Annotated in this window: 112 protein-coding genes and 1 tRNA gene (2 of these 113 cut by a window edge); 60 read left to right on the top strand and 53 right to left on the bottom strand. The window is 69.1% G+C overall.

Features of this window, described 5'->3' with window-relative positions; genetic code table 11:
* Positions 1-153, bottom strand: the 5' portion of a protein-coding gene (locus AADV74_RS09680) for a DUF1801 domain-containing protein (RefSeq protein WP_342113493.1). It extends 237 nt beyond the left edge of the window; only the first 153 of its 390 coding nucleotides appear in the window; the start codon lies at positions 151-153; its stop codon lies beyond the left edge, outside the window.
* Positions 154-291: 138 nt separating this feature from the next.
* On the opposite strand from AADV74_RS09680, the gene AADV74_RS09675 reads away from it, so the two are divergent.
* Positions 292-1,230, top strand: coding sequence for an alpha/beta hydrolase (locus AADV74_RS09675; RefSeq protein ID WP_342113491.1), 939 nt, complete (start codon positions 292-294; stop codon positions 1,228-1,230).
* Positions 1,231-1,301: 71 nt separating this feature from the next.
* Positions 1,302-1,712: a TIGR03618 family F420-dependent PPOX class oxidoreductase gene (locus AADV74_RS09670; protein ID WP_342113489.1), complete on the top strand. Its 411-nt coding sequence runs from the start codon at positions 1,302-1,304 to the stop codon at positions 1,710-1,712.
* Between the two features lie 87 nt (positions 1,713-1,799).
* Here the strand turns inward: AADV74_RS09670 and AADV74_RS09665 are convergent, their stop codons facing one another.
* Genes AADV74_RS09665 through AADV74_RS09655 form a run of 3 tightly spaced genes read right to left on the bottom strand, consistent with a single transcriptional unit; the run spans position 1,800 to position 3,601 of the window.
* Entirely contained in the window at positions 1,800-2,000 is a 201-nt protein-coding gene (locus tag AADV74_RS09665; RefSeq protein WP_342113486.1) for a helix-hairpin-helix domain-containing protein, read from the bottom strand.
* A 44-nt stretch (positions 2,001-2,044) separates the two neighbouring features.
* A complete protein-coding gene (locus AADV74_RS09660; RefSeq protein ID WP_342113483.1) occupies positions 2,045-3,013 on the bottom strand; it encodes an LLM class flavin-dependent oxidoreductase in 969 nt (322 codons plus the stop codon).
* Between the two features lie 30 nt (positions 3,014-3,043).
* Positions 3,044-3,601 carry a TetR/AcrR family transcriptional regulator gene (locus AADV74_RS09655; RefSeq protein ID WP_342113481.1) on the bottom strand — a complete coding sequence of 186 codons (558 nt, stop codon included), beginning with the start codon at positions 3,599-3,601 and terminating at the stop codon, positions 3,044-3,046.
* A 92-nt stretch (positions 3,602-3,693) separates the two neighbouring features.
* Here AADV74_RS09655 and AADV74_RS09650 point away from each other — a divergent pair, with 92 nt between their 5' ends.
* Positions 3,694-4,782, top strand: coding sequence for an SDR family NAD(P)-dependent oxidoreductase (locus tag AADV74_RS09650; protein WP_342113479.1), 1,089 nt, complete (start codon positions 3,694-3,696; stop codon positions 4,780-4,782).
* 40 nt (positions 4,783-4,822) lie between these two features.
* On the opposite strand, the gene AADV74_RS09645 is transcribed toward AADV74_RS09650, so the two are convergent.
* Positions 4,823-5,248, bottom strand: a complete 426-nt coding sequence (locus AADV74_RS09645; RefSeq protein WP_342113477.1) for a hypothetical protein — start codon at positions 5,246-5,248, stop codon at positions 4,823-4,825.
* A gap of 27 nt (positions 5,249-5,275) precedes the next feature.
* Complete coding sequence (locus AADV74_RS09640) at positions 5,276-5,833, bottom strand: CGNR zinc finger domain-containing protein (RefSeq protein ID WP_342113475.1); 558 nt, start codon at positions 5,831-5,833, stop codon at positions 5,276-5,278.
* A 100-nt stretch (positions 5,834-5,933) separates the two neighbouring features.
* Here AADV74_RS09640 and AADV74_RS09635 point away from each other — a divergent pair, with 100 nt between their 5' ends.
* The gene (locus tag AADV74_RS09635; protein ID WP_342113473.1) at positions 5,934-6,908 is read left to right on the top strand and encodes an EamA family transporter; all 975 of its coding nucleotides are present in this window, start codon (positions 5,934-5,936) and stop codon (positions 6,906-6,908) included.
* Between the two features lie 185 nt (positions 6,909-7,093).
* Here AADV74_RS09635 and AADV74_RS09630 read toward each other — a convergent pair whose 3' ends face one another.
* On the bottom strand, positions 7,094-7,606 hold the full coding sequence (locus AADV74_RS09630; protein ID WP_342113471.1) for an FBP domain-containing protein: 513 nt from the start codon (positions 7,604-7,606) through the stop codon (positions 7,094-7,096).
* Positions 7,607-7,883: 277 nt separating this feature from the next.
* Here AADV74_RS09630 and AADV74_RS09625 point away from each other — a divergent pair, with 277 nt between their 5' ends.
* The gene (locus tag AADV74_RS09625; protein ID WP_342113468.1) at positions 7,884-8,585 is read left to right on the top strand and encodes a ThuA domain-containing protein; all 702 of its coding nucleotides are present in this window, start codon (positions 7,884-7,886) and stop codon (positions 8,583-8,585) included.
* Here the strand turns inward: AADV74_RS09625 and AADV74_RS09620 are convergent.
* Positions 8,557-9,153 carry a TetR/AcrR family transcriptional regulator gene (locus AADV74_RS09620; RefSeq protein WP_342113466.1) on the bottom strand — a complete coding sequence of 199 codons (597 nt, stop codon included), beginning with the start codon at positions 9,151-9,153 and terminating at the stop codon, positions 8,557-8,559. The two genes, AADV74_RS09625 and AADV74_RS09620, sit on opposite strands and share 29 nt — an antisense overlap.
* Before the next feature lie 77 nt (positions 9,154-9,230).
* Here AADV74_RS09620 and AADV74_RS09615 point away from each other — a divergent pair, with 77 nt between their 5' ends.
* Entirely contained in the window at positions 9,231-11,717 is a 2,487-nt protein-coding gene (locus AADV74_RS09615) for an MMPL family transporter (protein WP_342113464.1), read from the top strand.
* Positions 11,718-11,853: 136 nt separating this feature from the next.
* On the opposite strand, the gene AADV74_RS09610 is transcribed toward AADV74_RS09615, so the two are convergent.
* Together AADV74_RS09610 and AADV74_RS09605 are read right to left on the bottom strand one after the other, a co-directional pair.
* Positions 11,854-12,501, bottom strand: coding sequence for a class I SAM-dependent methyltransferase (locus tag AADV74_RS09610; RefSeq protein WP_342113462.1), 648 nt, complete (start codon positions 12,499-12,501; stop codon positions 11,854-11,856).
* A gap of 70 nt (positions 12,502-12,571) precedes the next feature.
* Positions 12,572-13,456 carry a CPBP family intramembrane glutamic endopeptidase gene (locus AADV74_RS09605; RefSeq protein WP_342113460.1) on the bottom strand — a complete coding sequence of 295 codons (885 nt, stop codon included), beginning with the start codon at positions 13,454-13,456 and terminating at the stop codon, positions 12,572-12,574.
* A gap of 159 nt (positions 13,457-13,615) precedes the next feature.
* On the opposite strand from AADV74_RS09605, the gene AADV74_RS09600 reads away from it, so the two are divergent.
* Positions 13,616-14,173, top strand: a complete 558-nt coding sequence (locus AADV74_RS09600; protein WP_342113458.1) for a hypothetical protein — start codon at positions 13,616-13,618, stop codon at positions 14,171-14,173.
* A 99-nt stretch (positions 14,174-14,272) separates the two neighbouring features.
* Here the strand turns inward: AADV74_RS09600 and AADV74_RS09595 are convergent, their stop codons facing one another.
* From AADV74_RS09595 to pdhA, 3 genes are read right to left on the bottom strand one after another with little or no spacing between them, the layout of a single operon-like run.
* Complete coding sequence (locus AADV74_RS09595; RefSeq protein WP_342113456.1) at positions 14,273-15,598, bottom strand: dihydrolipoamide acetyltransferase family protein; 1,326 nt, start codon at positions 15,596-15,598, stop codon at positions 14,273-14,275.
* Positions 15,598-16,614 carry an alpha-ketoacid dehydrogenase subunit beta gene (locus AADV74_RS09590; protein WP_342113454.1) on the bottom strand — a complete coding sequence of 339 codons (1,017 nt, stop codon included), beginning with the start codon at positions 16,612-16,614 and terminating at the stop codon, positions 15,598-15,600. Before AADV74_RS09590 ends, AADV74_RS09595 begins: the two co-directional genes overlap by 1 nt.
* The gene (gene pdhA / locus AADV74_RS09585; protein WP_342113452.1) at positions 16,611-17,699 is read right to left on the bottom strand and encodes a pyruvate dehydrogenase (acetyl-transferring) E1 component subunit alpha; all 1,089 of its coding nucleotides are present in this window, start codon (positions 17,697-17,699) and stop codon (positions 16,611-16,613) included. The genes AADV74_RS09590 and pdhA overlap by 4 nt, the downstream gene beginning before the upstream one ends.
* Before the next feature lie 159 nt (positions 17,700-17,858).
* Here pdhA and AADV74_RS09580 point away from each other — a divergent pair, with 159 nt between their 5' ends.
* From AADV74_RS09580 to paaZ, 4 genes are all read left to right on the top strand, one after another.
* Entirely contained in the window at positions 17,859-18,293 is a 435-nt protein-coding gene (locus tag AADV74_RS09580) for an Lrp/AsnC family transcriptional regulator (protein ID WP_342113450.1), read from the top strand.
* Positions 18,294-18,493: 200 nt separating this feature from the next.
* Positions 18,494-19,225 (top strand): enoyl-CoA hydratase/isomerase family protein, encoded by a 732-nt coding sequence (locus tag AADV74_RS09575; protein WP_342113448.1) that lies wholly within the window; start codon positions 18,494-18,496, stop codon positions 19,223-19,225.
* Positions 19,222-20,103, top strand: coding sequence for a 3-hydroxyacyl-CoA dehydrogenase family protein (locus AADV74_RS09570; RefSeq protein WP_342113446.1), 882 nt, complete (start codon positions 19,222-19,224; stop codon positions 20,101-20,103). The genes AADV74_RS09575 and AADV74_RS09570 overlap by 4 nt, the downstream gene beginning before the upstream one ends.
* Positions 20,100-22,136 (top strand): phenylacetic acid degradation bifunctional protein PaaZ, encoded by a 2,037-nt coding sequence (gene paaZ, locus AADV74_RS09565; RefSeq protein ID WP_342113443.1) that lies wholly within the window; start codon positions 20,100-20,102, stop codon positions 22,134-22,136. Before AADV74_RS09570 ends, paaZ begins: the two co-directional genes overlap by 4 nt.
* 93 nt (positions 22,137-22,229) lie before the next feature.
* Here the strand turns inward: paaZ and AADV74_RS09560 are convergent, their stop codons facing one another.
* Both AADV74_RS09560 and paaI read right to left on the bottom strand, forming a co-directional pair.
* On the bottom strand, positions 22,230-22,847 hold the full coding sequence (locus AADV74_RS09560) for a TetR/AcrR family transcriptional regulator (RefSeq protein ID WP_342113442.1): 618 nt from the start codon (positions 22,845-22,847) through the stop codon (positions 22,230-22,232).
* Positions 22,848-22,907: 60 nt separating this feature from the next.
* Entirely contained in the window at positions 22,908-23,357 is a 450-nt protein-coding gene (gene paaI, locus AADV74_RS09555; protein WP_342113440.1) for a hydroxyphenylacetyl-CoA thioesterase PaaI, read from the bottom strand.
* A gap of 101 nt (positions 23,358-23,458) precedes the next feature.
* Here paaI and paaA point away from each other — a divergent pair, with 101 nt between their 5' ends.
* The 6 genes from paaA to AADV74_RS09525 are packed head-to-tail and all read left to right on the top strand — an operon-like array spanning position 23,459 to position 28,036.
* Positions 23,459-24,433: a 1,2-phenylacetyl-CoA epoxidase subunit PaaA gene (gene paaA, locus AADV74_RS09550; protein ID WP_342113438.1), complete on the top strand. Its 975-nt coding sequence runs from the start codon at positions 23,459-23,461 to the stop codon at positions 24,431-24,433.
* Positions 24,430-24,735: a 1,2-phenylacetyl-CoA epoxidase subunit PaaB gene (paaB, locus tag AADV74_RS09545; protein ID WP_056170287.1), complete on the top strand. Its 306-nt coding sequence runs from the start codon at positions 24,430-24,432 to the stop codon at positions 24,733-24,735. Before paaA ends, paaB begins: the two co-directional genes overlap by 4 nt.
* On the top strand, positions 24,732-25,565 hold the full coding sequence (paaC, locus tag AADV74_RS09540; RefSeq protein WP_342113434.1) for a 1,2-phenylacetyl-CoA epoxidase subunit PaaC: 834 nt from the start codon (positions 24,732-24,734) through the stop codon (positions 25,563-25,565). Before paaB ends, paaC begins: the two co-directional genes overlap by 4 nt.
* Positions 25,559-26,041 (top strand): 1,2-phenylacetyl-CoA epoxidase subunit PaaD, encoded by a 483-nt coding sequence (gene paaD / locus AADV74_RS09535; protein WP_342113432.1) that lies wholly within the window; start codon positions 25,559-25,561, stop codon positions 26,039-26,041. Before paaC ends, paaD begins: the two co-directional genes overlap by 7 nt.
* The gene (paaE, locus tag AADV74_RS09530; RefSeq protein WP_342113429.1) at positions 26,041-27,252 is read left to right on the top strand and encodes a 1,2-phenylacetyl-CoA epoxidase subunit PaaE; all 1,212 of its coding nucleotides are present in this window, start codon (positions 26,041-26,043) and stop codon (positions 27,250-27,252) included. The genes paaD and paaE overlap by 1 nt, the downstream gene beginning before the upstream one ends.
* A gap of 10 nt (positions 27,253-27,262) precedes the next feature.
* Positions 27,263-28,036, top strand: a complete 774-nt coding sequence (locus AADV74_RS09525) for an enoyl-CoA hydratase/isomerase family protein (protein ID WP_342113428.1) — start codon at positions 27,263-27,265, stop codon at positions 28,034-28,036.
* Positions 28,037-28,054: 18 nt separating this feature from the next.
* Here the strand turns inward: AADV74_RS09525 and AADV74_RS09520 are convergent, their stop codons facing one another.
* Together AADV74_RS09520 and AADV74_RS09515 are read right to left on the bottom strand one after the other, a co-directional pair.
* Positions 28,055-29,053: a TIGR00341 family protein gene (locus AADV74_RS09520; protein ID WP_342113425.1), complete on the bottom strand. Its 999-nt coding sequence runs from the start codon at positions 29,051-29,053 to the stop codon at positions 28,055-28,057.
* A gap of 121 nt (positions 29,054-29,174) precedes the next feature.
* A tRNA-Gly gene (locus AADV74_RS09515) sits at positions 29,175-29,248 on the bottom strand.
* 57 nt (positions 29,249-29,305) lie between these two features.
* Here AADV74_RS09515 and dcd point away from each other — a divergent pair.
* From dcd to AADV74_RS09500, 3 genes are all read left to right on the top strand, one after another.
* Positions 29,306-29,911 (top strand): dCTP deaminase, encoded by a 606-nt coding sequence (gene dcd / locus AADV74_RS09510; protein ID WP_342113422.1) that lies wholly within the window; start codon positions 29,306-29,308, stop codon positions 29,909-29,911.
* Positions 29,912-30,001: 90 nt separating this feature from the next.
* On the top strand, positions 30,002-30,550 hold the full coding sequence (locus AADV74_RS09505; RefSeq protein ID WP_342113419.1) for a sigma-70 family RNA polymerase sigma factor: 549 nt from the start codon (positions 30,002-30,004) through the stop codon (positions 30,548-30,550).
* Positions 30,540-31,796, top strand: a complete 1,257-nt coding sequence (locus AADV74_RS09500) for a hypothetical protein (protein WP_342113417.1) — start codon at positions 30,540-30,542, stop codon at positions 31,794-31,796. The genes AADV74_RS09505 and AADV74_RS09500 overlap by 11 nt, the downstream gene beginning before the upstream one ends.
* Before the next feature lie 18 nt (positions 31,797-31,814).
* Here the strand turns inward: AADV74_RS09500 and AADV74_RS09495 are convergent, their stop codons facing one another.
* Positions 31,815-32,651, bottom strand: a complete 837-nt coding sequence (locus AADV74_RS09495) for a class II glutamine amidotransferase (protein WP_342113415.1) — start codon at positions 32,649-32,651, stop codon at positions 31,815-31,817.
* Positions 32,652-32,774: 123 nt separating this feature from the next.
* On the opposite strand from AADV74_RS09495, the gene AADV74_RS09490 reads away from it, so the two are divergent.
* Positions 32,775-33,299, top strand: coding sequence for a hypothetical protein (locus tag AADV74_RS09490; protein WP_342113412.1), 525 nt, complete (start codon positions 32,775-32,777; stop codon positions 33,297-33,299).
* Between the two features lie 71 nt (positions 33,300-33,370).
* On the opposite strand, the gene AADV74_RS09485 is transcribed toward AADV74_RS09490, so the two are convergent.
* On the bottom strand, positions 33,371-34,069 hold the full coding sequence (locus tag AADV74_RS09485; protein ID WP_342113410.1) for a TetR/AcrR family transcriptional regulator: 699 nt from the start codon (positions 34,067-34,069) through the stop codon (positions 33,371-33,373).
* A 207-nt stretch (positions 34,070-34,276) separates the two neighbouring features.
* Here AADV74_RS09485 and AADV74_RS09480 point away from each other — a divergent pair, with 207 nt between their 5' ends.
* The 6 genes from AADV74_RS09480 to AADV74_RS09455 all read left to right on the top strand — a co-directional run bounded on the left by AADV74_RS09480 (position 34,277) and on the right by AADV74_RS09455 (position 42,844).
* Positions 34,277-36,844, top strand: a complete 2,568-nt coding sequence (locus AADV74_RS09480; protein ID WP_342113408.1) for a beta-glucosidase family protein — start codon at positions 34,277-34,279, stop codon at positions 36,842-36,844.
* 81 nt (positions 36,845-36,925) lie between these two features.
* Complete coding sequence (locus AADV74_RS09475; protein WP_342113406.1) at positions 36,926-38,590, top strand: ABC transporter substrate-binding protein; 1,665 nt, start codon at positions 36,926-36,928, stop codon at positions 38,588-38,590.
* A gap of 85 nt (positions 38,591-38,675) precedes the next feature.
* Complete coding sequence (locus AADV74_RS09470; RefSeq protein ID WP_342113405.1) at positions 38,676-39,770, top strand: ABC transporter ATP-binding protein; 1,095 nt, start codon at positions 38,676-38,678, stop codon at positions 39,768-39,770.
* Positions 39,767-40,744 carry an ABC transporter permease gene (locus AADV74_RS09465; protein ID WP_342113402.1) on the top strand — a complete coding sequence of 326 codons (978 nt, stop codon included), beginning with the start codon at positions 39,767-39,769 and terminating at the stop codon, positions 40,742-40,744. The genes AADV74_RS09470 and AADV74_RS09465 overlap by 4 nt, the downstream gene beginning before the upstream one ends.
* 4 nt (positions 40,745-40,748) lie before the next feature.
* A complete protein-coding gene (locus tag AADV74_RS09460; RefSeq protein WP_342113399.1) occupies positions 40,749-41,744 on the top strand; it encodes an ABC transporter permease in 996 nt (331 codons plus the stop codon).
* Positions 41,741-42,844: an ABC transporter ATP-binding protein gene (locus AADV74_RS09455; RefSeq protein WP_342113396.1), complete on the top strand. Its 1,104-nt coding sequence runs from the start codon at positions 41,741-41,743 to the stop codon at positions 42,842-42,844. The genes AADV74_RS09460 and AADV74_RS09455 overlap by 4 nt, the downstream gene beginning before the upstream one ends.
* A 127-nt stretch (positions 42,845-42,971) precedes the next feature.
* Here AADV74_RS09455 and AADV74_RS09450 read toward each other — a convergent pair whose 3' ends face one another.
* The 4 genes from AADV74_RS09450 to AADV74_RS09435 form a co-directional block, all read right to left on the bottom strand.
* On the bottom strand, positions 42,972-44,279 hold the full coding sequence (locus tag AADV74_RS09450) for an MFS transporter (protein ID WP_342113393.1): 1,308 nt from the start codon (positions 44,277-44,279) through the stop codon (positions 42,972-42,974).
* Between the two features lie 96 nt (positions 44,280-44,375).
* Entirely contained in the window at positions 44,376-45,299 is a 924-nt protein-coding gene (locus tag AADV74_RS09445) for a serine protein kinase RIO (protein WP_342113390.1), read from the bottom strand.
* A 298-nt stretch (positions 45,300-45,597) separates the two neighbouring features.
* Positions 45,598-46,542 (bottom strand): hypothetical protein, encoded by a 945-nt coding sequence (locus AADV74_RS09440; RefSeq protein ID WP_342113387.1) that lies wholly within the window; start codon positions 46,540-46,542, stop codon positions 45,598-45,600.
* 119 nt (positions 46,543-46,661) lie between these two features.
* Positions 46,662-47,270: a hypothetical protein gene (locus AADV74_RS09435; protein ID WP_342113384.1), complete on the bottom strand. Its 609-nt coding sequence runs from the start codon at positions 47,268-47,270 to the stop codon at positions 46,662-46,664.
* Positions 47,271-47,647: 377 nt separating this feature from the next.
* On the opposite strand from AADV74_RS09435, the gene dnaK reads away from it, so the two are divergent.
* From dnaK to AADV74_RS09410, 5 genes are all read left to right on the top strand, one after another.
* Positions 47,648-49,498: a molecular chaperone DnaK gene (dnaK, locus tag AADV74_RS09430; RefSeq protein WP_342113380.1), complete on the top strand. Its 1,851-nt coding sequence runs from the start codon at positions 47,648-47,650 to the stop codon at positions 49,496-49,498.
* 2 nt (positions 49,499-49,500) lie between these two features.
* A complete protein-coding gene (locus AADV74_RS09425) occupies positions 49,501-50,127 on the top strand; it encodes a nucleotide exchange factor GrpE (protein ID WP_342113377.1) in 627 nt (208 codons plus the stop codon).
* 26 nt (positions 50,128-50,153) lie between these two features.
* A complete protein-coding gene (locus tag AADV74_RS09420; RefSeq protein WP_342113374.1) occupies positions 50,154-51,140 on the top strand; it encodes a DnaJ C-terminal domain-containing protein in 987 nt (328 codons plus the stop codon).
* A 19-nt stretch (positions 51,141-51,159) separates the two neighbouring features.
* On the top strand, positions 51,160-51,576 hold the full coding sequence (locus AADV74_RS09415; RefSeq protein WP_342113371.1) for a heat shock protein transcriptional repressor HspR: 417 nt from the start codon (positions 51,160-51,162) through the stop codon (positions 51,574-51,576).
* 105 nt (positions 51,577-51,681) lie between these two features.
* Positions 51,682-52,818 carry a class I SAM-dependent methyltransferase gene (locus tag AADV74_RS09410; RefSeq protein ID WP_342113369.1) on the top strand — a complete coding sequence of 379 codons (1,137 nt, stop codon included), beginning with the start codon at positions 51,682-51,684 and terminating at the stop codon, positions 52,816-52,818.
* Here AADV74_RS09410 and AADV74_RS09405 read toward each other — a convergent pair.
* Positions 52,790-54,139, bottom strand: coding sequence for a hypothetical protein (locus AADV74_RS09405; protein ID WP_342113366.1), 1,350 nt, complete (start codon positions 54,137-54,139; stop codon positions 52,790-52,792). The genes AADV74_RS09410 and AADV74_RS09405 overlap by 29 nt on opposite strands.
* A 108-nt stretch (positions 54,140-54,247) precedes the next feature.
* On the opposite strand from AADV74_RS09405, the gene clpS reads away from it, so the two are divergent.
* Together clpS and AADV74_RS09395 are read left to right on the top strand one after the other, a co-directional pair.
* Positions 54,248-54,544, top strand: coding sequence for an ATP-dependent Clp protease adapter ClpS (gene clpS, locus AADV74_RS09400; protein WP_056170383.1), 297 nt, complete (start codon positions 54,248-54,250; stop codon positions 54,542-54,544).
* Positions 54,541-55,056 (top strand): DUF2017 family protein, encoded by a 516-nt coding sequence (locus AADV74_RS09395; RefSeq protein WP_342113360.1) that lies wholly within the window; start codon positions 54,541-54,543, stop codon positions 55,054-55,056. Before clpS ends, AADV74_RS09395 begins: the two co-directional genes overlap by 4 nt.
* Here the strand turns inward: AADV74_RS09395 and AADV74_RS09390 are convergent.
* Positions 55,053-55,493, bottom strand: coding sequence for a nitroreductase family deazaflavin-dependent oxidoreductase (locus tag AADV74_RS09390; RefSeq protein WP_342113359.1), 441 nt, complete (start codon positions 55,491-55,493; stop codon positions 55,053-55,055). The genes AADV74_RS09395 and AADV74_RS09390 overlap by 4 nt on opposite strands.
* 121 nt (positions 55,494-55,614) lie before the next feature.
* Here AADV74_RS09390 and AADV74_RS09385 point away from each other — a divergent pair, with 121 nt between their 5' ends.
* The 3 genes from AADV74_RS09385 (at position 55,615) to AADV74_RS09375 (ending at position 60,281) form a co-directional block, all read left to right on the top strand.
* The gene (locus AADV74_RS09385; RefSeq protein ID WP_342113357.1) at positions 55,615-57,264 is read left to right on the top strand and encodes a SulP family inorganic anion transporter; all 1,650 of its coding nucleotides are present in this window, start codon (positions 55,615-55,617) and stop codon (positions 57,262-57,264) included.
* Positions 57,265-57,324: 60 nt separating this feature from the next.
* Positions 57,325-57,996 (top strand): GAP family protein, encoded by a 672-nt coding sequence (locus AADV74_RS09380; protein WP_342113355.1) that lies wholly within the window; start codon positions 57,325-57,327, stop codon positions 57,994-57,996.
* A gap of 125 nt (positions 57,997-58,121) precedes the next feature.
* The gene (locus AADV74_RS09375) at positions 58,122-60,281 is read left to right on the top strand and encodes an ATP-dependent Clp protease ATP-binding subunit (protein ID WP_342113353.1); all 2,160 of its coding nucleotides are present in this window, start codon (positions 58,122-58,124) and stop codon (positions 60,279-60,281) included.
* Between the two features lie 125 nt (positions 60,282-60,406).
* On the opposite strand, the gene AADV74_RS09370 is transcribed toward AADV74_RS09375, so the two are convergent.
* Positions 60,407-61,693 carry an MFS transporter gene (locus AADV74_RS09370; RefSeq protein WP_342113351.1) on the bottom strand — a complete coding sequence of 429 codons (1,287 nt, stop codon included), beginning with the start codon at positions 61,691-61,693 and terminating at the stop codon, positions 60,407-60,409.
* Positions 61,694-61,836: 143 nt separating this feature from the next.
* On the opposite strand from AADV74_RS09370, the gene AADV74_RS09365 reads away from it, so the two are divergent.
* Positions 61,837-62,886 carry a zinc-dependent alcohol dehydrogenase family protein gene (locus AADV74_RS09365; protein WP_342113349.1) on the top strand — a complete coding sequence of 350 codons (1,050 nt, stop codon included), beginning with the start codon at positions 61,837-61,839 and terminating at the stop codon, positions 62,884-62,886.
* A complete protein-coding gene (locus AADV74_RS09360; RefSeq protein ID WP_342113347.1) occupies positions 62,883-63,350 on the top strand; it encodes a heme-degrading domain-containing protein in 468 nt (155 codons plus the stop codon). The genes AADV74_RS09365 and AADV74_RS09360 overlap by 4 nt, the downstream gene beginning before the upstream one ends.
* A 131-nt stretch (positions 63,351-63,481) precedes the next feature.
* Here AADV74_RS09360 and AADV74_RS09355 read toward each other — a convergent pair whose 3' ends face one another.
* Positions 63,482-64,072, bottom strand: a complete 591-nt coding sequence (locus AADV74_RS09355; RefSeq protein WP_342113345.1) for a nitroreductase family protein — start codon at positions 64,070-64,072, stop codon at positions 63,482-63,484.
* 111 nt (positions 64,073-64,183) lie between these two features.
* A complete protein-coding gene (locus AADV74_RS09350; protein WP_342113343.1) occupies positions 64,184-65,254 on the bottom strand; it encodes a threonine aldolase family protein in 1,071 nt (356 codons plus the stop codon).
* Between the two features lie 73 nt (positions 65,255-65,327).
* Between AADV74_RS09350 and AADV74_RS09345 the strand changes: the two genes are divergently transcribed.
* Positions 65,328-65,957: a TetR/AcrR family transcriptional regulator gene (locus AADV74_RS09345; RefSeq protein WP_342113341.1), complete on the top strand. Its 630-nt coding sequence runs from the start codon at positions 65,328-65,330 to the stop codon at positions 65,955-65,957.
* Positions 65,958-65,988: 31 nt separating this feature from the next.
* On the opposite strand, the gene AADV74_RS09340 is transcribed toward AADV74_RS09345, so the two are convergent.
* From AADV74_RS09340 to AADV74_RS09310, 7 genes are all read right to left on the bottom strand, one after another.
* Positions 65,989-67,104, bottom strand: coding sequence for an ABC transporter permease (locus AADV74_RS09340; RefSeq protein WP_342113339.1), 1,116 nt, complete (start codon positions 67,102-67,104; stop codon positions 65,989-65,991).
* On the bottom strand, positions 67,101-67,985 hold the full coding sequence (locus tag AADV74_RS09335) for an ABC transporter ATP-binding protein (protein ID WP_342113337.1): 885 nt from the start codon (positions 67,983-67,985) through the stop codon (positions 67,101-67,103). Before AADV74_RS09335 ends, AADV74_RS09340 begins: the two co-directional genes overlap by 4 nt.
* 113 nt (positions 67,986-68,098) lie before the next feature.
* Positions 68,099-68,572: an SRPBCC family protein gene (locus tag AADV74_RS09330; protein ID WP_342113335.1), complete on the bottom strand. Its 474-nt coding sequence runs from the start codon at positions 68,570-68,572 to the stop codon at positions 68,099-68,101.
* Between the two features lie 15 nt (positions 68,573-68,587).
* Positions 68,588-68,947, bottom strand: a complete 360-nt coding sequence (locus tag AADV74_RS09325) for an ArsR/SmtB family transcription factor (protein ID WP_342113333.1) — start codon at positions 68,945-68,947, stop codon at positions 68,588-68,590.
* A 178-nt stretch (positions 68,948-69,125) separates the two neighbouring features.
* On the bottom strand, positions 69,126-69,857 hold the full coding sequence (locus AADV74_RS09320; protein ID WP_342113331.1) for a response regulator: 732 nt from the start codon (positions 69,855-69,857) through the stop codon (positions 69,126-69,128).
* Positions 69,854-71,230, bottom strand: coding sequence for a sensor histidine kinase (locus AADV74_RS09315; protein WP_342113329.1), 1,377 nt, complete (start codon positions 71,228-71,230; stop codon positions 69,854-69,856). Before AADV74_RS09315 ends, AADV74_RS09320 begins: the two co-directional genes overlap by 4 nt.
* A 105-nt stretch (positions 71,231-71,335) precedes the next feature.
* Positions 71,336-71,725, bottom strand: a complete 390-nt coding sequence (locus tag AADV74_RS09310) for a phage holin family protein (RefSeq protein WP_342113327.1) — start codon at positions 71,723-71,725, stop codon at positions 71,336-71,338.
* Positions 71,726-71,887: 162 nt separating this feature from the next.
* On the opposite strand from AADV74_RS09310, the gene AADV74_RS09305 reads away from it, so the two are divergent.
* Positions 71,888-73,180 (top strand): MFS transporter, encoded by a 1,293-nt coding sequence (locus tag AADV74_RS09305; protein ID WP_342113324.1) that lies wholly within the window; start codon positions 71,888-71,890, stop codon positions 73,178-73,180.
* Between the two features lie 89 nt (positions 73,181-73,269).
* A complete protein-coding gene (locus AADV74_RS09300; protein ID WP_342113322.1) occupies positions 73,270-75,420 on the top strand; it encodes a M1 family metallopeptidase in 2,151 nt (716 codons plus the stop codon).
* A gap of 104 nt (positions 75,421-75,524) precedes the next feature.
* Here AADV74_RS09300 and AADV74_RS09295 read toward each other — a convergent pair whose 3' ends face one another.
* The gene (locus tag AADV74_RS09295; protein WP_342113320.1) at positions 75,525-76,967 is read right to left on the bottom strand and encodes a DUF6421 family protein; all 1,443 of its coding nucleotides are present in this window, start codon (positions 76,965-76,967) and stop codon (positions 75,525-75,527) included.
* Positions 76,968-77,240: 273 nt separating this feature from the next.
* Here AADV74_RS09295 and AADV74_RS09290 point away from each other — a divergent pair, with 273 nt between their 5' ends.
* Together AADV74_RS09290 and AADV74_RS09285 are read left to right on the top strand one after the other, a co-directional pair.
* Complete coding sequence (locus tag AADV74_RS09290; protein WP_342113318.1) at positions 77,241-77,756, top strand: hypothetical protein; 516 nt, start codon at positions 77,241-77,243, stop codon at positions 77,754-77,756.
* Positions 77,757-77,822: 66 nt separating this feature from the next.
* Positions 77,823-78,584, top strand: a complete 762-nt coding sequence (locus AADV74_RS09285) for a DNA alkylation repair protein (protein WP_342113316.1) — start codon at positions 77,823-77,825, stop codon at positions 78,582-78,584.
* On the opposite strand, the gene AADV74_RS09280 is transcribed toward AADV74_RS09285, so the two are convergent.
* Complete coding sequence (locus tag AADV74_RS09280; RefSeq protein WP_342113315.1) at positions 78,551-79,270, bottom strand: DUF998 domain-containing protein; 720 nt, start codon at positions 79,268-79,270, stop codon at positions 78,551-78,553. The genes AADV74_RS09285 and AADV74_RS09280 overlap by 34 nt on opposite strands.
* Positions 79,271-79,369: 99 nt before the next feature.
* On the opposite strand from AADV74_RS09280, the gene AADV74_RS09275 reads away from it, so the two are divergent.
* Together AADV74_RS09275 and AADV74_RS09270 are read left to right on the top strand one after the other, a co-directional pair.
* Entirely contained in the window at positions 79,370-79,825 is a 456-nt protein-coding gene (locus AADV74_RS09275) for a YciI family protein (RefSeq protein WP_342113313.1), read from the top strand.
* 62 nt (positions 79,826-79,887) lie between these two features.
* A complete protein-coding gene (locus AADV74_RS09270; protein ID WP_342113310.1) occupies positions 79,888-81,144 on the top strand; it encodes an RNA polymerase sigma factor in 1,257 nt (418 codons plus the stop codon).
* Positions 81,145-81,217: 73 nt separating this feature from the next.
* On the opposite strand, the gene acs is transcribed toward AADV74_RS09270, so the two are convergent.
* The 5 genes from acs to AADV74_RS09245 all read right to left on the bottom strand — a co-directional run bounded on the left by acs (position 81,218) and on the right by AADV74_RS09245 (position 86,755).
* Positions 81,218-83,203, bottom strand: coding sequence for an acetate--CoA ligase (gene acs / locus AADV74_RS09265; RefSeq protein ID WP_342115133.1), 1,986 nt, complete (start codon positions 83,201-83,203; stop codon positions 81,218-81,220).
* Complete coding sequence (locus AADV74_RS09260) at positions 83,200-84,105, bottom strand: ABC transporter permease (protein ID WP_342113308.1); 906 nt, start codon at positions 84,103-84,105, stop codon at positions 83,200-83,202. Before AADV74_RS09260 ends, acs begins: the two co-directional genes overlap by 4 nt.
* 82 nt (positions 84,106-84,187) lie before the next feature.
* Positions 84,188-85,246 carry an aliphatic sulfonate ABC transporter substrate-binding protein gene (locus AADV74_RS09255; protein ID WP_342113306.1) on the bottom strand — a complete coding sequence of 353 codons (1,059 nt, stop codon included), beginning with the start codon at positions 85,244-85,246 and terminating at the stop codon, positions 84,188-84,190.
* 97 nt (positions 85,247-85,343) lie between these two features.
* Positions 85,344-86,189, bottom strand: a complete 846-nt coding sequence (locus AADV74_RS09250; RefSeq protein WP_342113304.1) for an ABC transporter ATP-binding protein — start codon at positions 86,187-86,189, stop codon at positions 85,344-85,346.
* 89 nt (positions 86,190-86,278) lie between these two features.
* A complete protein-coding gene (locus tag AADV74_RS09245) occupies positions 86,279-86,755 on the bottom strand; it encodes a GNAT family N-acetyltransferase (RefSeq protein ID WP_342113302.1) in 477 nt (158 codons plus the stop codon).
* A gap of 182 nt (positions 86,756-86,937) precedes the next feature.
* Between AADV74_RS09245 and AADV74_RS09240 the strand changes: the two genes are divergently transcribed.
* On the top strand, positions 86,938-87,774 hold the full coding sequence (locus AADV74_RS09240) for an SDR family oxidoreductase (RefSeq protein ID WP_342113301.1): 837 nt from the start codon (positions 86,938-86,940) through the stop codon (positions 87,772-87,774).
* Positions 87,775-87,865: 91 nt separating this feature from the next.
* Here the strand turns inward: AADV74_RS09240 and AADV74_RS09235 are convergent, their stop codons facing one another.
* Positions 87,866-88,708, bottom strand: a complete 843-nt coding sequence (locus AADV74_RS09235; protein WP_342113298.1) for an exodeoxyribonuclease III — start codon at positions 88,706-88,708, stop codon at positions 87,866-87,868.
* A 215-nt stretch (positions 88,709-88,923) separates the two neighbouring features.
* Here AADV74_RS09235 and AADV74_RS09230 point away from each other — a divergent pair, with 215 nt between their 5' ends.
* From AADV74_RS09230 to cofC, 6 genes are all read left to right on the top strand, one after another.
* Entirely contained in the window at positions 88,924-89,547 is a 624-nt protein-coding gene (locus tag AADV74_RS09230) for a cell wall protein (RefSeq protein ID WP_342113296.1), read from the top strand.
* A gap of 4 nt (positions 89,548-89,551) precedes the next feature.
* Positions 89,552-91,336: a DUF4012 domain-containing protein gene (locus AADV74_RS09225; protein WP_342113294.1), complete on the top strand. Its 1,785-nt coding sequence runs from the start codon at positions 89,552-89,554 to the stop codon at positions 91,334-91,336.
* 134 nt (positions 91,337-91,470) lie between these two features.
* Positions 91,471-92,442: a TIGR03557 family F420-dependent LLM class oxidoreductase gene (locus AADV74_RS09220; RefSeq protein ID WP_342115132.1), complete on the top strand. Its 972-nt coding sequence runs from the start codon at positions 91,471-91,473 to the stop codon at positions 92,440-92,442.
* 2 nt (positions 92,443-92,444) lie between these two features.
* Positions 92,445-93,215 carry a coenzyme F420-0:L-glutamate ligase gene (gene cofE, locus AADV74_RS09215; protein WP_342113292.1) on the top strand — a complete coding sequence of 257 codons (771 nt, stop codon included), beginning with the start codon at positions 92,445-92,447 and terminating at the stop codon, positions 93,213-93,215.
* Positions 93,216-93,270: 55 nt separating this feature from the next.
* Positions 93,271-94,290: a glucose-6-phosphate dehydrogenase (coenzyme-F420) gene (fgd, locus tag AADV74_RS09210; RefSeq protein WP_342113290.1), complete on the top strand. Its 1,020-nt coding sequence runs from the start codon at positions 93,271-93,273 to the stop codon at positions 94,288-94,290.
* Positions 94,287-94,919 (top strand): 2-phospho-L-lactate guanylyltransferase, encoded by a 633-nt coding sequence (cofC, locus tag AADV74_RS09205; RefSeq protein WP_342113289.1) that lies wholly within the window; start codon positions 94,287-94,289, stop codon positions 94,917-94,919. The genes fgd and cofC overlap by 4 nt, the downstream gene beginning before the upstream one ends.
* Here the strand turns inward: cofC and AADV74_RS09200 are convergent.
* The gene (locus AADV74_RS09200; RefSeq protein WP_342113287.1) at positions 94,903-95,619 is read right to left on the bottom strand and encodes a hypothetical protein; all 717 of its coding nucleotides are present in this window, start codon (positions 95,617-95,619) and stop codon (positions 94,903-94,905) included. The two genes, cofC and AADV74_RS09200, sit on opposite strands and share 17 nt — an antisense overlap.
* A gap of 87 nt (positions 95,620-95,706) precedes the next feature.
* Here AADV74_RS09200 and AADV74_RS09195 point away from each other — a divergent pair, with 87 nt between their 5' ends.
* The 4 genes from AADV74_RS09195 (at position 95,707) to AADV74_RS09180 (ending at position 99,409) form a co-directional block, all read left to right on the top strand.
* Positions 95,707-96,462 carry an SGNH/GDSL hydrolase family protein gene (locus tag AADV74_RS09195; RefSeq protein ID WP_342113285.1) on the top strand — a complete coding sequence of 252 codons (756 nt, stop codon included), beginning with the start codon at positions 95,707-95,709 and terminating at the stop codon, positions 96,460-96,462.
* A 71-nt stretch (positions 96,463-96,533) separates the two neighbouring features.
* Positions 96,534-97,652, top strand: coding sequence for a LolA family protein (locus AADV74_RS09190; protein WP_342113282.1), 1,119 nt, complete (start codon positions 96,534-96,536; stop codon positions 97,650-97,652).
* Complete coding sequence (locus AADV74_RS09185; protein WP_342115130.1) at positions 97,633-98,607, top strand: ABC transporter ATP-binding protein; 975 nt, start codon at positions 97,633-97,635, stop codon at positions 98,605-98,607. The genes AADV74_RS09190 and AADV74_RS09185 overlap by 20 nt, the downstream gene beginning before the upstream one ends.
* On the top strand, positions 98,597-99,409 hold the full coding sequence (locus tag AADV74_RS09180) for an ABC transporter permease (RefSeq protein ID WP_342113280.1): 813 nt from the start codon (positions 98,597-98,599) through the stop codon (positions 99,407-99,409). The genes AADV74_RS09185 and AADV74_RS09180 overlap by 11 nt, the downstream gene beginning before the upstream one ends.
* 23 nt (positions 99,410-99,432) lie before the next feature.
* Here the strand turns inward: AADV74_RS09180 and AADV74_RS09175 are convergent, their stop codons facing one another.
* Genes AADV74_RS09175 through AADV74_RS09155 form a run of 5 tightly spaced genes read right to left on the bottom strand, consistent with a single transcriptional unit; the run spans position 99,433 to position 104,095 of the window.
* The gene (locus tag AADV74_RS09175; protein WP_342113278.1) at positions 99,433-100,092 is read right to left on the bottom strand and encodes a histidine phosphatase family protein; all 660 of its coding nucleotides are present in this window, start codon (positions 100,090-100,092) and stop codon (positions 99,433-99,435) included.
* Positions 100,089-101,090: a 2-phospho-L-lactate transferase gene (cofD, locus tag AADV74_RS09170; protein ID WP_342113277.1), complete on the bottom strand. Its 1,002-nt coding sequence runs from the start codon at positions 101,088-101,090 to the stop codon at positions 100,089-100,091. The genes AADV74_RS09175 and cofD overlap by 4 nt, the downstream gene beginning before the upstream one ends.
* Positions 101,087-101,965: an ABC transporter ATP-binding protein gene (locus AADV74_RS09165; protein ID WP_342113275.1), complete on the bottom strand. Its 879-nt coding sequence runs from the start codon at positions 101,963-101,965 to the stop codon at positions 101,087-101,089. The genes cofD and AADV74_RS09165 overlap by 4 nt, the downstream gene beginning before the upstream one ends.
* Positions 101,962-103,017, bottom strand: a complete 1,056-nt coding sequence (locus AADV74_RS09160; RefSeq protein ID WP_342113273.1) for a putative F420-0 ABC transporter permease subunit — start codon at positions 103,015-103,017, stop codon at positions 101,962-101,964. Before AADV74_RS09160 ends, AADV74_RS09165 begins: the two co-directional genes overlap by 4 nt.
* Positions 103,018-103,030: 13 nt before the next feature.
* On the bottom strand, positions 103,031-104,095 hold the full coding sequence (locus AADV74_RS09155) for a putative F420-0 ABC transporter substrate-binding protein (protein ID WP_342113271.1): 1,065 nt from the start codon (positions 104,093-104,095) through the stop codon (positions 103,031-103,033).
* A gap of 254 nt (positions 104,096-104,349) precedes the next feature.
* Here AADV74_RS09155 and AADV74_RS09150 point away from each other — a divergent pair, with 254 nt between their 5' ends.
* On the top strand, positions 104,350-105,285 hold the full coding sequence (locus AADV74_RS09150) for a hypothetical protein (RefSeq protein ID WP_342113269.1): 936 nt from the start codon (positions 104,350-104,352) through the stop codon (positions 105,283-105,285).
* A gap of 9 nt (positions 105,286-105,294) precedes the next feature.
* On the opposite strand, the gene AADV74_RS09145 is transcribed toward AADV74_RS09150, so the two are convergent.
* The 4 genes from AADV74_RS09145 to AADV74_RS09130 all read right to left on the bottom strand — a co-directional run bounded on the left by AADV74_RS09145 (position 105,295) and on the right by AADV74_RS09130 (position 108,803).
* Positions 105,295-106,059: a hypothetical protein gene (locus AADV74_RS09145; RefSeq protein ID WP_342113267.1), complete on the bottom strand. Its 765-nt coding sequence runs from the start codon at positions 106,057-106,059 to the stop codon at positions 105,295-105,297.
* Positions 106,056-106,961: an ABC transporter ATP-binding protein gene (locus AADV74_RS09140; protein ID WP_342113265.1), complete on the bottom strand. Its 906-nt coding sequence runs from the start codon at positions 106,959-106,961 to the stop codon at positions 106,056-106,058. The genes AADV74_RS09145 and AADV74_RS09140 overlap by 4 nt, the downstream gene beginning before the upstream one ends.
* On the bottom strand, positions 106,958-107,317 hold the full coding sequence (locus AADV74_RS09135) for a GntR family transcriptional regulator (RefSeq protein WP_342113263.1): 360 nt from the start codon (positions 107,315-107,317) through the stop codon (positions 106,958-106,960). The genes AADV74_RS09140 and AADV74_RS09135 overlap by 4 nt, the downstream gene beginning before the upstream one ends.
* A 100-nt stretch (positions 107,318-107,417) precedes the next feature.
* Positions 107,418-108,803, bottom strand: coding sequence for an aminotransferase-like domain-containing protein (locus AADV74_RS09130; protein WP_342113261.1), 1,386 nt, complete (start codon positions 108,801-108,803; stop codon positions 107,418-107,420).
* Between the two features lie 208 nt (positions 108,804-109,011).
* On the opposite strand from AADV74_RS09130, the gene AADV74_RS09125 reads away from it, so the two are divergent.
* Together AADV74_RS09125 and hydA are read left to right on the top strand one after the other, a co-directional pair.
* Positions 109,012-109,893 (top strand): nitrilase-related carbon-nitrogen hydrolase, encoded by an 882-nt coding sequence (locus AADV74_RS09125; protein ID WP_342113259.1) that lies wholly within the window; start codon positions 109,012-109,014, stop codon positions 109,891-109,893.
* 21 nt (positions 109,894-109,914) lie between these two features.
* On the top strand, positions 109,915-110,365 hold the 5' portion of the coding sequence (hydA, locus tag AADV74_RS09120) for a dihydropyrimidinase (protein WP_342113257.1). It continues 986 nt past the right edge of the window; 451 of the gene's 1,437 nt are visible here — the first part of the coding sequence; the start codon lies at positions 109,915-109,917; its stop codon lies beyond the right edge, outside the window.

The following is a 110,365-nucleotide window of genomic DNA, read 5'->3' as shown; positions in this document are numbered from 1 at the left end:
TGTGGCGAAATTCGGCGCCTTCCACTTGATCGACTCGACGACGGTGGGGGAGGCTCCGAGGATGGCGGCACGCAGGCGGAGGGCCGCATCCGTCAGCGGATGTTCGAGCTCATCGAACCAGAGGTCGACCTCGGAGCGGGCGTCGGGCTGCATGGAGCCAGTATGGCTGCTGCCCAGTGCCGCTGGCAGAAGACAGCGACGTCGTCGCCATCGAAGCCGGTGACGTCCAACATCCGGATTCCAGTGTCCGGTCCGTGGCAGGATGGCCTTCCGCCACCTCGAGGAGGATGCATGTCGGCTTTCCACCCGGATCTCGCCATCGCGCGCTACGTTCCGAAGTTCTCGTTCGGGCCGCGCCTGGCCCGCCTCATGCAGAAGGCGAAGCCGCGGGTTCCGGATGCTCCCGCCGACGTCGTGATCGAGAACGTGACCGTGCCGGGACCCGCGGGTGCCGGACCGGTGTCGCTGCGGGTGTACCGGCCGCGCTCGCTGAAGGGTGCCGCGCCGGCATTGTTCTGGATCCACGGGGGTGGCTTCATCAGCGGGTCACCGGAACAGGACGAGGCGTCGAGCATCGGGTTCGCCCGCTATCTGGGCATCACGGTGGTGGCCCTGCGCTATCGGCTGGCCCCGGGGCATCCCTCGCCGGCGGCGGTTGAAGATGCCTACGCGGGGCTGCGCTGGGTGATCTCGCACGCGGACGAGCGCGGAATCGACCCGTCGCGGATCGCGATCGGCGGAGCGAGTGCCGGGGGAGGATTGGCCGCCGGGCTCGTGCTGTATGCGCACGACAAGGGCGAAGTGGCGCCGGCGTTCCAGCTGCTCGTCTATCCGATGCTCGACGACCGCACGGTGCTGCGCACCGACATGGACACGCGCAACGTGCGCATCTGGTCGCCCGGGAGCAACCGCTTCGGATGGACCTCGTATCTCGGCGCCGAGCCCGGGTCGGATGGCGTCTCGCACTATGCAGCGCCCGCCCGCCGGGAGGACCTCGCCGGGTTGCCGCCGGCGTGGATCGGCGTGGGCACCCTCGACCTGTTCCACGACGAGGACCTGGCGTATGCCGCGCGGCTCGAGGAGAGCGGTGTGCCGTGCGAGGTCGTGACGATTCCCGGCGCTCCGCACGGCTTCGACGCCGTCTTCCGCAAGGCGAACGTGTCGCGCGAGTTCTGGCGGATGCAGGCTGAGGTGTTGAAGCGGGCGTTGTTCGCCGAGACGCCGCGCTGAGCGGGTGGTCGAGCGGGCCCTGGTGGGTGGCGCCAACGGATGGAGGCGGCATCCGGGGCATGATTGACCCGATGACGAAACCCGCACGCCTCAGCCCCGACGGACTCGCCTTCGTCACCGACCGCCACCTCGCCACGCTCTCGACGATCGCGCCAGACGGCAGCATCCACGTCGTCGCCGTCGGCTTCACCGTGGAGCAGCGCGACTCGGGCGAGCTCATCGCGCGCATCATCACCTCGGGTCCGTCCCAGAAGGTGCGCAACGTCGAGCGCGGCGTGATCGCCACCATCGGCCAGGTGGAGGGCCGACAGTGGCTCTCGCTCGCAGGCACGGCCGAGATCCTCCGCGATCCCGAGAGCGTGGCGGATGCCGTCGAGCGGTACTCCGCGCGTTATCGCCGGCCGCAGCCCAACCCCCTGCGTGTGGTCATCGCGATCACGGTCACCAAGTTGCTCGGATCGGCCAGCCTGCTCGAGAAGTAGGGCGCCTCACGCGCGGGCGTGGTCGACACCCCCGCGGTCGAGGCGGATTCAGGCACGTTCCACCGGCAGGAAGAGATTCGATCGGGCTCACTCACGAAGGCGCGACCCGCGAGCCGCCAACTCCTCACGGAGGATACGGATGGCTTTCGGCCCGACGCCATGGAGTGCCAGCAGCTCCGCAGCGGACACGCTCGACAACTGCTCGTAGCGGGTGAAACCGTTGGCGGCCAATTCTCGCCGGGCCACCTTCCCGAGCGACTGCGGGAACTCCGATTCTTCGTGTGACATGTCCACCTCCTCGCAGCCGGCGCCCGTGAAGCAGCGGCCGGCTGTCAGAACACCGTCGCGAGCGACTCCAACGCCTCGAACGGATCGCCCACGGGGATGAAGACGCTGCTGGTCACGCCCGCCGCTGCGAGCTCGGCCAGTCTCGCGCGCACCTGGTCCGTCGTGCCAGCGAGGGCCAGCTGCGGCACCCACTCGGCTGGCATTCGGTGGACGAAGTCTTCGCCCGACGCGGAGTCGGCTCGCAGGGCGGCGAACTCGGCAGCGAACGGCAGCGGCTCGATATGGGGCGCCCAGTCGGGCTCGCCGATCGCGGAGAGGCCGGGGCGGGCGGCGTCGATGGCGGCGGCGGCGTCCGGATGCACCGAGCCGATGTTGAAGGTCACGAGCCTGTGGGCGCCCGCGGCCGCGATGTGCCCGAGGGCGGCGCGCGCGTACTCGGGGCCTGCCGGTTCGGCGAGGATCGTGCCGTCCGCGGCGCGGCCCGAGACGGCGAGCGACTTGGGGCCGCGCACGCCCGCGAGCACGGGTGGGGCGGCATCTGGAGTCGACGACGGCTCGAGGGCGGTGTCTGCCAGCTTCACGTAGCGCGCCGAGTCTGCGGTGTCGATGCGCTGTCCGGCGAGCAGGCCGCGCACCGTCGTGAGGTACTCCTCGAGGAGGGTGAGCGGGCTGGCCGGCCAGGCGCCGAGCGACCGCATCCAGTGCGGCATCCCGTGCCCGATGCCCGCGATGAGACGCCCCGGGAACAGCTGTTCGAGCGTGGCGAGCTCCATGGCGGCGAAGGCGGCGTTGCGAGCGCCGGCCGGCAGGATGCCGATGCCCACGACGATGCGCGACGTCGAGGCGAGAACGGATGCGGCCTGCGCGATGCCGCCGCGGAAGCCCAGGTCTTCGACCACCCAGAGCTCGGCGAACCCGAGTTGCTCGGCTCGGCGGGCGTAGCGGATGACGTCGGCGGCCGGAAGGTCGCGGGGGAGCATGACGCCGACGGTGGCGCGCGGAGAATCGGTCACCTCGCCACGCTAGCAGCGCGGTCGTGCCGGTCAGCCCTCGGTGAAGGCCATGCGGAAGATGCCCCGCGCGCGCTCCGCGACGTGGGCGCGGTCGTCGGCATCCGTCTTCGCCAACAGGAAGGCGAGCATGCCGATGGCGAGCATCACGTCTTCGGTGGTGACCTGCTCGCGGATGCGGCCCGAGGCCCGATCGCGGATGACCAGGGCGTCGACCAGCGTCGTCATGCGGCTCGCAAGGTGCTCGGCGCGTTCGTCGTGGCGCGCAGCCGACGTGAGTTCGATGAGTGCCGTCGAGCTCATGGCCTGCTCGGCGATGCCGTCGAAGAGGTCGACGAGGGTGCTGCCGGATGCCGCGGCCAGGGCCTCGAGCTGGGCGATGTTGTCGTCGAACACGGCCACGCCGAGGGCGATCCGATCGGGGAAGTGTCGATAGAGGCTGCCCTGGCCCACCCCGGCACGGCGGGCGACGGCGCTGAGAGGTGCGTCGAGCCCGGACTCCGCGAAGACCTCGCGGGCGGCCTTGATCAGTGCGGCCCGATTGGCAGGTCCGGCGCTGGGTCCGCGGTTTGCTTTCGAATTCTCGGGCACAGGTGTTAGCGTACAACCGGACAACGTAGTCCGGTTCGGATCCACGGCCCGCACCCCCGCGCCTACCCGGCAGAACAGAAGGAAACATCAGCATGAGCACCCCCGCACCCCTCACCGGCGACTCCTCCATCAAGACCTGGCTCGAGCACCCCGTCGGCGGCCCCATCCTGCGGGAGATGCTCGCGCAGTCCGGACAGGATGCCGACGTTCTGAAGCCCGTGCACCGCCTGGCACTCAAGCGCCTCATGAAACTCAGCAAGGGACAGTTCTCGCAGGAAGCCGTCGACGCACTCGTGGCGCGCGCCGCTGCCGGAGACGTTCCCGCCGGGGCGACGGATGCTGCTCCTGCGGCGCGCGCCGGTGCTGCGGCATCCGTCACCACCGACACCGAGGAGGTCGTGCCCGTCGTCGAAGCTCCCGAGTGGATCGAGAAGGTGACCGGCGGACGCTTCGCCGGTCAGACCGTCATCGTCACCGGCGCCGGTTCCGGCATCGGTCGCGCCACCGCCTCCCGCGTCGCCCGTGAGGGTGGCCGCGTGATCGCCGTCGATATCTCGCAGGAGCGTCTCGACGAGTTCGCGGCCGACCACGCCGATGCCGAGATCGTCGTGGTGTCCGGTGACATCACCGATGACGAGGCCATCGCGGCCATCGTCGAGGCAGCGGGCGACCGCATCGACGGCCTGGCCAACATCGCCGGAATCATGGACGACATGACGCCAGTCGGCGAGGTCACCGACGCCGTGTGGGACCGCGTGTTCCACATCAACGTCACCGGAACGATGAAGCTCACCCGCGCGGTCATCCCCGCGATGCTCGCGCAGGCGAAGGGCTCGATCGTGAACACGGCGTCGGAGGCAGCCCTCCGCGGCTCGGCCGCAGGCGTCGCCTACACGGCGTCGAAGCACGCCGTGGCCGGCATCACCAAGTCGAGCGCGTTCATGTACGGCCCGAGCGGCATCCGCGTGAACGCCGTCGCCCCCGGTCCCACGATCACGAACATCGAGGCGTCATTCGCCTCTCCGCTCGGCGCATCACGCGTGCAGTTGGCGATGACCCTGTTGCCGGATGCCGCAGAGGCCGAGGCGCTCGCCGCCTCGATCACGTTCCTGCTCAGCGACGACGGCGTGAACGTCAACGGCGTCATCCTCCCGTCGGACGGCGGCTGGTCGGTCGCGTAGCGGTTGCAGGCGCTTCGGGCGGTCGCTGCGCACCGAGGGCTCACCCGCAGCTCGCGCAGAGTTCCCGCCGGATCCACTCCGCCGCGGAACCCTGCTCGAGAGCGCCGGTCCGGATGCCGCTCGTGAACGTGATCGCCGACTCGGTGAGGCGTCCGTCGGCCGAGTCGGGGGCGTCGCGCCCCGCGTGCACCGAGAGCCAGCGTGTCAGCGGTGCCCCGAGTCGCGCGCTCACAGCGACGAGCCCGGCGAAGTGCCGTGCCTGGCCGTCGGTGCCGTCATCGAGGTGTCGTCGGAAACCTCGCCCATGGAACACGTTGCGCCCGCCGAGCCCGGCGTCGATGAACCACAGTGGCCCTGTGCGCACCCCGCCGGCCACGGAGCCCAGCTCGACCAGGAAGCGTCGTGACGAGTGCCCTGCCGTCGCGAGCCGGTCCGCTGTCTCGGCGAGTGCGGCGCAGGCATCCATCCCTCCAGCCTAGGGAACTAGCGCCCCCTACTCCGCCGTGGCCGCCTTGCGTTCACGGAACGCGATCATGTTCATCCGGCTGCCGCAGCGCACGGTGCAGAAGCGCTTCGATCTGTTCCGTGACAGATCGAGGATGAGCCCGGTGCAGTTGTCGGCCTCGCAGACGCGCAGGCGCTGCATCTCGTCCATGCGGATGACGTCCATCAGCGCGACGGCCGCCTCGACCCGCATCCGCTCGCCCAGAGGGGCGTCGTTCGAGGTGGCGTGAAGGTGCCAGTCGATGTCGTCGTGCCTGGCGAGGTAGGGCAGAGCGTTGGCCTCACGGAGCATGCGGTTCACCTCGACCACGGCGTCGTCCCGGTCCAGGGTCCAGAGATGCCTGATCTGCGCTCGGGTGTCGAGCACGTCGAGGCGCTCGGCCTCGTCTCCGTCGATGCGTCCGGTGAACGGATACTGCTGCAGGAGTGCCGCCAATTCCTCGACGGTTCCGAGCTCCTCCAGGTCGCTGCGGGAGGCGCCGGCCGCGGTGTTCCCGAGCTCGACGGCGAACTCGAGCGCCACGACGGTGTCATGGGCAAACTGCATGTTGACTCCTAACGAGGGTCGGAGTAGCGTTATGGGCTAACAACAGTTTAGTCCTAACGCAGCGTCGATTCCGGCGGGGCGGGTGATCGACGGAGGCATCGTGAGAATATCGTCCACAGCATCCGGTCTGGCGATCGCCGTGCTCGCCGCGGCCTCCTTCGGCACCTCGGGCGTGCTCATGAAGCCGCTCCTGGAGGCCGGCTGGTCTCCGGCTGCTGCCGTCACCGCCCGGGCCATCGGCGGCGCGATCATCCTGCTGCCCATCACCCTGATGGCACTGCGCGGCCGCTGGAACGCACTCTGGCGTGCCCGTTGGCGCGTGCTCATCATGGGCGTCGTCGGTGTGGCCTCCACGCAGTTCTTCTACTTCGCTGCCATTCGCACGGTGCCGGTCTCGACGGCGATCCTCATCGAGCTGCTCGCGCCGCTCCTCCTGGTGGCGGTGGTCTGGGCGAGGACGCTCCGGATGCCGCGGCCCCTCGTGCTCGCGGGCTCGGGGCTGGCGATCGTCGGCCTCGTGATGGTCATCGGCCCCGGCTCCATCGGTGCGCCAGACCCGATCGGCCTGCTGTTCTCCGTGCTCGCCATGGTGGCCTGCGCCGTCTACTTCGTGATCGCCGCGCGCCCGAGCGACGGCCTGCCGCCTGTCGCCTTCGCCGGGGTCGGCCTGGTCATCGGCGCTCTCACCCTGAGCCTGCTCGCGCTCGTCGGCGTGCTCCCGTTCACAGCCACCTTCGGCGACCTGCCGTTGTTCGGCGCGGCGCTGCCGTGGTGGGTGCCACTCGTGTTCGTCGCAGTCGTGAGCACGGCGCTCGCGTACGTCGCTGGCATCACCGCAGCGGAGTCGCTCGGTTCGAGGTTGGCGTCGTTCGCCGGACTGCTCGAGGTGGTGTTCGCCGCACTCTTCGCGTGGATCCTGCTGGGCGAGCAACTCCAGCCGCTGCAGTTGCTGGGCGGCGCACTCATCCTCGGGGGCATCGCCGCGGTGAAGGCGGCGGAGCCTGCGGAGGGTCCGGTCGACCTGCCGCTCGCCGAGGCCCGGACGGAGTCCGCGGCCGAAGTTCCCGCTCGCTGAGGGCCGAGCGAAGCGACCGCCCGGCCCTCCCGCTCGCTGAGGGCCGAGCGAAGCGACCGCCCGGCCCTCCCGCTCGCTGAGGGCCGCGCGAAGCGACCGCCCGAAGCGCACACCTCCGGTGAGGCCGCGCCGCTGGGCCACGCATCGACCGCGCACTCCGTCCTTCCCTCAGCGAGCGAGGGGGGTCAGGCGCCCCGCACCGTCGCCGCGAACGCCGCGGCGCGCACGCGGAGTCCCAGCATCCGTTCCTCCCGCGCAGCCTCGACATCGAACCCGATGTAGGCGACGGGCGGCTTCTTGCGCACGTTCGTCGAGCACTCGAAATCGGCGCAGACGAGGGTGCCTGCGGTGTCGCCGTTGCGTCCGGCCGGGCCCGCGAGGCGTGCGCCGAAGAACACGACGTCGTTGGGCAGGGTCACGTCCTGGCACCACGAGCACTGCGCCCGCTTCTGCGGCGAGGCCTTGGCCTGCTGCAGCATCACGCCGACGAGCTCGGTGCCAGGGTCTCCGTCGGGCCCGCCGATGTCGGGCACCACGATGTAGGCCCGACGGGCGATCCTGCGGTCGCGCCAGCCGAGGAAGTCGAGGCGATCCCAATCGAGCTGGTCGAAATCGGCAGGCAGGGTGATGTCGGTGGTCTCCTTGCGCGAGGCGTTCACGAAGCTCGCACGGATGGTCTTCTCGCTGATGGGCAGCATGGTTCTTCTCCAGTGATGGGCTCGCGCGTCGACGTCTCAGTGACGGATGCGGCGGGCGGGGTTCGTTCGAGTGAGGGAGGGGTAGCGACTACCTGCCGCCGGCGGGTGAAGCGCCGACGACCTCCCGACGCCCCGAGGGCAGTGCGAACGAACCGGAGGAACTCATGCGGCCAGCCTACGCCCGGCCGGTGGGCGGATCCTGAGGGATCGGCTCGCAGACAGCGCGGGACGCTCTCGGAGCGGGTGCCGGCGGCGCGGATGCGGCAGGATCGGGAGCATGACGACCATCACCGTGCTGAGCGGCCACGGGGACTACGCCGACCCGTGGCATCCGTTCGCCGAGACCTCGCAGCGCCTTGCGGCAGTGCTGGCGCCTCTCGGCGAGGTGACCGTGCGCGATGACGTCGAGGTGGCGCTCGCCGGATTGACGGCGACGGACGCCCGTCCCGACCTGCTCGTGTTCAACATCAGCCGCAATGAGGGTGTCGAGTTCTCCGCTCCGTCCGAGTCTGCGCAGACCGGACTCCTCGCCCACCTCGCCGACGGGCGACCGCTGCTGGCCGTGCACTCGGCGTCGCGGGCCTTCGCCGACTGGCCGGCGTGGTCGGTGATGCTGGGCGGGCACTGGGAGGACGGACTCACGTTCCACCCGGATCGGGGAGCTGCGCACATCGTGCCGACGGCTCTGACTGGCGAGATCCTCGGCCAGGGCCGGCCGTTCGACACGGTGGACGAGCGCTACACGGCGCTCGTCCTCGAGCCGGGTGCGCAGACACTCGCGACGCACGAGCACGGCGGCTCCGAGCATCCGTTGGCCTGGTTGACCACCTTCGGCGATGCAGAGGTCATCTACAGCGCCCTCGGTCACGATGCCGAGGCCTATGCGTCAGCGGATGCCGCGGTCTTCCTCCGCGCTGCCGCCGCCTGGCTGCTGCGGGAGCAGGCACCGGTCACCCGGGCGGAGCGATCCCCACGCTGACAGGCCCGAGCACGACGTCGACCAGGCGTTCGGCCGTGCCCGGCGTGATCGGGGAGCGGCTGAGCATGCGCACGACGAGCGGACCCATGAGAGCCTCGCCGATCTCCTGCACCGGCGCATCGTCACGGATCTCGGATGCCGCGATGGCGGCCTCGAAGCGCTCCACGAGGGCCGACGTGGCGCCCATGCTCGCGTAGAGGCGCCGCCCCACGTCGGGGTTCTCGGCTGCTGCGGCGATGAGCGAGAGGATGAGCGACTCGCCGATCGGCTGGGCGACGAGCTCGAAGATCTCGTCGAGCCAGGTGACGAGGTCGGCGCGGATGTCGCCGGTGTTCGGCGGCCCCAGGCGGTTGGGCAGCAGCATCCCCTCGAGCAGGCAGTCAGCGACCAGTGCGCTCTTCGAGGGCCACCAACGGTAGATGGTCTGCTTGCCGACGCCGGCTTCGTGCGCCACTCCCTCGATGGTCAGGTGGTCGTAGCCGCGCGCTGCGAAGAGGCGTGCCGTCGCCTCGAGAATGGCGCGGCGGGCCGCCTCACTGCGGACGGCTCCGCGACGTTGCTCGGACATCCTCACATCGTATTCCCAATCAGCGAGACGAACCGTTGCGTATTATCAGCTGAGGCTTTCGAGAGGCGAACCAACACATGGCTGAACTCCTGTACCGCTTGGGCAAGTTCGCGGCACGTCGCGCGTGGACCGTGATCGTCGCGTGGGTTCTCGTGATCGTCGTCGCGGGCATCGGCTTCGCCGTCGGCTACAAGGGCCTCTCGTCGAGCTTCGACATCCCCGGAACGGCATCAGGAGCCGTCACCGACGAGCTGCAGGAGAAGCTGCCCGACTTCAGCGGCGCAGCGGGCACCGTGGTCTTCGAGACCACCGACGGCTCGGAATTCACCGACGAGCAGAAGACCGAGATCTCCGCTCTGGTGACGGATGCCGCGGACCTGCCCGACGTGGCGAAGGTCGTGGACCCCTTCGAGACCGAGACGGAGCGCGCCACCCAGGAGCAGCAGCTCGCAGACGGCCGCACCCAGATCGCCGACGGCAGCGCGCAGATCGAGGCAGGCCAGACGCAGCTCGACGCCGGACAGGCTCAGCTCGACGCCGGCCAGGCGCAGCTCGACGCCGCCCGCCAGCAGGCCGATGCGGCCGGCGCTCCCGCCGAGCAGATCGCAGCCCTCGACGCCCAGCAGGCGACTCTCGACGCCCAGCAGGCCGAACTCGACGCGCAGCAGGCGAAGGTCGACGGCTCGCGCGATGAGATCGAGGCGCAGACCACCAAGCTCGACAACGGCGCCACCCTCATGGAGCTGTCGAAGGACATCCGCGTCGTGTCGGAGGACGGCTCGACAGCCCTCGTGAACGTCGCGTTCACGGAGCCCCGCCTCGAGCTCTCCGAGGGCTCGAAGCAGGCCGTGATCGACCACTTCGAGTCTGAACCGATCGACGGCGTCGAGGTCTCGTTCTCCACGGACATCGCCCAGGGCACGCCCTCCATCGTCGGCATCGGCGAGATCGTCGGCGTCGTCTTCGCCGCCATCGTGCTGCTGGTCATGCTCGGCTCGGTCATCGCTGCGGCGCTACCGCTCGTGACCGCCATCGTCGGCGTCGCCATCGGCGCGCTCGGCTCCCTGGCGTTCTCGGGTGTCGTGCAGATGGCATCCGTCACCCCGGTTCTCGGCCTCATGCTCGGTCTTGCCGTGGGAATCGACTACTCGCTCTTCATCATCAACAGGCACCGCAAGCAGCTGCTGCAGGGTGCAGAACCACACGAGTCCGTCGGTCTCGCGAACGGCACCGCCGGTAACGCCGTCGTCTTCGCGGGCACGACGGTGATCGTCGCGCTGTTCGCCCTGAACATCACCGGTGTTCCGTTCCTCGGCCTCATGGGCACCGTCGGCGCCATCAGCGTGGCGATCGCCGTGCTCATCGCCACGAGCCTGACGCCCGCGATCCTCGGCCTGCTCGGCACCCGCATCCTGAACCGACGTGCCCGCGCCCGCATCGGCGAGGAGCACCATGAGGACACGAAGGCGAAGCCGATGAAGACCTGGCGAGCCGTCGTGACGGTGCTGGCCACGGCCGCGGCCCTGCTCACCATCGCCATCCCGGCGCTCTCGATGCGCGTCGGCCTGCCCGATGGCTCGTCGGAGCCCGTCGAGTCAGCGTCGTACCAGGCGTTCACCACGACGGAGGAGCAGTTCGGCGCCGGAGCCACCGGACCGCTGCTCGTCACAGCCCAGCTTCCTTCCGGCCTCGACGACGACCAGGTGTTGCAGGCGCAGGTCGACGTGGCCCAGAAGCTCGCCGACCAGGACGACGTGGTGGCCGTCGCCCCCATCGCCGTCTCGGACGACAACCGCCTCGCGGCGTTCCAGGTGGTGCCTGCGGAGGGCCCGAACAGCGTCTCGACCGAGGAGCTCGTGGTCGCCCTGCGCGAGCTCGAGCCGATCGACGACACCATCACGCTCGGCGTCGCCGGTCAGGCCGCCATCAACATCGACATCTCGGCGAACCTCGCCGCCGTGCTGCCGCTCTACCTCGGGGTCGTCGTGGGCCTCTCGCTGCTCATCATGATCCTGGTGTTCCGCTCGATCCTCGTGCCGCTCATCGCGACGGGCGGCTTCATCCTGTCGTTGTTCGCCACCTTCGGCGCGGTCGTGGCGGTCTTCCAGTGGGGGTGGGGGGCGGATGCTCTCGGCATCCACACCGGACCGATCCTGAGCTTCCTGCCGGTCATCCTCACCGGCATCCTGTTCGGGCTGGCGATGGACTACCAGCTGTTCCTGGCCTCCGGCATGCGCGAGGCCTACGTGCACGGTGCTCCTGCACGCCTGGCCGTCGCGCGCGGCTTCAGGGCCGGCCGGGCGGTCGTCACAGCCGCGGGCCTCATCATGGTCTCGGTTTTCGGAGGGTTCATATTCTCGGAGTCGACCATGATCCGCTCGATCGGCTTCGGTCTCGCCCTGGGCGTGCTCCTCGACGCCTTCGTCGTGCGGATGCTGCTGATGCCCGCCCTCATGCACCTGCTCGGGGAGTCCGCCTGGTGGCTGCCGCGTTGGCTCGACAAGATCCTGCCGAACGTCGACGTGGAGGGCGCGGCCCTCGAGCGTCGTCACCACCCGAGCTGACTCCGGCAGCTCACGTCGCAACTCGCCGCCACTCGGCGGGGTTCCGGTGGCTCGGCGGGGGTTCCTGCACCCGCCGGAGCACTCGAACCCCGCCGAGTCGGAGCGCATCCATTCCCCGCCAGCCCCAGCCTCAGCCTCAGCCGAGCCGGGTCGCCCGCACCACCACGTCGCGGAGAGCCACGGTGCCGTGGCCCGGCGCGTTCACGGTGCGATCCAGCTCCTCGGCGCTCTCGATATGCCAGGTCGCCGGGTCGAGCCGGTCCGTGATCACGGCCGCCGTCACCGTCGCCTCCTCCGGCGGGTGGTGTCCGTTCGCCGTGGTCGTCGACCCGTGCAGGTGCCCGACGATCAGCAGCGTGCCGCCGGGCGCGACCCACGTGCCGATGCGCGCGTAGAAGTCGAGCTGCGGGATGGTCGGGTGCGCGTAGTTCGTCGTGACGAGGTCGAACTGCACCGGCGGCTCCCACGTGGTGAGGTCGGCTTCGACCCAGGTCACGTTCCGGGTGACGGATGCCGCCTCCGCGCGAACCGCGGCCTGAGCCAGTGCGCTAGCGGAGATATCGGCGCCTGTCACGGTCCAGCCGTGCTCAGCGAGCCACACGGCCTCGGCACCGGTGCCGCAGCCGGCATCGAGGGCCATGCCAGCACTGAGCCCCGCCGTCCCGCGCGAGATGTACGGGTTGGGCGCGCTGGAAGGAGCGGCATCCGTCGCCGAAACCGAGACGGCATCGGGTCGCTCGTGCCAGTGCTGTTCCCAGTAGTCCCTGTCGAAGTCGTGGCTCATGGTCTCGATCGTGCGCTGCGGCCGCAACCCGCGCAACCTCGCTTGCCGAAGTGGCAAGGGGGCGGAAGGGTCAGTCAGAGACGACGGCCGGCTGGTCCGCCTGTTCCGCGACCGCCTTCTTCTCGCGTCGCTCGCTGCGGTCCTGGCGGATGCAGCTGATGAGGAGTACCAGCGTCAGTGCCCACACGATGGACTGGATCGCCACGGCTGCTGGAGCGGGGTCGGTGCCCGTTGCCGACTTGGTCGACAGGGAATCGCTCGAGACGTAGAGCGAGAAGTCAGTGAGGGCGTGCAGCGCCATGCCCACCCAGAGCCGGCCGGTGGCTCGGAAGACCCCGTAGTAGGCGGCGCCGCCGACGATGAGAACAGTCACTTGGAAGGCGATGAAGCCGACGGACAGTCCGGCGATGACGCTGCCCGTGACGTGCGCGAAACCGAAGAGCACCGAGGTCACGAGCAGGGTGACGGTCTCGCCATGATGCCCGCGCAGGCTCGTGCGCAGAATGCCGCGGAAGTACAGCTCCTCGCCGAAGCCCACCATCGCCGTGCTGATGGCAACGAGGAGCAACGTGAGCAGAGTGCGCTGGGTCCAGTCCACCTGCGTGAGCGTGACGAGCGGCTGAGCGAGCATCAGCACGGGGAAGGCGAGCATCCACCAGCGCCGCGGCCGCGCCTCGAACGCGGCAGGAGTGCGCCAGACGTCTCTCGTCCAGCCTGCGCGCCGCACGAACCACACGCCGGCGACGATCATCACGGCCAGCGGCAGGAAGTGCGAGAGAGCGAAGTCGAAGCCCTCGTCCCCGGTCGGGAACAACGCCACGAGAGCGTTGCCGATCACGGCGGCGAAGAGCACGTAGACGATCACCGCGACGAGCCCGATCCAGAAGCGCCGCGGAAGCTCGCGCGGCTCGGTGCTCGCGGCATCCGTCACGGCGCCGGTCTCGGCAGATGTCATGCAGATGCCTCGATCGGCGACAGGCGAGAGGTCACGGCGCACTCCAAGCGGGTTGATGAGAAGCGGATGGATGTCTCGAACCTACCGGTCGCTCGTGCCCCTCGCGCCTCGTTTCACCGACGGGTAGCGTCGGGCAGGACGGCGAGCGGAGGAGGGTCCATGATCGTCGGGTTGATCGTCGCGTGCGAGATCGGCTTCTGGGTCGCCGTCGTGTCGGGCCTCGTGGCCAGGTACGTCCTGAGGATGCCGCGACTGGGCCTCGTGCTGCTCGCTGCGGCTCCGGCCATCGACGTGGTGCTGCTCATCGCCACGGCCGTGCACCTGAAGAGCGGTGCAGAGGCGGAGTGGGCCCACGGCCTGGCGGCGTTGTACATCGGCTTCTCGGTCGCCTACGGACACCGCCTCATCGCCTGGGCCGACAGGCGCTTCGCCCAGCGCTTCGCCGGTGGCGAGCCTGCGCCGAAGCTCACGGGCACGGCGTACACCCGGAAGTGCTGGGCCGATGTGGCGCGCACAGTGCTGGGAGCGGGCATCGCTGCGGCCATCCTGTTCGGGCTCACCTGGTGGGTCGACGACCCGGGGCGCACTCTCGAGTTGCAGAGCTGGTACCCGATCCTCCTGCTCGTCGTCGGCATCGACACGGCCTGGGCGATCAGCTACACGCTGTGGCCGCGCAAAGCCGGCCCCGCGGCATCCGCCTCGCCTTCGGGCATGTGAGCGCCTGCTCGCATCTGCGCCCGACCGCGCCGGATGCCGCGCCCGCGCGTCCGGTGCGACTCGGCGATCTCCGAGCGGCCACAGGTGGTGACGCCCGCCTCAGATGCGGTCGTAGAGCGTGAACGGGTTCTCGATGGCCCGCACGATCGAGCCCAGGAAGCGCGCCGCGTAGCCGCCGTCGCAGACCCGGTGGTCGAACACGAGCGACAGCTGCACGATGCGCCGCGGAACGATCGCACCATCGACGACCCAGGGGCGCTCGATCATGCGACCGACGCCCAGGATGGCGACCTCGGGGTAATTGATGATGGCGGCGGATCCGTCGACGCCGAGGCTGCCGTAGTTGTTGAGCGTGAAGGTCGACCCGGTGAGTTCGGCTGGGGCGGCCGTGCCGGAGCGGGCGCTGTCGGCGAGGCGACGGATGTGCGTGTCGAGCTCAGCGATCGACTGGCGCTCGGCGTGCCGGAGCACGGGCACGAGCAGGCCGCGCGGAGTGTCGGCGGCGACGCCGAGGTTCACGCCGTCGTACTGCACCAGCTCCGTTCCGTCGTCGCTGAGCCGCCCGCAGAGCACGGGGTGCTCCGCCAGGGCGAGCAGCACGTACTTCGCCACGAACGCGGTGAGCGACGGCCTGGCGTTCCCCATCGACTGCCGCAGCTGCCAGAGCGCCGTCGCGTCGACGTCGACCCAGACCGTGGCCTCCGGGATCTCGGAGCGGCTGCGCGCGAGCTTCGCGGCGACGGTACGGCGCAGCGTCCCGAGCGGCTCGCGTCGCACGATCTCGAGGTCGTCCGGGCCGTCGTCAGCACCGTGGGCCGGCGCGACGTGGCCGGCGTCGAGCACGTCCGAGCGACGGATGATGCCGTCGGGCGCAGCGGGACGGATGGTGTGCAGGTCGATGCCGCGACTCCTGGCGAGGCTGCGCACGATCGGGGAGCGCACCGGAACGGGTCCGCTCGGTCGGTCGACGCTCTCGGTCGGAGGGATCGCGGGGGTCAGGGGGGTCGTCGCGCGTGGGGCTGTTTCGGCGGCTGGGGCTGACTGCGCCCGGCGGCGGGTGCGTCCCCGGGCATGGTGGTCTGTCGTCCCGTAGCCGATGAGAACGTTGCCCGATCCACCGCGCTCCTCGACGCGGTGGGCCTCGTGCTCTGATCCAGCGGGCGCGGATGCAGCCTCGGTCGCACCGGCATCCATGACCTCGAGGAACGGCGAACCCACGGCGAGAGTCTGGCCCTCCTCACCGTGCAGGGCTGCGACGGTGCCCGCGAACGGCGAGGGGACCTCGACGATGCTCTTGGCGGTCTCCACCTCGGCGATCGGCTGGTCGACTGCCACCTCGTCTCCGACGGCGACGATCCAGCGGACGAGCTCGGCCTCGGTCAGACCCTCGCCGAGGTCGGGCAGGCAGAAGACGCGCGTGGCCATCAGGCGTCCCAGTTGAGGGTGTCGACGGCGTCGAGCACGCGGTCGACGTCGGGAAGGTAGTACCGCTCGAGCTTCGGCGGCGCGAACGGGACGTCGAACCCCGTCACTCGGCGCACCGGCGCCTCGAGCCAGGAGAAGCACCGCTCCGACACCCGCGCGGCGATCTCCGACGAGACGCTCGCGAAGCCCGGAGCCTCGGCGATCACGACGGCGCGGCCGGTGGAGCGAACGGCCGCATCGACGGTGGCATCGTCATAGGGCGTGAGACTGCGCAGATCCACCACCTGGAGGCTGCGCCCTTCCTCCTCGGCGGCGTCGGCCGCGGCCAGGGCTATCGGCACCGAGGTCCCGTAGGCGATGAGGGTGGCGTCGGTTCCGGCACGGATCACGTGTGCGGCCCCGATCGGGACCTCCAGCGAGGTGTCGACCTCGCCCTTCGCCCAGTACAGCTTCTTGGGTTCGAGGAAGACCACCGGATCGGGACTGCGGATCGCGGAGCGCAGCAGGCTGTAGGCATCCTGTGGGGTGGCCGGGGCCACCACCAGCAGCCCGGGTGTGTGCACGTAGTAGGACTCCGAGGAATCGCAGTGGTGCTCGACCCCTCCGATGCCTCCGCCGTACGGGATGCGGATGACCACGGGCATTCGCACCCGGCCGCGCGTGCGGTTGCCCATCTTGGCCACGTGGCTGACGACCTGCTCGAAGGCCGGATAGGCGAAGGCGTCGAACTGCATCTCGACGACAGGACGCATCCCGTTCATCGCCATCCCGACCGCCATGCCCATGATGCCGGCCTCGGCGAGGGGGGTGTCGAAGCAGCGGCGCTCGCCGAAGCGCGCGGTGAGCCCGTCGGTCACGCGGAAGACGCCGCCGAGGGCGCCCACGTCCTCGCCGAACACGAGAACGCTGTCGTCGTCGGCCATGGCGTCGGCGAGAGCCCGGTTCACGGCAGCGGCCATCGTCATGGTCTCGCGGCTGGCGGATGCGGCCATCGGCCTGTCCTGGATCATCGTCATGCCCGCGCCTCCTGGCCGGTGCGCCCCAACTCGCCGTCGAGCAGCGCGGACTGCTCCTCGAGCTGGGGGGTGCGGGTCGCGTAGACGAAACGGAACAGGTCTTCCGGATCGAGTTGCGCGTCGGTGTTGAGGGCGTCGCGCAGGGTCGCGGCGATCTCGTCGGCAGCGGCGGTGAAGGCCGCTTCGGACTCGTCCGTGAGCAGCCCGTCCCGGCGGAGGTGGGTGCGCAGCCGGAGGAGCGGGTCGCGGTCGGCCCAGGCGCGCACCTCGGAACTGTCGCGGTAGCGGGTGTCGTCGTCGGCGTTGGTGTGGGCCTGCATCCTGTACGTGTGCGCCTCGACGAGCGTCGGCCCTCCGCCGGTGCGGGCACGATCCACTGCGGTCCCGAGCACGGCGAGGAGTGCGGCCAGGTCGTTGCCGTCCACCCGCTCGCCGGGCATCCCGTAGCCGATCGCCTTGTGTGCGAGCGATTCGGCTGCGCTCTGGCGGGAGAGCGGCACCGAGATGGCGAAGCCGTTGTTCTGCACGAAGAAGACCACCGGGAGGTGGAACACGGCCGCGAAGTTGAGCGCCTCGTGGAAGTCGCCCTCGCTGGTGGCCCCATCGCCGCACATGGCGAGGACGACGGTGTTCTCGCCCTTGAGGACTGCGGCGTGGGCGAAGCCGACGGCGTGGAGCAACTGCGTGGCGAGGGGCGTCGCCTGTGGGGCCACGTTGTGCACGTGCGGGTCGTAGCCGCCGTGCCAGTCCCCCTTCAGCATGAGCGTCGCCTCGGCCGGTTCCACGCCCTTCAGCAGCACGGCCACCGTGTCCCGGTAGGTCGGGAACAGCCAGTCGTCGGCATCGAGAACCCGTACTGCCGCGACCTGACAGGCCTCCTGGCCGTGGGAGGAGGGGTAGACCGCGAGGCGGCCCTGGCGCACCAACGCGTTGCACTGGTCGTTCACACGGCGTCCGATGACGAGCGAGCGGTAGCCGTCGACCAGATCGTCAGGCGCCGGCGTCGGGTAGTACGAGTCCGCGCTGTGGGCACCGGTCGCGTCGACCAGCTGCACAGGGGTCTCCCGAGGGAGGAAGTCGGTCATTCAGTCTCCGTTGACGTGATGGACGCTCTGTCGTTCAGGATGCGCTTTCCCCCCACAAGTCACAAGCCGAGCGAGTCACGCTGGACTTTCTGCTCTCAGAACCTCGATACTCGCTACGATCAGTCTGACGCCGACCCGCAGAACGAGGAGCCGTAGCCCATGGAGCTGGACGATCTGGACCACCGCATCCTGCAGGAACTGCGCAGGGACGGCCGGGCGTCGGTGAGTGCCATCGCGGCGACCACCCACATCTCTCGCGCGAACGCGTACGTCAGGGTCAACCGTCTGGTCGAGTCCAAGGTGATCCAGGGGTTCGGCGCCCGGGTCGACCCGGTGCTCTCCGGGCAGCACTCCTCGGCGTACGTCACCCTCACTCTCGACCAGACGGCCTGGCAGGATACTCGCGAGCGGCTGTCGCAGATCGCCGAAGTCGAACACATCGCCCTGGTCGGCGGCGACTTCGACGCCATACTGCTGGTGCGTGCTCGCAACAACGGCGACCTCCGGCGCGTCGTCCTCGAGGAGCTGCAGGCCATCCCGGGGGTGCGCTCGACCAAGACGGCGCTCATCTTCGAGGACTTCGACGCGATCTGAGCGGGTCGGAGCGCTGCTCGTTTCACCCGGTCGTGATCCGGGCCGCACAGCGGTGACCCATCGCGCCGGCTCATGCCGTCATATACTGTCTGAACGATCGGTCACTAAATAGTGAGACGATCCGATCACCGCGACGCAACGAAGCCGACACCGATGGGAGCGAGCATGCCCGAGGCCCTTCTCGTCGTGGAGCTGCTGCCGTGAGCGTCGCCGTCGAATACCTCGAGGACCGCGTCGTGGCCACGCTCGACCGGCCGGAGCGTCGCAATGCGATCGGCCAGGACACCATCGACGCACTGCACACTCTCTGCGCCGAACTGGAGCGGCATCCGCGCGTCCTGATCATCTCGGGCGCCGGCGGCGTGTTCGCCTCGGGCGCGGACATCGCCGAACTGCGCGAGCGGCGAGCTGCCGATGCCCGTGCCGGCATCAACGCCCACGCCTTCATCCGCATCGCCAGGCTCGACCTCCCGGTCATCGCGGCCGTCGACGGCTACGCGCTCGGCGGCGGGGCCGAACTCGCCTACGCCGCCGACGTGCGCATTGCCTCGACGACGGCGCGGTTCGGCAATCCCGAGACCGGGCTCGGCATCATCGCCGCCGCCGGGGCCTCCTGGCGGCTGCCCGAGATCGTCGGGCAGGCCCGGGCGAGCGAGCTTCTGCTCACCGGCCGCATCATCGATGCCCCCGAGGCGCTCGCGATCGGCCTGGTCTCGTCATTGCACGACCCGGCTGACCTGCTCGGGGCCGCACACGCCATCGCCGACAGCATCTCCGCGCACGACCGCGCCGCCACCATCGCGATGAAGCGCGCCATCGCCGCGCCCCGTGACGGTCATCCCGAGATCGACCTCGAGTTGCAGGCCGTGCTCTTCGAGAGCCCGGAGAAGGAGCGCCGCATGACGGACTTCCTCGAGCGGCGCAAGCGATGAGCGCCACCCCGGGCCTCCCCGGCGTCGTCGGCGTGCTCGGCGGCGGGCGCATGGGTGCCGGCATCGCCCATGCCTTCGTGCTGGCCGGATGCCGCGTCGTCGTGGTCGAGCGCGACGACGCCGCGGCCGAGGCCGCTGCCGACCGCATCCTCGCCTCCCTCGACGCGAGCGTGGCGCGCGGCGTGACGACGTCACCGCTGCCCATGCTGGCGGCTGCAGTCAGCTCCACGACCGATGCCGCGGCCTTCGCCGATGCCGGCCTCGTGATCGAAGCCGTGCCGGAGGACTTCGACCTGAAGCGCACGGCGCTCCGTCGCGTCGAGACCGTGGTCGCGCCCGGCGCCGCCATCGCGAGCAACACCTCGTCCATCTCGATCGACGCGCTCGCCGACGAGCTCGAACGCCCCGCACGCTTCATCGGACTGCACTTCTTCAATCCGGTGCCGGCGTCGAGGCTGGTCGAGATCGTGGTCGGAACGGCCACGGATGCCGCCCTCGCCTCCCGCGCCGTCGACTGGGTGGGCGCGCTCGGAAAGTCCGCGGTCACGGTGCGCGACGCCCCGGGCTTCGCGTCGTCGCGTCTCGGTGTCGCGCTCGGCCTCGAGGCGATCCGCCTGCTCGAGGACGGCGTTGCGTCGGCCGCCGACATCGACGCCGCGATGACCCTCGGGTACCGGCATCCGGTCGGCCCGCTCGAGACCACCGACCTCGTCGGACTCGACGTGCGGCTCGGGATCGCCGAATACCTGCATGGCCAGCTCGGACCTCGCTTCGAACCGCCCGCGCTGCTGCGCCGCCTCGTCGCAGAGGGCAAGCTCGGCCGAAAGACCGGCGAGGGCTTCTACGCCTGGACCGACGGAGAGAAGGAGATCCGATGACCGCCATCCTGCCGAGTTTCGTGAATGGAGCGTGGTGGACGCCCGCCAGCGCCGACGGAGCGACGGCGGTACGCGACGCGTCGACAGGGGAGACTGTCACGCAGGTCTCGACCGCTGGGCTCGACCTCGCGGCCGCTCTCGAGTACGCCCGCACCACCGGGCAGACCGGCTTGGGTGCGCTCACCTTCCACCAGCGCGCCGTGCTGCTCAAGCAGATGGCGCTCGCCCTCACCGAGCGGAAGGCCGAGCTCTACGAGATCTCGGCGCGCACCGGCGCGACGAAGGCCGACTCCTGGGTCGACATCGACGGCGGCATCGGGGTGCTCTTCACCTACTCGTCGAAGGGTCGTCGCGAGCTGCCGAATACGCAGGTCTACGTCGATGGCGCCGTCGAGCAGCTCTCGAAGGACGGCTCGTTCCTCGGGCGGCACATCTACACCCGCCTGCCCGGCGTCGCCGTGCAGATCAACGCGTTCAACTTCCCGGTGTGGGGTTCGCTCGAGAAGTTCGCTCCGGCGTTCCTCGCCGGCGTACCGTCGCTGGTGAAGCCCGCCACGCCGACCGGGTACCTCGCGGAGGCGTTCGTCCGCATCCTCGACGAGTCGGGCCTGCTGCCCGCCGGGTCGCTGCAGCTCGTCTCCGGCAGCGTTCCCGACCTGTTCGATCACCTGCGACTCGGAGACCTCGTCGCATTCACGGGCAGCGCGTCGACCGCTGAACGCCTGCGCTCCCACGACTCGGTGCAGACCGGCGGGGTGCGGTTCACGAGTGAGACCGACTCCATCAACGCCTCCATCCTCGGAACGGATGCCGGTGCCGGCACGCCCGAGTTCGACGCCTACGTGCGCCAGCTCGTCTCGGAGCTGACCGCGAAGGCCGGACAGAAGTGCACCGCCATCCGCCGGGCGATCGTGCCTGCGGCATCCGTCGATGCGGTGATCGATGCCGTGCGCTCTCGCATCGTCGAGCGCGTCGTCGTCGGCGATCCGCGCACCGGTGGCGTGACAATGGGCCCGCTCGCCTCGCTCGAGCAGCGCGATGAGGTGCTGCGACAGGTCGGGCGCCTCGTCGAGGCCGGCGGCGAGCTGGTGATCGGCACCGGTGCGGCCGACCCGGGACCCGGAGCGTTCGTCTCCCCGATGCTGCTGCGCTTCGAGGACACGACGGATGACGCCGTCCACTCGATCGAGGCCTTCGGGCCGGTGTCGTCGATCATCGGCTACGAGAGCCTCGACGAGGCGGCCCAGCTGGTGGCGCGCGGGGGTGGATCGCTGGTGACGAGCATCGCCACCCACGACACGGCCATCGCCGCCGAGCTGGCCGGGCGCATCTCCGCCTTCAACGGGCGCGTGCTGCTGCTCGACCGCGACGACGCGCGGTCTTCGACCGGGCACGGTTCCCCGCTTCCCCAACTCGTGCACGGTGGACCGGGACGAGCAGGCGGTGGGGAGGAGCTCGGCGGAATCCGCGCGGTGCTGCACCACATGCAGCGCACGGCCGTCCAGGGTTCTCCCGAGATGCTGACCGCGCTGACGGGCATCTGGCATGCTGGGGCCGCGTCACGGTCGGGCGGGCGGCATCCGTTCCGGAAGAGCCTGGCCGAGCTCGTCATCGGCGACCAGGTGGTGTCGGGCTCGCGCGTGGTGAGCCTCGACGATATCGAGACCTTCGCCCGATTCACCGGCGACACCTTCTACGCCCACATGGACGAGGAGGCCGCGGCGGCCAACCCCTTCTTCCCCGGGCGCGTCGCCCATGGGTACCTGCTCGTGTCGTGGGCGGCCGGCCTCTTCGTCGACCCCGAGCCCGGTCCCGTGCTCGCCAACTCCGGGTTGGAGAACCTGCGCTTCGTCACGCCGGTATCGCCGGGTGACTCGATCCGCGTCGAGCTCACCGCCAAGCAGATCACCCCGCGCGAGACCGACGACTACGGAGAGGTTCGCTGGGACGCCGTGCTGCGCAACCAGGACGACGAGCTGGTCGCCAGTTACGACGTGCTGACCCTCGTCGCCAAGGAGCCGGTCGCGGCCTAGTGGTCGGATGCCGCCTCGCCGACGGATGCGTGTGCCGACAGGTCTGCGGCCACGGACCAGGCGATGTCGGCGGATGCGTCCGGTCGGCGGTGTTCAGGCGCGCTGGCGCAGACCGTCGAGTGCGACCGCCACGACGTCGGACGCGAGCTGGTCGGCATCCTCGGGCCCGCCAGGGCGATACCACTCGACGATCGAGTTGATCATCCCGAACAGCAGGCGCTCGACGACCCGCACGTCGATGTCGGCGCGCAGTGAGCCCTCATCGCGTGCCCTGCCCACGAGCTCGGTCACTGATCGGTCGAAGGCGCGCCTGCGGGCCAACGCTCGCCGCTCCACGTCGGTGTTCCCGCGCACGCGCAACAGCAGCGTGACGAAGGGGAGCTCATCGACGAGCACGTGCACGGCGCCGCGGAGCACGAGCTCGAGGCGATCCGCCGCGCTGGTCGCCGCGGCATCCGCGGAGACGAGCACCCCTTCCAGGGCGCTGAGCGCGCGGTCCAGTGCGGTCTCCAGGAGGGCGTCCTTCGACGAGAAGTGGTGGTAGATCGCCGACTTCGAGATGCCGAGGCGCTCGGCCAGTACCGCGATGGACGTCGCGTCGTAGCCGTATTCGTTGAACGCGGCGACGGCGACGTCGAGCACGGCCGCCTGGTCGTAACCGGGGCGTCCGCGGCGGGCGGCTGCGGGCCGGCTCTCGGTGTCGCTCGTCATCACGTTCCAGTGTGGCACGTGGTGACCGAACGGTCGGTCACCACTGTGTCGCTGGTGCTCTCAGCCTGCTTCGGGTCCGTCGGCGTCGGCGGCGGTTCCGGTGCCGGTTCGGCGGGTCGATATCGACCGCCCTCTGAACTCTGCGACGGCCGTGCCGTCGTCTGCCACGACGGAGACGTCGTACAGCCCGGTGCGGCCCGTCCGCACGAGGCGCCGAGCGGTGGCGATGAGCGTCTGGCCCGCTCGGGTCGACGCCAGGAAGGTGATGTCGGCGCCGGCCGCCACCGTGACCGATTCGTCTTCATTGCAGGCGATGGCGAAGGCGGTGTCGGCGAGGGCGAACACCAGTCCGCCGTGGGTGATGCCGAATCCGTTGGTCATGTCGTCGCGCACGAGCATCGAGACCACGGCCAGACCTGGCTCATCGCGCTGCACGACCATGCCGAGCGCGGCCGAGGCGCGATCACGCTCCATCATCACCCGGGAAGGCGGTGCGCCGGCATCCGTCATGGCTCTCCTCGTCGTGCTGGGCCGATTGCCGACCGCGGGAAACGATTATATACTAACTGAACGATCGGTAAGTAAAGCCGATCTTGATCGAGGAGTCGACGATGACCAGCCCCGCAGACCTCGCCGTGGCGAGCGACCCGACGCCGGAGGAAGCGCAGTTCGGAGCCATCATCGCGGCCGACGGACGTATCGAGCCGCGCGATTGGATGCCCGATGCCTATCGCAGGACGCTCGTGCGCCAGATCTCCCAGCACGCCCACTCCGAGATCATCGGGATGCAGCCCGAGGCGAACTGGATCACCCGGGCGCCCAGCCTGAAGCGGAAGGCCATCCTGATGGCCAAGGTGCAGGACGAGGCCGGACACGGGCTCTACCTCTACTCGGCAGCCCAGACTCTGGGCACGACGCGCGACGACATGATGAACGCGCTCATCGCCGGAAAGGCGCGGTATTCGTCGATCTTCAACTATCCGACACCCACCTGGGCGGACATGGGCGCGATCGGATGGCTCGTCGACGGTGCCGCTATCTGCAACCAGGTGCCGCTCTGCCGGGCGTCGTACGGACCGTACGGCCGCGCCATGGTGCGCATCTGCAAGGAGGAGTCCTTCCACCAGCGGCAGGGCTTCGAGATCCTGCTCGAACTCATGCGGGGAACGCCGGCCCAGCAACGCATGGCCCAAGACGCAGTCGACCGGTGGTACTGGCCGTCCCTGCAGATGTTCGGCCCGCCCGACGACCAGTCGCCGAACTCGGCGCAGTCGATGGAGTGGAACATCAAGCGCTTCACGAACGACGAACTACGGCAGCGCTTCGTCGGCATGCTGGTGCCTCAGGCCGAGGTCCTCGGTGTCACGCTGCCCGATCCTGAACTGCGATTCGACGAGGCGAGCGGCCGGTACGTCATGAGCGAAATCGACTGGACCGAGTTCAACGAGGTGCTCGCCGGACGGGGTCCGATGAACGCCGAGCGCCTGAAGCGCCGACGCGATGCCCACGAGGACGGCGCCTGGGTGCGCGAGGCCGCCGCTGCATACGCCACCAAGCGCGCGGCGGAGCGGAGGGCCGCCGCATGAGCACCCCCGGCCAGTCTCCGGCCGAGCCCTGGCCGCTGTGGGAGGTCTTCGTGCGCGCCGGCCGAGGTCTCAGCCATGTGCACGTCGGCTCGCTGCACGCTCCAGACGCCGAGATGGCCGTCCGCAATGCCCGAGACGTCTACACCCGCCGCAACGAGGGGGTGTCGGTCTGGGTGGTTCCGGCCGACGCGATCACGACGAGTGACCCCGACGCGAAGGGTGCCTGGTTCGAGAGCCCGGCCGGCAAGAACTATCGTCACGCCAGCTACTACACCGCCAGCGAGGGGGTGAAGCACCTGTGAGCTCACCGGATGCCGAGTCCGCCCATGGCGCCGTCTCCGTCGACGAGATCACCCTGTCGGCCGAGCTGGCCGGTGAAACCGATGCCGTCGCATCCGTCGACGTCGCGGAGTACGCACTCTGGCTCGGGGACGACGCGCTCGTGCTCGCCCAGCAGCTCGGCTGGTGGATCTCCCGCGCTCCGGAGCTCGAGGAGGACGTGGCGCTCGGCAACATCGGGCTCGACCTCGTCGGCCACGCGCGTTCCCTGCTGCGCTACGCTGGCACCGCGACCCGCCGCAGCGAGGACGACCTCGCCTATTGGCGCGACGAGCCGGAGTTCCGGAGTGCCTGGCTGTTCGAGCAGCCCAATGGTGACTTCGCCCACACCATCGGCCGACAGCTCATCGCCTCGGTCTACCTCGTCGAGCTGTACTCGCGGCTGTGCGCGTCCCGGGATGCGACCCTCGCCGCCATCGCGGCGAAGGCGGTCAAGGAGGTCGACTACCACCGTGACCACGCCACGCAGTGGACTCTCCGTCTCGCCCTCGGCACCGAGGAGTCCCGCCGCCGCATGACACTCGCCCTCGCCGACCTCTGGCCGTACGTCGACGAGCTCTTCGTCGATGAGCCGCTGGTCGATCGGCTCGAGGGCGTGGCCGTGCGGCCGTCGACCATGCGGCCGGCATTCGATGCCGTCATCGACTCCGTGCTGGGAGAGGCCGACCTCGTGCGGCCCGCCGGATTCATCGCCGCTGGCGGCGGCCGTACGGGCAGGCACTTCTCCACACTCGGCTACATCCTGGCTGAGATGCAGGTGCTCGCGAGGCAGCATCCGGGGGCATCATGGTGACCCGAGCCTGGGCTGTCGCCGCGACGATCGTCGACCCCGAGATCCCCGTGCTGACCATCGAGGACCTCGGTATCCTGCGGGCCGTCGACGAGGACGGCTCTGCGGTGCGCGTGCGCATCACGCCCACCTACAGCGGCTGCCCTGCCGTCGAGGCCATCCGGGACGACGTGACAGATGCGCTCCGCGCGTCGGGCTATGACGAGGTGACCGTCGAGCTCGTGCTCGCGCCGGCGTGGACCACCGACTGGATGAGCGAGACGGGGAAGCAGAAGCTGCGGCGGTACGGGATCGCCGCACCCAGCGGCCTCGCGGTGGCGCGCCCCTCCGGGCCGGTGCGTCTCGCGCTGGCGGTGAAGTGCCCGCGCTGCGATTCGCTCGACACCCGGGAGATCGCGCGCTTCGGCTCGACCTCGTGCAAGGCGCTGTACGAGTGCCGCGCTTGCCTGGAACCGTTCGACTACTTCAAGGTGCTGTGATGGCGGCCAGGAACCTGGGCGCAACCGCAACCGCAACCGCAACCGCGACCGCGACCGCAACCGCGACCGCTGCCTCGACTGCTGCCGGTACGGCGGCATCCGTACCGGGCCGTCGGCGTGCGCGCTTCCACGAACTCGAGGTCGCGGCCGTGCGGCCGCTCACCGCCGACAGCGTCGAGGTCACGTTCGCCGTGCCCGACGGGCTGATCGGCGAGTACGACTACCTGCCCGGTCAACACGTCGCCCTGCGCGCCACCATCGACGGGCATGAGCTTCGCCGCAGCTACTCGATCTGCCGGCCGCCGCGCCGCGCCGCCGACGTGGGGAGCATCTCGGTCGCGATCAAGCGCGACCTCGGCGGCCGATTCTCGAGCTGGGCGAACAGTGAGCTGCACGCAGGGGACCGCATCGACGTGATGAGTCCGCAGGGGACTTTCACCACCTCCCTCGCGGACTTCGACGGTCGGCACATCGTGGGCATCGCGGCCGGCTCGGGCATCACGCCGCTCATGTCGCTCGCCCAGACCGTGCTCGCGGCATCCGACACCGCGCGATTCACCCTCGTCTACACGAACCGATCGAGCCTCGACGTCATGTTCCTCGACGAGCTCGGCGACCTCAAGGACCGGTATCCCTCCCGGCTCGCCCTGCACCACGTGCTCTCGCGGGAGCAGCGCACCGCGCCCCTACTGTCCGGTCGTATCGACGAGGGCAAGCTGCGCCGGATGCTCGACGTGCTCATCCCGCCGCCGACCGTCGACGAGTGGTTCCTGTGCGGTCCGTTCGAGCTTGTGCAACTCTGCCGAGACACCCTGGAGAGCGTCGGAGTCGAGCGCTCCCACATTCGCTTCGAGCTGTTCACGACCGGAGAGGACGACCGGCCGACCGGCGAGCATGGCCGCCCCGTGGTCGTACGCGCCGGTGACGAGGTGGTGCGGATCGAGTTCTCCCTCGACGGTCAGTCCACGACGGTCGAGAGTCCGGTGGGCGCCCACGAGTCGATCCTGAACGCAGCCCTCCGCGTCAGGCCCGATGTCCCCTTCGCCTGCGCGGGTGGGGTCTGCGGCACCTGCCGTGCCCGCATCCTCGAGGGCAGCGTGCAGATGACGGAGAACTACGCTCTCGAACCCGATGAGCTCGAGCGCGGTTACATCCTGACCTGCCAGTCCCATCCCACGACAGAGCACGTGCTCGTCGATTACGACGTCTAGGAGTCGACCCATGATCGAGCTGAGCATCGTCGACGGCGTGGCCGAAGTCGTGCTGAATGCCCCGACCCGCCTGAATGCTCTCGACCCTGCGGCGCTCGCCGAGTTGCTCGAGGCCTACATCGAGGCCGAGCGATCCGGCGTGCAGGCCCTCGTGCTGCGCGGAGAGGGCCGCGCGTTCTGCGCCGGCCGTGACATCGCGAACGTCGACCCGGCCACCGACGACGTGCTGGGCTACCTCGGCGACCTCGTCACGCCGTTGCTGGAACGGATGAGCCGGTTCCCGGCGCCCACCTTCGCCAGCGCGCACGGTGCGTGCCTCGGCGTCGGCCTGGGCCTGCTCATCGCCACCGACGTCGTCTACGTGGCGGAGTCGGCGAAGATCGGCTCACCGTTCGCCGCTCTCGGCGCGACCCTCGACTCGGGTGGGCATGCCCTGTTCTTCGAGCGGCTCGGAGCCCACAAGACCCTCGACCTCATCTACACCGGGCGTCTCATGAGCGGCACGGAGGCTGTCACGTCGGGACTCTTCTCGCAGGTGCTGCCGGATGACCAGGTGCTCGAGTCGACCCGCGCAGCCGCCCGAGGAGCGGCATCCGGGGCCACCCAGGCGTTCCTCGAGAGCAAGCGCCTGATCGCCGGCCTGCGCGACGAGCGCCTGGGGCTGTGGCGCTCGATGGACGCCGAGAACCGCGCGCAGGCCGCCCTCTGCTCCACGGCGGACTACCGGGAGGGGTTCGCCGCCTTCCGCGAGAAGCGCGCGCCGATCTTCACCGGGCGCGGCTGACTCCCGCCTCGGCGGGAGTCACTGCACGACGTGCTCGACGCCCTGACCGACGTCGATGACCACGCCCACGAAGGAGGGTACGACACCGGACATCGCCGTCTGCAGGTCGTCGAGCGGCGGCACGGAGCCGTCGTCGGTCGTGACGTCGAGCGTTGCCGTGAGACCGCTCCACTCGACCGCGTAGGTGCGCGCACCCTCCTCGCCGTCGAGCCAGGCCTGCGTAGTCTGCTGGATGGCGACCGACCAGCGGGCGATCTCGATCGAGGCGACCGAGTTGGCCGCCAGCGGTATCGCGATGATCGCGGTGAGTACGGCGACGACGGTGTAAGCCCGTCGACGGTTCGCGTCCGGCGACGATCCAGGCTCGCGGGCGTAGCCGGCCACGGTGAAGACGATGCTGCTGGCGATGACGAGGGCTACGACATTGGACAGGAAGAGGAGCAGGGCGCCCAGAGCGTCCTCCCACAGTCCCTGCCCGACGCACACGCCGACGACTCCGAGGGGAGGCACGAGCGAGATCGCGATGGCCACGCCGGGAAGGATGGCGCTCAGGTCCTTCCTGCACATCGCGAACCCGCCGGCCAGGCCGGTGGCCAGCGCCGCGACCAGGTCCATCAGGCTGGGAGACGTGCGTCCGACGACCTGGGAGTTGGCGGCGAGGCTCTCCGGCGTGGCCACGAAGGCCGCGAAGACCAGGCCGAGCAGGACGACGATCACCAGGCCCGCGAGCACCCACGCGATCGATCGGACGACGAGCCCCATGTGCCCGGTGACGATGCCGAGCCCGATGCCGAGGATCGGGGTGCCGAGGGGCGCGATGATCATCGCGCCGATCACCGTGGCCGTCGAATCGGTCAGGATACCGGCGATCGCGATCGTCCCGGCGAGGATCAGCATGATGAGGAAGCCGCCGCGCTTGCTCACCCTGTCGCCGCTGTCGAGATCGAGGGCGTCGGTCAGGTATTCGACCGGCTGGCGCTTCGACGTCGGGATGAGGACATCGACGAGACGAGACATGACGGCTCCATTCGAGCAGCGATGCGTCCATGCTGGCACGAGCGGCCAGCGGGCGGCAGGCCCATCAGGTCGGGATGCAGGTCGCGGATCCGCCCGAGGGAAAGTTCGTCAGACGGTCAGATGGAGCGGATGACGGGAATCGAACCCGCGCTATCAGCTTGGGAAGCTGAAGTTCTGCCATTGAACTACATCCGCGTTACGGCCATGAAGCCGTGCGAGAAATACTAGCAACCGCGCCGTTAGGCTGACGACGTGCTTCTCTCCGACCGTGACATCAAGGCCGATCTCGCCGCCGATCGCATCAATCTCGAGCCCTACGACGAGGCGATGGTGCAGCCGTCGTCGATCGACGTGCGGCTCGACCGCTTCTTCAGGCTGTTCGACAACCACAAGTATCCGTTCATCGATCCGGCGGAAGACCAGCCCGAGCTCACGCACCTCATCGAGGTCGCTCCCGACGAGCCGTTCATCCTGCACCCCGGTGAGTTCGTGCTCGGCAGCACGTACGAGGCCGTCACCCTGCCCGACGACATCGCCGCGCGCCTCGAGGGCAAGTCGTCCCTCGGCCGCCTCGGCCTGCTGACGCACTCGACCGCGGGCTTCATCGACCCCGGATTCTCGGGCCACGTCACCCTCGAGCTCTCGAACGTGGCGACCCTGCCCATCAAGCTCTGGCCCGGCATGAAGATCGGCCAGATGTGCTTCTTCAGGCTCACCTCGCCGGCCGAGAAGCCCTACGGTTCGGCGGAGTACTCCTCCCGCTATCAGGGGCAGCGCGGGCCGACGGCATCCCGCTCGTTCCAGAACTTCCACCGAACGGATGTCTCGGGCACTGAGGCCGGTCGCCCCGGAGCCTGAGCCCAGTACGGACGAACCGCGGAGTCGCCCCAACCTTTTCTGCGAGGTGGTCGTCTAGACAGGTAGAGGAACTTGTCGAAGGGGGATGCCATGGCCGAGAGGTCAGGCTGGGAGAAGGTCGTCACCGACCTGGTGGCAGAACGCGGGGTGAATCTCACGCGCTACGCCTACCTGCTCTCTGGAAGTCGCGACGACGCTGCCGATCTCGTGCAGGACGCCCTGGTGCGTACTTTCGGGCGTCTGCGCAACGGCTTCACCGTCGACAGCGCCGAGGCCTACGTGCGCCGCGCCATCCTCAACTCCTATCTCGACACCGGTCGTCGCCGCTCCCGTTGGCTGGCGACGGCCCATCTGCACGTCACCCCCGAGGAACGCGAGTCATCGGCAGGGGCGACGGATGCCCGCCTCGACCTGAACGCGGAACTCGCGAAGCTCACGCCCCGCGAGCGCGCATGCATCGTGCTCCGGTACTACGACGACCTCACGATCGACGGGGTCGCGAAGGCGCTCGGGATCGCATCCGGAACCGTCAAGCGCTACCTCAGCGACGCTCTGGGCAAGATGGCGGTCGCACTGTCAGCTGATGACTCCGCGCTCCAGACAGCGCTCGCACTGAAGGGATCCGACCATGCCGAGTGAAGACGAGCTGCGCGCCAGCCTGCACGACGACGCGGCGCGATCGACCTACACGGATGCCGCTCACACCATCGACCTGGGCCAGGTCATCCGTCGCTCGCGTGGACGACGCCGGCCCCGGATGCTGCTCGCCGGCGGAGGCGCCGCGCTCGCCGTGGTTGGACTCGCCGTGACCGCCGCCTTCGGCCTGCCCGCGCTGGCCGAGCAGTACACGACGCCGCCGCCCTTCGCGGAGACGACGACGCCCACGCCCGAGCCGACCCCGGATCCCACCGCAACCCCCACCCCAACGCCGGCTACGACAGCATCCGCAGTCACCATCCCGACCGACTGCTCGGGCATCTACACGAAGGACTGGACGCCCGAGATGGGTGGGCTCGTGTTCAGCCAGGTGGTACTGGGCGAGAATTCCCAGAGGTACGCATCGCTCGATTCGACGTTCGGCCCGGCACTCGAGGCCGGCAGTTCCCTCGGCTGCCGGTGGAGCGATCACCTCGGTGAGGCCGGGCTGGCCACGGATGTCGCCTCTATCGCGCCCGAACTGCAGGTCAGCCTGATCGAGCACGCCCGATCGATTGGATACGCGTGCCGCGACGAGTTCGAGGGAACCCGCTGCGACATCGAGAGTGAGCTCGAGTCCGAGCCGGGCCAGGCCCGGTTCGGCGAGTCCCACTTCTTCCGGGATGGAATCTGGGTCGCCACGCGGTGGGTCCGCATCAATCCCGACGGCTACACGGAGGACATCGTCACGGCGCTGTTCGGGACCCCTGCGGCGCCTCCAGCGTCTCCTGTCGTGATCCCCAGCGACTGCGATGACATCTACACGAAGGACTGGACGCCGCAGATGCAGGGCCTTGTGTTGAATCCTCCATGGGCTGACGAGGAGGAGGGCTCGGATATCTTCGGTGCCCGTGACGAGGAGCTCCGCGCAGTGCTCAGAGATGCGGTTGCGCTTCCCTGTCATTGGCTGAATCCTGCAGGCGCGAGCGACACCGGTGGCCTGGTGACAGACCTGGCATCTATCTCGCCCGAGCAGACCGCTGCCGTGATCGAGCGCATGAATGAGATCGGCTTCTCCTGCTACGCGGAGCACGGCGGCACGCGTTGCGTGACGGAGGAACAGGTCCCGGATGGCGCGCAGGGGGAGTCGCATTTCATCCGCGACGGCATCTGGTCCGCCACCGAATGGACCTTCGTCTCTCCTGACGGCTACACCGCAGACATCGAGCAGGCGCTGTTCGGAGACTGACTCGGAGCCCGTAGGCCGCTAGTCGGCGAGGAACGGCTGGTACTCGTACCCGTCATCGTCGAGGATCGCGACGGTGTTCTCCGGCACCTCGACGAACGCGCCGGGCAGGTTGTTGAGGGGCTCGGAGACGACCACGCGCGCCCGATCGCCGAAGAGGTCCAGGCGCTCGGCATCCGGGTACATCTCGCGCAGGGCGGGGATGCCGACGGAGTGGAACAGCGTGCGCGTCTTCCCCTGGCTCGAGTAGCGGAAGGTCCAGAGCGTCGTCCCGTCCGAGACCGCGAGCGTGCCCTGCATCGGGAACGTGACACCGTGCTCGCGGCCGACTGACTCGACCATGCGCACGGCCTTCGCCATCGCGCCGATCGGGTCCTCCTGGAGCCCGAGGGTCAGCGCGAGGTGGAAGAGCACTTCCGAGTCGGTCGTCCCGTGGATGGCCGGGTAGAGCGACGGATCGACCGCGAACGTCAGGTCGCGCTTGTACTTGCCGAAGTCGGAGAGGAACCCGTTGTGCATGAACATCCAGTTCTCGTGACGGAACGGATGGCAGTTGGTCTGCTGGATGGGAGGACCGCCGGCGGCGCGCACGTGAGCGAAGAACAGCGGGCTCTCGACGGCCTGGGTGATCTCGCGAAGGTTCTCGTCGTGCCACGCTGGCTCGATGCTGTGGAACAGCGCCGGGATGCCGCGCGTGCGGTCGTCCCTCGGATACCAGCCGAATCCGAAGCCGTCTCCGTTCACGGTCTCGGCTCCGAGTGGCGAATTGAGCGATTGTGCCACGAGGGAGTGCTGAGCGTCCAGGATCAACGTGGACGGCTGGAGCGGTTCGCCCGAGTAGGCCAGCCAACGGCACATGTCGCAACCTCCGTAGCATCGTCATCGATGCTCGTGATGCTACTCGTGCTGTGCGACCGCGTCACCCGCTGATGCCTGCGTACCGGACACCTGTCTGTAACCCGGCCCCGGTATCGTCTGAGTATGAGTCCCGTCACCACGTCCGCGTTCACGGCGGCCCTCGTCGCCGATGGTCCGGCGCCCGAGAGCAGCGTGTACGCGCGAGGGTTCGGCTCGTTGGTCGGTTCGTGGGCGGTGAAGGGCCGACGTCTCGATGAGGCATCCGGCACCTGGAAGGAACGTGAGTTCACCTGGATCGTCTCGTTCATCCTCGGCGGCCACGCGATCCAGGACGTCGAGGTCGTGCCCAGCGCGGATGACCCCGAGGTCATGGAGACTCTCGCTACGGGTGTGCGCGTCTACGATCCGGATGCCGGACTCTGGCGTGTGAGCTTCTTCGCCCCGCAGACCGGGGACTTCTGCCACCTTGTTGCGAGCCGACACCGCGACGGCATCCGCCAGGACGGATCGCAGACCGACGAGCGGCCGATCCGGTGGAATTTCAGCGCGATCACGGAGACGAGCTACGTCTGGGACGCCTGGGTCTCGAACGACGACGGTCGCACCTGGGAGCCCACGGAGCACAACGAGGCCGTGCGGTTGAGCTGACGCGTTCGGCTGCGCTTCGGCCGCGGACTCCGTCCGGACCTCAGCGACCGGGTGAGTCACCGACGGGCGGGTCAGCGACCGGTCGGGTCGACCAGTGCGTTCGCCCGCTCGACGGCACTCGGCGCCGCCGCGCCGCTCATCAGGCGGTCGACGAGCTCATCGAGGGTCTTCGTGACGATGCGGGGCATGTCGACGGCATCCGGATCGAGCAGCCACTGCACCTGCAGGCCGTCCATCACGGCTATGAGAGTGGATGCGGCATCGAGGAGGTCCTGCCGGGAGGCGTGACCCTCGGTCACCTCACCGAGGACGCCGGCGATCTTCTCGCGCAGCACGGTGGTGCGGTCGCGGAAGTACTCCTGGGCCGGGTGACCGTCGGTCACTGACTCGGCCGACAGCACAGCGTAGGTCTGCACGACTCCGGGGCGATGAGTGTTCTCGGCGACCGTCTCGATGATGTGCGAGAGGAAGGACGGCCCCTCGGCCTGCTCGCGTGCCTCGACACCGGCGACCTCGATGCCGTCGCGGTACTTGAGCACGGCGATGAGCAGGCCCTCCTTCGAGCCGAAGTGGTGCAGCACGCCGGCGTGCGTCATGCCGGCCTGCTCGGCCACCTCCACGAGCGCGCCCTTGTTGTAGCCGCGCGCACCGAACACCTGCATGGCCGCCTGCAGCACGGCTTCGCGGCGCTCGAGCGTGCGGGCCTGCGGGCGCTGCACCCTGTCGGCCGCTGAGACCACCCGGGTCGCGGTCTGTGCCGTATCGGCCACGGTCGTTCCTTCCATCGTGCCGACGGCTCCTGTCGGCACTCACACATTCTCGAAGCTGCCGGCCTCATCGCGGAAGTCTCCGGAGCGAGTCGCGGGCGAGTTCGACGCCGTTATCAAAGCGTTACCGCAGTGACTTACTGACTTGTAAGTAAGTGTGCCACGATAACCAACATCACTCAATGACGAGCTCTGATCTGGAGTATAGGCGTGACCCTCAGCACCACAGCCACCGGCCGGTCGGTCGATCGGAGCACCGCTTCCGTCGCAGCGCTGGACACAGCCGCTCTCGCATCCGGGCTCCCGCTCGACGAGAAGGTCGCCCTGCTCACCGGGGCCGGAACGTGGGTTCTGCACAACATCGACGCGATCGGGCTGCGCACTGTCACGGTGTCGGACGGCCCCATCGGCGTGCGCGGAGTCGACGGCGACGGGCGACCGTCGGCCCAGCTGCCGGCACCCAGCGCCACGGCCGCCACGTGGGACGTCGACCTGCAGGCGCGCATCGGCACGCTGATGGCAGGGGAGGCCCGACGAAAGGGCGTCGACGTCGTGCTCGCACCCGTCGTCAACCTGCAGCGCACGCCCGTGGGCGGTCGCCACTTCGAGTGCCTCTCGGAAGACCCCTTCCTCACCACGCAGCTCGCCGTCGCCTTCATCTCCTCGCTGCAGGAGCAGGGCGTCGCCGCCTGCATCAAGCACTTCATCGCCAACGAGACCGAGACCGATCGCACCGAATACGTCTCCCGCATCGACGAGCGCACCCTCCGCGAGGTCTACCTGGCGCCATTCGAGGCCGTGGTCGAGGCCGGCGTCTGGACCATCATGGCCGCCTACAACGGTCTCGCCCTCGAGGGCGTCGAGGCCACGGCGACAGAGCACGGCCCGCTGCTGAACGGCATCCTCAAGGGTGAGTGGGGCTTCGACGGCGTCGTCATCAGCGACTGGCTGGCGACCAAGAACACCGTCGAGGCCGCCTTCGGCGGACTCGACCTCGTGATGCCCGGCCCCGGCGGCCCGTGGGGCGAGAACCTCACCCGGGCTGTCCGCGACGGCCGCGTGCCGATCGACGTCATCGACGACAAGGTGGCGCGCATTCTGCTCCTCGCCGAGCGCGTCGGAGCACTCACCGGCAGCGCCGGAGACGTTCCCTCGTTCGACGCGACGGATGCCTCCCCCGAGCCCGACGCCCCCGAGATCCGCGCACTCCTCACCGAGCTGGCCGCCCGCTCCACGGTCGTGCTGCGGAACGATGGCGCCCTGCTCCCGCTCGGCACCGACACCACGAGCGTCGCCCTCATCGGGCCGAACGCTGCGAAGCTCTTCACCCAGGGCGGCGGCAGCGCCTTCGTGCGCGCCCCGCTGGTGGCCGACCCCGTCGCGGCTCTGCGTGAGGCCCTGCCCACGGCATCCGTCACCCTGCACCGCGGCGGAGTGAGCGAGGCCGGCGCCCCCGCGATGCCGAGCGAGCTGCTCTCCACCCCTGACGGCGCCCCCGGAATGCTCATCGAGCACCTCGACTCCCGCGGCGCGGTCGTCGACACGAGCGTGATCACGGATGCCGCCCACATCTGGTTCGACATCCTCGATCCGCGCGTCGTCGACGTGCGATTGACCACCGACGTGAGCGTCGCCGGCGGCGGGCACCACGCGATCGAGTTCGCCCCCGTCGGGTCACACCGCATCGAGGTCGACGGCGTGCTGCTCAGCGAGTCGCCCGCCCGCGTCGGCAGCGAGGTCGTGCTCAACTCCTCCTACGCGAACCCCGAGACCTTCACGGCCGTGCTTCCGGATGATGACGCCGACCGCGTCGTGCACATCGAGGCCGTGCTGCAGGTCGTGCAGGCCGACGCCTACGGCGACTTCGTGCGGCTGCACCTGCGCTACCGCGAGCCCGGGCTGTCCGTGGAGCAGGAGATCGCCGAGGCGGTCGCTGCTGCAGGGGCATCCGATGTGGCCGTCGTCGTCATCGGAACCAACCCCGAGACGGAGTCAGAGGGCTGGGACCGCCCGAACCTCGACCTGCCCGGCCATCAGAACGAGCTCGTGCGCCGCGTGCTCGAGGCCAATCCGCGCACGATCGTGGTCGTGAACGCCGGTGCCCCGGTCATCCTGCCGTGGCTCGACGAGGTTCCCGCCGCCCTCTGGTGGTGGCTGCCCGGCCAGGAGGCCGGCACGTCGCTCGCCGCGGTGCTCACCGGAGCCATCGAGCCCTCGGGCCGCCTGCCCTGGACGCTTCCGGCCGATGAGGCCGACGTCCCCGTGGCGAACGGCCTCCCCGTCGACGGCTTCGTCGACTATCCGGAGGGCATCGACGTCGGCCACCGCGGCTGGGACCGTCACGGCCTCACTCCGGCCCGCGAGTTCGGCTACGGGCTCGGGTACACGACGTGGGAGTACCGCGGGATCGCTGTGACGGATGCGCCGGCGTCCGGTGCCGAGAGCGCGGCCGCCGGGGGCGCAACCACCCTGGCCACGGCCTCCATCACCCTCGCCAACTCCGGCCGGCGCGCCGGCCGCGAGGTCGTGCAGGTCTACCTCGAGGCGCCCGCAGAACCAGCCGACCCTCAGCGCCCCGTGCGCTGGCTGGCCGGCTTCGCAGTCGTCGACGCCGAACCCGGTGTCGAGATCACCGTCGACATCCCGCTGGCCAGACGATCCTTCGAGATCTGGTCGACGGATGCCGCGACCTGGCGACTCCCCGCCGGCACGTATCGTGTCGTCGCAGGACGATCCAGCCGAGATCTCCGTCTCGGGGCCGCACTTGCGGTCTCCTGAGGGGGAGTCCACCACCACGAAGCACCACACGCACCACGGGCATCCGCTCGACACACAAATGAGATGCAAGGAGGCATTCAGATGAGAAAAAAGCTCATCATGGCTGCGGCGGCATTCGCCGTCGCCGGACTCGTCCTCTCCGGTTGCTCCCCCTCTTCGGGGAACAACTCGGGCGGAGGCAGCGACAAGCCGCTCACGATCGCCATGCCGAACGGCGCGATCACCGAGAACTCGAACCCGTTCCTCTCCACGGCAGCCGGATCCCAGCTGGGCTACCGCTGGGCGATCTACGAGCCCGTCGTTCAGTTCAACCTCGCTGAGCCGAGCAAGCCGGGCACCCCGTGGCTGGCGGAGGAATTCGCGTGGAACGACGACTACACGGCCATCACGTTCACCGTCCGCGACGGCGCGAAGTGGTCTGACGGCGAGGACATCACCGCAGATGACTACGTCTACACATTCGAGCTGCTGCGCGACAACGCCGCACTGAACGTCTCGGCACTGCCCATCACCGACGTCACCGACAACGGTGACGGCACCGTCACGGTCGGCTTCGAGACCTCGCAGTACGTGCGCCAGCAGTTCATCTACCAGACCTTCATCGTGCCGGAGCACGTCTGGTCGAAGATCGCCGACCCCGAGACCGACGTCAACAAGACGCCCGTCGGGTCGGGCCCGTACACCCTGAAGACCTGGACGCCCCAGGTCGTCACACTCACCGCGCGGGACGACTACTGGGGTGGGGAGCCGCCGGTGAAGACGCTGCAGTACAGCTCATTCACCGACAACGCGGCACTCACGACGGCCCTCACCTCGGGCCAGGTGCAGTGGACGTGGACGTTCATCCCCGACTACGAGAACGTCTTCATCGCGAAGGACCCGGCGAACCACCTCGCCTGGTTCCCGGCGGGTCTCGGCATCGACCTGCTCTACGTCAACACCCAGGAGAAGCCGTTCGACGACGCCGCCGTGCGCAAGGCCGTGAGCATGGTCATCGACCGCGACAAGATCTCGACGCAGGCCTACTCGGCCACATCGCCGGCGATCACCAGCGAGACAGGCCTGCCGCAGCCGGCCGGTGACCCGTTCATCAGCTCGGAACTCACCGACGCCACCTACGAGGTCGACGTCGACGGTGCCAAGAAGGTGCTGGCGGATGCCGGGTACACGCTGGATGGCGACAAGCTGATCGACCCGTCGGGTACTCCCGTCACCTTCAGCCTGACCAACCCCACCGGGTGGTCGGACTACCTCGCCAGCCTGCAGATCATCGCCGACTCGGTGAAGCCGCTCGGGATCGACGCCACTGTCGACGCCCAGGCGGCCGACCCGTGGTTCGACGCCGTCGCGCAGGGCAACTTCCAGGCGACCAACCACTGGACCGACACGGGAATCACGCCCTACGACATCTACTCCAACTCGATGAACGGCACCTTCAATGTGCCGATCGGTGAGAGTGCCGAGTGGAACTTCGGACGCTACGAGAACCCGAAGGCGACCGAACTGCTCAGCCAGTACGTGGCGGCCACGGACGACGCCGGACGCCAGACGGCGCTCGACGGACTGCAGCAGATCTTCGTCGACGACGTGCCGGCCATCCCCACGGTCGGTCGCGCATTCGGTGCCGAGTTCTCGCAGAAGTACTGGAAGGGATGGCCGTCGGCAGACAACCCCTACGCCCACCCGCAGCCCACGCAGCCCAGCGTCTCCCAGGTTCTGATGAGCCTCGAGGCGAACAACGGCTAGGTGAGTGACGTGTGAGGGGCGGGGAGTCTTCCGGATCCCCGCCCCTCATGCAACGCTGCACATGCACCGTCTCGAAGAGGAGATCATGAACGACGTCGTTCTCGAGGCCCGCGGGCTCACCAAGCACTACACCAGCGGGCACTTCCGCAAGAAGCGCATCGTGCGCGCCGTCGATGGTGTCGACATCACGTTGCGACAAGGCGAGGTCGTCGCCCTGGTGGGCGAGTCCGGCTCCGGCAAGTCCACGATCGCGCGGCTGCTCTCGCAGCTCATCCCGCGCACCGCCGGCGACATCCTGCTCGACGGCGAGAGCATCACGGTGGGCTACGGCCACGCGTTCCGCGCCTACACGAAGCGCGTTCAGATGATCTTCCAGGACCCGTTCGCATCGCTCAACCCCGTGCACCCCGTGCGGCACACCCTCAATCGTTCGGTCAGCATCCACAGCCCTGCGCTCTCGAGGAAGGAGCACGACGCCGCCGTGCTCACCCTGCTCGAGCGGGTGCACCTGCGCCCTACAGAGCGCTACGTCGACAAGTACCCGCACGAGCTCTCGGGCGGACAGCGCCAACGGGCGTCGATCGCGCGGGCCCTCGGCGCATCGCCGTCGGTGCTCCTCGCGGACGAGCCCATCTCGATGCTCGATGTGTCGATCCGACTCGGCGTGCTCAATCTGCTGCGGGAACTGCGCGACGAGCTGCGCATCGCCATCCTCTACATCACGCACGACATCGCCTCCGCTCGGTACTTCGCCGACCGCACCATGGTCATGTACGCCGGCCGCGTGGTCGAGACCGGCGACAGCGAGATCGTGACGCAGCATCCGGCGCACCCCTACACGAACCTGCTCATCGCCTCAGCCCCCGATCCCGATGCCGAGCACCCGGAGGGCCGCGCCAAGGGCGAGCCGCCGAGCCTGGCGAAGACGCCCACGGGCTGCAGCTTCAACCCGCGCTGCCCGTTCGCGAGCGAGCTCTGCCGCTCCGAGGCTCCACCCCTGCTCGAGCTGCCGCTTCCCGTCAGTGTCACCTCGGCGTCGTTGGCATCGACCGATCCGGCGACGGATGCCGCAGCCCCCGTGCCGCGCCAGGCCGCCTGTTGGCTCTACGACACCACCGGACGCACGGATGCGCCATCCGCCCCCGAGTTCGTCGCCGATGCACTGGGAGTCGCCCGATGAGGTTCCTGCTCCGTCGCCTCGCGTTCTACGCGATCACCCTGTGGGCGGCCGTCACCATCAACTTCCTGATCCCGCGGATGCTGCCCGGCAACCCCGTGCAGTCGATCATGAACCGCTTCCAGGGCACCATCTCGAGTTCGGCCGTCACCAGCCTCAAGGCGCTGTTCGGCATGGACGACCCGCAGCCGCTGTGGGTGCAGTACTGGAACTACATCGGGCGCATCCTGCGGGGTGACTTCGGCCTCTCGTTCACCTACTACCCGACGCCGGTCTCCGAGGTGATCGCGCAGGCGCTGCCTTGGACGATCGGCCTCGTCGGCATCGCCACGCTGCTCAGTTTCATCATCGGCACCAGCGTCGGCGTCCTCGCCGGCTGGCGCCGCGGCAGCTGGATCGACGGGGTGCTTCCCGTCGCCACCTTCTTCTCGGCCGTTCCGTACTTCTGGCTCGGCCTCATCGCCATCATGATCTTCGCCGTGTGGATCCCGATCTTCCCGGCGTCGGGAGGCTACGCGTGGGGGGCCGTCCCGGGCTGGAACGTCGAGTTCATGGGCTCGGTGCTCTACTACGGCATCCTGCCGGCCATCACGATCATCCTGAGCTCCATCGCCGGGTGGATCCTCGGCATGCGCAACATGATGGTCACGGTCTCGAGCGAGGACTTCGTGACGGTCGCCCACGCCAAGGGCCTCAAGGAGCGCACCGTCATGGTGGGCTACGCGGCCCGCAATGCCGTGCTGCCGCAGATCTCGGGCTTCGCGCTCTCCCTCGGCTTCATCGTGGGTGGAACCCTCGTGACCGAGATCGTGTTCAGCTACCCGGGCATCGGCTTCGTGCTGTTCCAGGCCGTGAACGCCAAGGACTACCCGCTGATGCAGGCGATCTTCCTCGTCATCACCATCGCCGTGCTCGTGGCGAACCTCCTCGCCGACGTCCTGTACGTCGTGCTCGACCCGCGCACCAGGCAGGACTAGAACCATGGGATTCGTACGCAACCGAAAATCGCTGACCGGGCTCATCATCCTGGGCTTCTTCGTGCTCATCGCGATCATCGGGCCGTGGATCGCCCCCTACGACCCCGACGCCCTCGGCGACGCGACTCTCGCTCCGCCGAGTCCGGAGCACTGGCTGGGCACCACGCAGGTCGGACAGGACATCCTGTCGCAGCTGCTCGTCGGAACCCGTGGCGTGCTCGTCGTCGGCTTCGTCTCGGGCGCCATCGCCACCTTCCTCGCCGTGATCGTCGGCGTCACTGCGGGCTACGTCGGCGGGGTGACGGATGAGGTCCTCTCGGCGCTCGCCAACATCTTCCTGGTCATCCCGGCGCTCCCGCTCATCATCATCATCTCGAGCCAGTTGCCGTCGGCGGGAGAGTTCACCACGGCCGCGGTCATCTCGATCACGGCGTGGGCCTGGGGATCCCGCATCCTGCGAGCGCAGACCCTGTCCCTCCGCAACCGCGACTTCATCCAGGCTTCCCGCGCCAACGGCGAGTCGCTCTGGCGCATCGTCACCGTCGAGATCCTGCCGAACCTCACGGCCATCATCGCGTCGAGCTTCGTGGGCACCGTGACCTTCGCCATCCTCTCCGAGATCACGCTGGCCTTCATCGGCGTCGCGTCGATCTCCGACTGGAACTGGGGCACCATCCTGTTCTGGGCGCAGTCCAACCAGGCCCTGGCCCGTGGTGCGTGGTGGTGGTTCGTGCCTGCCGGCCTCTGCATCGCCCTCGTCGGCATGGCCCTGGCGCTCATCAACTTCGGCATCGACGAGTACGTGAGCCCGCGGCTGCGCACCACAGCCGCCCGCTCGCGCGACCTCAAGCGCCTCGGCATCACCCCGCGCGTCGGCTTCACGCCCGTCGCCCGTGGCCACCTCGCTCCACCGAAGCCGCGTCGTCGACCCAAGCCCCATGAGCCCATCCCCGCCATCGACACGTCGTTCGCCATGATCGAAGAAGAGGCCAGCCGATGACCACCCAGACCCGTCAGGCCCGTTCCGAGCGTTCGGCGCGCCCCGACGTGCGCGTCGTGCCGCCGCCGGCGCAGCTCGCCGACGACCTCGTGCTCGACATCCGCGAGCTGTCCGTGCAGTACGGCTACGGAGACAATGCCGTGCAGGCCCTCAAAGGCGTCTCCCTGCAGCTCGGTCGCGGGGAGATCCTCGGGCTCGCCGGGGAGAGCGGATGCGGCAAGTCGACGCTCGCCTACGCCGCGACGCGGCTGCTCCCCCCGCCCGGAGTCATCACCGGGGGCGAGGTGCACTTCCGAGCCGTCGACGGGCAGGAGCACGAGCTGCTGTCGCTCAGCGACAACGAGCTGCGGGCCGTGCGCTGGAGCGATCTCGCCATCGTGTTCCAGGGCGCGATGAACTCGCTCAACCCCGTGTACCGCATCAGCAGGCAGATCCTCGACGCCATCCAGGTGCATCGGCCAACGTGGTCGTCGAAGCAGCGCCAGGACCGCGCCAAGGAGCTCATGCAGCTCGTCGGCATCCCGGCGGAACGCCTGCGTGCCTTCCCGCACCAGCTCTCGGGCGGCATGCGCCAGCGCGTGATGATCGCCATGGCTCTCGCCCTCGAGCCGCAGATCCTGATCATGGACGAGCCGACGACGGCGCTCGACGTCGTGATGCAACGCCAGATCGTCGAGCAGATCGTGCAACTGCGCGACCGCATGGGATTCTCGGTCATCTTCATCACCCACGACGTGTCGCTGCTCATCGAGATCGCCGACCGCATCGCCATCATGTACGCCGGGGAGATCATCGAGCAGGGCCCGGCCGAAGAGCTCTACCGTCGTCCGCGGCATCCGTACACCCGAGGGTTGCTGAAGTCGTTCCCGCCCCTCAAGGGACCGAAGACAGAGCTCACGGGCATCCCGGGCTCACCTCCCGACCTCGCGAACCTGCCGACGGGCTGCAAGTTCCACCCACGCTGTCCGTTCGCCATGGAGAAGTGCGTGACGGCGGAGCCCGTGCTGCAGATCTCGCCGGCGAAGCCCGAGCCCGGTCGCACTGTCGCCTGCTGGCTGCACGAGGCCGAGTCGCTGCTGCCCGCAGAGCTGGCGCGGTAGCTACCCGCTCAGGATCCCGCGGCTCGCAGAGGGCCGAGCGCAGCGACCGCCCGAAGCTCCCGCCGCTCGCTGAGGGCCGAGCGCAGCGACCGCCCGAAGCGCTTCGGCCGCTCACCGCATCCGGACGTCAACGATCGGCCAGCTGGTCCTGGTTCGCCTTCACCGGGATGAGCAGGAGCAGCCCGACGAGCAGCACCAGCACGATGCCCAGGATGCCCCAGTACTGCTCGCCGCCGATGGTCACGAACAGTGCGAACGCCGTGGGCGCCAGGAACGTCGCCGCCCGACCCGTCGTGGCGTAGAGCCCGAAGACCTCGCCCTCGCGACCGGCGGGGATGAGCCTGGACAGGAACGTGCGGCTGGCCGACTGCGCCGGGCCGACGAAGAGGCAGAGTGCGAGGCCGAAGATCCAGAAGACCACGGTGCCGCCGTCGTGCAGGAGGAACACCAGCGACCCGGAGATCACGAGGCCGACCAACGCCGTGATGATCACGGGCTTGGCGCCGAGCCTGTCGTCGAGGTAGCCGACGCTGATGGTCGAGATGCCTGCAACGACGTTGGCGGCGATCGCGAAGATGATGACGTCGCCGGGGGAGAAGCCGAAGGTGCCGGCAGCGAGCACGCCGCCGAAGGTGAAGACGCCGGTGAGCCCATCGCGGAACACGGCGCTGGCGAGCAGGAAGTAGACCGTCTGGCGGCTGGTCTTCCAGAGCCGGGCGATGTCCTTTCCGAGAACGGCATACGACTGGATGAAGCCGACGCGGGCCCGCTTGGCGGCATCCGTCACCGGAAGCTCGGGAATGGCGAACAGCACGGGCAGGGCGAAGATCGCGAACCACAACGCCGCGATCACCATCGAGACGCGCACGGCGAGGCCATCGTCGCCGGTGACGCCGAAGAGTCCGACCTCGGGCTTGATGAAGCCGAAGTAGACGATGAGCAGCAGCACGATTCCGCCGATGTAGCCCATGCCCCAGCCGAATCCGCTGACGCGTCCGACGGTCTTGGGCGTCGAGATCTGGGCGAGCATGGCGTTGTAGTTGACGCCGGCGATCTCGAAGAACACCGTGCCGACGGCCAGCAGGATGAGCCCGAGCAGCAGGTAGTCGGGGCTCGGCTGCACCAGGAACATGAGGGCCAGGCAGGCCACCACCACGGCGGTGTTCACGGCGAGCCAGAGCTTGCGGCGGCCCGACGTGTCCGAACGCTGGCCTGTCACCGGGGCGATCAGGAGCACCACGATGCCCGCGAGTCCGAGCGCCCAGCCGAGCTGGGCCGACACCGCGGCCTCCTCGCCGAATGCCTGGCCGGTGAGGTAGACGGTGAAGACGAAGGTGGTGGCGACGGCGTTGAAAGCCGCCGATCCCCAGTCCCACAGGCCCCACGCGAGGATCTGCCCTCGAGTGGTCTGCGGATCGGCAACGGTGCTGGTCATGCGCTCAGGCTAATGCCGCGGGGTGAACGACACGCTGCATCCCGGTATCGGAATACGAGCGCCGGAAGCCGGCCCGACGGCCGGGCCCGGCATCCGTCACCACAGCTCGGCGACGAGCTCGGCGAAGAATGACTCGGCGTCCCGGTCGAGGCCGTGCCTGCTGAACCAGGTGCACACGTTCGTCACGTCGCGGTGCAGGAAGTCGAGGCCGCCCGGATTGGCGGCGACGTCGACGAGCTGGGGCAGGTCGATGACCACGACGCGGCCGTCGTGCACGAGCAGGTTGTAGGCGGAGAGGTCTCCGTGGGCGACGCCGGCCCTGGCGAAGGAGCGCATGATCTCGAAGGTCTGGTCGAAGAGCGGCTCGAGCTCGTCGCGTCGCGCCCGCACCTGGGCGAGGCGCGGTGCGGCGGTGCGGCCGTCGCCGATGAACTCCATGAGCACCTCGGTGGAGTTCACCTGCACGGGGTAGGGGACTGGGACGCCGGCCGCGTGCGCACGGCAGAGCGCCTCGAACTCGGCGAACGCCCATCGCCCGGAGGCGACGCTGCGGCCGTAGGAGGAGCCGCGCGCGATGGCTCGGGTGTCGCGGGTGTTCCGCATCCGTCGCCCCTCCTGATACTGGGCGGATCGGTGGAAGTCGCTGGTCTCGAGGCCGCGATATCTCTTGGCTGCGAGCAGGCAGCTGGGCCCGGGGCTGCCGGAGCCGTCGTCGGGGACGCCGCGCTCGATGAGGAACACGTCGCCCTCCTTGCCGGTCTTGACGATGCCGAGCTCGGTGTCGAAGGCGGCCGCGCTCGTGACGAGCCACGAGGGATACGGCTGGGGTCCACGCTCGGACGGCGTGATGGACGGCCAGGTCGACCAACGTTGGCCATCACCGGGTTCGGCAGGGTTGAAGGCGCCGTCGAACTCGTCGAAGGCTGTGCTGGGAGTCGTGTTGCTCGTGCTGGTGCTGTTGCTCGTGCTGGTGCTCGGGCTCGTGAGGGTGGGGGTGGTGACAGGGGTGTCGACAGACAAGGTGATGTTCTCCGGATGAGACGGAGGCCACCGGATGTCCGCGCCGCGTGAGACGCCGGGCGGGTGCTAGCGGATGACCTCGAGGAAGGAGGAGTGAGCAGGTGTCACTGAGAAGACGGCCATGCGATATCACTCCCTTCGATCTCCGGTGCAACGGATGCGCGAACGCGCGCGCTCAGCCTACGCCCGCGCGCGCCGTGGGGGCAATGGGCGCGCGTGTGTGCTCCTGCCGTCTTCCGTGCTGCAGTTGTGGTCGCTTCGGGGAGCGCATTCCGGCCGCAATTGCAGCGCCGGAGGATCATCGCGTCCAGCCGCGGGAGGACAGCGCCCGTTCGAGGCGGGCGAGCACCTCGCGCTCGCTCATGTGCTTGCCGACGCGGATGACGATCCAGGCGTCCTCGGAGAGGTCGTTGAGCCGGTTCACGTCGGTCGCGAACTGGCGCCCGTCGAGGCGATGCTGCTCGCCGTCGTACTCGAGCAGCACCTTGTAGCGGCGGTAGACGAGGTCGCCGTGCGTGTTCCGACCGGACGACAGGGCGATAGCGCTGTTGAGCTCCGCCTCGGGAAACCCACCGCGCATCGTCACGAGGCGCAGGCGGCTCTCCCGGGCGGAGGCGGAGCGCTCCCGGATCGACGTGCGTGCCGAGGCGATGCGGCGGGCGCCGGGTCGCGCACCGAACGCGGCGATCGCCAGGTCCAGGTCACCGAGGGTGACCAGCGGGCGCGGCCAGCCGACGAGGCGATCTCCGGCGATGATCGCTTCGTCCAGGCTCAGCAGCCTGACGGTCTGGCACCAGGCGTCGCACGGGGAAGCGACGGAGAGCCCTCGATGGCGCACGATGACGGCGTCCCGAGCTCCTCGATGGCCGACGGTGCCGCGAATGCGGGGTGGCTGGCTGCCGGCAGCGGAACTCACGTGCAGCAACGACTCGGCCTCCAGCCGGCGCGGGAGCGGGATCTCCCAGAGCAGGGCGCCGGTGGAGTGGCTGAAGTACTGCGTTGCCGGCATCCGGGCGGCGTAGGCGTGGCAGAGGGCCTCGAGGTCGTCGGGGACGGTCGCGGTCCGAACGCCACGGAACGGCGAGCCGAGGTCGTTCGCCCGGGTGCGGGCTCGCGTCACCCCGTGGTGCTCGGCGTCCGCGACGGTGAAGGGTCGCGTGGCGAGCACGGGCGGTAACGGGGCTGGGCGGCGCATGCCCGATGGTCGCTCTCGCCCGTGCCGGCGCTCGTCGACGGACGGCATCCGTCGACTCCGTCCGACCGCTCACGGGATGGGGAGGGCCGGCATCCCGCCGCCCGCGCAGCAGTTTCGGTTGCTCAGGGCGCTACATCCCAGCCGAAAGTGCTGCGCGAGCGAGCGCGCTAGTGGAGCACCGTCACCGTCGCCGCCAGCTTCGGATCGCTCACGTAGACGAGGTAGCCGTTGGCGTAGACGAACCCACCATCGACGTCCGGCGCACCCTGATCGGGCAGGGCGATGAAGCCGGGGTAACTCGCGTCGTCCTCGGTGGCGCCCTGCGCGATGAGGTCGCCGCGCTTCGCCTGCCAGAGGGCCTCGGGGATGGCGACGAAACCGCCTTGGAGGTCGGGGCTGCCGTCGGGGCTGGTCCAGGCGCACCAGGTGCCGCCGGCCGCTGCGGCCTCCGCCATGACGTCGGGCCACGTCGACAGGGGGTTCGGAACATAGCCCTCCGCGGCCAGCCCCGCTGTCTGCTCCTCGGTGAGGAACGTCTCGCAGCCCGGTGCGGAGATGGGCGTCTCGGCCGAGGGCGCCGCCTGGTCGCGCGGGGCGACCGCGCTGGGCGACGAGGTCGTGGAGCCGAAGGTGGGCGTGGGATTCGCGGTTCCGGATGCGGCATCCGATGGCCCCGCGGATCCTCCGCTGCACCCGCTGAGGGCGAGCGCGGTGGCGAGGGCCACGGCGGTGAGCGCGGCGAGTGCGGCGGGGGCGAGAGGCGTCCGGGTCGGCATGGCGCCATCGTAGGCAGCGACGGTGACGATTGGCAGGGAATGGGATCGATCGTCGCGCAAGCGATATCAGGGCGAGATCCGATCGACACGCGATCCACGCTCATTCAGCCGGCCTGGCCCCTCCGCGCAACCGTCGGGGGCCGGGAAATCGACTGATGGTCAGGGGTTAGGCAGCCTCGGAAGCTGGGAGTTGAGTGGGTTCGACTCAACTTTGGCGTCTTCAGCTTGACACCCTTTGGCCCCGGTGGAACACTTGAGTCATCAAGGCTCAAGTCTTGATGGACAGACTTCGGATCGCTCTCACGAGCCTGCCGAAGGGCAGGCCGGAAGGCCGAACCACAGGCCGCGGCACCATCGCGGCAGAAGGAGAAACACACATGTCACGTGCAGTAGGTATCGACCTCGGAACCACCAACTCGGTCGTCAGCGTCCTCGAGGGTGGCGAGCCCAAGGTCATCGCGAACGCCGAGGGCTTCCGCACCACCCCGTCGGTGGTCGCGTACACGAAGGACGGCGAGGTGCTCGTCGGCGAGACCGCCAAGCGCCAGGCCGTGACCAACGTCGACCGCACCATCTCCAGTGTGAAGCGCCACATGGGCACCGACTGGAAGACCGACATCGACGGCAAGAAGTACACCGCGCAGGAGATCTCCTCGCGCATCCTCTCCAAGCTCAAGCGCGATGCAGAGCAGTACCTCGGTGACACGGTGACGGATGCCGTCATCACCGTTCCCGCCTACTTCAACGACGCCGAGCGCCAGGCCACGAAGGAGGCCGGCGAGATCGCAGGCCTCAACGTGCTGCGCATCATCAACGAGCCGACCGCCGCCGCCCTGGCCTACGGCCTCGACCGCGGCAAGGAGGACGAGCTCATCCTCGTCTTCGACCTCGGTGGTGGAACCTTCGACGTCTCCCTCCTCGAGGTGGGCAAGGACGACGACTTCTCGACCATCCAGGTGCGCTCGACCGCCGGTGACAACCGCCTCGGCGGAGACGACTGGGACCAGCGGATCGTCGACTGGCTGATCAAGCGCTTCAAGGACTCGACCGGTGTCGACGTCTCGAACGACAAGATCGCGAAGCAGCGTCTCAAGGAGGCGGCGGAGCAGGCCAAGAAGGAGCTCAGCTCCTCCATGAAGGCCAGCATCCAGCTGCCCTACCTCTCGCTCACCGAGAACGGCCCGGCCAACCTCGACGAGACGCTCACCCGCGCCGAGTTCGAGAACATGACCAGCGACCTGCTCGACCGCACGAAGAAGCCCTTCGAGGACGTCATCCGTGAGGCCGGCGTGAAGCTCGACGAGATCGCGCACGTCGTGCTCGTCGGTGGCTCGACCCGCATGCCCGCCGTCTCCGACCTCGTGAAGAAGGAGACCGGCCAGGAGCCCAACAAGGGCGTCAACCCCGACGAGGTCGTCGCCGTCGGCGCAGCCCTCCAGGCCGGCGTCCTCAAGGGCGAGCGCAAGGATGTCCTGCTCATCGACGTCACCCCCCTCAGCCTCGGCATCGAGACCAAGGGCGGCATCATGACCAAGCTCATCGAGCGCAACACGGCCATCCCGACCAAGCGCAGCGAGACCTTCACCACGGCAGACGACAACCAGCCGTCCGTGGCCATCCAGGTCTTCCAGGGTGAGCGCGAGTTCACCCGCGACAACAAGCCGCTCGGCACCTTCGAGCTCACCGGCATCGCGCCGGCTCCCCGGGGTGTTCCGCAGGTCGAGGTCACCTTCGACATCGATGCCAACGGCATCGTGCACGTGTCAGCCAAGGACAAGGGCACCGGCACCGAGCAGTCGATGACCATCACGGGCGGCTCCTCGCTGCCCAAGGAGGACATCGAGCGCATGGTGCGCGAGGCCGAGGAGAACGCGGCAGAGGACAAGAAGCGTCGCGAGTCGGCCGAGACCCGCAACTCCGCCGAGCAGCTCGTCTACTCGATCGAGAAGCTCATCAAGGACAACGAGGACAAGCTCCCCGAAGACGTCAAGACCGAGGTGCAGGGCGACGTCGACGCACTCAAGAGTGCTCTCGCCGGCGACGACGACGAGGCCGTGAAGACCGCGTTCGACAAGCTCAACGCATCGCAGGGCAAGCTCGGCGAGGCCATCTACTCGCAGTCGCAGGCTGCACCGGATGCCGCTCCCAGCGCCGAAGCCGAGGAGCCTGCGGCATCCGATGAGGATGTCGTGGACGCCGAGGTCGTCGACGACGAGGAGCAGAAGTAACCATGGCCGACGATCGGGACAACGAGAACACGGCTCCTGAGCCTGCGAACGACGGCCCCGAGCAGCCAGAGACCGACGGGGCGTCCGCACAGGACGCCCCCGAGGCTGGACTGTCGGATGTGGACGTCGAGGACGGCTTCGAGGGCCCTGACGTCGAGACCAGCCTGTCGGATGCCGACCTGAGCTTCCTCTCGGGTCAGTCCTCCGCCGAGGAACTCGCGGAGCAGCACCTCACCGACCTCAAGCGGGTCACCGCCGAGTACGCGAACTACCGCAAGCGCACCGACGCGAACCGCGAGGTCGAGCGCGAGCGCTCGATGGGCGAGGTCGTCAAGATCCTGCTTCCGGTGCTCGACGACCTCGACCGTGCCGAGAAGCACGGGGACCTCGAGGGGGAGACGCCGTTTTCGACCATCGCGTCGAAGCTGCGCGCATCCGTCGAGCGACTCGGACTCACGCCGTTCGGAACCGTCGGCGACCTGTTCGACCCGAACATCCACGAGGCGATCTTCCAGCAGCCGACCGACGAGGTGGAGACTGACACCGTCGCCGACGTCGTCGAGACCGGCTACTACCTGGGTTCCTCCATGCTTCGCGCGGCCAAGGTCGTCGTGAAGGTTCCGGCCTAGGCCCCGAACCCTCAGAAGGGAGCCAGATGGCCAGCCAGGACTGGTTCGACAAGGACTTCTACAAGGTTCTCGGCGTCTCGAAGGATGTGACGCAGGCCGACCTCAAGAAGACCTACCGCAAGCTCGCTCGCAAGTACCACCCCGATTCCAACCCGGGGAACGCGGCAGCCGAGGCGAAGTTCAAGGAGATCAGCGAGGCCAACTCGGTGCTCTCCGACCCCGAGCAGCGCAAGGAGTACGACGCCGTGCGTGCCATGGGCGGCGGTGCTCGCTTCACGGCGGGCGGCGCCGGTGGCCAGGGCGGCTTCGAGGATGTCTTCGGCGGCATGTTCGGCGGTGGAGCGCGCGGTCAGCAGTCCAGTCAGCAGACGCAGTTCGACGATCTGCTCGGCGGCATGTTCGGCGGTCAGGGCGGGCGGTTCGGGCAGTCGAGCGGTGGCTATCGCGGCTTCGGCGGTCCGACTCCCGGTCGCGATGTCTCGGCATCGACGACGCTCGACTTCCAGACGGCTGTGACCGGCGAGACCATCACGCTGCAGACCTCGGCCGGACGCGAGATCAAGGTGAAGATCCCGGCTGGAGTCTCCGATGGGCAGAAGATCCGGTTGCGCGGCAAGGGCGAGCCATCGCCTGACGGCGGAACACCCGGTGACCTCATCCTCACCGTGGCCGTGCGCAAGCACCCCGTCTTCGAGCGCGACGGTCTCAACCTGCGCGTGACAGTGCCGGTGACCTTCGTGGAGGCCGCTCTCGGCGCCACCATCGAGGTGCCGACGCTCACGGGCGAGACGGTGAAGCTGCGCGTGACCCCGGGTACGCCCGGCGGCCGCGTGCTGCGGGTCAAGGGTCGCGGCGTCTCCACGACGAAGGGCACGGGCGACCTGCTCGCCGTCGTGCAGATCGCCGTGCCGTCGCACCTCTCGAAGGAGGCGCAGGAGGCCGTCGAGGCTCTCGCTGCAGCCCTCCCCTCCGAGAACCCGCGAGACGAACTGCTGGCGCGAGCCCGCGGTTGACGGACAGTGGGGTCTGCGGATGAATGAGCACAGCGCCATCTTCGGCATCTCGGTCGCGGCCGAGCTCGCCGGGATGCATCCGCAGACCTTGCGCCAGTACGACAGGCTCGGTCTCGTGTCTCCGTCGCGCACGACGGGCCAGTCGCGCCGCTACTCGATGCACGACGTCGTGCAGCTGCGCGAGGTCGCCCGGCTGAGCGCCGAGGGAGTGAGCCTCGAGGGCATCAAGCGCGTGCTCGACCTGGAGAACCAGGTCGTCACCCTCACCAAGCGCGTGCACGAGCTCGAGGCGGCGCTCGCCGACGAATTGCTGCAGCGTCCGGGCCGCCGGGTGTTCGCGGCAGGTTCAAAGGGCGACGTCATCTCGCTCAAGGCGGGCACCCGCGTGCGCCGATCGACCCAGCTCGTGGTCTGGCGGCCGCTGGATCACGAGTGACCTTCGCTCGCTGAGGACCGAGCGAAGCGACCGTCCGAAGCGTCGCGACCTGCTGCGCTTCGACCGCGCGCTTCGCGCGGGCCTCAGCGAGCGTAGCCTTGGCACATGTTCGAGTTCGAGTCCCTCCGCCGGTTCCCCGACGTCGAGGCGCCGAACCTGTTCGCCTCAGACGCGGCCGACAGGCTCATCATCGACGAGGCTGGCCCGGCGCTGCTCGATGCGGAGCCTGCATCCGTCGTCGTCATCGGCGATGACTACGGAGCTCTGACCCTTGGTGCTGCTGCGCTCTACGAGGTGACCGGGATCCGCACCCACCAGGACGACCTCTCAGGCGAACTGGCGCTGGCCGGCAACGCCGCTGCCACCGACCTCGCCGAGGTCTACACCTCCCATGCGCTCGACGAGAAGCTGTTGACCGGCGCCTCCATCGTGCTGCTGCGCCTTCCGCGTGGCCTCGACGCCCTCGATGAGATCGCCGAGGCCATCGCGCGCTTCGCCGCCCCCGACGTACGGGTGGTCGCCGGCGGTCGCCTCAAGCACATGACCCCGGCGCAGAACGAGGTGCTGCTGCGCCACTTCGGCCGTGTCGACGTGAGCCTCGCGCGCCAGAAGTCGCGTGTGCTGCTCGCCACCGAGCCACGGCAGCGTGCCGCCGATGGAGCACCAGCCACCCCGAGCTGGCCGCGACGCAGCCACGACGACGCCCTCGACCTGGAGATCGTGGCTCACGCGGCCGCCTTCGCCGGGGCATCCGTCGACATGGGGGCACGGATGCTGCTGGGCCACCTCGGTCAGGCAGCTCCGGATGCCGCAGGCGTGATCGACCTCGGATGCGGCACCGGGGTGCTCGGCACGGTGTTGGCGCTCCGCCGCCCCGACATCCGCGTGCTCGCCACCGACCAGTCCTCCGCCGCTGTGGCGTCGGCCCGCGAGACGGCCGAGGCGAACGGCGTCGGCGATCGCGTGAGCGTTGTGCGTGACGACGGGCTCAGCACACAGGCCGACGCCAGCGCCGAGTTCATCGTGCTCAACCCCCCGTTCCACATCGGTGCGACCGTGCACACGGGCCTGGCGCACAAGCTGTTCGCCGACGCCGGTCGCGTGCTGGCGCCGGGCGGCGAACTCTGGACGGTCTGGAACACCCACCTCGGGTATCGCTCGGCGCTCACCAGGCTGGTCGGCCCGACGCGTCAGGTGGCGCGCAACGACAAGTTCACGGTGACGGTGTCGACGCGCCTGTAGATCCGGTCGCGCGGGCCGCGTCGGTTCGTGTCGGAACGGCATCCGTGGCGTCATCTCGGCCCAGCCTCCAGAGCTCGTGCACAGTCCAGCCGAGCAGCACGACCAGCAGCAAGTTGCGCACCCCGAGCACCGACGCCGCCCACGGGTTCAGGTCGATGAGCTCGAGGTAGAACAGCGGGAAGACCAGGGTGGTGGCCGCCGCGATGACCGTGAGCAGGATGGCCGGAGCCCGCCAGGCCCGCCCGAGCTGCGAGATGCCGACCACCACGATGGGCGCGAGCCACAGCATGTACTGGGGTGATCCGACCTTGTCGAACACGATGAACGCCGTCGCGAGGGCGAGGGCTCCCGTGAGCAGCAGGCGCGAGGCGTCGGCGCCCCCGCGGCGTCGGTGCGCCCAGCCGATCAGTATCGCGATCACGGCGACGGCGGCCAGCATCACGCCGGTGCCGTTCTCCATGATCCAGATGTCGCCCGGCCCGCTCACCTCGCGGGTCTCGAGCGCCCAGTCCTGGTAGACCTCGGCACCAGGAACGTGGACGATGGCCATCCACAGCCACGGAGTTCCGAGCACGGACTCGAGCTGGAGATGGCGGCTGCCCTGCGTCGTGAGGAAGCTCGTGACGTGCCAGAGTCCGCCGGCAGCAACGGCGATCGCGATGATGGCGAACGAGGTGAGCGCCGCCGACAGCGCGATGACCCGGCGCCGTCCCGAGGAGATGACGGCGGCGAGCAGCACGGCCGCCGGCCACACCTTGATCCACGCGGCCGCGGCGAGCAGCGCCGCCGCGAAGCGGGGCCGTGTGCCCAGCAGCACGAGTGCCACGATCACCATCGGCCCCGTGAAGCCCTCGAGTCGCAGCAGTGCCACGGGGCTGAGAAGCAGCAGGGTGCCGAGCCACCACCACGCCGCCGGGTAGGCGCTGCGTCGCCTGCCGGCATCCGTCAGCACCCAGAGGGAGACGCCGTTCGCCGCTGTGAGCAGCAGGAACCAGACGAGTTGGTACGCCCCGGCGCCGAAAATCGCCGGCAGGACGACGGGCGCGAGGGCGCCGACCGGGTAGACCCAGTCGCTGTCGATGCCGACCCAGACCCCGTGATCGATCACGTGCATCGCCCACTGGCGGTAGAGCGGGAGATCGCCTGCGACGGAACCGGCGAGCATGAGCGGTAGCAGCCAGGCGAGGAACGCGAGGTGCAGCGCCACGAATGCGATCACCAGGGCACGGCGGGATCGCAGCAGGCGTCGGGTGCACATCCGCCACCGGATGCCGCGAGCCGAGCTGAGGAGGTCGGCGGGGCGCAGGGCTGTGGCGGGCACCTGCGCACGCTATTCCCGGACTCTGAGCGCTGGTCGCGCGTCTGCTTGGGAATTCCTATGACGCGCGAGCGGATGCGGCGCCTCGCCGTTCGTGGGACGCTTGACGGGATGCCCGACACACTGGAACAGATGGACACCCGCCTCGAGGGGCAGCTGCGTGATGCCCTCGCGACGCCATGGGTGACGATCGTCTGGAACGACCCGGTCAACCTGATGAACTACGTCGCGTTCGTGTTCCGCAGCTACTTCGGCTACTCCGCGGCCGAGGCCGATCGCCTCATGCTGCTGGTGCACAACGAGGGCCGCGCCACGGTGGCCAGCGGCAATCGCGAGCAGATGGAGCGGCACGTGGCGGCCATGCACGGCTACGGGCTGCAGGCATCCGTCGCCCGGGAAGACGCATGACGAGCGTGCAGTTGACGGATGCCGGTCGCATCCGCATCGACTTCGAGCCCGACGAGGCCACCATGCTGGCCGATCTCGCGGGCCAGATCGCCGACCTGATCACGGATGCCCCGCATGACAGCGCGTTCACGCGGCTGTTCCCGCCGGCCTATCGCGACGACTCGGCAGCGGCTGCCGAGTTCGAGCGCTTCGAGCGCGCCGGCCTCGCAGAGGGCAAGGTGAATGCCGCGCGAACAGTGCACGCTGCTGCATCCGTCGGCGAACTCGATCCCGGCGAGATCGTGGAGGTCGAACTCGACGACGACGACGTCTGGCCGTGGCTCACCCACCTCACCGATGTGCGCAGCGTGCTCGCCGACAGGCTCGGCATCGAGGACGACGACAGCGAGATCGAGCCCGATGAGGAGCTGCTCACCCTGCTGCCGCTCTACGACTGGCTCGGCTGGCTGCAGGGTGCGATCATCGCCGCCCTGGAGTCGATCGAGGGCGGCGAGGGCGGCGCGCCCGACTAGCCCTCGCGGCGCGTCAGCACGAAGACCGGGATGACCCTGTCGGTCTTGGTCTGGTAGTTCGCGTAGTCGGGCCAGGCGGCCACCGAGCGCTCCCACCAGGTCGCGTACTCGTCGCCCGAGATCTCACGGGCGTCGTAGTCGTGCTTCTCGGCACCGTCCTGCAGTTCGACGTGCGGGTCGGCCTTGAGGTTGTAGTACCAGACCGGGTGCTTGGGGGCGCCGCCCAGCGAGGCGACGACGGCGTACTCCCCGTCGTGCTCGACGCGCATGAGCGGGGTCTTGCGCAGCTTGCCCGACTTGGCTCCGCGGCTCGTGAGCACGATGATCGGCTTGCCGCGCATGGTGTTGTGCTTCTCACCGTTCGAGGCCTCGAAACCCTCGACCTGCTTGCGCGCGAAGTCGGCGCTTCCGTGCTCGTATTCGCCCTCGAGCGGCATCCGTCGTCCCCTGTTCGTTGAGAGTGCTTCACATCCACCCTGCCACCTCGTGGCGGAGCATCCGACTCGCCAGTACTGTCGAGACTGGTCGCGGACGCGCGCCGTTCGCCGAAGGGACACCATGCAGAAGCCGCTCGTGGGTCTGAACCGCGGCAACATCGTGCGCGAGCTGACGGCGGGCGTCACTCTGCTGGCCATCGCGATCCCGTTGAACATCGGTTATGCGCAGATCGCCGGGCTGCCGCCGACAGCCGGGCTCTACGCGCTGGTGCTGCCTGCCGTGGTCTACGCGCTGACAGTGTCGTCGCGGCAGTTGGTCGCGTCTCCGGATGCCGCAGCAGCGGCACTCGTCGCATCGTCGATCGGCGGACTCGCCGTGGCCGGCAGCGCCGACTACCTCACGCTCGCCCTGGCTCAGGCGATCCTCTGCGGCATGATGTTCCTCGCGCTCGCCTGGTTGAAGCTCGGGTTCCTCGCCAACTTCCTGTCGAAGCCGATCCTCGTGGGCTTCGTCGGTGGCCTCGCCCTCGACATCCTGATCAGCCAGATCGCCAAGATGCTCGGCGTGAAGATCGATTCCGGCGGCGAGTTCGTCGACAAGGTCGTCGGGCTCGTGACCGGCCTCGGAACCGTCAACGGGTGGTCGGTGCTCATCTCGGTGCTCGCACTCGCCGTGCTCATCCTCGGCAAGCGCTTCGCCCGTGCCGTGCCGTGGGCACTCGTCGTGCTCATCGTCGCGACTGTCGCCGTGGTCGTCGGTGGCCTCGATGACGCAGGCGTCGCCGTGCTCGGCGCCGTGGAGGCGGGGCCGCCGGTGCTCACCTGGCCGGTCATCGACTGGACCATGTGGCTGGCGCTGATCCCGTCGGCGATGGCTCTCACCCTCGTGACGACGGCGGAGGGCCTGCTCGTCTCACGTTCCTACGGTGAGAAGCGCCATTACGCCACGTCCCCGAACCGCGATCTGTTCGCCCTCGGCCTCGGCAACGTCGCATCAGGCGCAACGGGTGGCTTCTCCGTCGGCTCGTCGACCTCGCGCACCGCCGCCATGGACCAGGCAGGGTCCCGCACGCAGCTCCCGTCGCTCGTGATGGCGGCCGGAACCCTGCTGCTGCTCATCTTCGGCACGGCGCTGCTTGCCGACATCCCGTCGCCTGCCATCGGCGCCATCGTGGCGTTCGCCGTCGTCCCGCTCCTCGGCATCCGCGAGTTCCGCGCCCTCTGGAAGGTCGACCGCTTCGAGTTCGCCATCGGTGCCGTGTGCTTCCTCGTGACGCTCTTCATCGGCTCGATCCCCGGCATCCTCGTCGCTTTCGTGTTGGCCCTCATCAACATCGCCCAGCGTGCATCGCACCCGGCCATCGACGTGCTCGCCGCAAACGACAATCCCACCGACTCCCTGCTCGACGAGGCTCCGACGGGCGCAGTCACGGCCCCGGGCGTGATCGTGGTGCGCCTCGCGGCTCCGCTCTTCTTCGCCAACGGCTCGGTCTTCGCCGACGCCGTCAAGACGGCCGTCTCGGCGGCGCCGAGCGGGACCGTGCACCACCTCGTGGTCGACATGGAAGCCGTCACTGATGTGGACGTCACGGGTGCCGAGGCCTTCGAGGCGCTCTCGGAGTGGCTCGACGCCCAGCACGTCGAGCTCGCCTTCAGTCGAATGCGGCCCGACGCGCACGCGCGGCTCGTGAAGCTCGGCATCCTGAAGCAGGAGCAGGTCTTCGAGACCAACCGCGCGGCCATAGCGGCCCTCGCCGACGCAGTGCAATAGCGTCGAGATCAGTGGGTCCGGCGCTCGCCGGCACTCGCACGGCTGACGGAGGCAACACGCATGGGCAGTGTCATCGGGGACGTCCTCCCGCTCGCTCTCGGAATCGCGATCAGCCCGATCCCGATCATCGCGGCCATCCTCATGCTGCTCTCGCCGAAGGCCAAGGGCACCAGCATCGGCTTCCTGCTCGGCTGGGTGCTCGGCATCATCGTGGCCGTCGTGCTCTTCGAGCTGCTCTCCTCGATCATCCCCGCGAGCGATCCGGATGCCGCCAAGCCCGTCGCGGGAGTCATCAAGCTGCTCCTCGGACTGGGCCTGCTCTTCCTGGCCTGGCGCCAGTGGAGTTCGCGTCCGGCAGCCGGTGCGGAACCCGCGCTGCCCAAGTGGATGGCGGCCATCGACACGATGACCACCACGCGCGGCTTCATCCTCGGCTTCGTGCTCGCAGCTGTGAACCCCAAGAACCTGCTCATGGCGGCCGGTGCCGGCGTCGTGATCGGCACAGCCGGCCTCGAGACCGGCGAGATCGTCGTCGTGACCGCGATCTTCGTGATCATCGCAGCCATCTCCGTGGCGCTGCCGGTCATCGCCTACCTCGCCGCATCGTCGAAGATGGCGGCTCCGTTGGAGTCGTTGCGCGGCTGGCTGGTGCACAACAACGCGACCGTAATGGCCGTGCTGCTCCTCGTGATCGGCGTCGTGATGATCGGCAAGGGGATCGGCAGCTTCTAGGAGCGGCATCCGCGAGTCCGTCACTGAAAGTCCCGATCGTGGGCTAAATAACTCGCCCCTCGTGGAATACCTTGCGCCGCGATAAAGTTGATACAAGCAGACTCAACTTATGGATTGGAACTGCCATGGCGAACATGCAAGGCGCGCCGAGCTCCCAGGAGGAGCAGAAGTCGGCGTTGGAACAGTACGGCATCGACCTCACGGCCATCGCGGCGGCCGGCAAGCTCGACCCCGTGATCGGGCGGGATGCCGAGATCCGGCGCGTCAGCCAGGTGTTGACGCGACGCACCAAGAACAACCCCGTGCTCATCGGCGAGCCCGGCGTCGGCAAGACGGCGGTCGTCGAAGGCCTCGCCCAGCGCATCGTCGCGGGCGACGTCGCCGAGTCGCTGAAGAACAAGAGGCTCGTCTCGCTCGATATCTCGGCGCTCGTCGCCGGCGCGATGTACCGCGGCCAGTTCGAGGAGCGGCTGAAGGCCGTGCTCAAGGAGATCAACGAGGCCGAAGGGCAGATCATCACCTTCGTCGACGAACTGCACCTGCTCATGGGCGCCGGTGGCGGAGAGGGCTCGGTCGCGGCGTCCAACATGCTCAAGCCCATGCTGGCGCGCGGCGAGCTGCGCCTCATCGGTGCGACGACGCTCAACGAGTACCGCGAGTACATCGAGAAGGACGCCGCTCTCGAGCGCCGCTTCCAGCAGGTCTACGTGGGCGAGCCATCGGTGGAGGACACGGTGGCGATCCTGCGCGGGCTCAAGGGCCGCTACGAGGCTCACCACGGAGTGACGATCACGGATGCCGCCCTGGTCGCCGCGGCATCCCTCAGCAATCGCTACATCTCGGCCAGGCAGCTGCCCGACAAGGCCATCGACCTGGTCGACGAGGCGATGAGCCGGCTCAAGATGGAGATCGACTCGTCGCCCGTGGAGATCGACCAGCTCAAGCGTTCGGTCGATCGCATGCGCATCGAGGAACTCGCGCTCAAGAAGGAGAAGGACGACGCCTCGAAGGCACGTCTTGCCAAGCTGCGCGACGAACTCCTGGAGAAGGAGCGCGAGCTGCTCGTGCTCGAGGAGCGCTGGACTCGCGAGCGCGCATCGCTCACCAGGGTCGGCGACCTCAAGAAGAAGCTCGACGAGGCCCACACGGCCCGCGACCGCGCTATGCGCGAGGCGAACTACGCCGAGGCATCGCGCCTCGAGTACACGACCATCAAGGAGCTGCAGGAGCACCTGGTCGCCGCCGAACAGGCCGAGAGCGCGCCGGGCGAGGACCGCATGGTCAACGAGCAGGTGACCGAGGAGGACATCGCCGCCGTGATCGCGGCGTGGACCGGCATCCCCGTCGGCCGCCTGCTGCAGGGCGAGACCGAGAAGCTTCTGCGCCTCGAGGCCGAGCTGGGAAGACGACTCATCGGGCAGAAGCCCGCCGTGGCTGCGGTGGCGGATGCCGTCCGCCGATCGCGCGCCGGCATCAGCGACCCGAACCGCCCCACGGGATCGTTCCTGTTCCTCGGGCCGACGGGCGTCGGCAAGACCGAGCTCGCCAAGGCCCTCGCCGACTTCCTGTTCGACGACGAGCGCGCCATGGTGCGCATCGACATGTCGGAGTACGGCGAGAAGCACAGCGTCTCCAGGCTCGTCGGCGCTCCTCCCGGCTACATCGGCTACGAGCAGGGCGGCCAGCTCACCGAGGCCGTTCGACGTCGGCCGTACTCGGTCATCCTGCTCGACGAGGTCGAGAAGGCACATCCGGAGGTCTTCGACATCCTGCTCCAGGTGCTCGACGACGGCAGGCTCACCGACGGCCAGGGTCGCACGGTCGACTTCCGCAACGTGATCCTGGTGCTGACGTCGAATCTCGGGTCGCAGATCCTCGTCGACCCCTCCATTGAGTGGGCCGACAAGGAGCGCGCCGTGCAGCAGTTGGTGCGGCAGGCCTTCAAGCCCGAGTTCGTGAACCGCCTCGACGACATCGTGGTGTTCTCGGCCCTGTCGGAGGGTGAGCTGGCCGAGATCGTGAACCTCTACATCGACAGGCTGTCGACGAGGCTGGGCGAGCGTCGCCTGCAGTTGGGTGTGACTCCGGATGCCCGGGCCTGGCTGGCCGAGCGGGGGTACGACCCGATCTACGGAGCTCGGCCGCTCCGCCGCCTCATGCAGCACGAGATCGACGACAGGCTCGCCCGGGCGCTGCTCGGCGGGGTCATCCGCGACGGGGACAGCGTGCTGGTCGGCCTCGCCGACGACGGTGAGGCGCTGACGGTGGAGCGCGCGGAGGCTTAGGCGGAGTCTCCCGCGCTGCCGCCGTGTGAAGGCAATCCGGGCTCCGTATGAAGGCGACGTGGCGGAGATCCGCGTCACGGAGCGGACACCGGCGTGCGGATGCCTTCACACGGCGGCGCGGGGGGTCAGTCGCCGACGCGCTCGTCGTCCGTCGTCGGCGACGGTTGTTGCTCGGTGACTCCGTTCGCGGTCGCCGGGATGCTTCGCTCGAGCACTGCCGCGAGCACGCAGATTCCGGCGCAGCCGGCGACCATGAGCGCGATGTACCAGCCGCCCAGGTCGGCGTCGAGCAGAAGCCCGGCTGCCACCGGGCCCGCGATGGCGCCGCCCTGGAACGCGGCCGAGTTGACCGCGTTGTACCGGCCGCGGGTGCGGTCGGTCGCGAGGTCGTTGTACACGGCGGGGACGGTCGGCTGCAGGAGCGTCTCGCCGAAGGCGAAGATTCCCATGAAGGCGAGCACCCCGACGGCGGAGGCGAGTGAGTCGGGGAGCAGGCCCGTGGCACCGAGCACCAGCCACGAGCCCGCCCACACCGCGGCCATGACCTGCATGGCGCGCGTGCGACGGCGACCGGTGAGGCGTTTCAGCACGGCGAACTGGAGGAACACGATCACGGCGGTGTTCACGGCGAAGGCGAACCCGATCACCTGGGTCGAAACTCCGGACACCTGTCTGGCGAACGCGGGGAAGCCCGCCTCCATCTGGCCGTAGCCGATGAAGACGGCGACGAAGGTGAGCAGGGTCAGCCAGCGGATGGCGGGCTGTCGGAGGATCTCCCTGTACCCGCCGCTCGGGGCGTCGTCGTCATCCGAGGTGGTCTGAGTGCTCACGCGGCGCAGCGGTCCGAGCAGCAGTGCCATGGGGATGAGCGAGCTCGCGGCGTCGACGAGGAAGATCGTGACGAAGGTGTCCGGGTTCTGCACATCGACGAAGAAGCCGCCGACGATGCCGCCGACCCCGATGCCGAGATTCACGAGGGCGAAGTTCACACCGAAGTACTGCTGGCGCAGGTCGCCCTGGACGACTGTCGCGATGAGTGCGTTGATGCCCGGCCAGGAGACGCCGAAGTTCACGCCTATGAGCACGAGTGCTATGGCGGCCACCGCGGGATCCGTCGAGAACGCGAGCAGGGTGCATCCGGCGATCATCGACGTCAGGCCGAACAGCAGCACGATCCTCGCGCCGTAGCGGTCGATGAGAGTTCCACCCGGTCCCGTGACGATGAGCCCGGTGAGGGCGATGAGGCTCATCAGCCCGCCCGAGAGCCCCAGGTCGAAGCCGCGCACCTCGTGCAGGTAGATGATCGTGAACGGCAGTGTCAGGCCCCGCCCGAAGGTCGAGATCGCCACCGTCGACAGCAACCACCGCCCCGCCGTGGGCAGGGCGCGCCAGAATTCCGCGATGCCGCTCATCCGGAGAGTCTTGCGGACGCCACCGACATCGCGCCACCTGAGGATGGCTCGGGGCATCCGCCGCCCCGCGATGTCGACGGCATCCGTCAGCCTGGCATCCCGAGGCCTGCGCGAGGCCTGCGCAGGAGGCATAGGCTCGAGGCATGCTGGCTACCCTCATCTACGGTGAACGTGACATCCGAGTCGAAGAGGTCGCAGACCCCGTGCTCTCCACCGGCGCCGACGCGATCGTGCGCGTCGTGGCCTCGTGCGTGTGCGGCTCGGACCTCTGGCCCTACCGCGGCGTGACGCCGACCGACGAACCCCACCGCATCGGTCACGAGTTCGTCGGCATCGTGGAGCAGGTGGGTCCGGATGTCGCCAGGATCAAGCCGGGCGACTTCGTGATCGCTCCGTTCTACGTCTGCGACGGCACCTGCGTGAACTGCCTCAACGGTGTGAGCACCTCCTGCCTCCAGGGCGGTTGGTGGGGCGGCGACGACAAGGTCGGCGGTTTCGCCGATGGCGGCCAGGGCGAGCGCGTCCGCATCCCCCTCGCCGACGGAACCCTCTTCGCGCTCGAAGAGCAGCCCGACGACGCACTCATCCCCAGCCTGCTCACCCTCAGCGACGTGTTCGGCACCGGCCACCACGCTGCGGTGTCGGCCGGCGTCGGCCCCGGATCCGTCGTGGCAGTCGTGGGTGACGGAGCCGTCGGCCTCTGCGCCATCCTCGCGGCGAAGCGACTCGGCGCGACCACGATCATCGCGATGTCGCGGCACGCGGACCGTCAGGCCATCGCGCGCGAGTTCGGCGCCACCCACATCGTGGAGGAGCGGGGTGGCGACGGCGTGAAGGCGGTCAAGGCGCTCACCGGCGGTATCGGTGCCGATCAGGTGCTCGAGTGCGTCGGCACCAAGGAGTCGATGGACCAGGCGCTGCGGTCGACCCGCCCCGGCGGCATGGTCGGCTACGTCGGCGTTCCGAACGGCGGACCCGAGCTGCCGGTGCGCAGCATGTTCGGCCGCAACGTCGGCGTGAACGGCGGCGTCGCCCCGGTGCGCGGCTACATCGCCGAACTGCTGCCCGACGTGCTCTCGGGCAAGGTCAACCCGGGCCTGGTGTTCGACCTCACCCTTCCGTTGACGGATGCCGCAGAGGCCTACGCCGCGATGGACGAGCGCCGCGCCACGAAGGTGATGCTGCGCCCATGAGCTTCTACGACGACCTGCTCGCACAGGAGAACGAACTGCAGTTCACCGCGTTCACGCACGACGACGCGTGGACGCTGGGCAGCGGCATCCGGGCCGCCGCGCATGACGGCGCGCTGCCGGTGGCCATCGCCGTGTGGTTCGGGCCCCAGCGGGTGTTCCACGCAGCCCTGCCCGGAGCGAACGCCGACAACGACGCCTGGCTCGAGCGCAAGTACCGCGTGGTGCAGCGCTACGGACGCGCGTCGATGGCCGTCGGGGAGATGTTCCGCGAGGGCGGCAAGAACTTCGACGTCGACTCACGGCTCGACCCGACGGAGTTCGCGGCGCATGGCGGTGTCGTGCCGATCAGCATCCGGAACGCCGGGATCATCGGCGCCGTCGGAGTCTCGGGCCTGCCCCAGCGCGACGACCACGCGCTCGTGGTGGAGCACCTGCGGAAGCTGCTGGCGGCACAACAGCACTAGCGCGCGCGGGAGCCATCGGGACCCTGTCCAATGCCGAACTGCCCACTTCCGCTAGTGGCGCGGGCGCCGGACTAGCGGAAGTGGGCAGTTCGAGGGCAGCGCCGGGGCGCGGGTGCAGGTGCGGGTGGGACCTACGCCGACTTCAGCACGATCTCGTCGAGCGACAGGCGCGTGCGGGGAGCGACCTCGCGCTCGCGCAGCACGTCGGGGAGCGATGCGGCGTCGCCGAGCACGCCCAGGGCCGTGACCGAGACGATCTCGTAGCGCTCGTCGAGGCCGAGGGCCTCGTGCAGTGCGGCGATCTCGATGCCGCCCATCTGGTGGGTGTGCAGGCCCTCGTGCTGCGCCTGCACGGTGAGGTGCGCGACGGCCTGACCGAGGTCGTAGCGCGCGAAGTGACGCGGCTTTCCCTCGGGGTCGACGGTCTCCGCGATGTTCACGATGAGCACGGCGGCCGAGTCGGCCCAGGTCTTGTTGAAGCCCATGAGGTTGTCGTGAATCGTGGTGAACACGTCGCTGCCACGGGTGGCCACGACGAAGCGCCACGGCTGAACGTTGTTGGCCGAGGGGGCCCAGCGCGCGGCCTCGAGGATGGAGTGCAGGGCGGCGGGGTCGACGACCGCGGTGGGGTCGTAGGCGCGTGGGCTCCAGCGCTCGACGAGCGGCGTGATGAGAGCGGCGGTGGTGTCGGCGTGACGTGAGGTGTCGGTGATGAGAGTCATCGGGAGCACAGCTTTCCAGTGGATGCGAATAGGCCGGGGCGACGCTGTCCCTCGCTCTACAACATCACACGTCGCTGCTTATTCCATGAGTGCGCATAGAAGTGGCCGAGACTACGCGGTGGTCTCCCGCGCGATCGCCGCGACGAAGGCGTCGATGTCGGCCTCGGTGGTGTCGAAGCCGCACATCCAGCGCACCTCGTTCTTCGCCGCGTCCCAGTCGTAGAACCTGAACGACGAGCGCAGCCTGTCGGCGACGCCGTCGGGGAGGATGGCGAACACGCCGTTGGCCTCCGTCGCCTGCGAGAACGAGACGCCGCGGATGCTGCCGTCGGCCACGCCGGCCTCGATCGAGGAGCGCAGGCGTGCCGCCATGGCGTTGGCCCGCGAGGCGTTGCGGTGCCAGAGGTCGCCCTCGAGCAGGGCGATCAGCTGCGCCGAGATGAAGCGCATCTTCGAGGCGAGCTGCATGTTCATCTTGCGGAGGTAGATCAGCCCATCGGATGCCGCCGGCTCGAGGACGACGATGGCCTCGCCGAACATCAGGCCGTTCTTGGTGCCGCCGAAGCTCAGCATGTCGACTCCGGCGTCCCGGGTGAAGGCGCGGAACGGCTGGTCGAGGGCGGCGGCGGCGTTGGAGAGGCGCGCGCCGTCCATGTGCAGCTTCATCCCGTGGATGTGGGTGTACTCGGCGATGGCCGCGATCTCGTCGACCGAGTAGAGCGTGCCGAGCTCTGTCGACTGCGTGATCGACACGGCGAGCGGCTGTGCGCGGTGCTCGTCACCCCAGCCCCAGGCCTGCTGGGCGATGAGCTCGGGGGTGAGCTTGCCGTCAGGGGTGTCGACGGTGAGCAGCTTGATGCCGCCGATGCGCTCGGGGGCCGCGTTCTCGTCGGTGTTGATGTGCGCCGTCGACGCGCAGACCACGGCGCCCCATCGGGGCAGCATCGACTGCAGTGCGTTGACGTTCGCGCCCGTGCCGTTGAAGACCGGGAACGCCTGCACGCCCGCGCCGAAGTGCTGGGCGAAGACCTCCTGCAGTCGCTCCGTGTAGACGTCTTCGCCGTAGGAGATCTGGTGGCCGCCGTTCGCGGCGGCCATGGCCTCGAGGATCTCGGGGTGCACGCCCGAGTAGTTGTCGGAGGCGAAGCCGCGGGTGGTCGGGTCGTGGAGCGTTTCAGTCACCCGTCCATCCTCCCATCGACGTCGAGCGCCTCGTGACTGGGTACGCTACAGAGCAGCGCCCGGCGGCGCAGACATGAGGCGGATGATGGCGACGGATGCAGGAACGCGTCGTCGTTCGCGCGCCGACACCGCCCGCGCCATCGAGGGCGCGGCGATTGCGCTGGTGCTCGCGCACGGCTACGCCGACGTGACGGTGGACATGATCTGCGAGGCCGCGAGAGTCTCGCAGCGCACCTTCTTCAACTACTTCAAGACCAAGGATGCCGCCCTGCTGGGCAACGCGCTGCCCGAGATCAACGCGGAGCGTGCTCGCGTCTTCGCGGATTCCGCGGGGCCGTTCCTCGCCGAGGCCATCGGCCTGATCAGCGTCGACACCGAGTTCGTGTTCGACGATGAGAAGCTCTTCGCCGACCGCATCCGGGCGATCTCCTCCCACCCCGAGCTGCTCGCCCGCCAGATGGAACGGCTCGCGGGCATCGAGACGGAGCTGCGCCAACTCATCGGCGCGAGGCTCGAGCGCCAGCATCCGGAGCTCGAAGCAGCCGACCGGGCCCTGCAGACCGACTTCATCACCAACATCGTTGCCGGAGCCATGCGGTTCCTCGGTCAGGCGATCGCCCGCTCGATCGAGAGCGGCGAACCGCCCCTCGACCAGGCCCAGCTCGGCAGGCTCATCGCCGACGTGCTGCCGCGGCTGGGATGACGGCCGGATCCCCCCGGATCCGGCCGTCGGCTCAGCCCTTGATCGCCTCGGCCAGCTTCACGCGGCCGCCCATCTTGAGCAGCGAGTTGGAGTAGACGCGCTCGCCGATCCAGAGCACCACCGCCGTCGTGGCGAGCAGGATGCCGAGTGACAGGAACGGCTCCCACCATTCCGCCTGTCCGAGGAAGATGCGCATGGGCATCCCCACCGGAGCCGAGAACGGCACGTAGCTCATGATGGCGAGCACTGTCGCGTTGTCGTTGAAGAAGATGACCAGGAAGTACGGGATCATCACGAGCATGGTCACGGGCGAGGTGACGCTGCCCACGTCCTCAGCCCGGGAGACGAGGGCCGCTGTCGCCGCGAACAGGGCGGCGAGCATGACGAAGCCGACGAGGAAGAACACCACGAACCAGATCACCGATTCGCCGAGGCCGCCGATGAGCACGCGTTGGCCCGTGACCATCAGGCCGCCGATGGCGATGACCGCTATCGCCACGATCTGGCCTATGGCCAGCACGCTGTTGCCGATCACCTTGCCGGCGAGCAGGGCGCGCACGGGAACCGTCGACAGCAGGATCTCGACCACGCGGGTCTGCTTCTCCTCCACGACGCTCTGCGCGATGGTGGAGCCGAAGGTGATGGCCGACATGAAGAACACGAGGCCGAAGCCGAGGGCCACGATGTAGGTGAGCAGCGGGTCGGGGGCGTCAGGGTCGAGCAGTTCGACTCCGGGCGCGATGCTCAGGGTCGAGACGACGGTGTTGGGGATGGAGTCGTAGCCGATGACCGTGACTCCGGTGCCGCCGGATCCCGGCACGATGATGGCCTCGATCTCGCCGTCGCGCAGCATCTCCTCGGCGGCGGCGCGGTCGCTGGCCGGCACCACCTCGAGGTCGGTCTCTCCCACGACCTGTTCCGCGGAGCCGATCACGGCCACCTTCGGTGCCGACTGGTTCGCGCTCGCGATGCTGCCGAATACCACCGATGCGAGCACGGCCAGCATGAGGATTCCCGTTGAGATGAGGAACGCCTTGCTGCGCAGCCGCATCCGGATCTCGCGGCCGGCGACGAGGGCGACGCTCGATCCGAGCGAGGGTGCGGTGTAGTCGCTGGTGTTCATGGTGGTGCTGCGGGTGGTGCTCATCGCACGACCTCCTTGAAGATCTGGGCCAGGGTGACCTTCTGGCGACCGAAGCTGACGACCTCGCCGTGCGCCAGCGCTTCACGCAGCACGGCCTGGTGGGCGGCATCCGTCTCGGCCTCGAACAGGGCGTAGCCGCCGTCGAACTCGATCACGCGGATGCCGGGGAGGGAACGCAGCCACCCGACGTCGCTGTCGAGCAGCAACTCGTAGGTGGCCGGCGCGTGGATGTCGCGCAGTTCGGTGCGCGGGCCGGCGGCACGGATGCGGCCCTCGGAGATGATCACGAGGTCGTCGCAGAGCCGCTCGACGATGTCGAGCTGGTGCGAGGAGAACAGCACGGGCGCGCCCTGGCCGGCGTAGTCGGTGAGCACGGCCTGCACGGCCTCGACGGCGATCGGGTCGAGGCCGGAGAAGGGCTCATCGAGCACGAGCACGTCGGGGTGGTGCACGAGTGCGGCAGCGATCTGCGCACGCTGCTGGTTGCCGAGTGACAGGCTCTCGACGGTGTCGTCGATGCGCTCGGCGAGCCCGAGTCGTTCGAGCAGGTCGAGGGCGTTGCGGCGAGCGGATGCCGGATTCCAGCCGTGCAGCCGCCCGAAGTAGACGATCTGCTCGAGCACCTTCATCTTCGGGTAGAGGCCGCGTTCCTCGGGCATGTAGCCGAAGCGGCGCCTGTCCACCGCGGTGAGCGGCGACCCGTCGGAGGTGACGGAGCCGGCGTCGGCCCCGAGCACACCCAGGATGATGCGCATGGCCGTGGTCTTGCCGGCGCCGTTGCCGCCGACGAAGCCCGTCATGCGGCCGTCGCCGACGGAGAAGCTCACGTCGTCGAGAGCCGTGCGTTCGCCGTAGCGCTTGGTGATATTCCTCAGTTCGAGCATGGCTCCACGCTACGGATGCCACAGGCTCTTCGGCATCCGCCGCTCGGGTGGTTCTCCGCGTGGATCTGATCGCGGTCTCACCCGAGCGACGGATGCCGTGCCCGAAGCTCTCGCTACTCCACGAGCTCCCGCAGACGCTGGTCGAGCACGTCGAACCCGCTCTCCCAGCCGTCGTAGATGTTGTCATCGCCCGGCTGGCCATCGACGCCGCGCACGGTGAACGTCATCTCCGTCTGCCGGCCGTCGTCACCGTGCTCGGCCAACTCGACCGTGAGCAGCGGCTGGGCTTCGCCGGGCCGAGCCGGGTCGCCCCAGGTGAAGACGAGTCGCTCGGGCTCGACCACCTCCAGGTACTCGCCGGAGGTGGGGTACTCGCTGCCATCGGGCGCGACCATCGTGTAGCGGAACGATCCGCCGACGCGGGCGTCGATCTCGACGGTCTCGCGCGGAGTCTCGAGGCCACGCGGATGCCACCAGAAGGCGGCCTCGTCGGGGTCGGTCCACGCGCGCCAGATGTCGGCGCGCGGTGCGTCGAAGACGTGGACGATGGTGAAGTGCTTCGTGCTCGTGGCGAGTGTCTCGACCATGGTGTTCTCCTTCTCCTAGTGGTCCTGCTGGTGGTCCTGCTTCTGCTGCTTGAGGTCTCGAAGGCGCTCGTCGAGCAGCTCGAAGCGCTCGGTCCAGAGCGCCCGGTGCTCGTCGATCCACGCCGACACGTCGTCCAAGGGCTCCGTGCGTATCGTGCACGTGCGCCACTGGGCCCGGGCATTGCGATCGATGAGCCCGGCCGACTCGAGCACGCGGAGGTGCTGCGACACGGCGGGGCGGCTCATGGCGAAAGGCTCGGCGAGCTCACCCGCGGTGGCCTCGCCGCTCGACAGGCGCGAGAGGATCGCACGTCTAGTCGGATCGGCGAGGGCGTGGAACACCAGGCTCAGCTCGTCAGTCGCCGTTCCGGTCATGTAAGCATCTCCTTAATTAATGATGTGCTTAAACATAAGGCGGATGCCGCCGCTCGTCAAGAGTGAAACCGTTCGCTGAGGCCCGGACGCAGTCCGCGGGCGAGGCGAGCTGCAGTCGCGGAGTCCCCGACGGCGCTTCAGCTGCGACTTCGTCGGGCCCCAGCGAACGGCGGGAGCGCTACTCCGCCGGACGCACCACGCCGTTCTCGTAGGCGTAGACGACGGCGTGCACCCGGTCGCGAAGACCGAGCTTCTGCAGCACCTTCGACACGTGCGTCTTCACGGTGGCCTCGCCCACGAAGATGCGGGCCGCGATCTCGGCGTTCGAGAGTCCCTCCGCGAGCAGCACCAGCACCTCCTGCTCACGGTCGGTGAGCGGAGTGCTTGCTGGTGCCGACGGCAGTGGCGGCGTCGGAACCTGCGTCTGCGTCTCGGCCTGCGTCTGGGGCTGGGGCTGCTCCAGATCCGGCAGTCGGGCCGACGCGCCGACGCTCCCGAACGCTGCGATCACCCGTCTGGTCACTGCCGGTGAGAGCAGCGCCTCGCCGCGTGCGATCACCTGCACGGCCTCGATGAGGTCCTCAGGCGTCGAGTTCTTGAGAAGGAACCCACTGGCTCCGGCTCGCAGCGCCGTGAACAGGTAGTCCTCGCGGTTGAATGTCGTGAGCACCAGCACGGCGGAGTGCAGAGCGGCATCCGTCGTGATGATGCGGGTGGCCTCGAGGCCGTCCATGCCGGGCATCTGCACGTCCATGCACACGACATCGGGGCGCAGCTCGCGCGTGCGCTCGATGGCCTCCTCGCCGGATGCAGCCTCTCCCACCACCTCGATGCCGGGCTCCGAGGCGAGGATGGTGCGGAACCCGCCCCGAACCAGCGCCTGGTCGTCGACGATCAGTACCCGGATCATGCGGTGCCCTCGGGTCCGGATGCCGCAGCCTCGGACGCAGCACCCGCGCCCGCTCCCAGCGGGAACCTCGCCCGCACCAGCCAGCCTCCCCGACTGCGGGGACCCGCCTCCACGACCCCGCCGACGGCATCCACTCGCTCCAGCATGCCGACGAGGCCGAGACCGGATCCCGTCCGCCCGCGCACGTGCGCGCGCCCGGCGGCGCTCGACGTTCCCGTATTGGCGACCTCGAGCTCGAGGGCGTCGTCGAGGTAGCGCAGTCTCACGTCGGCTGTCGCGCCTGCACCCGCGTGCTTGCGAGCGTTCGTGAGCGCTTCCTGCGTGATGCGGTAGGCGGTCAGTTCGACCGTCGCCGGCACCGCGCGCTCGGCGCCGACCACGGTGAACGTGGCGGGCAGGCCGGCCGTCGTCGCCTCGCCGACGAGCGCGGGCAGTTGGGCCAGCCCGTGAGTGCTGGCGGCATCCGTCATCGCGACGGCCCCGGTGTCGAGGCTGTCGTCGCGGAGGGTGCCGAGCAGCCGGTGCAGCTCGTCGACGGCGGAACGCGCGCTGTCCTCGATGGCGCTGAGTGCTGCGGATGCCGCATGCGGATCGGTCGCGACGACGCGGCGAGCTGCTCCAGCCTGAACCCCCATCACCGAGACGTGGTGGGCGACGACGTCGTGCAGCTCGCGGGCTATGCGCACGCGTTCCAGGGCTACGGCCTGAGCTTCGGCGCGGGCACGGGCACCGGCGAGTTCGGCTGTGCGCTGCGAGAGGGCGGCGCGCTCCCGGGCCGCGCGGTAGGCCGAGTCGCCGAAGTACCAGGCTCCCCAGAAGAACAGCAGGTTGGTGAAGATCTGGATGGCCCCGAAGGCGATGTAGGGCGACATGAAGCCGTCGCCGTCCGTGGACCGATCGAGGTCGGGCAGGTAGTCCTGCACGGCCGAGAAGAAGATGAGCTGCCAGAACAGCCAGGCGAACATGCCCACCACGATCGCTCCGCGCGTGATGTTGGCGAGCAGGCGGCTGCGCCCCCACGCCCCTACCGTGTAGACGGCGATGAAGAGCACGATCTGGCTGATCAGGAGCTCAGCGACCTGGCCGATCACCCCGGCGGCGTAGACGACGCTCACCACGACGGCCATGATCTCGGGGAAGCGGCGACGGGCGGCGATCGGCAGGGTCATGCCGGCCGCCCACAGCAGCGCGAGCCACCAGGGCTCTTCGGCGTAGGTTCCGGTGGCCCTGTAGAAGAGGAGGCTCACCGCACTGCCGACCAGCAGCACGAGCGCGAGGATCGCGTCGTTGCGGTAGCCGTGGGCGTCGGGCCCGGGGCGCACCCATTCGACCCCGTCGACGACGGCGGGCGCGGCGGGCGCAGCAGAGCTCATGCCATCACGCTAGCGAAACGGCGAGGGGGTGCCATCCGTCGCACGGGGGAGACGGCGGTTCGGCCGCGACCTCGTCGGGCCTCAGCGAGCGGGTCCGTCGCGGACTCAGCGACTGGCGGCGCGCGCCTCCGGCGCCGGCAGCACGTACTTGAGCAGCAGCCAGGTCGCCAGTGCGGTGATGACCCACACGATGACGGTCGCGAGGATCCACGCGAAGACGCCGTCGAAGCTGAGCCCGTCGGTGAACAGAGACGCCACCAGCAGCGCGATGAAGGTCGACAGCAGGCCGGCGATGCCCGCGATCACCGGAGCCTGCCGCGTCGTCAGCTTGCGCACGAGCCATTCGAGGCCTGCCTGCACCAGGGCGAACACCACGATGGCGACGAAGAATCCGGCGGTGTGCAGGTGGAACTCGGGGATGATCAGGGAGGCCACAAGCAGGCCGAGGGCCGCGCTCCCGAGGAAGATCGCCGCACGGATGAGGATTCGCACCATGGGATGACGGTAGCGGTTCGACGCCCGCGTGCGCTACGCAGTCTCGGCCCCGTGGCGCGTCCGAGTCCCGGGTCGCCCGAGCTCCCCCGACCTGCCCACTTCCGCTGGTCGCGACGGCCTGGTACTAGCGGAAGTGGGCAGGTCGGGAGGACTATGGGCAGGATGAACCCCGCCGCCCGCCGCGTCCAGCGCATCTACCTGGTGCTGATGCTCGGCAACACGTTGGCCGCTTCGCTCATCTGGGGCATCAACACGCTGTTCCTTCTCGACGCTGGACTCACCAACTTCGAGGCTTTCGCCGCGAACGCCTTTTTCACGGCCGGAATGGTGCTGTTCGAGGTGCCGACGGGTGTCGTGGCCGACACCGTGGGTCGCAAGGCGTCCTACCTGCTCGGTACTGTCACGCTCGCCGTCACCACGGCTCTGTACTGGATGCTGTGGGTCTGGCACGCGCCCTTCGTGTGGTGGGCCATCGTGTCGGTGCTGCTCGGCCTGGGCTTCACCTTCTTCTCGGGCGCCGTCGAGGCGTGGCTCGTCGACGCGCTCACCTCCGTCGGCTTCACGGGCTCGCTCGAGGCGGTCTTCGGCCGAGGGCTCGTCGTCACGGGCGTCGCCATGTTCACGGGTTCGGTGCTCGGCGGCGTCATCGCGCAGCTGACGAATCTGGGTGTGCCGTTCGTGCTGAGGGCGGCCGTGCTCGTCGTGATGTTCGTCATCGCCGCTCTGGTGATGAAGGACCTCGGCTTCACTCCCGACCGCTCGGAGGGGCCGATCAAGGCCACGCGCACCGTGTTGAGGGCGTCGGTCGAGTACGGCCTCAAGAAGCGCTCGGTGCGCTACATGATCCTGGCCGCCCCGTTCGCCTCGGGCGTCGGAATCTACGCGTTCTACGCCCTGCAGCCCTACCTGCTCGAGCTCTACGGCGATACCACGGCCTACGGCATCGCCGGGCTCGCCGCGGCGATCTTGTCGCTCGCCCAGGTGGCTGGAGGAGTGCTCGCTCCCCGCGTGCGCACCCTGTTCCGCAGGCGCACGACCGTCGTGATCTCGGCATCCGTCGGCAGCGTGCTGGCGCTCATCGCCCTCGGGCTCAACCAGATGTTCTGGCTGGCGCTCCTCCTGCTGGTGCTGTGGGGCTTCGTGTTCGCCGTGGTGGGACCGGTACGCCAGGCCTACCTCAACGGCATGATCCCGTCGAAGCAGCGCGCCACCGTGCTCTCCTTCGACTCGCTGTTCGGCAGCGCCGGTGGCGTTGTCATCCAGCCGGCCCTCGGTCGCGCTGCCGACCTGTGGGGCTACGGAACATCGCTGGTGATCGGCGGCGTCATCGAGCTCGCCGCCCTGCCGTTCCTGTTCGCGAGCCGGGCGCAGCATGATCCGTCCGACACCGCGGTCGCGCTGACGGATGCCGATCCTGGCGCAGCCCCGGAGTCCGGAGCCGACGCCACGGCGTGACGACTCGACGTCGCCCCTTGTGAGGATTCCTCAGGAGGGCCACCATGGGCAGGTACGGTCCTCCTACCCTTCGACTGCGAGGTTCTCCCGTGTCGCACCGCTCTCTTCCCCTCATCGCCCTCCTCGCCGGAGTCGTGCTGGCCGCCACGCCGGCGCTGGCGGCCTCCGCTGTTCCCGCGGCTCCTCCGGCCGCTGCGAAGCCGAGTCCCGGCGCCCCGGGAATCGGCGATCCCTACTTCCCGCTGTCGGGCAACGGCGGCTACGACGTGAAGCACTACGGCCTGAACGTCGACTACGTGCCGGCGACGGATGTGCTCACGGGCCACGCACTCATCACGGCGAAGGCGACCCAGAACCTCAGTCGCTTCGACCTCGACCTGCACGGGTTGACCGTGAAGTCCATAACCGTGAACGGCCGCAAGGCCACGTGGAAGCGCTCGGGTGATGAGCTCGTGGTCACGCCGGCCTCGGCACTCCGCAAGGGACTGCCGTTCTTCACGACCGTCTCCTACGCGGGAGTGCCGCAGATCTACGAGGACTCCGTGCTCGGCAACGCCGGTTTCTACAACACCGACGACGGCACCCTCGTCGCCGGCCAGCCGTTCGTGGCGGCGAGCTGGTTCCCCTCGAACGACCACCCCGCCGACAAGGCGCTGTACTCCATCCGCATCACGGTTCCGCGAGGGGTCGAGGCGCTGTCGAACGGCAAGCTGCTGGGGCACGGCCGCATCGGCAGCAAGGACCAATGGATCTGGAACGTCGACGAGCCGATGGCCAGCTACCTGGCCACGGCCACCATCGGCCAGTTCGACATCGACGAACGCGATGTCGACGGTATCCACTACCTCGACGCGATCGACCCCGACCTGTTCGCACCGACAGTCACGCCGCGCACGGGCACCGCCTTCGCGTACACCCAGAAGGCCGACGACGCCTACAAGCGACTCAGCCGCACGATCGCTGTGCCCGCCGCCGGAGGCTCGCTGAGCTTCTGGATGGACCGCTCAGTCGAGGAGGGCTGGGACTTCACCTTCGTCGAGGCCGCTCCGACCGGAACCGACGACTGGACCACCCTGCCCGAGCAGAGCGGGATCACGACGATGGATGCCGGCAACTCCGGCTGTGCCGACCTGCTGGCGCAGCATCCGTTCCTCGGCCACTACCTCGGCGACGACGGGACGGGCGAAGCCTGCCTGCCCGCCGGGTCCACCGGCACCTGGTCGGCTGCGACGGGGTCGGGCGAGGGCTGGGAGCTCTGGACGATCGACCTCGCTGACTACGCCGGTCAGTCGGTCGACCTCTCCATCGCCTCCGTCAGCGACTACACCTTCCAGGGAGACGGCGTCGCCATCGACGACGTCACCGGCCCCGGCGGCCAGGGCGCGACCTCGTTCGAGGCTGATGCCGACCCGTTCGACGGCTGGACGGTGCCGGGCGCGCCAGAGGGCAGCCCGGGCAACCTCAACGACTGGATCGCGACGAGTGACGGACCGGCGCCGATCGGCGACCAGGTGAGGTCGAGCCTCGCTCGCGAGCCCGAGGTCATCGCCTTCCTCGAGCAGCAGTTCGGTCCCTATCCGTTCGACGAGGCCGGCGGCATCGTCGACGACTTCGAGGGACTCGGCTTCGCGCTGGAGAACCAGACCCGCCCGATCTACGACCAGTCCTTCTTCAGCGGTTCTCCGGAGCAGGGCGACGGCGTGGTCGTGCACGAGCTGGCGCACCAGTGGTTCGGCGACGACGTGGCGCTGAAGCGCTGGAGCGACATCTGGTTGAACGAGGGCTTCGCCACCTACGCCGAATGGCTGTGGGCAGAGTACGAGGGCTACGCCGATCCGCAGGCGTACTTCGACGACCTCTACTCGGCACCGGCCGATGACGACTTCTGGACCCTGACGATCGGCGACCCCGGCCCCGACGCCATCTTCGACGGAGCCGTCTACGACCGCGGTGCGATGACCCTTCAGGCTCTGCGGCAGACCGTCGGCGACGAGGACTTCTTCGACATCGTGCAGACCTGGGCGCACGTCAAGTCCGGCGGCAACGGCACGACGGCGCAGTTCATCGCGCTCGCCGAATCGATCTCGGGCACCGACCTGGGCGCCTTCTTCGACGACTGGCTGTTCACAGGCGAGAAGCCCGCGGCTCCGGATGCGGCATCCGACGCCCGCACGTTCGAGGCGCCTGACGCTCCGACCAAGCTGCTGGCGCCCTCGCACCCCGAGCAGCGCCGAGGTTAGATCCGCTCGCTGAGGCCCGGACGAAGTCCGCGGTCGAAGCGCTCTGACTGCGCTTCGGGCGGTCGCTTCGCTCGGCCCTCAGCGAGCGGGTGAGCAATCGGGCTCTACGCCGTCGCGCCCGTGATCCCGACGGTCGACTCGATGACGGTCTTCATCTTCTTGTCGAGGGCCTCGAAGAACATCGACAGCGGGAACTCGTCGTCGAGCACGAGATCGGTGTAGCCCTTCGGAGCACCGGCAAGCACCTCGAGCGGCAGCCCGCGCGCCCAGTTCGACGCCGGGTTCGGCGTGAGCACGCCGGCCACGAGGTCGTACGCCGCGAGCCAGTGGGCCGTCTTCGGGCGGTCGATCGACTTCCAGTAGAGCTCGTCGATGGCGTCGCCCAGTGCGACGACGGCATCCGGAACGGCCTCCCAGTCGAAGGCGAGCTGGGTGTCGGTCCAGTGCAGCACGTGGTGCTGGTGCAGCCAGGCGAACAGCAGCTGGCCGCCGAGCCCGTCGTAGTTGCGCACCCGAGAACCGGTGATGGCGAAGCGGAAGATGCGGTCGAAGATCACCGCGTACTGCACCAGCGTGGAGTGGTGCAGGGTCTCGGCCTCGAGCTCGCCGAGGGTCTCACCCTGGGCGACGCGGGCACGCAGCTCCCGCGTGATCTTCACCGACTCGCGGAACGCTGTCAGGTCGCAGCGCAGTTCCTCGAGCGAGTACAGGAAGAACGGCATCCGCTGCTTGATCATGAACGGGTCGAACGGCAGGTCGCCGCGCATGTGCGTGCGGTCGTGGATGAGGTCCCACATCACGAAGGTCTCCTCCGTGAGCCGCTGGTCGTCGAGCATGGCTGCGGCGTCCTCGGGCAGGTCGAGCTTGGTGATCTCGGATGCCGCCCGCACGACACGGCGGTAGCGTGCCGCCTCGCGGTCCTGGAAGATCGCACCCCACGTGAACGTCGGGATGGCGCGCATGGCGACGGTCTCGGGGAACAGCACCGCCGAGTTGGTGTCGTAGCCCGGGGTGAAGTCGACGAAGCGGATGGGCACGAACAGCTTGTTGCCGTAGTCGCCTGCCTCGAGCGCCGCGATGAACTCGGGCCAGATGACCTCGACGAGCACCGCCTCGACGAAGCGGTTCGTCGAGCCGTTCTGCGTGTACATAGGGAAGACCACGAGGTGGCGCAGTCCATCGATACGGTGCTGCTGCGGCTGGAACGCCATCAGCGAGTCGTGGAAGTCGGGTACTCCGAATCCGTCGCTCGCCCAGCGGTCGAAGTCGACGACGAGGGCGTCGAGGTAGGCGGCGTCGTGCGGGAAGGCCGGAGCGAGCTCGGTGACGGCGCTGGTGAGCATCGACACCAGGCCGTGCGCGTGCGCGTGGCTGTCGGCATCGGGAACCGACCCGTCCTTCACCTGCAGCGTCTGCAGCGTGGTGGCGGCGTCCTTGAGGCGGAGCCAGGCGGGATGGGTCTCGACCTCCGCGGCGAGGTGGCGCACATCCTCGAGAACCTCGGGCTCTCCGATGACGGCCTGCGTTGACAGCGTGGCGTTGGACAATGTGAACCTCCGATCCCTCTTGGCGCGCGAGGGAATCCCCGCTTCACCAAGGCTAGACGGGCTGACCGGCCGTTTTCTTGAGGGCCGACGCGGCTTTGCTGCGTGGGTTCCTGCTGCCGAGCAGATTCCCGCTACCCGGCGCAACGGATGCCGCAGCACGTCATCTGCGGTTATGGCCGGGTCCCTTCACAGCTTGCTCATAGGCTGGTCATAGCGAGCGTGCCTAACGTGGCGCGCATCCACAACCCTTCGAAGAAGTCAGAGGTTCGTTCCGTGTCAACTCCCCGCTCCAGCAGCATCTCGCCCGCCAAGCTCGCCCTGCCGATCATCACCCTCGTGCTCGCGCTCGTGGCCGTCGTGGTGGGCTACGTGCAGACGACGACCGGCCTGGCCGACCTCAGCAAGGCCCTCGAGAGCCAGACCGCGACGGCGACCGACGTCTACGGCGGCCAGTCCGCCATCGGTGTCGCGTCCGCCATCCTCTCGGCCGGCATCATCGGCGTCGTCATCTCGCTCGCCGCGATCGGCATCCTCATCGGCCTCAACGGCTTCCGTCGTGACGCCGTGATCGAAGACGTCATCCTCGACGAGGAGTTCCTCGACGATGACGACGTCGACGGCATCGACGAGCTCGAGCTGAACCGGGCCGCTGCGCCTGCTGCCGCTGCGCCGGCTGCCGCTGCGTCCACCGCTCCCGTTCACGCCGAGCCCGTCATCGTGACCGAGCCCGCGGCCGACCCGGCAGAGCCGACCGAGCCCAACGCTCCCGAGGCGCCGACCGCTCGCTAGCCGGCACCACCTTCTCGACGGCCGCGGACTGCGGTGCGTCATCCGCCAGCGGTAGAGTCCGCTTCCATGACGGATGCTGCATCCCAGACCGCGGCCGTCGCGGTTTCCGCGCTCGCCGAGCTCGCCGATCCCGAGCGCGCCGCCGGCAGCCAGGGCTTCTTCAAGACGGCGCCCGGGCAGTACGGCGCGGGCGATGTCTTCATCGGCATCACGGTTCCGGCCCAGCGTCGTGTGGCGAAGCAGTTCCCGTCGTTGCCCGTGTCGGAGCTCGACATCCTGCTCGACTCCGAGGTGCACGAGCACAGGCTGACCGGCCTGATCATCGCCGGCAACCTCTTCGAGCGGGCCTCGCGTCCGGCCGGGATCGATGATTCGCTGCGCGACGACCTCGCGGACTGGTACCTCGCGACGGTGCGCCGCGGCCGGGTGAATAACTGGGACCTGGTCGACTCCTCGGCCGGCGTCATCCTCGGCGGCTGGCTCTTCGATCGCCCGCGTGACGTGCTGTTCGAGCTCGCCACGAGTCCCCTGTTGTGGGAGCGACGGGTGGCGATCATCACGACGCAGGGCTTCATCAACCGGGGCGATGCGTCGACGACGCTGGAGCTGGCGCCGATGCTGCTCGGAGACAGCGAGGACCTCATGCACAAGGCCGTCGGCTGGATGCTGCGCGAGGTCGGCAAGCGCGTCGACCGGGAGCTGCTGATCGGTTTCCTCGACGAGTACGCCGGGCGGATGCCGCGCACGGCGCTCTCCTACGCCACCGAGCACCTCACTCCCGAGCAGCGGGCGCACTACCGGGCGGTGCCGCGAACCTCCGTCCGCTGAGTACCGGATGCAGTCCGCGGGCGAAGCGCAGCGTCCGTCCGCAGCAGCCAGATCGCGTATCCGCAGACCCAGCCCAGGCCGATGCCCACGGCCACCAGCAGCAGGATGCTGAAGAGCGGCCAGCCCGGCAGGCTCAGCACGAAGCAGACGCCGGCGGCGATCCAGCTGAGTACTGCGGCACCACGGTGACCATCGAGCCAGATGCGGCGAGCTGCCACGGCGATGCCCGCGACGATCGCGGTGAAGGCGACGGGCGGTGCGACGGCGTGCATCAGGCCGTGGAAGCTGAGGCTCGGTGGGATGCCCTCCGGTGCTCCGACCGGGAAGCCGAGGGCGGCATCGGGCGGGAAGACGCCGCCGAGGATCATGCCGAAGCCGCCGATCGCGAACAGGATGGGCGCCCACAGCCGTGCGGCGCCGGGACGCAGGCGGCGCGCCAACCCGAGCGAGAAGACGATGAGCAGCGTGCCGGCGACGATGAAGTTGACGATCTGGATCCACCCCAGGTCGCCGAGCGAGAGCAGGCTGATCGGATGCCGCGTGAGATCGAATCCGGGCCGGAGACCGGCCTGCAGCAGGGCCGTGGTGATGAACAGCGGTCCGGCGATCACGCCGGCGGTCAGCTGCGCCCGGGTCGCCGCATCCGTTCCGCTGGTCGCGACGGCGGTGGTGGTGGTGGTGGTCATGACGAACTCCTTCATTCGGACCTCGGACGAGGTCGTTCACTGTTTCGTCGCCGGCATGGATGCATTCTCGACATCCGTTCGCGAGAATTTCCGCAGCGCATGTCGAGAATCGGTCCTGGCACGCGACGACAGGGTGAGAGCGGGCATCCGGCCCGCGAGAACGAGGAGAGCATCATGCGATTCATGTGCCTGGTCCGTACCGACGAAACCGCGACGATCGGCCAGACCCCCGACGGGGTGTGGAAGCGGATGGCGGAGTACGAACAGGAGGGTCGTCGTAACGGCACCCTCGTCGACATCGGCGGCCTGCTGCCGAGCGCGAGCGGAGCGATCGTGTCCCTCGCGGATGGGCGCATCAGCACCGTCGACGGTCCTTTCGCAGACACCCGCGAACTGATCGGCGGATACGCCATCATCGAGGTGCACTCGAGGGAGGAGGCGGTTGAACTCGGCCGTCGTGTCCTCCAGATCCACGTCGAGGAATGGCCCGGCTGGGAAGGCGACGTGGAGGTGCGTCAGCTCGCGGCGTCGCAGAGCGAGATCATCGGCTACTGACTCCGACCGGCGGGACATCGCCCCTTGAGGCGGTGGCACGGGGGTCGGGAGAATCAGGTTCCGTGGAGCCGACGACAGCCCGCGCCGCCGTCGAGGCCGTCTGGCGCCTCGAGTCGACGGCCATCATCGCGACGCTCGTGCGGGTCGTCCGTGACGTCGCTCTCGCCGAGGACCTGGCGCAGGACGCCGTCGTGGCGGCACTCGATCAGTGGCCGCGCACGGGGATCCCGGCCAAGCCGGCCGCGTGGCTCATGGCCGTGGCCAAGCGCCGTGCCATGGACGCCTTCCGTGCCGACGCCCGGGGCGATCGGGTTGTCGCGAGACTCGCGATGGACCTCGAGTGGGCATCCGCTGACGATCCGACGGCCGCCATCGACCACGTCGACGACGACGTGCTGCGGCTCATGTTCATCTGCTGCCACCCGGTGCTGACCGAGGAGGGGAGGACCACGCTCACGCTCAGGCTCGTCGCCGGACTGACCGCACGGGAGATCGCGCGGGCGTATCTCACCTCGGAGGCGACGATCGCCCAGCGCATCTCGCGCGCCAAGCGCACGCTCACCGAGGCGGGGGCCGCGATCGAGGAGCCGAGCGAGGCGGAGCGGGCCGAGCGGATGGGTGCCGTCCTGCGGGTCGTCTACCTGCTCTTCAACGAGGGCTACGCGGCCACCGAAGGCCAGGACTGGATGCGACCGGCGCTGTGCGTCGAGGCGATCAGGGTGGGGCGCATCCTCACGACGGTGGCCCCGACGGAATCGGAGGCGCAGGGCCTGTTGGCGCTCATGGAGCTGCAATCGTCGCGCCTGCGCGCCAGGGTCGATGCCGCCGGACGGCCCGTGCTGCTCGACGACCAGGACCGTTCGCGCTGGGATTCCGGCAGCATCTCGCGTGGGTCGGCCGCGCTGGCGGAGGCACGGAGACTGGCTGCCGGAGCCGATGGTCCCTACCTGCTTCAAGCGCGGATCGCCGCCTGTCATGCGCATGCCGAGTCGACGGATGCCACGGACTGGGCCCTGCTTGCAGAACTCTACGAACAGCTCGCCCGCCTCACCGGCTCTCCCGTCGTCGAACTCAACCGGGCCGTGGTGCTCGGTCGGGCCGTCGGACCTGAGGCCGGCCTCGCCCTCGTCGACCAGCTCGTCGACCACCCGGCACTCCGCGGCTACCACCTGCTCCCGGCCGTCCGCGCCGATCTCCTCCAGAAGCTCGGGCGTCGGGCGGAGGCGGTGGAGGAGTACCTGCGCGCCGCCGAACTGGCGACGAATCTCTCGGAGCGCGACTTCCTCCGGGAGCGGGCGGCGGATGCGGCTGCTCGATGACCGACCCGCCGAGCGCTTCGGGCGCGGACTGCGTCCGGTCCTCAGCGACCGACGTCCTCAGCGACCGACGCCCTCAGCGACCGACGATCTCAGCGATGCGCCCGGGCACCGTCTCGTCCTGCAGCGACGTCGTATCACCCAGCGTGCGGCCCTCGGCGATATCGACGAGCAGGCGCCGCATGATCTTGCCGGAACGGGTCTTCGGCAGGTCCGGCACCAGCACGATGTCGCGTGGCTTGGCGATCGGGCCGATGAGATGCGCAACATGCCGGCGCAGCTCGTGGAGCAGATCGGCGTCGTCGAGCACGCCGGATGACGGCACGACGAACGCGGCGATGGCCTCGCCCGTGAGCGCATCCGTCACCCCGACGGCCCCGGCCTCGCCGACGGCGGGGTGTGCCACCAGAGCTGACTCGATCTCGATCGTCGACAGCCTGTGGCCCGACACGTTGATCACGTCGTCGACGCGTCCGAGCAGCCAGATGTCGCCGTCGGCGTCGTACTTGGCGCCGTCGCCCGAGAAGAACAGGCCCTGCTCGGCGAAGCGCGCCCAGTACGAGTCGCGGTAGCGCTCGGGGTTGCCCCAGATCGTGCGCGCCATCCCGGGCCACGTGCCCTCGATCACGAGGTAGCCGCCGGTTCCCCGCGCGACCTTCACCCCGTTCTCGTCGACGACGGATGCCCGCAGTCCTGGGAGCGCGCGCAGGGCCGAACCGGGCTTCAACGTCGAGACCCCGGGCAGCGGCGCCATGATCGCGGCGCCGGTCTCCGACTGCCACCAGGTGTCGACGATGGGCGCTCGGCCGGCGCCGATGTTGTCGCGGAACCACATCCACGCCTCGGGGTTGATCGCCTCGCCGACGGACCCGAGCAGGCGGATGCTCGACAGGTCGTGCGCGGCGGGAACTCCGTCGGGGAACCAGGTCATGAGACTGCGGATCAGCGTGGGTGCGGTGTAGTACGTCGAGACGCCGTAGCGCTCGATGATCTCGAAGTGCCGCGCCGAGTGCGGAGTGTTGGGCGTGCCCTCGTAGATGACGCTCGTGACCCCGTTCGACAGTGGGCCGTAGAGCACGTAGCTGTGCGCCGTGACCCAGGCGAGGTCGGCGGTGCACCAGTACACGTCGGTTTCGGGCTTCGCGTCGAAGACGGCCCAATGCGTGTAAGAGGCGTGCGTGAGGTAGCCGCCACTCGTGTGCACGAGCCCCTTCGGCTTCCCCGTCGTCCCGCTCGTGTAGATGATGAACAGCGGCGTCTCGGCGTCGAAGAACTCAGGGGTGTGCACGTCGGATGCCGCCGCAACGGCATCGTGCCACCAGACGTCGCGCCCCTCGGTCCACGGGATGTCCGGCGTCTCGTCGCCGGTGCGGCGGATGACGAGGACGTGCTCGATCGAGGCGACGCCGGCGACGGCGGCATCCGCCGCCTCCTTGACGGCCACAGCCCTGCCGCGACGGAACTGGCCGTCGGTCGTGATGAGCAGCTTCGCGCCCGTGTCTTCCACGCGGAACCTGAGCGCCTCGGCCGAGAAGCCGCCGAAGACGAGCGAATGCACGGCGCCGATGCGGGCGATGGCGAGGGTCGCGATGACGGTCTCGAGCAGCACCGGCAGGTAGACGACGACGCGGTCGCCCTGGGAGATGCCGAGGGCCGTGAGGGCGTTGGCGGCGCGGGCCACCTCGCGTTGCAATTCCGCATAGCTGAGCGAGCGGCGGTCTCCGCTCTCGCCCTCGAAGTGGAAGGCGATGCGCTCGCCGTTCCCGGCGTCGACGTGCCGATCGACGCAGTTGACGGCCACGTTGAGGCGTCCGCCCGAGAACCACTCGGCACGCGGTACCGAGAGCTCGCCCGCGGCATCCGTCACCGCGGGGTGCCAGCTGTGGTCGGTGTGCCACGGCTCGGTCCAGTCGAGGCGCTCGGCCTGCTCGGACCAGAAGGCGACGGGGTCGGATGCCGCACGCTCGTACTCCGAGTGCGGAACGTTCGCCTCGGCGGTGAACGCCGCGGGTGCGGGGAAGCGGCGCTGCTCGTCGAGCAGGGCGCTGATGGTGTCGTTCAGGCCCACTTGCGCACCGCCCACTTCTCGAAGAGACCGACGAGCGCATCCGTCAGCTTGCCCAGCAGGGCCAGCAGGATGATCGCCAGGAAGATGCGGTCGATGCGGCCGCTCTGGCCGGAGTCGAGCAGCAGGAAGCCGAGACCCATCGACGATGCGATGAGCTCGGCGGCCACGAGGAACAGCCACGACTGGGCGAGTGCGAGGCGGAGGCCCGAGATGACCGACGGAACGACGGCGGGGAGCTGCACGGTGGTGAACAGCCGCACGCCGCTGAGGCCGAAGGCGCGGCCGGCCTCGATGAGGTGGCGGTCGACGTGCCGCAGGGCGGAGGCCACGATCGTGTAGACGGGGAAGAACGCCCCGATCGAGATGAGGATGATCTTCGATTCCTCGCCGATCTTGAACCAGAGGATGAGCAGGGGGATCCAGGCGAGGGACGGCACGGCGCGGATCGCTCCGAGCGTGGGGGCGAGGAGGATGTCGGCGAGGCGCGACAGGCCGACCACGGCTCCGATCAGGAGGCCGAGCGCGCCGCCGATGGCGAAGCCGAGCAGCACGCGCTGGGTCGAGATGGCGACGTAGAGTCCGAGCAGGCCGCGCTGGGCGAGATCGACGGCGGCGAGCCAGACCATCTCGGGCGACGGCAGCTGGGAGATCGGCACCAGCCCGGTGGTCGACGCGATCTGCCAGGCGGCGAGGATGAGCACCGGGAGGATCGCGCCGCCGACGATGACGAACCAGCGCCGGCTGGTGAGGCGCTTGCGCCCGTTCCGTCGAGGGCCGGTTTCCCCCTGGGGTCGCCGGGTCCCGGCATCCGGAGCAGCGGGGCGCTCGGCGAAGGAGCTGCCGAAGACACCGGCGACCACCTGCGTGCGAGCGTCATGGTCGGTCTGGTAGCTCAACGGTCTCTCCTCTCGGGTGCTGCTCTTCGTGCTGTGCTCGTGCGGGGCACCGGGATCCGGCACCCCGCACGTGCGGCTCCTGCTAGCCGATCGCGTCGGCGTCTGCTGCCTTGGCGTAGGTGTCGTTCACGATGGTGTCGATGGCGTCGTCGACCTGCTGCTGGGTCTGCACGTCGCCGTTCTCGACGAACACCGGGCCGATGGTCTTCAGCACGGAGATCTGAGCGTCACCGGGAACGTTGTCGACGTCGAGGTTGGTGCGCTCCGAGATGACCTTGGTGGCCACGGCCGGGTCGAGGCTGGCGACGGAGGCCAGGATCTCCGCGGTCTCCTCCGGGCTGTCGAGAGCCCACGCGCGAGCGTGCTCGTAGGCGTTGACGACGGTCTGCGCGACGTCGGGCTTGGCCTTCAGGAACGACTCGGTGGCGTTCAGGAAGCCGTAGCTGTTGAAGTCGACGTTGCGGTAGATGAGCTGGGCGCCCGACTCCTCGGCCCCGGCCATGATCGGGTCGAGGCCGGCCCAGGCGTCGACGGATCCGTTCTGCAGTGCGGCCCAGCCGTCGGCGTGCTGCAGATTCTGCACGGTCACGTCGGATGCGGACAGACCCGCCTCCTCCAGGGACTGCAGCAGGAAGAAGTAGGGGTCGGTGCCCTTCGTTGCTGCGACCTGCTTGCCCTCGAGCTCGGTCACGTCGGTGATAGGCGAATCCTTGCCGACGACGATGGCCGACCATTCGGGCTGCGAGTAGATGTCGATGACCTGGATGGGCGAGCCGTTCGAGCGAGCCAACAGTGCAGCCGATCCCGCGGTGGATCCCACATCGATTGCGCCGGCGCGCAGCGCCTCGTTGGCCTTGTTCGAGCCGGCCGATTGCACCCAGTTGACGGTGATGTCCTGCTCGGCCAGAGCATCCTCGAGCCAGCCCTGGTCCTTGATCACGAGGCTCAGCGGGTTGTAGGTGGCGAAGTCGATGTTCAGAGTTCCGCCCTGGGTGACGACGGCATCGCCATCGCCGGAGCTGGTCTCGGCCGGCGCGGCTGCGGAGCCCTCACCGGCGACGCAGCCGGTGAGCATGAGGGCGACGGATGCCGCTGCCGCGACGATCGCGGCTGTCGTCGATGTCTTTCGAAGGAAGGTCATGGCGTGTCTCTCCTGGTGCTGTGAGGGAAGTGGTGCAGGGAGGTGGTGTGGTGCCGTGTGGTGCTGGAGGTGCTGTGGTGCGTTGGTTCTTCGTGGGTCAGTAGGGGAAGGCGGGGATGGTCGTGCTGCTCGCGATGCCGCGGGCGTGGCCGTGCCGATCGATGCCCAGGCCCGCGAGCAGGCGGGCTCGCAACTCGGCGAGCTCCGCTGAGCCGCGATCGCGGGGCCGGCGACCGGGAACAGTGACGGTCTCGAGAACGGATGCCGCCGCGTCGCCGTCGGCGCGCCCGAGCAGCACGATGCGGTCGGCCAGTTGCAGTGCCTCGTCGACGTCGTGCGTGACGAGCAGCACAGTGGTGGGCTCGGCCGCGTGGATGTCGAGGAGGAGGTCCTGCATCTTGAGGCGGGTGAGGGCGTCGAGTGCTCCGAACGGCTCGTCGAGGAGCAGCACGCCGGGGCGGCGGGCGAGGGCGCGTGCGAGCGACGCGCGCTGGGCCATCCCGCCCGACACCTCACGCGGCCGCTGACCGGCGGCATCCGCCAGCCCGACGAGCTCGAGCAGGCGATCGACGCCGGCGCGGGCCGTGGCCCTCGCCGTGCCGCGCGGAACACCGAGTGCCACGTTGTCCGCGATGCTGCGCCAAGGGAGCAGGCGCGGCTCCTGGAAGCCGACCGCGGTGCGGGGGTCGTACGTGGCGACTGGGGTGCCGTCGATGCTCACGCTGCCCGAGGTCTGGGTGTCGAGTCCGCCGGCGATGCGCAGCAGCGTGGACTTGCCGCATCCGCTCGCCCCGATGATGGCGACGATCTCACCGGGCTCGACCCGCAGGTCGACGTCGGCGAGCACGGGCCTCGCGGGGTCGAAGGCCCGACCCAGGCCCGCGAACTCGACCGAGACCGCGACGCCGGCTGGCGTCGTTGAGGTCGCGGAATCGGAGGGCATCCTTCGAAATTACCCACCGTATGCATGCGTCGGTCGGGCGCGCGAGACACGACGTAACAGTGCGTTGCCCGGCGTCGCAGGGCGCCTCGCTAGAGGTTCTTGCGCATGTGAACACTGGTGACGCCGTACCCGACGCGGTCGTAGAGCCTGCGCGCCGTGTCGTTGCCGCCGAACACATTGAGCCCGATCGCGGTGGCTCCGGCCGCGCGGGCGACGTCCTCGGCGAGCAGCATGGTGGCCTCGGCGATGCCGCGGCGACGGAACGCCTCATGCACCTCGATGTCCCAGATCCACCAGTCGCCTCCGGCCCCGTCCGCCGTCGGCCCGATCCACAGCCAACCGGCATCGCCCCCGTCGACCGTGATGGTGAAGATGCGGTGGCCATCGACCGGCACACCATGGGGGAAGAACTTCGCCTGCGAGCTCGCGGCGGCGTTGGCGGCCTCGCCGGGGCTGTCGCCGGCATCGATGCGCGCCTGCTCGTAGAGCGAGTTCGAGACCGGCAGCCATGCGGCGAGCTGCTCGGGAGTCTTGTCGACGAGGGTGACGGATGCAGCAGGGCTCATGGGTCCCATTCTGGCGGGTGCGCTTCGACCTCGCTCGGACTCCGTCCGGACCTCGGCTCGCCACTTCCGGTCGCCATGCGCCGCGCAGTCCGACCGAAAGTGGCGAGCCGGCGTTGTGCCGGGCGAGCGGCGACCCACCCTTCTGACGGAGTGCGCTCGGCCTGTGCTGCGACAATGAATCCATGACGAGAACCGTGCGTGGCGCATCAGTACTGATCACCGGGGCGGCCATGGGCATGGGGCGGTTGTACGCCGAGCGGGCGGTCGCGGAAGGGGCGGCATCCGTCGTGCTCTGGGACCGTGACGCCCACGCCCTGGCCCAGACCGTCGGCGACCTCGGCACGGCCTCGAAGGGGCGCACCCGCATCCACTCCTACGTCGTGGACGTGGCCGATCTCGGTGCCATCGCCAAGGCGGCGCAGAAGGTGCGCAAGGAGGTCGGCAATCCCGACGTGCTCATCAACAACGCCGGGGTCGTGCGCGGCAACGGGTACTTCTGGGAGACCGACAACGGCGACGACACCCGCCCGACGATGCAGGTGAACGCCCTCGCGCCCATGTACATCACACGCGAGTTCCTGCCCGGCATGGTGGCCCGCGCCTATCGGGCGTCGCGCATCGTGAACATCGCGTCGGCGGCCGGCATGATCTCGAACCCCCGCATGAGCGTCTACGCGGCGTCGAAAGCCGCGCTCATCGGCTGGAGCGACTCACTGCGCCTCGAGCTGGTGCGTGACGACCACGCCAATGTGAAGGTCACCACAGTGGCTCCCAGCTACATCTCGACGGGCATGTTCGACGGCGCACGCGGGCCGCTGCTCACGCCGATCATGACGCCGGAGTACGTGGTCGACCAGGTCTGGAGGGCCATGCTCGCCGGGCGCCCGATGCTCATGCTGCCCTGGACGGTCGGGTTCTCGAAGGTGCTGCGCGGGGTCCTTCCGGCTGCCGCCTTCGATGCCGTCGCCGGTCGCTTCTTCGGCGTCTACCGCTCGATGGACCGCTTCACCGGGCGCTAGGACCCCTGCCTGCGGAGCCGGCCCACCTTCGGTGCCGCTGCCCGCGTTGGGGTGTGGGCCGTGCACGAGAGGTGGGCCCCAAGCGCGAGAGTCAGAAGATCATCGGCCGGTCGTCGTGGTCGTCGTCGTCGGCGAGCTCGATGTCGACGAGAACGGGCACGTGGTCGCTGGGGGCGTCGCCCTTGCGTTCGTTGCGGTGGATGGAGGCATCCGTCACCAGATCGGCGAAGGCCGGCGAGCCGAGGATGAAATCGATACGCAGGCCCTCGTTGCGCGGGAACCGCAGCTGCTTGTAGTCCCAGTAGGTGTATCCGGTGGGCAGGATCGGGCGCACGACATCGCTGAGGCCCGCCTCCTCGAGCGAGGCGAACGCAGCGCGCTCGGGAGGGGAGATGTGGGTCGACAGGCCGGGGACGAGGGTGGGGTCCCCCACGTCGGCGTCGGTGGGGGCGACGTTGAAGTCGCCCATGAGTGCCAGGGGCAGGTGCGGGTCGGATGCGAGCGAGTCGCGCGTGTAGGCGGCGAGCGCCTCGTACCAGTCGAGCTTGTAGGTGTAGTGGGGGTCGTCGAGTGAGCGGCCGTTGGGAACGTAGAGGCTCCACAGGCGCATGCCGTCGATGGTGACGCCCAGGGCGCGCGCCTCCTGTGGCTGATCCGGCCCCTCGATGCCCTTGAGGAAGCCGGGCATGGCGGGAAACGCGTGCTCGACGTCGGTGATCGGCGTGCGGCTCGCGAAGGCAACGCCGTTCCACTGGCTCAGGCCGTGGGCGATGACCTCGTAGCCCGCCTCCTCGAACTGCTCGTAGGGAAACTGCTCGGGCTTGCACTTGATCTCCTGCATCGCGAGCACGTCGACGTCTTCGCGCACCATCCAGTCGACGGTGCGGCCCACGCGGGCGCGGATCGAGTTGACGTTCCAGGTGGCGATGCGCATACCGAGAACGCTACCGGCTGCCCAGGACGCGGACCGAACCGACAGAAGTCGAGGATGCGTCACCACAAGTGGGGGGCGCCCGAACGGGGGCCGAGGGCATACAGTGAGCACTGTCTATCACCCGAAGACAGACCGGAACCCGAATCCGAAATGCGGAGGCCATTGTGCTCCGAAGTATCCCTGCTGCCCTGTTTCTCGCTGCCACGATCGTGCTCGTGCCGACCGTGGCCCATGCGGAGGACTATGTCCCACGCACTCCCCCGGTCGAGCCATCGATCGCGGGATCAGCCGCGACCGGTGTGTGCGACGGCGACGTGCCGTACATCGTCTACGACGTCACCCTCACCGATCCCGACGACACCTCGACGAGTCATACCGCCTATCTCACTCTGTCGGGCGGTGGTCAATCCGAGACGTTCCTGCTCGGCGAGATCGTCGGCGGCGAGCTGAGTGGGAGCATGCTCTGGCCCGGTGCCAGCGTCGGCCCGAACGGCGAGCCGACAGGCTGGCCGGGCTGGATGCAGGTCGGTGGCACCTGGGTGCAGACCGACGGCAACTACGGCTGGACCCGAGGCGTCACCTCGGCCCTGATCACGGTCAACCCCGAGACCAGCGTGCCGCTGAGCTACCCGCCTGCGTCGCCGAACTGCGTGATGGCTCCCCCCGGAACCGACCCCGCGCCGCCCGGATCGAGCACGACGTCGGCGTCTGGCACGGGACTGGCTGAAACGGGCGTGAGCCCGGTGCTGCTGCCCCTCGGCGTCGGCTCGGTCCTGGTGATCCTCGCCGGGCTCGTGTTCTTCCTCGTGCGGCGTCGCACTCACACCAGCACCCGCTGACAGCGTGAGTGAGGACGTGCCGGCAGTCGAGCCGGCCACTGCGACGCGTCGTCGTGGCCGGCTCGTCTGGCTGATCGTCGGTGTCGTGCTCGTCGCGGTGGTCGGCGCAGTCGTCTGGGTCGGCGTCCGTGGCTGGCTGGCCAAGGGCGAGCTCGAGGCTGCTGCGGCGACGGCCGAGAAGCTGCAGGCCGATATCGTCGCAGGCGACACCGCTGCGGCCGGTGACGGTGCTGACAAGCTCGTCGGCCACACCCATCAGGCGGCCGCACTCACGGGCGACCCCGTCTGGGCGCTCGCGGAGATCGTGCCCGTCGTCGGGCCGAACCTGAGCGCGGTCAGGGTGCTGTCGACCCAGCTCGACGCTGCCGCCAGCGGAGCCATCAGGCCGCTGACGGGCCTGGCGCAGTCGGTCTTCGCCGAGTCCTTCCGACCCGTCGACGGACGCATCGATGTCGAGCCTCTCGTCGCCGCACGCCCGGCCGCCCATTCCGCGCGCGCAGTGCTCACGGATGCCGCGGCAGCCGTGGACGCCATCGACGACGACGGCCTCATCGGCCCCGTCGCCGCCGCGAAGACGTCCCTCGCCACGGCCCTGGGCCAGGCAGCCGGCCTCAGCGCGACTCTCGATGATGCGCTGGTGATCGCCCCCGTCATGCTGGGTGCCGACGGCCCGCGCAACTACCTGGTGCTGTTCCAGAACAATGCGGAGCTCCGCACGGCCGGCGGCATCCCCGGAGCCTTCGCCCTCGTGCACGCGGAGGACGGGTTGCTCCAGTTGGTCAAGCAGGCGAGCACCGCGGACTTCTCGGCGAACGACGGACCTGCGCTTCCCGCGCCCGCCGCGATGGCCGCAGTGTTCGGTGACGGCATGAGCAGCCACATCCAGGACGTCACGATGACGCCCGACTTCACGGTGAGCGCCTCCCTCGCCTCCGCCATGTGGGAGCGGAGGTTCGGCGGCACTGTCGATGGCGTGATCGCCGTCGATCCCGTAGCCCTCAGCTATCTGCTGGGGGCGACGGGGCCGGTGACCCTCGCCGACGGATCCAAGCTCACCAAGGAGAACGCGGTGAAGTCTCTGCTCGTCGACGTGTACACGCGCTTCCCCGAGGGTGCCGCCCAGGACGCGTTCTTCGCGGAGTCCGCCGCAGCTGCCTTCACGGCAATCACAGGAGGCGCCGCGGACCCGAAGGCCCTGGTGTCGGCTCTCACCCGCGCCGGCGAAGAGAACCGCGTCTCTCTCTGGAGCAGCGACGAATCCGTGCAGAGCGTGCTCGCCGGAACCACCCTCGCCGGTCTCGACGCCGCCCAGAAGGAGCTGGGCCCGGAGGCCTACGGCGTCTATCTCAACGACGCCACCGGCGCGAAGATGGACCCGTATCTCGACGTCGCGATGGCCGTGGGGGCGGTGCCGCGCGATGACGGGCGGTCCGACGTCACGGTCACCGTGACCCTGACCAGCACGGCCGCTGCGGATGCCGCGACGAGCTATCCGGGCGTGGTCGCCGGAACCGGCTTCTACGGGGTCGCGCCTGGACTGATCGCGACCAACGTGACGGTCTTCGCTCCTGCCGGCGCCTTCGATGCCGGAGTGGAACGCGACGGCGACAGGGTCGAGTACGCCCCGGCCGTCGTCGACGACAGGGCGGTGAGTTCTCTGGGCGTCACGTTGGCTCCGGGCGAGAAGACGGAACTGGCCTTCCACTACACCTCGGCCGAGAAGGGCCAGTCGGAACCGACTCTGCTCCACACGCCGCTGATGAAGAACATCACCGTCGGCTCCCTCTGATTCCACGATTCCCTCGCGATCACCTCCGCCGTCGGCATCCGCGGCCTGTGCAGGGCACCACACGGTAGACCGAGAGTGGGTGCGGCGAGTGGCAGGATGGAGGAGTGGGTGACCTCCAGCTGGGCTACGCGGCGATGCTCGAGCAGTTCGCGCCCGCGGAGGCCGTCGCGCTGGCGGCCTTCGCCGAGCAGCACGGCTTCCGCGGTGTCATGGCCGACGACCACTTCCAGCCGTGGGTGCCCCAGCAGGGCCAGGCCGGTTTCGTGTGGAATGTGCTCACAGCCGTCGCCGAGCGCACGAAGGGCGACATCGGCCCCGGCGTGACCGCGCCGACCTACCGCTGGCATCCCGCGATCGTGGCCCAGGCGTCAGCCACTCTCGCGTCGATGTACCCGGGCCGGCACTGGCTGGGCATCGGATCGGGCGAGGCGCTGAACGAGCACATCGTCGGCGCCTACTGGCCGGAGCCGGCAGAGCGCATCAACCGCATGTTCGAGGCCATCGAGGTGATCTCGAAGCTGTTCACGGCTTCCATCGCGGGCCGGGACGTCAAGCACTCCGGACCTCACTTCACGCTCGAGTCGACGCGGTTGTGGACGATGCCGCCGGTCGCCCCCGAGATCCTGGTCGCCACCAGCGGTCCGCTGACAGCGCGGCGTGCCGGTCGCGTCGCCGACGGGCTCATCACCGTCGCTGCGCCGCTGGAGCGCATCGCGGGACTCTTCGATCGTTTCGCCCTCGGCGCGCGCGATGCGGGCAAGGACGCCGCCACGATGCCCAAGGTGCTGCAGCTGCACCTGTCGTGGGCGCCGACCGACGAGGAGGCGATGCGCAATGCGCTCGTCGAGTGGCCCAACGGCGGCATGAGGTTCCCCAAGAGCGACATCCGTTCGCCATTCGAGTTCGAACAGGTCGCTCGAATGGTCCGGCCTGAGGACTTCGAGGGCAGAATGGTGATCTCGAGTGATACCGATGTACACCGCGCGTCGATCCAGAAGTACGCCGACCTGGGCTTCGACCGCATCTACCTGCACAACGTGGGCCGCAACCAGCGGGAGTGGATCGAGGTCTTCGGCCGCGATGTACTCCCCGCCGTCAGGAGGTAACGATGTATTCCGTCAGTGTGATCGACGACATCCCCGAGGTGCGTCCCGGCGACGACCTCGTCGAGCTGATCGGCTCCCGCGCAGAACTCGCAGACGGCGACATCGTGGTCGTCACCTCGAAGATCGTCTCCAAGTCCGAGGGGCGATTCGTTGCGGCGGATGATCGCGAGCAGGCCATCTCGGATGAGACGGTTCGCGTCGTCGCGACACGCACCACGGCCGATGGTCGCACGACGCGCATCGTCGAGAACCGCCTCGGCATCGTGTCTGCAGCGGCCGGCGTCGATGCCTCCAACACTCCCGATGGCACCGTGCTGCTGCTGCCGGTCGATCCCGACGGATCCGCACGCTCCATCTGCGTCGGCCTGCGGGAGTTGAGCGGCGTATCCGTCGGCGTCATCATCTCCGACACCCTCGGGCGGGCATGGCGACAGGGGCAGCTCGACGTCGCGATCGGCGCGGCGGGCGTGCACGTTTTCGACGACCTGCGCGGCACTCTAGACAACAGTGGCAAGCCGATGGTCGTGACGCAGCCCTGTGTCGCCGACGAGATCGCCTCGGCCGGCGACCTGGTCAAGGGGAAGACCGGCGGGACCCCTGTGGCGATCGTGCGCGGTCTCGGTCGCTTCGTCGGCGACCTGGACCTGCCGGGCGCCGCCACGATCGTGCGTCCCGTCGATCAGGATCTGTTCCGGACCGGCAGCGAGGAGGCCTACGGGGACGGCTACCGTGACGGCTTCTCCGAAGGCCAGCAGGAGGCCGTCGGCCTGTGAACCTCGTCGCGATGCATCACAGTCCGACATCTCGCACCACGAAAGGCACGACCGCATGACGCTCACCCTGGGATACAAGGCATCGGCCGAGCAGTTCGCGCCACGGGAGCTGGTCGAGATCGCCGTGGCCGCAGAGGCGCACGGCTTCGAGTCGGCGTTCGCGAGCGACCACTTCCAGCCCTGGCGCCATGAGGGCGGGCACGCTCCGTTCTCCCTGGCCTGGATGGCCGCGGTGGGGGAGCGCACATCCACCCTGCGCATCGGTACGAGCGTGATGACGCCGACCTTCCGCTACAACCCCGCCGTGCTGGCGCAGGCGTTCGCGACCCTGGGCTGCCTCTACCCCGGCCGCATCATCGCCGGCTTCGGAACCGGAGAGGCGCTCAACGAGATCGCGACGGGCTTCCGCGGCGCAGGGGAGCAGGACTGGCCGGAGTTCAAGGAGCGCTTCGGGAGGCTGCGCGAGTCGGTCCGGCTCATGCGCGCCCTGTGGAGCCAGGACCGCGTCGACTTCGAGGGCGAGTACTACTCCACGCACGGCGCCTCCATCTACGACCGGCCCGATGGCGGCATCCCGGTGTACATCGCCGCGGGCGGCCCGACCGTCGCGAAGTACGCGGGGCGCGCTGGGGACGGCTTCATCTGCACCTCCGGCAAGGGCTGGGACCTGTACACCGAGAAGCTCGTGCCTGCCGTGAAGGAGGGCGCCGAAGCCGGTGACCGCTCCTACGACGAGATCGACCGCATGATCGAGATCAAGCTCTCCTATGAGGAGACCGAGGAGGCCGCGCTCGAGAACACCCGCTTCTGGGCGCCGCTGGCCCTCAGTGCGGAGCAGAAGTCGAGCATTCACGATCCGATCGAGATGGAGAAGGCGGCGGATGCCCTGCCCATCGAGAAGATCGCCTCACGCTGGATCGTGGGCAGCGACCCCGACGTCGTGACCGCCGAGATCGCGAGGTACGTCGACGCCGGCTTCAACCACCTCGTCTTCCACGCCCCCGGCGAGGACCAGCGGCGCTTCCTCGGCCTCTTCGAACGCGACCTGGCCCCCCGCCTGCGCGCCCTCCCGTGACGGTCGGCTGGTCTGTCGTCGTGCCGGTCAAGGGCACGATCGACGCCAAGAGCCGCCTGGGCGATGACCTCTCGGCCAGAGAGAGGTCATCGCTGGGTCTGGCCTTCGCCCACGACACCGTCGAGGCGGCCGCGGGGAGCGCACGGGTCGCGCGCGTCTACGTCGTGACCGATGCGGATGCCGAGTGGCCGGCGGTGGTCTTCGTGGTGCCCGAGGGTGAACGCCACGGACTGAACGCGGCGATCGTGCGGGGCATCCATGCTGCCGAGAGTTCACTGGATTCGTCTGCGCCGGGCGCCGGAATCACCGTGCTCCTCGGCGACCTGCCCGCCCTGCGCAGCGAGGACCTCGATGCGGCTCTCATGTCGGCCGAGGAGGTAGACCGCGGGTTCGTTCCGGATGCCGAGGGCACGGGAACGACTGTGCTCACGGCGCGTGCCGGCGTGTCGTTGGAGCCGCGGTTCGGCGCCGGCTCGGCCGCAGCGCACGCCGCGCTCGGACACGTCCGGTTGGATGCGGGAACGTCTCTGCGCCGAGATGTCGACGTGCCGGCCGCACTGGAGGAAGCCGTGAGACTGGGAGTCGGCGAGCGCACCCGCGCCGCCCTGGAACTCAGGCTCCGCGGTTGAGTACGGGACCCCACAGACGGGCTATCGCCGGTCCCGCATCCGAGTTGGATGCCAGGACGGCCGTGGTGATGCCGTCGTCCTGATAGTCGTCGGTGGGTGGGAGGGGGATCGGACCCATGCGCAGCACGACCGGGCCGTTCGATGGATCGAACAGGCCGACGATCTCATCCGGGTAGCTGGCCGCAGCCGTCCCGATGTCCGAGCCGACAGCAAACCCTCCGACGGTGGAGATGCGGATGCCGCGCACCACAGCGGCGGTCGCCTCGACGGTGTTCTGCGGGTGGTAGTCGATAGTGCTGGGAACGGTTTCGGTGATCAGCGTGAAGCCACCCCAGTCACGTTCAGCCCTGTCCGTCAGGTGCCCGCTCGCCGCGTGGAAGGTCTCGACCGGGGCTCCGCCGAAGACCGTGGTGAGCCCATCGATGATCTGCTGCGGCTCTTGGTAGTAGTCGTAGGAACTCAGGGTGGTGCCGTCCTCCGCGAACACGGTGATCGCCTCGGCGGTGAACGCGATCAGAGCGGCAGCGAGTTCGGTGGCAGCTGTCGGTTCGGGCGCCGGTGCCGGTGTCGCCGACGCCGCAGCAGTCGGCGTGCGATCAGCGACGGGCTCTGAGCTCGACGGCGATGGGGCGCACCCGGCGAGGGTGAGAGCGGCGATGATGCTGAGCAGCGCAGCCCCGCGACCCCGGAACGGTTTCATGCCGCGATGCTATCGGCTCGGTGCCGGGCACGACATCTCGTTTCCGTAACCGATCGGGGCTTACGGTGGACTGATGGAGATCGTGCGATGAGAGTTCGGAGAGCGGGAACGCTTGCAGGCATCGGAATCGGTGCCGGATTCGGGATCGCACTCTGGGTGGCCTGGCTCAGGGGCCGGCGGGAGCATTGGCGCGGAACGCTCTCGGGCACGATCCCCGTGAACTCGGCTTACTGGCGGGACCTCGGATCCAAGCCCGGCGAGATCCTCTACGCCGCGATCGGCGACTCGGCGGCTCAGGGCATCGGCGCCAGCCGCCCGGCGCACAGCTACGTCGGCTTCCTCGCCCGCGAGCTGCGCAACCACACCACCCGCGCGGTGCGCGTGGCCAACCTCAGCGTCTCGGGCGGCACCGTGCGCACGGCCATCGACATCGAGCTTCCGCTGCTCACCGCGCTCGGTGCCCAGCCCGACATCCTCACGGTGTGCATCGGGGCGAACGACATCGCCGATTTCGATCCCGAGCGCTTCGACAGCGACATCCGCGAACTGTTCGCGGCCCTGCCTCCTCACGCCATCGTCGCCGACCTGCCGAGCTTCTACTTCCTCCCGGGCGAGAAGAAGGTGCTGGTGGCCAACAGATTGCTGCGGGCGGCGGCAGCCGACGTCGGCCTCGAGGTCGTCGAGCTGCACGCGATCACCAGACGGCAGGGGCTGTGGGGCGTCTCCACCCAGTTCGCCGGCGACCTGTTCCACCCCAACGATCGCGGCTACGCACTGTGGGCGCGAGCGTTCACGCCGGCGGTCGACCGGCGGCTGGACGAAGTGCTGACGAGGCTCGGCTGACGGACCCCGGCGTCGCTGGGGGTTTGGTGGGGAACCGCCGATCCAGGCCGCAGCAGACGTACGCTGGGACCATGCAGAGGCGTTGGGCGATGTGGCTTCCCGCGGTGGTCGTTCCCGTGGTGATCGGAGTGGGCGTGCTCGCCGTGCCGCTGACAGCCGGTGCCGCCGTCGACCTGCCCGACAAGACTCCGGCCGAGGTGCTCGAACTCGCGCAGACCGCCGATGTGTCGGCCTTCTCGGGCACGATCGAGCAGAACTCCGACCTGGGCCTGCCCGACCTCTCATCGCTCGGCAGTATCGGCGGCGCCGGTTCCGTCGGCGGCTCTGCTGGCACCGCGGCATCCGGCACCGATATCTCCAGCGCCCTCGAACTCCTCACCGGATCGCACACGGCCCGTGTCTTCGTCGACGGAACCGATGCCCGCCTCCAGGTCATGGACTCCCTGGCCGAACGCGATGTCGTGGCCACGCCCGACGGCGTCTGGATCTACGACTCCGAAGACGCGTCGGCCACGCACATCACGGCTCCCGCCGACGGCGACTCCGATGCGAAGAAGGCTCCGGATGCCGCCGACATCCCGACACCGAGTGCCGTCGCGACCGAGCTGCTCACGAAGCTCGACCCGAGCACCGAGGTGAGCGTCGGCACCGACGCATCAGTCGCAGGCCGCACGGTCTACGAGCTCATCCTCACCCCGCGGGCGTCGGACACGCTGGTCGGGTCCGTCTCGATCGACGTCGATTCCGCAACAGGCCTCCCGCTCGGCGTCGCCGTCCTGGCAGCAGGCTCGGACGTACCCGCGTTCTCGCTGGCGTTCTCGCAGCTATCGCTCGATGCTCCGGATGCCGCCCTGTTCGACTTCGCGCCCCCAGCAGGCACCACTGTGACGGAGCAGGCGCTGCCGGATGCCGAGAGGTTCGCGGATCACGGCGACGTCGCCACTCCTGAGCACGACGGACCGGAGCCCACGGTCATCGGGACCGGCTGGTCGTCGATCGTCGAGATCGCGGCATCCGAGGTTCCGGCCGAACTGGCCGACTCGCCCCTGCTCGATACCGCAGCGGAAGCCGTCGACGGCGGTCGGGTCATCTCCACCACACTGCTCAGCGTTCTGTTCACCGATGACGGACGCATCCTCGCCGGGGCCGTCTCGCCCGCTGCGCTGGAGGATGCCGCTGCCGGGCGGTGAGTCCTCCGATCTCGCGATCGAGACTCACGACCTGACCAAGCGCTTCGGCCGCCAGACGGCCGTCGCCGGCATCGACCTCGCCGTTCCGCGCGGCTCGGTGTTCGGCTTCCTCGGGCCGAACGGTTCGGGCAAGACCACCAGCATCCGGATGATGCTCGGTCTCGTCAGCCCGAGCAGCGGATCGGTGCGCCTGCTCGGCGAGGAGATGCCGCGCCGCCTCAGCGAGGTTCTGCCGCGGGTCGGCGCCCTCGTCGAAGGGCCGGCGTTCTCGCCGTTCCTGTCTGGCGCGGCAAACCTGCGGCGCTTCGACTCAGCCGATCCGCTCGCTCCATCCCGCACCCGCGGTGAGCGTGTCGAGGCGGCTCTGGAACGCGTCGGACTCGGCCACGCCGCCACCAAGAAGGTGCAGGCGTACTCCCTCGGCATGAAGCAGCGGCTGGGCCTGGCCAACACCCTGCTCATGCCGCGCGACCTTCTCGTGCTCGACGAGCCCACCAACGGTCTCGACCCCCAAGGCACCCGCGAGGTGCGTGCCCTCATCCGCTCGCTCGCCGACAGCGGCACCACGGTGTTCGTCTCGAGTCACCTGCTCGCCGAGATCGAGCAGATCTGCACCCACGTGGGCGTCATGAGCGCCGGAGCGCTGGTCGCGACGGGCACCCTCGACGAGCTGCGACAGGTCGGGGCGGCCCGCGTGGTCCTTCAGACTCCGGATGCCGCGGATGCGCGGCGCGTGCTGTCGGGGCTCGGCCTCGCGTTGCTCGACCAGACCGACCCCGACCACGTCGCGGCATCCGTCCTCGAGGGAGTCGGTGGCGCCGGCGTCAGGCCTGAAGCCATCGTGGCCGCCCTCGTCGAGGCCGGGGTGCGCGTGCGCGGCTTCGCCGTGGAGCAGCCCAGCCTCGAGGATCGCTTCGTCGCTCTCACCGGAGAGGGGTTCGACGTTGTTCAGTAGCCTCCTGCTCTCGGAACTGCGCATCCTGTTCTCGCGTCGGCGCACACTGGCGCTGCTCGTCGCATTGGCGGCCATCCCGATCCTCATCGCCGTCGCCATCCGGCTGGCGTCGTCACCCGGAACCGGTCGTGGCCCCGCCTTCCTCGACCAGGTCACCCAGAACGGCCTCTTCGTCGGGGTCTCGGCGCTCGTCGTGGCCATCCCGCTGTTCCTGCCGCTCACCGTCGGCGTCGTCGCCGGCGACACCATCGCGGGCGAGGCCAGCCACGGCACCCTGCGCTACCTGCTCGTCGCCCCGGCAGGCCGCGCCCGGCTGCTCGTGGTGAAGTACCTCGGGGCCGCTGCATTCTGCATCGCGGCCGCTCTCACCGTCGTCATCGCCGGCACCCTCATCGGTGCGGCGCTGTTCCCCGTCGGCCCGGTCACCGTGCTCTCGGGCACCACCATCGACGTCGGCGAGGCGCTCCTGCGCTTCCTCGCCATCGCCGCTTACGTCGCCGTCTCGCTCCTCGGGCTCTCGGCGATCGGCCTGTTCTTCTCCACCCTCACGAACGTGCCCGTCGGAGCCATGGCGGCCACCATCTCGTTCTCGGTGGCGTCGCAGATCCTCGACGCGCTGCCGCAGACCGAATGGCTGCATCCGTGGCTCTTCAGCCACTACTGGTTCTCGTTCGCCGACATCCTGCGCGACCCCGTCTCGTGGGCATCGTTCGGCGACAACGCCCTACTGCAGGCCGGCTACATCGCGGTGTTCGGAGCTCTCGCGTTCGGGCGGTTCCTCACGAAGGACGTGCTGGCCTGACGTACGCCCCACCGGCTCTTTCGTCAGCGATGCGGAAGGGCCTCGGGTGGGCAGTTCCACAACCTGATCACGTGGTGGGCGTGCTCGAACGCGAGCTCGCTCATGGTGCCTGTCGACAGCGAGAAGACTGCGCCGTCCTGCGGCCGCAACCCGAGCCAGGCGGCAGCGATGGCTCGGAGCATGTGGCCGTGGGCGACGAGCAGAACGTCGCCACCGGCGTCGAGAACGGCGTCGCACCGTGCGATGACGGCCAGGGCGCGCTTCTGCACGTCGACCGCGGTCTCGCCGGGGGTGTCGCCGGGCGGAACACCGTCGGTCCAGAGATTCCAGTCGTGACCGAGGTCGGCCACGATCTGGGCGCTGGTCACACCCTCGTAGGCGCCGTAGTCCCACTCCACCAGGTTCGGATCGATCTGCATCTGGTCGCCGTAGCCGGCCAGCCGCGTCGTGTCCCGAGCGCGTTGCAACGGGCTCGAGATGACGAGGTCGAAATGCTGACCGTCGAGGGCCCGACCGAGGGTGCGTGCCTGCTCCTCACCGAGCGCCGTCAGCGGAAGGTCGGTCTTCCCGGTGTGGTGCCCGGTGCGGCTCCAGGCCGTCTCCCCGTGCCTGGCCATGATGAGACGGGGCGTGGTCGGAACGTCGTGGGAGTCGTCGGGGTCGGAGTACTCGGAGGGGATCACCCTCCCGAGTGTCGCACGTCTGCCAGCGCGAGTGCGGCCGCGGCGATCGCGCCGGTCTCCTCGACCGAGTTGAACCAGAGCGGTCGTGCGATCGAACGGATTCCGCCGGCCTCGAGTACCGCGACGGCGTCGGCGTCGACCTCGTCGACCAACCAGGCGTCGATGAGCCCGCCGTCCCTGCGGGAGCCGTAGTGCTCCGCCACGGCGAGGGCACTGGTCTCGACGCCGATCGCGCTGAGGCAGGCGTCGGCCATGCCCCGGACGACGCCTCCGCCGATGATGGGCGAGACGCCGACGACCGGGGCGGGGGTCGAGCGCACGGCATCCGCGATGCCGGGGATGCCGAGGACGGTCCCGATCGAGACGACGGGGTTGGATGGAGCCAACATCACGACATCGGCGTCAGCGATCGCCTCGAGCACTCCGGGTGCCGGTCGGGAGGTAGCCACATTCCGCTGGGTGAATGCGAGCGCCGGACGCGAGGCGTGCAGCCGTACCCACCATTCCTCGAAGTGCATGTCCTCGGCAACTGAGGCCTCCTCGCCATCGGCGGCGACGGTCACGATGGTCTCGACCTCGTCATCCGTAGCCGGAAGCAGGGTCACTCCCAGGTTCCAGCGGGCGGAGAGACGCGCCGTCGCCTCGCTGAGGGGAAGACCTTCGCGCAGCCAGGCCGAGCGGGCTATGTGCGTGCCCAGGTCGAGGTCGCCGAGGGTGAACCACGGCCAGCCGACTCCGTAGGCCGTGAGTTCGGCGCTCACCCTCTCGCTCTCGCCCTTCCGGCCCCATCCGCGCTCGTCATCGTTGGCGCCGCCGAGCGTGTACATGATCGAGTCGAGGTCGGGGCAGACGCGCAAGCCGGCGAGCCAGAGGTCGTCACCGGTGTTCGCGACGACGGTGACCGACGCCGAAGGGTCGGCGGTGCGCAGGTGGGCGAGCAGGCCGCGCGTGAAGCGCGCCCCGCCGACACCGCCGGCGAGGATGGTGATCTTCGTCACAGGGAGGACTCCAGGTCGAGGGTGGGAGAGGATTCCGCGGCGGCAGGACTCTTCTCGGCGAAGGCCAGGAGCGGTCGTCCGGTGAGCGGATGCCGCAGCACGGCGGCGCGCACACCGTAGACGGCGAGCACCAGCTCTGGGGTGAGCACTTCGGCCGGGTCCCCGGCCGCGACGACCCGGCCGTCGGCCAACACGATCACGTGGTCGGCGTGGGCGGCCGCGTGGCCCAGGTCGTGCAGGGCGGCGAGCACCGTCAGGCCGCCGCGAGCGAGCTCGCCCAGCAGCGACAACGCCGCGAGCTGCGACCTGATGTCGAGGTGGTTGGTGGGCTCGTCGGCGAGCAGCAGCGACGGCTGCTGGGCGAGCGCGCGGGCCAGAGTGACGCGCTGACGCTCGCCTCCCGAGAGGGTGTGGAAGCGGCGCGCGGTGAGGTCGGCGGCGCCGACGGCGGTGAGGGCGTCGCGCACGACGGCGGCATCAGTCGCCGAGGCGCTCGCGAAGGCGCCGAGATGCGGAGTGCGCCCGAGCATCACGACATCGACCACGCTGAGGTCCAGCTCGGTGTCGGTCTGCTGTTCGGCGACGGCGACAGTGCGCGCCCGCTCGCGCCGCGGCATGGTCGAGAGAGCGGCCCCATCGAACACGACGCTGCCGGATGCCGTTCGCTCGATGGAGGCGATGAGGTGCAGCAGCGTCGACTTTCCGGCACCGTTCGGTCCGACGAGGGCGCCGAACGCTCCACGCGGCAGGGTGACGTCGACTCCGTCGATGATGAGGCGCCCCGCACGGGAGAAGGCGACGCGGTCGAGGGAGAGACCGGAAGTCGGCCGGGCGGACCCGGCTCGGGCGGACTTGGGCCGTGCGGCATCCGTCATGAGATCCTCCGGCTGCGCAGGATGAGAACGGCGAACACGGGCCCGCCGACGAGGGCGGTGATGATGCCGACGGGCAGCTCGCGCGGGTCGAACAGGGTGCGGGCGGCCGTGTCGGCCCAGATGAGGAAGATCGCACCGGCGAGGGCCGAGAGGGGAAGCAGCGCTCGGTGTCCCGGACCCGTGAGCAGGCGAACCGCGTGGGGGAGTACGAGTCCGATGAAGCCGATGGAGCCGCTGACCGAGACCATCGCGCCCGTGAGCAGGGCGGTGCCGCCGAGCAGCAGCCAGCGGGTGCGGTCGACGTTCACGCCGAGGGCCGCCGCCGACGCATCGCCGAATGCGAAGGCATCGAGGGTGCGGGCGCTGGCGAGAAGAGGCACGCCGACGAGCACCAGGGCGCCGACCGAGATGGCGACGGCCGGCCACTCGGCGCCCGCGAGCGACCCGAGCAGCCAGTTGAGAATCTCGCGGTAGCTGTCGCCGGTGGCGCTCCAGAAGATGATGAGGCTGGTGATGGCGCCGAAGACGCTCGAGACGGCGAGCCCGGCAAGGACCGTGCGGGTCGGGGTGATGCGTCCGGCAGCGCCGGCGAGCACCAGGGTGAAGCCGAGTGCGACCAGGGCGCCGGCGAACGCCGCGAACGGCAGGGCGAGGCTCACGCCGAGCACGAGGACGATGACGGCGCCGACGGATGCTCCCGACGAGAGTCCCAGCAGGTACGGGTCGGCCAGCGGATTGCGCGTGACCGCCTGCATGATCGCGCCGGCCAAGGCGAGGCCGGCCCCGACGGCGGCTGCGGTCAGCACTCGTGGCATCCGGAGCTGCCAGACGATGCCGTCGCGCAGCGGTGACAGGGTCGGCTCGCCGAATCCGAGGTGGGCCAGGATGCTCGCCCACACGTCGCCGGCGGTGAGGCCGGCCGGTCCGATGGTGACGGCCGCCACGATCGAGGCGATGAGGAGCACGCTCAGGATGGCCGCCCAGACGGCAGCGGGCACCGGGCGTGAGGTCTTCCCGACCTCCGCCTCCCGTACCTCCCGCACGGTCGTCATGCCTGCTCCGTCATCAGAGGCCCAGCTTCTCCAGCTGGTCGGTGATGCTCGTGACGGCGTCGACGTTGCGCACGCCGGCCTCGCCGGCGGGGAACGGCACCGTCACGTAGTGCTTCTGCTTCACGGCGGTGAGCTCGGCCGTGGCGGGGTTCGCCTCGAGGGTCGCGATCTTCGAGGCCGCCGTGTTCCAGGTGGCGTCGATGAGCACGATCACGTCGGGATCGTCGGCCACGATCGACTCCCAGCCGAGCGCCGACCAGGTGTCGTGCACGTCGGCTGCGATGTTCGTGAGGCCGGCGGCCTCCATCATCATCTGGGGCGCGCCGATGCCGGCGCCGACGTAGGGCGTGTCCGTGCCCGAGCTGTACCAGAGGGCGGTGAGGCCGGACTCGTTCTTCGTGACGGCAGCGAGTTCCTTCTCCTGTTCGGCCACGAGTTCGGCGGCACGATCGGAGACGTCGAAGATGGCCCCGACCTCCTCGATCTCGGAGAAGACGTCGTCGAAGGTGAGGGGATCGGGCTTGTAGGCCTCCTCCTTACACGCCGACGGAGCCACGTAGCTGTTGACTCCGAGACCGGCGAGGGTGGCGCGGTCGCCGGCGCCCTCAGCCGTGAGGTTCGACTCCCAGCCCGCGTAGACGAGGTCGGGTTCGAGGGCGAGGGTCGCCTCCTGGCCTGGCACGAAGTCGGAGATCGACGTGATGGCGGCTGCGGCATCGGACTGGTCATCGGGCACGGGTCCGTCGGTGAAGGCCGAGCCGACGACGTGATCGCCGAGGCCGAGTGCCAGCAGGGTCTCGAGGGTCGTCGATTTGATGGTCACGACCTTCTGGGGAGCCTGCGTGAACGTCACTTCGGTCCCGCAGTTGTCGACCGTGATCGGGTAACCGGTCGATGCGGTGTCAGCTCCGCTGCCGCTTGCGGCCGCGGTCGAGGCGGGCTCGGGAGTGGCCGCGCATCCTGCGAGCAGGGCGGCGGATGCCGCGAGGGTGACGAGGGGAACGACGGATCGACGGATGGTGGCCTCCGGAGGGTGCAGCGACAGGACGAGGGATCGTACCCGGACGGTCGCGCGCATTCGACGCGATCCCGGGCGACCTGCGGCTCAAGTCCAAGCCGGCGCATCCGGTCAAAGCCAACCGGTGGTCTGTTCTCGAGTCTAGCGGCCCGGCCGATCGAGCAGGCCGGGAGAATGGCGAGCGGCAGGGTGCCCTGACCCGCACAGGCGGTGCGCGGCGCGCCCACGACTGGGGCGCGCGGATACAGCGCCGACCCTTCTACCCTTGAACTCGATGACGGCTGTCTGAGATGCCGGCACGCGAGGGGCGGCTCATGGCGGAGTTCGAGGTGTGCGAACTGCTGTGCGTCGGTGTCGACGATTCGGCACTCGACGTCGTGCGCGAGCACCTGCGCAGGCTGGGGCATCCGTCGCTCGTGCACTACGACGTGGAGGCGCGCACCGTGGAGGCCCGCATCCTGGCGGCAGTCGGCGGCTCGGCCCTGGTCGTCGTGCCGCGGGGCGAGCGCGGATTCGCGCTCGAGGAATCCGCATCGAGATCCGGCTTCCAATCGCTCAGCGATCGCCTCCGCGCGCGCGTGATCGTCGACCGCAATCGCACCGGCTACGTCCTCGGCGAGCAGTTCGACTTCCCGTTCGGGTCTTTCGCACCTCCTCGCGCGGCCTGGTTCTCGGCTGCGCCCCGCCAGGGCGAGGCCGCGCTCGTCGCGAGATCCGTCGGCTTCCCGGTCATCGCGGCACCGCTGGACGGCGGCGAGATCCTCGTGGCGCCGCACGATCCCGGGATGCTCCTCCTGGCGTGGCACGCGATGCCCTCGCGCGCCGTGCTCCTCTGGACGAACGGCGTGCACGGCGGGTTCGGCGTGCACGATGCCGCCGGCCGCATCGTGCACAGGTGGGGCGAGCACTGGTGGTGGGTCGATCCGAGCGACGGCTCGGTGACGGATGCCGCAGGCCGCATCGTGCGCGACACCCTGCTCGAGATCGCCGACCCACCGCCCGACTTCGCCCGCATCGTCGCCGCTTTCGGCTTGGACGGCACCGGTGCCCAGCGGCTGCGTCCCTTCATCGATCCGCCGGTGTTCTCGACCGCCACCCTCGAGGGGTTCGCTGCGGCGGTCGGCCTGCCGAGGGAGCTCGCGGCGGTGGTCGGAGGCGGAGCACTGGCCCATCGTGTGCCCGGTGCCCGCGAGGTGCAGCCGGCCTCGTGGCTGGCGGCGCTGTTCGGGCGGCTGTCAGCGGTGCGCTGAGGGCGCCGACTAGCGCGGAGTCGCCCGGCGGATCACGACGTAGCCGCCGACGGCGAAGAGCACGGCGATCGCCAGCACCAGGCTGAACCCTCCCACGAGGCCCAGGCCGCTGAACCACGCGAAGATCGCCGCCCAGCTGCCGCTCAGGGTCGCCCACGCGATGCCGCCGAGGACGAGGGCCGTGAAGGCTGCCGTGACGATGAGCATTCCGGGAATGCGCCACCGCATGTAGATCGTCGTCACGCCAGCCCCGATGAAGAGCACCAGCGCCTCGAGCGCGAAGGTCGTGTAGAAGTCCACCAGCCAGCTGGTCTGTCCGTACCAGAGCGCGTCGAACATGTGGACGCCCAGCCCCCAGCCGCCCGTCGCGATCTCGAGCTGCACGAGGGTCGCGATCACTGCGGCGAACAGCACGGAGACGAGAGAGAACATGACGGCGGTGCCGAGCCAGAAGTCGCGGCGGGTCGCGCCGAAGCCCAGCGCGAACGAGAACGTGAGGCCGACGGCCTGGACACCGACGACGACCAGGTACCACTGCGGCGAGATCACCGCCCAGCTGTACCGCATGTTCTCGAGGTCGGCTGGCGTGGCTCCGGCGCCCTGGGCGATCAGGCCGATAACCATCACGACGGCCCACGCCCCGGCGAGGATGATCGCGGGGATGCCGAAGAAGACCGAGGGGTTGATGCAGTGCAGCCTCACGATCCTCCAGATCTCGTGGGCCCGTGATCGGGTCTCGGTGCGGGTGGTCGGTGGGGCGACGACGGTGGTCATGCTGCTTCCTCTCCTTCTGACGGGCCGGCGAGGTCGTCGCCGGTGAGGTGGACGATGAGCTGCTGGAGCGAGACTGGAGCCAGCTCCAGGCCGAGTTCGGCGGCTCGCTGCCTGTCGGCCGGGTCGAGCCTGCCGTCGATGGTGACGGATGCGAGTCCTCCGAGCGCCTGCCGGCCGATCACGGGCCGGTCGGCGACGAAGGTCTCGATGGCGGCCGATGGTCCGGCCACCGTGGACGCCGAGCCGCGTACCTCTTCCGCGTCGCGATCGAGGATGATGCGGCCCTGGTCGATGAGGATGACGTGCTCGAGGAGGTTGGCCACCTCGTCGATCAGGTGGGTGGACAGCACGATCGTGCGCGGGTGCTCGGCGTAGTCCTCGAGGAGCCGGTCGTAGAAGATGTGCCGTGCGACGGCGTCGAGCCCGAGGTACGGCTCGTCGAAGAACGTAAGGGGAGCGCGCGAGGCGAGCCCGACGATCACCCCGACGGCTGACAGCTGGCCGCGGGAGAGCTTCTTGATGCGCCGCTTCGCCGGCAACCTGAAGTCGGCGATCAACCGCTCCGCGAACGCCGAATCCCAGTTCTCGTGGAACCAGGGCGCTGCAGCGAAGACGTCGGCCGCCGTGAACATGTCGGGGTAGCGCTGCGACTCCGCGATGAAGCACAGCTTGCGCAGCACGTCGGCGTGTTCGGCCGGCTCCCGCCCGAAGACCCGCAGCGTGCCGGCGTTCGGGAACAACTGGCCCGTCAGCATCTGCATGATCGTGGTCTTGCCTGCGCCGTTGCGGCCGAGCAGGCCGTAGATGCGGTTCGACTGGATCTCGAGGTCGACACCGTCGACGGCGGTGAAGTCGCCGTACCGTTTCGTGAGTCCACTCGCCTGTACAGCGGTGTCGGTCATGGTTCATTCCTTTCCGAACGGATGAGCCCCGCGAGGCTCTCCACGTCGATGCCGAGCTTGCGAGCCTCGATGATGAGCGGTCGAACGTACTGGGCGGCGAACTCGGCACGGCGTTGTTCCACCAGCCGGGCGCGGGCACCCTCCATGACGAACATGCCGATTCCGCGCCGTTTCACCACGATGCCCGTATCGACCAGGCGGTTCACCCCCTTGAGGGCCGTTGCCGGGTTGATCCGATGGAACGCCGCGAACTCGTTGATAGACGGGATCTGGGCGTTCTCGGCGAGGACGCCATCGATGATGTCGTTCTCGACCTGTTCGGCGATCTGGATGAAGATCGGACGGGAGTCGTCCATTCGGTCCACTCTGCTGCGATTGTCCGCAACCTTGTTGGTTAGTTACTGATGTAGTTAACCAACCATGACGGAGCAGTCCTGTCAAGAGTGGATTCCGCGGCTACGACCAGCGCGACCCGAGGGAGTGCGAGCCGGGCGGATGCGGCAGTGCAGCCGCCGCGAGCGCTGCGGCGACATCGGTGGTGTCGTCGCGCACCACGCCGGCCGTCACCCGCACGAAGGCCGGGGCGCCGGGCACGTCCGCTGCCATGAACGCCGAACCCGCGGCGACCCTGATGCCGACGGCGGCCAGCTGGACGAGCGCCGAGCGCTCATCGGCCACAGGCAGCCAGGTGTTGATGCCGTCGGAGCGCACCGGAGACGCCACGCCCCAGACCCCGAGCCCCGCCGCGAGGGTGCGCTGGCGCGTGTAGTACTGGCGCCGCGCCTCGGCCACCTCGTCGATCGACTGGCCGTCGGTGAGCAGGTCGTAGAGGATGCGCTGCGTCATGCGCGATGTCCACCCCGGTCCCAGCATCCGTCTGGCGACGATGCGATCGACGATGCGGGTCGGGCCGCCCAGCGCGGCGATGCGCAGGTCGGGGCCGTGCGACTTCGAGAAGCTGCGCACGTGCAGCACCTGGTCGGGCAGCCACTCGCCGAGGCTCACGTCGCCCGAGGTCGAGATCTGGCCGGAGTGGTCGTCCTCGATCACGGTCACCTGCGATCCGTTCGGATGCGCACGGATGACGCGGGCCAGCTCCTCGGCGCGGGCCCGGGGCATCGACGCCCCCGTCGGGTTCTGGGCTCGGGGCTGCAGGATGACGGCACTCGGATGCGTTCCCAGGGCGGCGGCGAGCGAGGCCGGCAGCATGCCGTCGTCGTCGAGGATGACCGGCACGCGCTCGGCGCCGAGGGCGTCGATGAGGTCGAAGAAGGGCGGGAACCCCGGGCTCTCGACGACCACCCGATCGCCGAAGCGCACGACCGACTCGAGAGCACGCGAGACGGCGTCGAGTGCCCCGTCGACGACGGTGATGGCCTCGGCCTGGTATGGCCAGGCCGAGCGCAGGACCCGCTCGAGCTCGGGGATGAGCGGCAGGTCGTGGTAGCTCGAGGTCTGGGCGCTCTGCGCTCCAGCCGACACCCTGGCGAGGGCGCGGCCGAGGCCGGGGAGCAGCAGGGGATCGGGAGTGCCGCGTGACAGGTCGAGCCTGGCGTCGCCGGGGTGCCCGGCCAAGCCCTGCGTTCGGGGAGGCAGCCAGGCGGCATCCGTGCTGCGGACGAAACTGCCGGCGCGTCCACGCGAGACGATGAGCCCGGCGCGGGCGAGGGCCTGCCAGGCGTGGCTGACCGTGGCAGGACTCACCCCGATCTCGCTCGCGACATCGCGCACCGTGGGCAGGCGATCGCCGGGTGCGAGCTCCCCCGAGGTGATCTGGCGCGCGATCGATGCCGCGATGTCGCGGGGCGACGACCCGTCGATGTGCTGGATCCACGAGTGCATGGGTTCATCGTGCATGGGTCTTGCCCTCCGGGAGGTGGGGAACCACAATGACTTACACGTACGTCACACAGTGAAACAAAAGAGAAATGTTTACGCCGAACAATAACAGAACGGACGAAGAAGTCCGGTTCGGCTTCAACCCTCGGCGTTGGTGACTTTCGCGTAGTACCGCCATCGCCGGCAGATCCTTTCGTGGAGGCAACCGGTCATGACCAGCGTCAACAAGAGCACGAGCACCAGCACGAACATCGTGCGAGCAGCGATCACCCAGACGACCTGGACGGGCGACAAGGAGTCGATGATCGCCAAGCACGAGCAGTTCGCTCGTGAGGCCAAGGAGCAGGGCGCTCAGGTCATCTGCTTCCAGGAGCTGTTCTACGGCCCCTACTTCGGCATCACCGAGGACGCCAAGTACTACGACTACGCCGAGCCGGCCGACGGCCCCATCGTGCAGCGCTTCGCGGCGCTCGCCCAGGAGCTCGACATGGTCATGATCCTCCCGATCTACGAGGAGGAGCAGCCCGGCGTCTACTACAACACCGCGGTCGTGGTCGACTCTGACGGCACCATCCTCGGGTCCTACCGCAAGCACCACATCCCCAACCTCGACCGGTTCTGGGAGAAGTTCTACTTCCGCCCGGGCAACCTGGGCTACCCCGTCTTCGACACCGCCGTCGGCAAGATCGGCGTCTACATCTGCTACGACCGGCACTTCCCCGAAGGATGGCGGGAACTCGGGCTCAACGGCGCGCAGATCGTCTTCAACCCGAACGCCACGAAGCCCGGACTCTCGAACCGGTTGTGGGAGATCGAGCAGCCGGCGGCAGCAGCCGCCAACGGTTACTTCGTCGCCGCAGCCAACAGGGTCGGCCTCGAGGACAACGAGTACGGCGACCTCGCCGTCAACTTCTACGGCAAGAGCCAGTTCGTCGACCCGCAGGGCAACATCATCGGCGAGTACGGGTCGGAGGACCACGAGGAGGTCGTGGTGCGCGACCTCGACATGGACATGATCCGTCAGGTGCGCAACAACTGGCAGTTCTACCGCGACCGTCGCCCCGAGTCGTACACGTCCATCCCGAAGCCGTAGCCGACCGCGAAGGAGCGAACCATGGCAACGACCCTCATCACCAACGGCACCGTGGTCAGCGCCACCGGCCGAGCCCAGGCCGACGTGCTGATCGACGGGGAGCGCATCACGGCGGTGCTGGAACCCGGCAGCGTGCTGCTCGGAACCGATGTCGCGGCATCCGTCGACACCGTCATCGACGCGGCGGGCAAGTACGTGATCCCGGGCGGAATCGATGCGCACACCCACATGCAGCTGCCGTTCGGCGGCACCGAGGCATCAGACACCTTCGAGACCGGTACCCGGGCTGCCGCCTGGGGCGGAACGACGAGCATCGTCGACTTCGCCGTGCAGACCTACGGACAGAAGATCCAGGACGGCCTCGCGGCCTGGCACGAGAAGGCCGCAGGCAACTGCGCCATCGACTACGGCTTCCACCAGATCGTCGGTGACGTGAACGACGAGTCGCTGCTGGCGATGCGCGGCCTCGTAG

Origin of the sequence: Leifsonia stereocauli, assembly GCF_038432415.1 — a bacterium.
Lineage (GTDB): Bacteria > Actinomycetota > Actinomycetes > Actinomycetales > Microbacteriaceae > Orlajensenia > Orlajensenia stereocauli.
Note: the sequence above shows the minus strand (reverse complement) of the source record. Positions and strands in the feature narration are given on the sequence as shown.

What these genes read in the sequence shown, in the direction of transcription:
- AADV74_RS09675 (WP_342113491.1), top strand. Translation starts at nt 292, where the DNA reads ATGTCGGCTTTCCACCCGGATCTCGCCATCGCGCGCTACGTTCCGAAG.
- AADV74_RS09670 (WP_342113489.1), top strand. Translation starts at nt 1,302, where the DNA reads ATGACGAAACCCGCACGCCTCAGCCCCGACGGACTCGCCTTCGTCACC.
- AADV74_RS09665 (WP_342113486.1), bottom strand. Translation starts at nt 2,000, where the DNA reads ATGTCACACGAAGAATCGGAGTTCCCGCAGTCGCTCGGGAAGGTGGCC.
- AADV74_RS09650 (WP_342113479.1), top strand. Translation starts at nt 3,694, where the DNA reads ATGAGCACCCCCGCACCCCTCACCGGCGACTCCTCCATCAAGACCTGG.
- AADV74_RS09645 (WP_342113477.1), bottom strand. Translation starts at nt 5,248, where the DNA reads ATGGATGCCTGCGCCGCACTCGCCGAGACAGCGGACCGGCTCGCGACG.
- AADV74_RS09640 (WP_342113475.1), bottom strand. Translation starts at nt 5,833, where the DNA reads ATGCAGTTTGCCCATGACACCGTCGTGGCGCTCGAGTTCGCCGTCGAG.
- AADV74_RS09630 (WP_342113471.1), bottom strand. Translation starts at nt 7,606, where the DNA reads ATGCTGCCCATCAGCGAGAAGACCATCCGTGCGAGCTTCGTGAACGCC.
- AADV74_RS09625 (WP_342113468.1), top strand. Translation starts at nt 7,884, where the DNA reads ATGACGACCATCACCGTGCTGAGCGGCCACGGGGACTACGCCGACCCG.
- AADV74_RS09620 (WP_342113466.1), bottom strand. Translation starts at nt 9,153, where the DNA reads ATGTCCGAGCAACGTCGCGGAGCCGTCCGCAGTGAGGCGGCCCGCCGC.
- AADV74_RS09615 (WP_342113464.1), top strand. Translation starts at nt 9,231, where the DNA reads ATGGCTGAACTCCTGTACCGCTTGGGCAAGTTCGCGGCACGTCGCGCG.
- AADV74_RS09610 (WP_342113462.1), bottom strand. Translation starts at nt 12,501, where the DNA reads ATGAGCCACGACTTCGACAGGGACTACTGGGAACAGCACTGGCACGAG.
- AADV74_RS09605 (WP_342113460.1), bottom strand. Translation starts at nt 13,456, where the DNA reads ATGACATCTGCCGAGACCGGCGCCGTGACGGATGCCGCGAGCACCGAG.
- AADV74_RS09600 (WP_342113458.1), top strand. Translation starts at nt 13,616, where the DNA reads ATGATCGTCGGGTTGATCGTCGCGTGCGAGATCGGCTTCTGGGTCGCC.
- AADV74_RS09595 (WP_342113456.1), bottom strand. Translation starts at nt 15,598, where the DNA reads ATGGCCACGCGCGTCTTCTGCCTGCCCGACCTCGGCGAGGGTCTGACC.
- AADV74_RS09590 (WP_342113454.1), bottom strand. Translation starts at nt 16,614, where the DNA reads ATGACGATGATCCAGGACAGGCCGATGGCCGCATCCGCCAGCCGCGAG.
- pdhA (WP_342113452.1), bottom strand. Translation starts at nt 17,699, where the DNA reads ATGACCGACTTCCTCCCTCGGGAGACCCCTGTGCAGCTGGTCGACGCG.
- AADV74_RS09580 (WP_342113450.1), top strand. Translation starts at nt 17,859, where the DNA reads ATGGAGCTGGACGATCTGGACCACCGCATCCTGCAGGAACTGCGCAGG.
- AADV74_RS09570 (WP_342113446.1), top strand. Translation starts at nt 19,222, where the DNA reads ATGAGCGCCACCCCGGGCCTCCCCGGCGTCGTCGGCGTGCTCGGCGGC.
- paaZ (WP_342113443.1), top strand. Translation starts at nt 20,100, where the DNA reads ATGACCGCCATCCTGCCGAGTTTCGTGAATGGAGCGTGGTGGACGCCC.
- AADV74_RS09560 (WP_342113442.1), bottom strand. Translation starts at nt 22,847, where the DNA reads ATGACGAGCGACACCGAGAGCCGGCCCGCAGCCGCCCGCCGCGGACGC.
- paaI (WP_342113440.1), bottom strand. Translation starts at nt 23,357, where the DNA reads ATGACGGATGCCGGCGCACCGCCTTCCCGGGTGATGATGGAGCGTGAT.
- paaA (WP_342113438.1), top strand. Translation starts at nt 23,459, where the DNA reads ATGACCAGCCCCGCAGACCTCGCCGTGGCGAGCGACCCGACGCCGGAG.
- paaB (WP_056170287.1), top strand. Translation starts at nt 24,430, where the DNA reads ATGAGCACCCCCGGCCAGTCTCCGGCCGAGCCCTGGCCGCTGTGGGAG.
- paaD (WP_342113432.1), top strand. Translation starts at nt 25,559, where the DNA reads ATGGTGACCCGAGCCTGGGCTGTCGCCGCGACGATCGTCGACCCCGAG.
- paaE (WP_342113429.1), top strand. Translation starts at nt 26,041, where the DNA reads ATGGCGGCCAGGAACCTGGGCGCAACCGCAACCGCAACCGCAACCGCG.
- AADV74_RS09525 (WP_342113428.1), top strand. Translation starts at nt 27,263, where the DNA reads ATGATCGAGCTGAGCATCGTCGACGGCGTGGCCGAAGTCGTGCTGAAT.
- AADV74_RS09520 (WP_342113425.1), bottom strand. Translation starts at nt 29,053, where the DNA reads ATGTCTCGTCTCGTCGATGTCCTCATCCCGACGTCGAAGCGCCAGCCG.
- AADV74_RS09505 (WP_342113419.1), top strand. Translation starts at nt 30,002, where the DNA reads ATGGCCGAGAGGTCAGGCTGGGAGAAGGTCGTCACCGACCTGGTGGCA.
- AADV74_RS09500 (WP_342113417.1), top strand. Translation starts at nt 30,540, where the DNA reads ATGCCGAGTGAAGACGAGCTGCGCGCCAGCCTGCACGACGACGCGGCG.
- AADV74_RS09495 (WP_342113415.1), bottom strand. Translation starts at nt 32,651, where the DNA reads ATGTGCCGTTGGCTGGCCTACTCGGGCGAACCGCTCCAGCCGTCCACG.
- AADV74_RS09490 (WP_342113412.1), top strand. Translation starts at nt 32,775, where the DNA reads ATGAGTCCCGTCACCACGTCCGCGTTCACGGCGGCCCTCGTCGCCGAT.
- AADV74_RS09475 (WP_342113406.1), top strand. Translation starts at nt 36,926, where the DNA reads ATGAGAAAAAAGCTCATCATGGCTGCGGCGGCATTCGCCGTCGCCGGA.
- AADV74_RS09470 (WP_342113405.1), top strand. Translation starts at nt 38,676, where the DNA reads ATGAACGACGTCGTTCTCGAGGCCCGCGGGCTCACCAAGCACTACACC.
- AADV74_RS09465 (WP_342113402.1), top strand. Translation starts at nt 39,767, where the DNA reads ATGAGGTTCCTGCTCCGTCGCCTCGCGTTCTACGCGATCACCCTGTGG.
- AADV74_RS09460 (WP_342113399.1), top strand. Translation starts at nt 40,749, where the DNA reads ATGGGATTCGTACGCAACCGAAAATCGCTGACCGGGCTCATCATCCTG.
- AADV74_RS09455 (WP_342113396.1), top strand. Translation starts at nt 41,741, where the DNA reads ATGACCACCCAGACCCGTCAGGCCCGTTCCGAGCGTTCGGCGCGCCCC.
- AADV74_RS09450 (WP_342113393.1), bottom strand. Translation starts at nt 44,279, where the DNA reads ATGACCAGCACCGTTGCCGATCCGCAGACCACTCGAGGGCAGATCCTC.
- AADV74_RS09440 (WP_342113387.1), bottom strand. Translation starts at nt 46,542, where the DNA reads ATGCCGTCCGTCGACGAGCGCCGGCACGGGCGAGAGCGACCATCGGGC.
- AADV74_RS09435 (WP_342113384.1), bottom strand. Translation starts at nt 47,270, where the DNA reads ATGCCGACCCGGACGCCTCTCGCCCCCGCCGCACTCGCCGCGCTCACC.
- dnaK (WP_342113380.1), top strand. Translation starts at nt 47,648, where the DNA reads ATGTCACGTGCAGTAGGTATCGACCTCGGAACCACCAACTCGGTCGTC.
- AADV74_RS09425 (WP_342113377.1), top strand. Translation starts at nt 49,501, where the DNA reads ATGGCCGACGATCGGGACAACGAGAACACGGCTCCTGAGCCTGCGAAC.
- AADV74_RS09420 (WP_342113374.1), top strand. Translation starts at nt 50,154, where the DNA reads ATGGCCAGCCAGGACTGGTTCGACAAGGACTTCTACAAGGTTCTCGGC.
- AADV74_RS09415 (WP_342113371.1), top strand. Translation starts at nt 51,160, where the DNA reads ATGAATGAGCACAGCGCCATCTTCGGCATCTCGGTCGCGGCCGAGCTC.
- AADV74_RS09410 (WP_342113369.1), top strand. Translation starts at nt 51,682, where the DNA reads ATGTTCGAGTTCGAGTCCCTCCGCCGGTTCCCCGACGTCGAGGCGCCG.
- clpS (WP_056170383.1), top strand. Translation starts at nt 54,248, where the DNA reads ATGCCCGACACACTGGAACAGATGGACACCCGCCTCGAGGGGCAGCTG.
- AADV74_RS09395 (WP_342113360.1), top strand. Translation starts at nt 54,541, where the DNA reads ATGACGAGCGTGCAGTTGACGGATGCCGGTCGCATCCGCATCGACTTC.
- AADV74_RS09390 (WP_342113359.1), bottom strand. Translation starts at nt 55,493, where the DNA reads ATGCCGCTCGAGGGCGAATACGAGCACGGAAGCGCCGACTTCGCGCGC.
- AADV74_RS09385 (WP_342113357.1), top strand. Translation starts at nt 55,615, where the DNA reads ATGCAGAAGCCGCTCGTGGGTCTGAACCGCGGCAACATCGTGCGCGAG.
- AADV74_RS09380 (WP_342113355.1), top strand. Translation starts at nt 57,325, where the DNA reads ATGGGCAGTGTCATCGGGGACGTCCTCCCGCTCGCTCTCGGAATCGCG.
- AADV74_RS09375 (WP_342113353.1), top strand. Translation starts at nt 58,122, where the DNA reads ATGGCGAACATGCAAGGCGCGCCGAGCTCCCAGGAGGAGCAGAAGTCG.
- AADV74_RS09370 (WP_342113351.1), bottom strand. Translation starts at nt 61,693, where the DNA reads ATGAGCGGCATCGCGGAATTCTGGCGCGCCCTGCCCACGGCGGGGCGG.
- AADV74_RS09365 (WP_342113349.1), top strand. Translation starts at nt 61,837, where the DNA reads ATGCTGGCTACCCTCATCTACGGTGAACGTGACATCCGAGTCGAAGAG.
- AADV74_RS09360 (WP_342113347.1), top strand. Translation starts at nt 62,883, where the DNA reads ATGAGCTTCTACGACGACCTGCTCGCACAGGAGAACGAACTGCAGTTC.
- AADV74_RS09355 (WP_342113345.1), bottom strand. Translation starts at nt 64,072, where the DNA reads ATGACTCTCATCACCGACACCTCACGTCACGCCGACACCACCGCCGCT.
- AADV74_RS09345 (WP_342113341.1), top strand. Translation starts at nt 65,328, where the DNA reads ATGAGGCGGATGATGGCGACGGATGCAGGAACGCGTCGTCGTTCGCGC.
- AADV74_RS09340 (WP_342113339.1), bottom strand. Translation starts at nt 67,104, where the DNA reads ATGAGCACCACCCGCAGCACCACCATGAACACCAGCGACTACACCGCA.
- AADV74_RS09335 (WP_342113337.1), bottom strand. Translation starts at nt 67,985, where the DNA reads ATGCTCGAACTGAGGAATATCACCAAGCGCTACGGCGAACGCACGGCT.
- AADV74_RS09330 (WP_342113335.1), bottom strand. Translation starts at nt 68,572, where the DNA reads ATGGTCGAGACACTCGCCACGAGCACGAAGCACTTCACCATCGTCCAC.
- AADV74_RS09325 (WP_342113333.1), bottom strand. Translation starts at nt 68,947, where the DNA reads ATGACCGGAACGGCGACTGACGAGCTGAGCCTGGTGTTCCACGCCCTC.
- AADV74_RS09320 (WP_342113331.1), bottom strand. Translation starts at nt 69,857, where the DNA reads ATGATCCGGGTACTGATCGTCGACGACCAGGCGCTGGTTCGGGGCGGG.
- AADV74_RS09315 (WP_342113329.1), bottom strand. Translation starts at nt 71,230, where the DNA reads ATGAGCTCTGCTGCGCCCGCCGCGCCCGCCGTCGTCGACGGGGTCGAA.
- AADV74_RS09310 (WP_342113327.1), bottom strand. Translation starts at nt 71,725, where the DNA reads ATGGTGCGAATCCTCATCCGTGCGGCGATCTTCCTCGGGAGCGCGGCC.
- AADV74_RS09305 (WP_342113324.1), top strand. Translation starts at nt 71,888, where the DNA reads ATGAACCCCGCCGCCCGCCGCGTCCAGCGCATCTACCTGGTGCTGATG.
- AADV74_RS09285 (WP_342113316.1), top strand. Translation starts at nt 77,823, where the DNA reads ATGACGGATGCTGCATCCCAGACCGCGGCCGTCGCGGTTTCCGCGCTC.
- AADV74_RS09280 (WP_342113315.1), bottom strand. Translation starts at nt 79,270, where the DNA reads ATGACCACCACCACCACCACCGCCGTCGCGACCAGCGGAACGGATGCG.
- AADV74_RS09275 (WP_342113313.1), top strand. Translation starts at nt 79,370, where the DNA reads ATGTCGAGAATCGGTCCTGGCACGCGACGACAGGGTGAGAGCGGGCAT.
- AADV74_RS09255 (WP_342113306.1), bottom strand. Translation starts at nt 85,246, where the DNA reads ATGACCTTCCTTCGAAAGACATCGACGACAGCCGCGATCGTCGCGGCA.
- AADV74_RS09250 (WP_342113304.1), bottom strand. Translation starts at nt 86,189, where the DNA reads ATGCCCTCCGATTCCGCGACCTCAACGACGCCAGCCGGCGTCGCGGTC.
- AADV74_RS09245 (WP_342113302.1), bottom strand. Translation starts at nt 86,755, where the DNA reads ATGAGCCCTGCTGCATCCGTCACCCTCGTCGACAAGACTCCCGAGCAG.
- AADV74_RS09240 (WP_342113301.1), top strand. Translation starts at nt 86,938, where the DNA reads ATGACGAGAACCGTGCGTGGCGCATCAGTACTGATCACCGGGGCGGCC.
- AADV74_RS09235 (WP_342113298.1), bottom strand. Translation starts at nt 88,708, where the DNA reads ATGCGCATCGCCACCTGGAACGTCAACTCGATCCGCGCCCGCGTGGGC.
- AADV74_RS09220 (WP_342115132.1), top strand. Translation starts at nt 91,471, where the DNA reads ATGCTCGAGCAGTTCGCGCCCGCGGAGGCCGTCGCGCTGGCGGCCTTC.
- cofE (WP_342113292.1), top strand. Translation starts at nt 92,445, where the DNA reads ATGTATTCCGTCAGTGTGATCGACGACATCCCCGAGGTGCGTCCCGGC.
- fgd (WP_342113290.1), top strand. Translation starts at nt 93,271, where the DNA reads ATGACGCTCACCCTGGGATACAAGGCATCGGCCGAGCAGTTCGCGCCA.
- AADV74_RS09200 (WP_342113287.1), bottom strand. Translation starts at nt 95,619, where the DNA reads ATGAAACCGTTCCGGGGTCGCGGGGCTGCGCTGCTCAGCATCATCGCC.
- AADV74_RS09195 (WP_342113285.1), top strand. Translation starts at nt 95,707, where the DNA reads ATGAGAGTTCGGAGAGCGGGAACGCTTGCAGGCATCGGAATCGGTGCC.
- AADV74_RS09190 (WP_342113282.1), top strand. Translation starts at nt 96,534, where the DNA reads ATGCAGAGGCGTTGGGCGATGTGGCTTCCCGCGGTGGTCGTTCCCGTG.
- AADV74_RS09185 (WP_342115130.1), top strand. Translation starts at nt 97,633, where the DNA reads ATGCCGCTGCCGGGCGGTGAGTCCTCCGATCTCGCGATCGAGACTCAC.
- AADV74_RS09165 (WP_342113275.1), bottom strand. Translation starts at nt 101,965, where the DNA reads ATGACGGATGCCGCACGGCCCAAGTCCGCCCGAGCCGGGTCCGCCCGG.
- AADV74_RS09160 (WP_342113273.1), bottom strand. Translation starts at nt 103,017, where the DNA reads ATGACGACCGTGCGGGAGGTACGGGAGGCGGAGGTCGGGAAGACCTCA.
- AADV74_RS09155 (WP_342113271.1), bottom strand. Translation starts at nt 104,095, where the DNA reads ATGCGCGCGACCGTCCGGGTACGATCCCTCGTCCTGTCGCTGCACCCT.
- AADV74_RS09150 (WP_342113269.1), top strand. Translation starts at nt 104,350, where the DNA reads ATGGCGGAGTTCGAGGTGTGCGAACTGCTGTGCGTCGGTGTCGACGAT.
- AADV74_RS09145 (WP_342113267.1), bottom strand. Translation starts at nt 106,059, where the DNA reads ATGACCACCGTCGTCGCCCCACCGACCACCCGCACCGAGACCCGATCA.
- AADV74_RS09140 (WP_342113265.1), bottom strand. Translation starts at nt 106,961, where the DNA reads ATGACCGACACCGCTGTACAGGCGAGTGGACTCACGAAACGGTACGGC.
- AADV74_RS09135 (WP_342113263.1), bottom strand. Translation starts at nt 107,317, where the DNA reads ATGGACGACTCCCGTCCGATCTTCATCCAGATCGCCGAACAGGTCGAG.
- AADV74_RS09130 (WP_342113261.1), bottom strand. Translation starts at nt 108,803, where the DNA reads ATGCACTCGTGGATCCAGCACATCGACGGGTCGTCGCCCCGCGACATC.
- AADV74_RS09125 (WP_342113259.1), top strand. Translation starts at nt 109,012, where the DNA reads ATGACCAGCGTCAACAAGAGCACGAGCACCAGCACGAACATCGTGCGA.